At 56.2% G+C, this 115,343-nt stretch carries 97 protein-coding genes, 1 tRNA gene and 7 pseudogenes (2 of these 105 running past the window's edge); 59 read left to right on the top strand and 46 right to left on the bottom strand.

Annotation, left to right across the window (positions count from 1 at the left end; translation table 11 throughout):
• From ELB75_RS05195 to ELB75_RS05175, 5 genes are all read left to right on the top strand, one after another.
• Positions 1–111: the 3' portion of an inner membrane-spanning protein YciB gene (locus ELB75_RS05195; protein ID WP_126983010.1), read on the top strand. It extends 492 nt beyond the left edge of the window; 111 of the gene's 603 nt are visible here — the last part of the coding sequence; its start codon lies off the left edge, out of view; its stop codon occupies positions 109–111.
• A 156-nt stretch (positions 112–267) separates the two neighbouring features.
• Positions 268–885, top strand: coding sequence for a dTMP kinase (gene tmk, locus ELB75_RS05190; protein WP_126983009.1), 618 nt, complete (start codon positions 268–270; stop codon positions 883–885).
• A 109-nt stretch (positions 886–994) separates the two neighbouring features.
• On the top strand, positions 995–2,977 hold the full coding sequence (tkt, locus tag ELB75_RS05185; protein WP_126983008.1) for a transketolase: 1,983 nt from the start codon (positions 995–997) through the stop codon (positions 2,975–2,977).
• A gap of 541 nt (positions 2,978–3,518) precedes the next feature.
• Positions 3,519–5,543 (top strand): OPT family oligopeptide transporter, encoded by a 2,025-nt coding sequence (locus ELB75_RS05180; protein ID WP_126983007.1) that lies wholly within the window; start codon positions 3,519–3,521, stop codon positions 5,541–5,543.
• A gap of 317 nt (positions 5,544–5,860) precedes the next feature.
• On the top strand, positions 5,861–6,160 hold the full coding sequence (locus ELB75_RS05175) for a toxin-antitoxin system YwqK family antitoxin (RefSeq protein ID WP_206501494.1): 300 nt from the start codon (positions 5,861–5,863) through the stop codon (positions 6,158–6,160).
• Positions 6,161–6,386: 226 nt separating this feature from the next.
• Here the strand turns inward: ELB75_RS05175 and ELB75_RS05170 are convergent, their stop codons facing one another.
• The 4 genes from ELB75_RS05170 to smpB form a co-directional block, all read right to left on the bottom strand.
• Positions 6,387–7,073, bottom strand: coding sequence for a hypothetical protein (locus ELB75_RS05170; protein ID WP_126983006.1), 687 nt, complete (start codon positions 7,071–7,073; stop codon positions 6,387–6,389).
• A 161-nt stretch (positions 7,074–7,234) separates the two neighbouring features.
• Positions 7,235–8,011: a type I methionyl aminopeptidase gene (map, locus tag ELB75_RS05165; protein WP_126983005.1), complete on the bottom strand. Its 777-nt coding sequence runs from the start codon at positions 8,009–8,011 to the stop codon at positions 7,235–7,237.
• 84 nt (positions 8,012–8,095) lie between these two features.
• Entirely contained in the window at positions 8,096–8,467 is a 372-nt protein-coding gene (locus tag ELB75_RS05160) for a hypothetical protein (RefSeq protein ID WP_126983004.1), read from the bottom strand.
• Positions 8,468–8,553: 86 nt separating this feature from the next.
• Positions 8,554–8,997, bottom strand: coding sequence for an SsrA-binding protein SmpB (smpB, locus tag ELB75_RS05155; RefSeq protein WP_003823084.1), 444 nt, complete (start codon positions 8,995–8,997; stop codon positions 8,554–8,556).
• Between the two features lie 267 nt (positions 8,998–9,264).
• Between smpB and grxB the strand changes: the two genes are divergently transcribed.
• From grxB to ELB75_RS05125, 6 genes are all read left to right on the top strand, one after another.
• Positions 9,265–9,921: a glutaredoxin 2 gene (gene grxB / locus ELB75_RS05150; RefSeq protein ID WP_126983003.1), complete on the top strand. Its 657-nt coding sequence runs from the start codon at positions 9,265–9,267 to the stop codon at positions 9,919–9,921.
• Between the two features lie 2 nt (positions 9,922–9,923).
• On the top strand, positions 9,924–11,249 hold the full coding sequence (locus ELB75_RS05145; RefSeq protein ID WP_126983002.1) for a DUF445 domain-containing protein: 1,326 nt from the start codon (positions 9,924–9,926) through the stop codon (positions 11,247–11,249).
• A 109-nt stretch (positions 11,250–11,358) separates the two neighbouring features.
• Positions 11,359–12,018, top strand: coding sequence for an NAD(P)H-dependent oxidoreductase (locus tag ELB75_RS05140; protein WP_126983001.1), 660 nt, complete (start codon positions 11,359–11,361; stop codon positions 12,016–12,018).
• Positions 12,019–12,127: 109 nt separating this feature from the next.
• Positions 12,128–12,820 carry a class I SAM-dependent methyltransferase gene (locus ELB75_RS05135; RefSeq protein WP_126983000.1) on the top strand — a complete coding sequence of 231 codons (693 nt, stop codon included), beginning with the start codon at positions 12,128–12,130 and terminating at the stop codon, positions 12,818–12,820.
• A gap of 209 nt (positions 12,821–13,029) precedes the next feature.
• The gene (locus ELB75_RS05130) at positions 13,030–13,944 is read left to right on the top strand and encodes a DMT family transporter (protein WP_126982999.1); all 915 of its coding nucleotides are present in this window, start codon (positions 13,030–13,032) and stop codon (positions 13,942–13,944) included.
• Between the two features lie 51 nt (positions 13,945–13,995).
• Positions 13,996–14,757, top strand: coding sequence for a DUF4336 domain-containing protein (locus tag ELB75_RS05125; RefSeq protein ID WP_126982998.1), 762 nt, complete (start codon positions 13,996–13,998; stop codon positions 14,755–14,757).
• 91 nt (positions 14,758–14,848) lie between these two features.
• On the opposite strand, the pseudogene cas1c reads toward ELB75_RS05125, so the two are convergent.
• From cas1c to cas7c, 7 genes and pseudogenes are all read right to left on the bottom strand, one after another.
• A pseudogene (gene cas1c, locus ELB75_RS05120) lies at positions 14,849–15,705 on the bottom strand (type I-C CRISPR-associated endonuclease Cas1c).
• A protein-coding gene (locus tag ELB75_RS05115) for an IS5 family transposase (RefSeq protein WP_126982866.1) occupies positions 15,692–16,487 on the bottom strand; the annotation gives its coding sequence in 2 pieces (ribosomal slippage) (positions 15,692–16,120 and positions 16,122–16,487; 795 coding nt in all). The pseudogene cas1c and the gene ELB75_RS05115 overlap by 14 nt, the downstream one beginning before the upstream one ends.
• A 29-nt stretch (positions 16,488–16,516) precedes the next feature.
• Positions 16,517–16,720 (bottom strand): annotated as a pseudogene (locus ELB75_RS05110) (CRISPR-associated endonuclease Cas1); the annotation flags it as partial.
• Between the two features lie 65 nt (positions 16,721–16,785).
• Positions 16,786–17,412, bottom strand: a complete 627-nt coding sequence (locus ELB75_RS05105; protein ID WP_126982996.1) for a hypothetical protein — start codon at positions 17,410–17,412, stop codon at positions 16,786–16,788.
• Between the two features lie 261 nt (positions 17,413–17,673).
• Positions 17,674–17,883 carry a hypothetical protein gene (locus tag ELB75_RS05100; RefSeq protein ID WP_126982995.1) on the bottom strand — a complete coding sequence of 70 codons (210 nt, stop codon included), beginning with the start codon at positions 17,881–17,883 and terminating at the stop codon, positions 17,674–17,676.
• A gap of 581 nt (positions 17,884–18,464) precedes the next feature.
• Entirely contained in the window at positions 18,465–19,121 is a 657-nt protein-coding gene (cas4, locus tag ELB75_RS05095; RefSeq protein ID WP_126982994.1) for a CRISPR-associated protein Cas4, read from the bottom strand.
• A 2-nt stretch (positions 19,122–19,123) separates the two neighbouring features.
• Positions 19,124–19,971, bottom strand: a pseudogene (gene cas7c / locus ELB75_RS05090) (type I-C CRISPR-associated protein Cas7/Csd2).
• Positions 19,972–20,125: 154 nt separating this feature from the next.
• Here cas7c and ELB75_RS05085 point away from each other — a divergent pair.
• Together ELB75_RS05085 and ELB75_RS05080 are read left to right on the top strand one after the other, a co-directional pair.
• A pseudogene (locus ELB75_RS05085) lies at positions 20,126–20,539 on the top strand (transposase); the annotation flags it as partial.
• 103 nt (positions 20,540–20,642) lie between these two features.
• Positions 20,643–21,092, top strand: a pseudogene (locus ELB75_RS05080) (IS30 family transposase); the annotation flags it as partial.
• A gap of 197 nt (positions 21,093–21,289) precedes the next feature.
• Here ELB75_RS05080 and ELB75_RS05075 read toward each other — a convergent pair.
• Both ELB75_RS05075 and ELB75_RS05070 read right to left on the bottom strand, forming a co-directional pair.
• Positions 21,290–22,137 (bottom strand): IS630 family transposase gene (locus ELB75_RS05075; protein ID WP_126982993.1). Its coding sequence is split into 2 segments (ribosomal slippage): positions 21,290–21,822 and positions 21,822–22,137, totalling 849 coding nucleotides; the frame shifts between segments, so codons are not numbered across the junction.
• Positions 22,138–22,275: 138 nt separating this feature from the next.
• A complete protein-coding gene (locus ELB75_RS05070) occupies positions 22,276–22,914 on the bottom strand; it encodes a c-type cytochrome (RefSeq protein ID WP_126982992.1) in 639 nt (212 codons plus the stop codon).
• Between the two features lie 97 nt (positions 22,915–23,011).
• Here ELB75_RS05070 and yihA point away from each other — a divergent pair, with 97 nt between their 5' ends.
• On the top strand, positions 23,012–23,671 hold the full coding sequence (yihA, locus tag ELB75_RS05065; RefSeq protein WP_126982991.1) for a ribosome biogenesis GTP-binding protein YihA/YsxC: 660 nt from the start codon (positions 23,012–23,014) through the stop codon (positions 23,669–23,671).
• A 573-nt stretch (positions 23,672–24,244) separates the two neighbouring features.
• Here yihA and ELB75_RS05060 read toward each other — a convergent pair.
• Both ELB75_RS05060 and ELB75_RS05055 read right to left on the bottom strand, forming a co-directional pair.
• Positions 24,245–25,417, bottom strand: coding sequence for an NYN domain-containing protein (locus ELB75_RS05060; protein WP_126982990.1), 1,173 nt, complete (start codon positions 25,415–25,417; stop codon positions 24,245–24,247).
• 58 nt (positions 25,418–25,475) lie between these two features.
• Positions 25,476–26,126: an SCO family protein gene (locus ELB75_RS05055; RefSeq protein WP_126982989.1), complete on the bottom strand. Its 651-nt coding sequence runs from the start codon at positions 26,124–26,126 to the stop codon at positions 25,476–25,478.
• 204 nt (positions 26,127–26,330) lie between these two features.
• On the opposite strand from ELB75_RS05055, the gene ELB75_RS05050 reads away from it, so the two are divergent.
• A tRNA-Leu gene (locus ELB75_RS05050) sits at positions 26,331–26,415 on the top strand.
• Positions 26,416–26,737: 322 nt separating this feature from the next.
• Here ELB75_RS05050 and ELB75_RS05045 read toward each other — a convergent pair.
• A complete protein-coding gene (locus tag ELB75_RS05045; RefSeq protein ID WP_126982988.1) occupies positions 26,738–27,997 on the bottom strand; it encodes a LysM peptidoglycan-binding domain-containing protein in 1,260 nt (419 codons plus the stop codon).
• 174 nt (positions 27,998–28,171) lie between these two features.
• Here ELB75_RS05045 and def point away from each other — a divergent pair, with 174 nt between their 5' ends.
• The 8 genes from def (at position 28,172) to tilS (ending at position 37,698) form a co-directional block, all read left to right on the top strand.
• The gene (def, locus tag ELB75_RS05040; RefSeq protein WP_126982987.1) at positions 28,172–28,675 is read left to right on the top strand and encodes a peptide deformylase; all 504 of its coding nucleotides are present in this window, start codon (positions 28,172–28,174) and stop codon (positions 28,673–28,675) included.
• A 25-nt stretch (positions 28,676–28,700) separates the two neighbouring features.
• Positions 28,701–29,636: a methionyl-tRNA formyltransferase gene (gene fmt / locus ELB75_RS05035; RefSeq protein WP_126982986.1), complete on the top strand. Its 936-nt coding sequence runs from the start codon at positions 28,701–28,703 to the stop codon at positions 29,634–29,636.
• Entirely contained in the window at positions 29,633–30,892 is a 1,260-nt protein-coding gene (gene rsmB, locus ELB75_RS05030; protein WP_126982985.1) for a 16S rRNA (cytosine(967)-C(5))-methyltransferase RsmB, read from the top strand. Before fmt ends, rsmB begins: the two co-directional genes overlap by 4 nt.
• Positions 30,855–31,451, top strand: a complete 597-nt coding sequence (locus tag ELB75_RS05025) for a DUF4390 domain-containing protein (protein ID WP_164726813.1) — start codon at positions 30,855–30,857, stop codon at positions 31,449–31,451. Before rsmB ends, ELB75_RS05025 begins: the two co-directional genes overlap by 38 nt.
• A gap of 9 nt (positions 31,452–31,460) precedes the next feature.
• The gene (locus ELB75_RS05020; RefSeq protein WP_126982984.1) at positions 31,461–33,575 is read left to right on the top strand and encodes a sensor histidine kinase; all 2,115 of its coding nucleotides are present in this window, start codon (positions 31,461–31,463) and stop codon (positions 33,573–33,575) included.
• On the top strand, positions 33,562–34,836 hold the full coding sequence (locus ELB75_RS05015; RefSeq protein WP_126982983.1) for a sigma-54-dependent transcriptional regulator: 1,275 nt from the start codon (positions 33,562–33,564) through the stop codon (positions 34,834–34,836). The genes ELB75_RS05020 and ELB75_RS05015 overlap by 14 nt, the downstream gene beginning before the upstream one ends.
• A gap of 605 nt (positions 34,837–35,441) precedes the next feature.
• A complete protein-coding gene (locus tag ELB75_RS05010; protein ID WP_126982982.1) occupies positions 35,442–36,401 on the top strand; it encodes an acetyl-CoA carboxylase carboxyltransferase subunit alpha in 960 nt (319 codons plus the stop codon).
• Positions 36,379–37,698, top strand: coding sequence for a tRNA lysidine(34) synthetase TilS (tilS, locus tag ELB75_RS05005; RefSeq protein WP_241236110.1), 1,320 nt, complete (start codon positions 36,379–36,381; stop codon positions 37,696–37,698). Before ELB75_RS05010 ends, tilS begins: the two co-directional genes overlap by 23 nt.
• Positions 37,699–38,110: 412 nt before the next feature.
• Here the strand turns inward: tilS and dnaE are convergent, their stop codons facing one another.
• From dnaE to recD, 10 genes and pseudogenes are all read right to left on the bottom strand, one after another.
• On the bottom strand, positions 38,111–41,542 hold the full coding sequence (dnaE, locus tag ELB75_RS05000; protein ID WP_126982981.1) for a DNA polymerase III subunit alpha: 3,432 nt from the start codon (positions 41,540–41,542) through the stop codon (positions 38,111–38,113).
• A gap of 167 nt (positions 41,543–41,709) precedes the next feature.
• Positions 41,710–44,016: a DNA internalization-related competence protein ComEC/Rec2 gene (locus ELB75_RS04995; RefSeq protein WP_241236109.1), complete on the bottom strand. Its 2,307-nt coding sequence runs from the start codon at positions 44,014–44,016 to the stop codon at positions 41,710–41,712.
• 373 nt (positions 44,017–44,389) lie between these two features.
• A complete protein-coding gene (locus ELB75_RS04990; RefSeq protein ID WP_126982624.1) occupies positions 44,390–45,070 on the bottom strand; it encodes an IS1595 family transposase in 681 nt (226 codons plus the stop codon).
• 104 nt (positions 45,071–45,174) lie between these two features.
• The gene (locus tag ELB75_RS04985) at positions 45,175–45,582 is read right to left on the bottom strand and encodes a bacteriohemerythrin (protein WP_126982980.1); all 408 of its coding nucleotides are present in this window, start codon (positions 45,580–45,582) and stop codon (positions 45,175–45,177) included.
• Positions 45,583–45,834: 252 nt separating this feature from the next.
• Positions 45,835–46,683, bottom strand: coding sequence for an OmpA family protein (locus ELB75_RS04980; RefSeq protein ID WP_241236108.1), 849 nt, complete (start codon positions 46,681–46,683; stop codon positions 45,835–45,837).
• Positions 46,684–46,772: 89 nt separating this feature from the next.
• A complete protein-coding gene (locus ELB75_RS04975) occupies positions 46,773–54,413 on the bottom strand; it encodes a YadA-like family protein (protein ID WP_241236107.1) in 7,641 nt (2,546 codons plus the stop codon).
• 78 nt (positions 54,414–54,491) lie between these two features.
• Positions 54,492–54,545: pseudogene (locus ELB75_RS13210) on the bottom strand (ESPR-type extended signal peptide-containing protein); the annotation flags it as partial.
• Between the two features lie 799 nt (positions 54,546–55,344).
• On the bottom strand, positions 55,345–55,737 hold the full coding sequence (locus ELB75_RS04970; RefSeq protein ID WP_126982978.1) for a DarG family dialkylresorcinol biosynthesis protein: 393 nt from the start codon (positions 55,735–55,737) through the stop codon (positions 55,345–55,347).
• 77 nt (positions 55,738–55,814) lie between these two features.
• Positions 55,815–56,975, bottom strand: a complete 1,161-nt coding sequence (locus ELB75_RS04965; protein WP_126982977.1) for a beta-ketoacyl-ACP synthase III — start codon at positions 56,973–56,975, stop codon at positions 55,815–55,817.
• A 386-nt stretch (positions 56,976–57,361) separates the two neighbouring features.
• Positions 57,362–59,065: an exodeoxyribonuclease V subunit alpha gene (recD, locus tag ELB75_RS04960; RefSeq protein ID WP_126982976.1), complete on the bottom strand. Its 1,704-nt coding sequence runs from the start codon at positions 59,063–59,065 to the stop codon at positions 57,362–57,364.
• A 333-nt stretch (positions 59,066–59,398) separates the two neighbouring features.
• Here recD and leuC point away from each other — a divergent pair, with 333 nt between their 5' ends.
• From leuC to mutL, 12 genes are all read left to right on the top strand, one after another.
• The gene (leuC, locus tag ELB75_RS04955) at positions 59,399–60,808 is read left to right on the top strand and encodes a 3-isopropylmalate dehydratase large subunit (RefSeq protein ID WP_126982975.1); all 1,410 of its coding nucleotides are present in this window, start codon (positions 59,399–59,401) and stop codon (positions 60,806–60,808) included.
• Positions 60,809–60,964: 156 nt separating this feature from the next.
• Positions 60,965–61,351 carry a hypothetical protein gene (locus ELB75_RS04950; RefSeq protein WP_126982974.1) on the top strand — a complete coding sequence of 129 codons (387 nt, stop codon included), beginning with the start codon at positions 60,965–60,967 and terminating at the stop codon, positions 61,349–61,351.
• Between the two features lie 235 nt (positions 61,352–61,586).
• The gene (locus ELB75_RS04945; RefSeq protein WP_070633170.1) at positions 61,587–61,775 is read left to right on the top strand and encodes a hypothetical protein; all 189 of its coding nucleotides are present in this window, start codon (positions 61,587–61,589) and stop codon (positions 61,773–61,775) included.
• 101 nt (positions 61,776–61,876) lie between these two features.
• The gene (leuD, locus tag ELB75_RS04940; RefSeq protein ID WP_126982973.1) at positions 61,877–62,518 is read left to right on the top strand and encodes a 3-isopropylmalate dehydratase small subunit; all 642 of its coding nucleotides are present in this window, start codon (positions 61,877–61,879) and stop codon (positions 62,516–62,518) included.
• 71 nt (positions 62,519–62,589) lie between these two features.
• Positions 62,590–62,943, top strand: a complete 354-nt coding sequence (locus tag ELB75_RS04935; RefSeq protein ID WP_126982972.1) for a hypothetical protein — start codon at positions 62,590–62,592, stop codon at positions 62,941–62,943.
• 65 nt (positions 62,944–63,008) lie between these two features.
• Complete coding sequence (locus ELB75_RS04930; RefSeq protein WP_126982971.1) at positions 63,009–63,383, top strand: TIGR02328 family protein; 375 nt, start codon at positions 63,009–63,011, stop codon at positions 63,381–63,383.
• A 56-nt stretch (positions 63,384–63,439) separates the two neighbouring features.
• Positions 63,440–63,880, top strand: coding sequence for a YhcH/YjgK/YiaL family protein (locus ELB75_RS12855; RefSeq protein WP_126982970.1), 441 nt, complete (start codon positions 63,440–63,442; stop codon positions 63,878–63,880).
• A gap of 127 nt (positions 63,881–64,007) precedes the next feature.
• A complete protein-coding gene (locus tag ELB75_RS04920; protein WP_126982969.1) occupies positions 64,008–64,850 on the top strand; it encodes a DUF1444 family protein in 843 nt (280 codons plus the stop codon).
• Between the two features lie 180 nt (positions 64,851–65,030).
• Positions 65,031–66,104 carry a 3-isopropylmalate dehydrogenase gene (leuB, locus tag ELB75_RS04915; protein ID WP_126982968.1) on the top strand — a complete coding sequence of 358 codons (1,074 nt, stop codon included), beginning with the start codon at positions 65,031–65,033 and terminating at the stop codon, positions 66,102–66,104.
• A gap of 184 nt (positions 66,105–66,288) precedes the next feature.
• On the top strand, positions 66,289–66,630 hold the full coding sequence (locus ELB75_RS04910) for a zinc ribbon domain-containing protein YjdM (protein ID WP_126982967.1): 342 nt from the start codon (positions 66,289–66,291) through the stop codon (positions 66,628–66,630).
• A gap of 559 nt (positions 66,631–67,189) precedes the next feature.
• Positions 67,190–68,293, top strand: coding sequence for a chorismate synthase (aroC, locus tag ELB75_RS04905; protein WP_126982966.1), 1,104 nt, complete (start codon positions 67,190–67,192; stop codon positions 68,291–68,293).
• A 56-nt stretch (positions 68,294–68,349) separates the two neighbouring features.
• Entirely contained in the window at positions 68,350–70,311 is a 1,962-nt protein-coding gene (mutL, locus tag ELB75_RS04900; RefSeq protein WP_126982965.1) for a DNA mismatch repair endonuclease MutL, read from the top strand.
• 363 nt (positions 70,312–70,674) lie between these two features.
• Here the strand turns inward: mutL and sucD are convergent, their stop codons facing one another.
• From sucD to pcnB, 6 genes are all read right to left on the bottom strand, one after another.
• Entirely contained in the window at positions 70,675–71,565 is an 891-nt protein-coding gene (sucD, locus tag ELB75_RS04895) for a succinate--CoA ligase subunit alpha (protein ID WP_064104584.1), read from the bottom strand.
• Between the two features lie 10 nt (positions 71,566–71,575).
• Positions 71,576–72,742: an ADP-forming succinate--CoA ligase subunit beta gene (gene sucC / locus ELB75_RS04890; RefSeq protein ID WP_126982964.1), complete on the bottom strand. Its 1,167-nt coding sequence runs from the start codon at positions 72,740–72,742 to the stop codon at positions 71,576–71,578.
• A 433-nt stretch (positions 72,743–73,175) separates the two neighbouring features.
• Entirely contained in the window at positions 73,176–73,835 is a 660-nt protein-coding gene (locus ELB75_RS04885; RefSeq protein WP_126982963.1) for a deoxynucleoside kinase, read from the bottom strand.
• A 70-nt stretch (positions 73,836–73,905) separates the two neighbouring features.
• The gene (gene folK / locus ELB75_RS04880; RefSeq protein ID WP_126982962.1) at positions 73,906–74,400 is read right to left on the bottom strand and encodes a 2-amino-4-hydroxy-6-hydroxymethyldihydropteridine diphosphokinase; all 495 of its coding nucleotides are present in this window, start codon (positions 74,398–74,400) and stop codon (positions 73,906–73,908) included.
• A 113-nt stretch (positions 74,401–74,513) separates the two neighbouring features.
• Positions 74,514–74,876 carry a hypothetical protein gene (locus ELB75_RS04875; protein ID WP_126982961.1) on the bottom strand — a complete coding sequence of 121 codons (363 nt, stop codon included), beginning with the start codon at positions 74,874–74,876 and terminating at the stop codon, positions 74,514–74,516.
• A 305-nt stretch (positions 74,877–75,181) separates the two neighbouring features.
• Positions 75,182–76,555, bottom strand: coding sequence for a polynucleotide adenylyltransferase PcnB (gene pcnB, locus ELB75_RS04870; protein ID WP_126982960.1), 1,374 nt, complete (start codon positions 76,553–76,555; stop codon positions 75,182–75,184).
• Positions 76,556–76,712: 157 nt separating this feature from the next.
• Here pcnB and ELB75_RS04865 point away from each other — a divergent pair, with 157 nt between their 5' ends.
• From ELB75_RS04865 to hemW, 6 genes are all read left to right on the top strand, one after another.
• Positions 76,713–76,898, top strand: a complete 186-nt coding sequence (locus tag ELB75_RS04865; protein ID WP_003823186.1) for a DUF3460 family protein — start codon at positions 76,713–76,715, stop codon at positions 76,896–76,898.
• A 15-nt stretch (positions 76,899–76,913) separates the two neighbouring features.
• A complete protein-coding gene (locus ELB75_RS04860) occupies positions 76,914–77,606 on the top strand; it encodes a class I SAM-dependent methyltransferase (RefSeq protein ID WP_126982959.1) in 693 nt (230 codons plus the stop codon).
• Entirely contained in the window at positions 77,597–78,259 is a 663-nt protein-coding gene (locus tag ELB75_RS04855) for a tetratricopeptide repeat protein (protein ID WP_126982958.1), read from the top strand. Before ELB75_RS04860 ends, ELB75_RS04855 begins: the two co-directional genes overlap by 10 nt.
• 130 nt (positions 78,260–78,389) lie before the next feature.
• Entirely contained in the window at positions 78,390–78,647 is a 258-nt protein-coding gene (locus ELB75_RS04850; RefSeq protein ID WP_126982957.1) for a hypothetical protein, read from the top strand.
• 246 nt (positions 78,648–78,893) lie between these two features.
• Positions 78,894–79,325, top strand: a complete 432-nt coding sequence (locus ELB75_RS04845) for a hypothetical protein (protein WP_126982956.1) — start codon at positions 78,894–78,896, stop codon at positions 79,323–79,325.
• 30 nt (positions 79,326–79,355) lie between these two features.
• Positions 79,356–80,528, top strand: a complete 1,173-nt coding sequence (hemW, locus tag ELB75_RS04840; RefSeq protein WP_126982955.1) for a radical SAM family heme chaperone HemW — start codon at positions 79,356–79,358, stop codon at positions 80,526–80,528.
• A 144-nt stretch (positions 80,529–80,672) separates the two neighbouring features.
• Here the strand turns inward: hemW and ELB75_RS04835 are convergent, their stop codons facing one another.
• Together ELB75_RS04835 and ELB75_RS04830 are read right to left on the bottom strand one after the other, a co-directional pair.
• The gene (locus ELB75_RS04835; protein WP_164726811.1) at positions 80,673–81,329 is read right to left on the bottom strand and encodes a hypothetical protein; all 657 of its coding nucleotides are present in this window, start codon (positions 81,327–81,329) and stop codon (positions 80,673–80,675) included.
• A gap of 271 nt (positions 81,330–81,600) precedes the next feature.
• A complete protein-coding gene (locus ELB75_RS04830; RefSeq protein WP_126982953.1) occupies positions 81,601–82,065 on the bottom strand; it encodes a universal stress protein in 465 nt (154 codons plus the stop codon).
• Between the two features lie 142 nt (positions 82,066–82,207).
• Here ELB75_RS04830 and ELB75_RS04825 point away from each other — a divergent pair, with 142 nt between their 5' ends.
• On the top strand, positions 82,208–82,984 hold the full coding sequence (locus ELB75_RS04825; protein WP_126982952.1) for a tRNA threonylcarbamoyladenosine dehydratase: 777 nt from the start codon (positions 82,208–82,210) through the stop codon (positions 82,982–82,984).
• 391 nt (positions 82,985–83,375) lie between these two features.
• Positions 83,376–83,846, top strand: coding sequence for an Aca2/YdiL-like domain-containing protein (locus tag ELB75_RS04820; RefSeq protein ID WP_126982951.1), 471 nt, complete (start codon positions 83,376–83,378; stop codon positions 83,844–83,846).
• Between the two features lie 154 nt (positions 83,847–84,000).
• Here ELB75_RS04820 and ELB75_RS04815 read toward each other — a convergent pair whose 3' ends face one another.
• Together ELB75_RS04815 and ELB75_RS04810 are read right to left on the bottom strand one after the other, a co-directional pair.
• Positions 84,001–84,648, bottom strand: coding sequence for an NAD(P)H-binding protein (locus ELB75_RS04815; protein ID WP_126982950.1), 648 nt, complete (start codon positions 84,646–84,648; stop codon positions 84,001–84,003).
• A 243-nt stretch (positions 84,649–84,891) separates the two neighbouring features.
• Complete coding sequence (locus tag ELB75_RS04810; protein WP_126982949.1) at positions 84,892–86,229, bottom strand: sodium-dependent transporter; 1,338 nt, start codon at positions 86,227–86,229, stop codon at positions 84,892–84,894.
• Between the two features lie 426 nt (positions 86,230–86,655).
• Here ELB75_RS04810 and ELB75_RS13025 point away from each other — a divergent pair, with 426 nt between their 5' ends.
• Genes ELB75_RS13025 through ELB75_RS04795 form a run of 3 tightly spaced genes read left to right on the top strand, consistent with a single transcriptional unit; the run spans position 86,656 to position 88,796 of the window.
• Positions 86,656–87,636 (top strand): energy transducer TonB, encoded by a 981-nt coding sequence (locus ELB75_RS13025; RefSeq protein WP_126982948.1) that lies wholly within the window; start codon positions 86,656–86,658, stop codon positions 87,634–87,636.
• A 52-nt stretch (positions 87,637–87,688) separates the two neighbouring features.
• A complete protein-coding gene (locus ELB75_RS04800) occupies positions 87,689–88,345 on the top strand; it encodes a MotA/TolQ/ExbB proton channel family protein (RefSeq protein WP_064089769.1) in 657 nt (218 codons plus the stop codon).
• 4 nt (positions 88,346–88,349) lie between these two features.
• Complete coding sequence (locus tag ELB75_RS04795) at positions 88,350–88,796, top strand: ExbD/TolR family protein (protein ID WP_126982947.1); 447 nt, start codon at positions 88,350–88,352, stop codon at positions 88,794–88,796.
• Positions 88,797–89,189: 393 nt separating this feature from the next.
• Here the strand turns inward: ELB75_RS04795 and ELB75_RS04790 are convergent, their stop codons facing one another.
• Positions 89,190–90,554, bottom strand: coding sequence for a Na+/H+ antiporter NhaC family protein (locus tag ELB75_RS04790; RefSeq protein WP_126984205.1), 1,365 nt, complete (start codon positions 90,552–90,554; stop codon positions 89,190–89,192).
• Positions 90,555–90,971: 417 nt separating this feature from the next.
• Here ELB75_RS04790 and ilvD point away from each other — a divergent pair, with 417 nt between their 5' ends.
• The 5 genes from ilvD (at position 90,972) to ELB75_RS04765 (ending at position 95,915) form a co-directional block, all read left to right on the top strand.
• A complete protein-coding gene (gene ilvD, locus ELB75_RS04785; protein WP_049253318.1) occupies positions 90,972–92,831 on the top strand; it encodes a dihydroxy-acid dehydratase in 1,860 nt (619 codons plus the stop codon).
• Between the two features lie 132 nt (positions 92,832–92,963).
• A complete protein-coding gene (locus ELB75_RS04780) occupies positions 92,964–93,521 on the top strand; it encodes a hypothetical protein (RefSeq protein ID WP_126982946.1) in 558 nt (185 codons plus the stop codon).
• A gap of 229 nt (positions 93,522–93,750) precedes the next feature.
• Positions 93,751–94,368: a hypothetical protein gene (locus ELB75_RS04775; protein WP_126982945.1), complete on the top strand. Its 618-nt coding sequence runs from the start codon at positions 93,751–93,753 to the stop codon at positions 94,366–94,368.
• Positions 94,369–94,594: 226 nt separating this feature from the next.
• Positions 94,595–95,431 (top strand): ion transporter, encoded by an 837-nt coding sequence (locus ELB75_RS04770; RefSeq protein ID WP_126982944.1) that lies wholly within the window; start codon positions 94,595–94,597, stop codon positions 95,429–95,431.
• A 118-nt stretch (positions 95,432–95,549) separates the two neighbouring features.
• Positions 95,550–95,915, top strand: a complete 366-nt coding sequence (locus tag ELB75_RS04765) for a hypothetical protein (RefSeq protein ID WP_126982943.1) — start codon at positions 95,550–95,552, stop codon at positions 95,913–95,915.
• Between the two features lie 450 nt (positions 95,916–96,365).
• On the opposite strand, the gene ELB75_RS04760 is transcribed toward ELB75_RS04765, so the two are convergent.
• The 4 genes from ELB75_RS04760 to ELB75_RS04745 form a co-directional block, all read right to left on the bottom strand.
• The gene (locus ELB75_RS04760) at positions 96,366–97,304 is read right to left on the bottom strand and encodes a metal ABC transporter solute-binding protein, Zn/Mn family (RefSeq protein WP_206501503.1); all 939 of its coding nucleotides are present in this window, start codon (positions 97,302–97,304) and stop codon (positions 96,366–96,368) included.
• Between the two features lie 698 nt (positions 97,305–98,002).
• Positions 98,003–98,875, bottom strand: coding sequence for a metal ABC transporter permease (locus tag ELB75_RS04755; protein ID WP_049259389.1), 873 nt, complete (start codon positions 98,873–98,875; stop codon positions 98,003–98,005).
• Positions 98,876–98,950: 75 nt separating this feature from the next.
• Positions 98,951–99,283 carry a hypothetical protein gene (locus tag ELB75_RS04750; protein ID WP_126982941.1) on the bottom strand — a complete coding sequence of 111 codons (333 nt, stop codon included), beginning with the start codon at positions 99,281–99,283 and terminating at the stop codon, positions 98,951–98,953.
• A gap of 22 nt (positions 99,284–99,305) precedes the next feature.
• Entirely contained in the window at positions 99,306–100,034 is a 729-nt protein-coding gene (locus ELB75_RS04745; protein WP_126982940.1) for a metal ABC transporter ATP-binding protein, read from the bottom strand.
• A 400-nt stretch (positions 100,035–100,434) separates the two neighbouring features.
• Between ELB75_RS04745 and ELB75_RS04740 the strand changes: the two genes are divergently transcribed.
• On the top strand, positions 100,435–101,559 hold the full coding sequence (locus tag ELB75_RS04740; RefSeq protein ID WP_126982939.1) for a polyamine ABC transporter substrate-binding protein: 1,125 nt from the start codon (positions 100,435–100,437) through the stop codon (positions 101,557–101,559).
• 137 nt (positions 101,560–101,696) lie between these two features.
• On the opposite strand, the gene ELB75_RS04735 is transcribed toward ELB75_RS04740, so the two are convergent.
• The 3 genes and pseudogenes from ELB75_RS04735 to mtrR all read right to left on the bottom strand — a co-directional run bounded on the left by ELB75_RS04735 (position 101,697) and on the right by mtrR (position 103,962).
• The gene (locus tag ELB75_RS04735) at positions 101,697–102,932 is read right to left on the bottom strand and encodes a chloride channel protein (protein WP_126982938.1); all 1,236 of its coding nucleotides are present in this window, start codon (positions 102,930–102,932) and stop codon (positions 101,697–101,699) included.
• A 107-nt stretch (positions 102,933–103,039) separates the two neighbouring features.
• Positions 103,040–103,173 (bottom strand): annotated as a pseudogene (locus tag ELB75_RS12640) (IS5/IS1182 family transposase); the annotation flags it as partial.
• 114 nt (positions 103,174–103,287) lie between these two features.
• The gene (mtrR, locus tag ELB75_RS04725; RefSeq protein ID WP_126982937.1) at positions 103,288–103,962 is read right to left on the bottom strand and encodes a multidrug efflux system transcriptional repressor MtrR; all 675 of its coding nucleotides are present in this window, start codon (positions 103,960–103,962) and stop codon (positions 103,288–103,290) included.
• Between the two features lie 262 nt (positions 103,963–104,224).
• Here mtrR and ELB75_RS04720 point away from each other — a divergent pair, with 262 nt between their 5' ends.
• The 4 genes from ELB75_RS04720 (at position 104,225) to ELB75_RS04705 (ending at position 111,452) form a co-directional block, all read left to right on the top strand.
• Positions 104,225–105,496 (top strand): efflux RND transporter periplasmic adaptor subunit, encoded by a 1,272-nt coding sequence (locus tag ELB75_RS04720; protein WP_126982936.1) that lies wholly within the window; start codon positions 104,225–104,227, stop codon positions 105,494–105,496.
• A gap of 14 nt (positions 105,497–105,510) precedes the next feature.
• Positions 105,511–108,759 carry an efflux RND transporter permease subunit gene (locus ELB75_RS04715; protein WP_126982935.1) on the top strand — a complete coding sequence of 1,083 codons (3,249 nt, stop codon included), beginning with the start codon at positions 105,511–105,513 and terminating at the stop codon, positions 108,757–108,759.
• 61 nt (positions 108,760–108,820) lie between these two features.
• The gene (locus tag ELB75_RS04710; RefSeq protein ID WP_126982934.1) at positions 108,821–110,320 is read left to right on the top strand and encodes an efflux transporter outer membrane subunit; all 1,500 of its coding nucleotides are present in this window, start codon (positions 108,821–108,823) and stop codon (positions 110,318–110,320) included.
• A 284-nt stretch (positions 110,321–110,604) separates the two neighbouring features.
• Positions 110,605–111,452 (top strand): IS630 family transposase gene (locus ELB75_RS04705; RefSeq protein ID WP_126982933.1). Its coding sequence is split into 2 segments (ribosomal slippage): positions 110,605–110,920 and positions 110,920–111,452, totalling 849 coding nucleotides; the frame shifts between segments, so codons are not numbered across the junction.
• A 138-nt stretch (positions 111,453–111,590) separates the two neighbouring features.
• Here the strand turns inward: ELB75_RS04705 and ftsB are convergent.
• On the bottom strand, positions 111,591–111,899 hold the full coding sequence (gene ftsB, locus ELB75_RS04700; RefSeq protein ID WP_126982932.1) for a cell division protein FtsB: 309 nt from the start codon (positions 111,897–111,899) through the stop codon (positions 111,591–111,593).
• A gap of 14 nt (positions 111,900–111,913) precedes the next feature.
• Entirely contained in the window at positions 111,914–113,200 is a 1,287-nt protein-coding gene (gene eno / locus ELB75_RS04695) for a phosphopyruvate hydratase (RefSeq protein WP_126982931.1), read from the bottom strand.
• A gap of 299 nt (positions 113,201–113,499) precedes the next feature.
• On the opposite strand from eno, the gene ELB75_RS04690 reads away from it, so the two are divergent.
• The 3 genes in view from ELB75_RS04690 to ELB75_RS04680 are tightly spaced (at most 45 nt apart) and all read left to right on the top strand, a layout consistent with a single transcriptional unit that may run on beyond the window.
• Entirely contained in the window at positions 113,500–114,237 is a 738-nt protein-coding gene (locus ELB75_RS04690; RefSeq protein WP_126982930.1) for a methionine ABC transporter ATP-binding protein, read from the top strand.
• 1 nt (position 114,238) lies between these two features.
• Entirely contained in the window at positions 114,239–114,913 is a 675-nt protein-coding gene (locus ELB75_RS04685; RefSeq protein ID WP_023887283.1) for a methionine ABC transporter permease, read from the top strand.
• Between the two features lie 45 nt (positions 114,914–114,958).
• Positions 114,959–115,343, top strand: partial view of a MetQ/NlpA family ABC transporter substrate-binding protein gene (locus ELB75_RS04680; protein ID WP_126982929.1) — the start only. 536 nt of this gene lie beyond the right edge of the window; 385 of the gene's 921 nt are visible here — the first part of the coding sequence; it begins with the start codon at positions 114,959–114,961; its stop codon lies beyond the right edge, outside the window.

Raw genomic sequence — 115,343 nt, 5'->3', positions numbered from 1 at the left:
GGCATCTTTCTCGCCGCCCAAGCCTTCGTATTGCGCAAACACCTCAATATCGAAAGCGACAGCGCGAGCGAGAATGAAGCGAGCGATCAGCCAAACCAGCAGCAGCACTAAACTGAAGGCTACCTGAAATCCATAAAATACTTTTCAGGTAGCCTCAAACTGAAAAAAAGGCTACCTGAAAACGCAAATTCAACGCAGTAAACGATGTTTTGCAAAGCAAGTTTGGGTTTCTGCAAAGCTGAAATATAAGCCTCAACGGAGTTAAAAATGACTGCTCATTTCATCACCCTCGACGGCATCGACGGCGCCGGCAAAACCACCCAGCTGGCCGTGATCCGCGAATGGTTTGCCACACAAGAGCGCCCCGTCTTGTTCACCCGCGAGCCCGGCGGTACGCCCTTGGGTGAAGCCTTGCGCCGCCTGCTGCTCAATCCGAAAACCCAAGCCGGGCTGCGTGCCGAAACCCTGCTCATGTTTGCCGCCCGCGCCCAGCACATCGAAAGCGTTATCCTGCCCGCGCTGGAGGGCGGCGTATCCGTGGTTTCCGACCGTTTCACCGATGCCACCTTCGCCTACCAGGGCGGCGGCCGCGGCTTGCCCGAGGCCGATATTGCCCGGCTCGAACAATGGGTGCAAGGCAGCCTGCGCCCCAGCCTCACCATCCTGCTCGACGTGCCGCTGGAAGTATCGCTCAGGCGCATCGAACGCAGCCGCAACAAAGACCGCTTCGAGCAGGAGGAAGCCGATTTCTTCACCCGCGTGCGCCAAAGCTACCTCGAACGTGCCGCCGCCGCGCCCGAACGCTACGCAGTAATCGACAGCAGCCGCAGCAAGGCCGTGGTGCGCCGCGACATCGAAGCCGCGCTGGAAAAACTGTTCGCCTGATGTTTTGAACGGCACGGCCAAAAGTGCGATAATTTGCGCCGTTTTCACTTGCCGGATAACTTTCAGGTAGCCTTATTACCCCATCCAAACCAACCACTTAGGAAACACCATGCCCTCCCAGCTTGCCAACGCCATCCGCTTCCTCTCTGCCGACGCCATCCAAAAAGCCAACTCCGGCCACCCTGGCGCGCCGATGGGTATGGCGGAAATGGCGGAAGTATTGTGGACGAAATTCCTGCGCCACAACCCCGCCAACCCCAAATTCTACAACCGCGATCGCTTCATCCTCTCCAACGGCCACGCCTCCATGCTGTTGTACAGCCTGCTGCACCTGACCGGCTACAACCTGAGCATTGAAGACCTGAAAAACTTCCGCCAACTGCACAGCAAAACCCCCGGCCACCCCGAATACGGCTACACCGACGGCGTGGAAACCACGACCGGCCCGTTGGGACAAGGCATTGCCAACGCGGTGGGTATGGCATTGGCAGAAAAAATCCTGGCCGCCGAGTTTAATAAAGACGGTTTGAACATCGTCGATCATTACACCTACGTCTTCCTGGGCGACGGCTGCCTGATGGAAGGCGTATCGCACGAAGCCTGTTCGCTCGCCGGCACCTTGGGCTTGGGCAAACTGATTGTTTTATATGATGACAACAATATTTCCATCGACGGCAAAGTGGACGGCTGGTTTACCGAAAATATCCCGCAACGCTTTGAAAGCTACGGCTGGCACGTCGTGCCCAATGTAAACGGCCACGACACCGCCGCCATTCAGACGGCCATCGAAGCAGCCCGCGCCGAAACCGGCAAACCGTCCCTCATCTGCTGCAAAACCTTAATCGGCAAAGGCAGCGCCAACAAAGAAGGCAGCCACAAAACCCACGGCGCACCTTTGGGCGCGGATGAAATCGAAGCCACGCGCAAACATTTGAGCTGGGCTTACCCCGCATTTGAAATCCCGCAAGAAATTTACGACGCATGGAGCGCGAAAGAACAAGGCGCGAAACTGGAAGCCGAATGGAACGAACTGTTTGCACAATACCAAGCCAAATATCCTGCCGAAGCCGCAGAATTCGTGCGCCGCATGGATAAAAAACTGCCGGACAATTTCGATGCATACGTTCAAGCCGCATTGAAAGAAGTGTGCGCCAAAGCCGAAACCATCGCCACCCGCAAAGCCAGCCAAAACAGCATCGGAATCCTCGCCAAAGAGCTGCCCGAACTGGTGGGCGGTTCGGCCGACCTGACCCCGTCCAACCTCACCGACTGGCCGGGCAGCGTTTCCGTTACCCGCGAGCACGGCGGCAACTACATCCACTACGGCGTGCGCGAGTTCGGCATGGGCTCCATCATGAACGGCCTTGCCCTGCACGGCGGCGTGAAACCCTTCGGCGCGACTTTCCTGATGTTCAGCGAATACCAGCGCAACGCCCTGCGCATGGCGGCGCTGATGAAAATCAACCCCGTCTTCGTCTTCACCCACGATTCCATCGGCCTCGGCGAAGACGGCCCGACCCACCAACCCATCGAACAAACCGCCACCCTGCGCCTGATTCCGAACATGGACGTATGGCGTCCGTGCGATACCGCCGAATCCTTGGTGGCCTGGGCGGAAGCGGTAAAAGCCGAAGACCATCCGTCCAGCCTGATTTTCAGCCGTCAAAACCTGAAATTCCAAGCGCGCAACGAACAACAACTGAACGACATCAAACGCGGCGGCTACGTCATCAGCGAAGCCCAAGGCAACGCCCGAGCCGTCATCATCGCCACCGGTTCCGAAATCGAGCTGGCTTTGGAAGCGCAAAAAGCCCTTGCCGCGCAAAACATCGCCGTGCGCGTCGTTTCCATGCCATCCACCAACGTCTTCGACCGCCAAGACGCCGCCTATCAAACCGCCGTCCTGCCCGAAGGCCTGCCGCGCATCGCCGTAGAAGCCGGACACGCCGACGGCTGGTACAAATACGTCGGCCTGAACGGCGCAGTCGTCGGCATCAACCGCTTCGGCGAATCCGCCCCTGCCGGCGTACTGTTTAAGGAGTTCGGCTTTACTGTGGACAATGTGGTTGATACTGTGAAATCGGTGTTGTAAAACGATTTTGAAGCTTATCAGCCGTTACAAGCCATAATAGAGGCTACCTGAAAGTTTTCAGGTAGCCTCTATGTGCATTTGCCTATATAGTGAATTAAATTTAAATCAGGACAAGGCGGCGAGCCGCAGACAGTACCAAATAGTACGGCAAGGCGAGCCAACGCTGTACTGGTTTAAATTTAATTCACTATACCTCTCCCGCCAGTCTTTCCAACATACTTTGCCGTCATTCCCTCCCAATCAATATACCTCCCGGCATTTTCTTCATGTAGCACCACGCTTTTATGTAAATATTTGTTATCATACATAAAGCCTATTGACGTACATTCCCAAATTTATACTTGTTATATATCACACAACATTATGATTTTAATTTTATAAATTACAGATCACGTAATCTGGAAAGTTTTTTATTCACAATTAGGTAGTGAAGAAATACCTCTATAAATGTAAATAATAATTTACATTTATAATATTCTTCTTGACACAAACCTCATATCGCAAAAAAAATGCAGCCTCGTTTCAACCAAAGGTAAAGAAAATGTCTCTATCCACTCACGACCCTTATGCCAATTACAGGGAGCTTACCCTGCGCGGCATGATATTGGGTGCGTTAATCACCGTGGTGTTTACCGCTTCCAACATTTATCTGGGGCTGAAAGTAGGCCTTACGTTTGCCTCTTCCATCCCGGCTGCCGTGATTTCCATGGCGATTTTGAAATTCGCCAAAGGCAGCAACATTCTTGAAAACAACATGGTGCAAACCCAGGCTTCTGCCGCGGGTACGCTCTCTTCCGTGATCTTTATCCTGCCCGGCCTCCTGATGAGCGGCTATTGGACAGGCTTTCCGTTTTGGCAAACCACGCTGCTGTGCATGGCTGGCGGTATTTTGGGGGTGATTTTCACCATCCCGCTGCGCTATGCCATGGTGGTGAAAAGCGATTTGCCCTATCCGGAAGGCGTGGCTGCGGCTGAGATTCTGAAAGTCGGCAGCGGCGAGGGCGTGGTGGGCGAAGAAAATGTCGACACCGCGCAAAAGGCCGACAGCGGCATTGGCGAAATCGTTACCGGCGGCGTGATTTCCGGTATTTTCAGCTTCGCCAGCAACGGCTTGCGCGTCGTAGCCGACAGCGCCAGCCTGTGGTTTAAAGCCGGCGCGTCTATTTTCCAAATCCCGATGGGCTTCTCCTTGGCGCTGCTCGGCGCAGGCTATCTGGTCGGCTTGGCCAGCGGTATTGCCATGCTGGTGGGCATTGCGATTGCCTGGGGCATCGCCATCCCCTATTTCTCCGCCACCAATCCGCAGCCGGCCGATATGGAAATGGTTGCTTTCGCCATGCGCCTGTGGAAAGAAAAAGTGCGCTTTATCGGCGCCGGCACCATCGGTATTGCTGCAATCTGGACGCTGATTACCCTGCTCAAACCCACCCTGGAAGGCATGAAAATGTCGTTCCGTGCCATCAAAGGCGGCGAGGGTACTGCGCTGGAACGCGTTGAGCAAGACTTGTCGCCCAAAGCCATGATTGCCTATGCGCTGGGTATGATGCTGCTCTTGGGCTTCTCCTTCTATCACTTCGTGGCCGATGCCAACCTGCCTGCCGGTACGGCTTGGCTGCTGGTTGTAGTTTGTACCTTATTGGCTTTCCTTATCGGTTTCCTGGTAGCGGCTGCCTGCGGCTATATGGCCGGCTTGGTGGGCTCTTCCTCCAGCCCGATTTCCGGCATCGGCATTATTTCCGTGGTGGCCATTTCGCTGGTGCTGTTGGGCATCGGCAATGCCAACAACCTGTTTGCCGATGAGGGCACGCGCAACTTCCTGGTGGCGCTCACCCTGTTCTGCGGCTCTGCCGTGGTGGCCGTGGCCTCTATCTCCAACGACAACCTGCAAGACCTGAAAACCGGCTACCTGATTAAAGCCACCCCGTGGCGTCAGGAAGTGGCGCTGATTATCGGCTGCGTGGTGGGCGCGTTCGTGGTGTCTTCCGTGCTCGAGCTGCTCTACGCCGCCTACGGTTTCACCGGCGCTATGCCGCGCCCGGATATGGATCCGAGCCAGGCTCTGGCCGCACCGCAGGCCACGCTGATGACCACCATCGCCAAAGCCATCTTCTCCGATACCCTGCAATGGAACTACATCCTCACCGGCATCGGCATCGGGGTGGTGCTCATCATCATCAACGAAGCATTCAAACGCAGCGGCTCCAAACTGATGCTGCCCACCCTGGCCGTGGGCATGGGCATCTATCTGCCGCCGGCCATCAATATGCCGATTGCCATCGGCGCCATCATGGCCGCTTTCTTGAAACGCCGCATCGGCAAAGATGAGGCCAAACAGAAAGATGCCGAGCGCGTGGGCACCCTGTTTGCCGCCGGCCTGATTGTGGGCGAGAGCCTGATTGGCGTGATTATGGCGCTGATTATCGCCCTGTCCGTTACCAGCGGCGGCTCGGATTCCCCCTTGGCCTTGAACCTGGACAACTGGGGCACCATCAGCGAATTCCTCGGCCTGGCCTTCTTCATCGGCGGTATGCTGATTTTCATCCGCCGCGTGATGAAAACCAAATAAACCGCCTCACCGCCAATGCAAAAACCGCCCGATATCTTCCGGGCGGTTTTTGTATGCCGCCCGGTTTGGAAACTTAGGCTGGCACTACACCCCGCAAAAGGCTACCTGAAAACCGGGCAGGATATTTTTCACTCAGTCCGCCGCTTCGCGCATATCATCCGCAAACACACAAATCAACGGTATGGATAATTGATTTATGATTTATAGTGAACTAACAAAAACCAGTACAGCGTGGTTGGTTCGCCTTGCCCTGATTTTTGTTAATCCACTATATCATATAGTTTTACCCAAATTTCAGATAGATATTTAGAGGATGAATGATGGATAATAAGTTGGAAAATCTGCATATCGCAGAAATTTTAGACGATAATAGAAACATTAAATATCGGTATGCCCGATATTTGTCGGAAGATGGCACACACTGGATAAAGCACGGGTTATTTGTGGCTTATTATGAAAACGGCACGATTGCATCAGAAGGTATGTATAAACATGGGCTCGAAGACGGCCTTTGGCAGGATTATTATGATAATGGTCGTTTGGCAGCTAAAGGTTATTACAAAGATGGTGAGCAGCTGGATGGCTGGGAATACTGGGATAATGCGCTCGAGACATAGATTTGCAATAAGCTCAACCTCTTTTCAGGTAGCCTCAAACAGAGTAGAAAGCAAAGCCGTAGTCTGTACCCAACCGCGTGCGTGCCCGTGGCACGCACCCTACGCACCGTGCAGGCTTTCCTGCAAGCAAGGCTACCTGAAACATTTTTCAGGTAGCCTTTTCGCTGTTTGACTGGCATAAACCTCCGCCCTATGCGTTTTCAGGTAGCCTTCCGATGGGCTATGCCTAGTGCCGCGGCTGGCGGTAGTTGTCGAGGTCGACGATGCGTTCGAGCAGCATGTCGCACAAGTCGTCCATGCTGTCTTCGTCGAATGCGCCGTTTTCAGCCACGAGGTCTTCGAGCCAATCGAGGCTGCGGCAGAGGCGCTGGTAGTTGATTTCGGTGTAGGCGGCGGGGCTGGCGGGGAGTTCGCTTTGCAGGAGGGCGAAGCCGTCGTCGCAGAGGTTGTCCCATGCGCCGAGGCGGCAGGATTCGCAGATGTCTTCGGCGGTGCGCACCATTTCGCCGGTGTCGCCGCTGCTTTCAAACAGGCGTTGGGCTTCTTTGCCGTAGGGGGTGTCTTCAAAATATTCTTGCCAGGGCTGGAAGCTGAGGCCTTCGAAGTTTTGCGGCACGAATTCTGCAGGCAGGTTGCCCAGCAGTTCGAGCATTTCTTCGGCGCTGTAGAAGCGGCCGTGCGCGCCTGCCTTGACGGGATCGGGGATTTCGCCCCAGTAAAAGCCGCTGAATTCTTCGAGCAGGATTTGGAAGGTGTTGTCGTGCCGGTCGATGATGCCGAGGAAGTCGTGGTGCTGTTGCAGGCGGCTGAAGTATTGGGGCAGTTCGGCGGCGGATACGGTAATGGGGCTGCTGCCGTCGATGTGGGCGTCGTCGGTGTAGAAGGAATAGAAGATTTGGTAGGTGCGGTTCATGGCGGGGCTTGGCGAAGGGGAAAAGGCTACCTGAAAAATCGGGGGTGGCTGAAACGTTTATTTCTTCCTGCCGCATCGGTTTGCCTGGTGCGGAGAAATGATGGTTTCAGCCAAGCGCGGATTGCGGTTCGGCCGGTTGGCCGGAATGGGGCGCGGCGGGATTAGGGCCGGCCGGTACGGGGGCTGACGGTGAGGATTTCGCAGCCGGTGTCGGTAACGAGCACTTCGTGTTCCCATTGGGCGGAGAGTTTGCGGTCTTTGGTAACTACGGTCCAGCCGTCGTCGAGGATGCGCAGGTGGCGTTTGCCCTGATTAATCATGGGCTCGATGGTGAAAATCATGCCTGGCTGCAACACGGGGCCGGTGCCTCTTTTACCGTAGTGGACGACTTGCGGGTCTTCGTGAAAGCTGCGGCCGATGCCGTGGCCGCAAAATTCCTGCACCACGGAATAGCCGGCGTTTTCGGCGATTTGCTGGCAGGCGTAGCCGATGTCGCCGAGGGTGGCGCCGGGCTTCACGGCTTCGATGCCGGCCATCATGCTTTGGTGGGTGATGTCGATCAGGCGCTGTGCCTGCGGGCTGATGGTGCCCACGGCATACATGCGGCTGGAATCGCCGTGGAAGCCGTCTTTTTTGATGGTGATGTCGATGTTGAGGATATCGCCGTTTTTCAGGGGTTTATCGTCGGGGATGCCGTGGCAGATAACGTGGTTTACGGAGGTGCAGCAGGATTTTGGGAAGGGTGGGTTGCCATAGTGCAGGGGTGCGGGGTAGCCGCCTTGCACGTTTACATGATAATCGTGCACCAGCTGGTTGAGTTCGTTGGTGGTCACGCCGGGTTTGACGAAATCACCGATGTAGTCGAGGGCTTCGGCGGCCAGGCGGCCGAGTTCGCGCATTTTTTCGATTTCTTCTGGGGTTTTGATGATGATGGCCATATTGTTTTTCCTAATCATTTCGGTAAGGGCTACCTGAAAACGAGGCTTTGGCCTGGCCAAAACTTTTTCAGGTAGCCTTTAATGTTATTCCTGTTCGCCGTTGCGGCGTTTGCGGCGCAGCGGGATGCTGTGGGCGCCGTATTTTTGCGGCACGATGCCGCTACGGGCGAGCAGCATGAGTGCGCCGAGCAGCATCATACCGAGCGCGGCCAGCGGGGCAGTATTGATAAACATTTGGTTGCGCAAGTAAACCGCGGCACCGATATACATCAGCATGGGGCCGTGCACGATGCTTTGGGTGTTGATGCCGTCGAGCAGCAGTAGGGCAAGGCCGCCCAACACCAGCGCGAGCGCCAGCAGCGTGGCGGTGGTGGGCAGGATGTCGGTGCTGCTGAGAAACCAAACGGCGCCGAAAATAATCAGCACGATGGGGAGAAAAAGGGAGGATTGTTTCATAAGGGGATCCTGCTGAAGGTGGGGCTACCTGAAATCTGGCGGCATAGCGCTTTCAGGTAGCCTTAATAACCGGGCAAACAAGCAATTCAGCGGTTTTTCAGCAGCCGCTGTTTTTCGCGCTTCCAGTCGGCTTCTTTCATGCTTTGGCGTTTGTCGTGCTGTTTTTTGCCTTTGGCCAGGCCGATGTCCATTTTGATGTAGCCGCGCCGGTAGTGCAGGTTCAGCGGCACGAGGGTGTAGCCGCTGCGCTCTACCTTGCCGATCAGCTTGTTGATTTCGCTCTGCTTGAGCAACAGCTTGCGCTGGCGCACCGGATCGGGCTTAACGTGGGTAGAAGCGGTGGGCAGCGCGGTGATGTGGCAGCCCACCAGGTAAAACGCGTCTTTTTTCCAGTGGATATAGCTTTCTTTCAGCTGCACGCGCCCGGCGCGCACGGCTTTCACTTCCCAGCCGTCGAGCACCAATCCGGCCTCGAGCTGGTCTTCGATAAAATAATCGTGAAAGGCTTTTTTATTGTTGGCGATACTCATGATGCTTTGCCGTTTCGTGACAGAAGGCGGATTTTAACAGCAAACCGTGCCGCTGAACATTCGCCCGGCAACGGCTTTGGCAGGCAGATAGAGTGAATCCACATTAAGAATGCTTCTGCGTTGGCCAGCCTTGCCGTGCCGCTTGTACGGTCTGCGGCTTGCTGCCTGCTCCCATTCTTCATTTTAATCCGCGATACTTTCAGGTAGCCTTCTGCCGCCGTGCTACAATCTCCCTGCTTGCAATCAATCCCTGTCAAGGAAACCGCCATGAAGCTCTATCTCTACGACCACTGTCCCTTCTGCGTGCGCGCCCGCATGATTTTCGGCCTGCGCAACGTGCCGGTGGAAGAAATCATTTTGCCAAACGACGACGAAGCCACGCCCATCGGACTGATCGGCGCCAAACAAGTGCCCATCCTGCAAAAACCCGACGGCAGCCACATGGGCGAGAGCCTCGATATCGTGCGCTATATAGACGAGCTCGCCGGCCAAACCCGACTGGATGAAACCATCCGCCCCGCCGTGCAGGCCTGGTTCGACCAAGTAAACAAATACTACAACCATCTGGTGATGCCGCGCGAAGTGCGCCTCGAACCGCCCCTGCCCGAATTCGCCACCGCCGAAGCCATTGCCTACTTCGTGCAGAAAAAAGAGCAAAACATCGGCAGCTTCGAGCAAAACCTAGCCGAAACCAACACCTATCTCGAGCGCATCCATATCACCCTGCCCGAGCTGGCCGCGCTGTTGGGCGAACAGCCTTATCTCAACGGCAGCGCCCCCGGCATGGAAGACATCATCATCTTCCCCGTGTTGCGCAACCTCACCTTGGTGAAAGGCATCGCCTTCCCCACCAAGTTGCAGGCCTATATCGAACGCCTGTCGGCCGAGAGCAAAGTGCCGCTCTATTCCGAGCGCGCCCTATAGCCATGAACACCCTGTCCGGCCAAGCCCGAGAAGCCGCCGCCCGCGCCAGGCTGCAACGCAGCCGCCGCCAGGCCGGCGGCTTGCTGCTGGCTGCCGTATTGCTGTTTATCGTTTCCGCGCTGTTCGTGCAGCGCCACCCCGCGCTGGGCTACCTGAAAGCCTTCGCCGAAGCCGCCACCGTCGGCGCGCTGGCCGACTGGTTTGCCGTAACCGCCCTCTTCCGCCATCCGCTCGGCCTCAAAATCCCCCACACCGCCATCCTGCCGCGCAACCAAAACCGCATTGCCGACGAGCTCGGCCGCTTCATCGAAACCAACTTCCTGCCCGAGCGCCCCATCGCCATCCGCATCTACCGCCTGCGCATCGCCGAAAAACTGCGCCGCTGGCTGGCCCGCGGCAGCACCCGCCAAGAATGGCTGCCTGCCCTCGCCCGCCAAATCCCCGCCGCCCTGCAAACCATCCCGCCGCAAGAAGCCGCCCGCCTCGGCGCCGCCTTCTTAGCCGCACACGGCAGCGGCAAACAACTCGGCAGCGCCCTCTCCCAAGCCCTGCTCCTGCTCGAACAGCAAGGGCTGCCTGAAAGCCTGCAAACCGCCCTGCTCGGCCAAATCCGCCATTGGATCAAACAGCCCGACACCCGCGTTTTGCTCGAAGAAAACCTCCGCACCTGGGCGGAAAAAATCGAAACCAGCCAGCCCGACACCTGGGACAAACTCAAAGCCCAGCTGCGCGGCCGCCTCGTCGGCCAAATCGACAGCTGGGTGGCGCAAAAAGCCCTCGATTGGGCCGACAACTACCTCGAAGCCGCCCTCGCCAGCCCGCAGCACGAACTGCGCACCGCCTTCCGCCGCCAATACCGCGCCCTCGCCCGCGAGCTCGCCCAATCCGAAGCCTGGCAACGCAAACTCGCCCTGGCCAAACGCCGCCTGGCCGACTCCCCCGGGCTGCAACAGCAAATCGCCCAACTGTGGCAAAGCCTTACCACCCGCCTCGCCGCCGATGCCCAACGCCCCGATTCCGCCGCTGCACGCCGGCTGAACAGCCTGCTCACCTACCTGCTGCAACAACATGCCGCCACCCCGCAGCAGCTGCGCCGCCTCAACGTGCGCCTCGCCCTGCTCGCCCGCAGCCTGGTGCGCCGCCACCGCCACGCCGCCGCCGAATTTATCGCCGACAAAGTGAAAAGCTGGGACAGCCGCCAAATGAGCGACAAACTCGAGCTTTCCATCGGCCGTGATTTGCAGTTTATCCGCATCAACGGCACCTTGGTCGGCGGCCTGGTCGGCCTGCTGATTTACACTCTCAGCCAATGGCTGCCCTCACTGTAGGCCGGGTTCGACCGCAAAAGGCTACCTGAAAACACACAAAGCCCGTTTCTGCGCCGCCCAAACCAGTCATCCCTCCGATAAACATGCCATGCCATAGAAAGGAAGCGTCATGATCCTCACCCGCCAGCAAGCCCTCGAGATTTTCCGCCGCCGCGTTTCCACCCGCCACTACGACCCCGCGCGCAAAATCAGCGCCGAAGATTTCGCCGCCATCCTCGATTTCGGCCGCCTCTCGCCCAGCTCCGTCGGCTCCGAACCGTGGAAGTTCCTGGTGATACAAAACCAAGGGCTGCGCGAAAAAATCAAGCCCGTGGCCTGGGGCATGCAAAGCAGCATTACCGAAGCCAGCCACCTAGTGATCCTGCTGGCGAAAAAACACGCCCGCTACGACACTCCTTTTTTCAGCGAGCTGATGGACCGGCGCGGCTTCACCCCCGAGCAGCGCGCCGCCGCCCTCGAGCGCTACCTCAACTTCCAAACCCACGACATCGCCATCGCCGACGACGAACGCGCCCTGTTCGACTGGGCGAGCAAACAAAGCTACATCGCCCTGGCCAATATGCTCACCGGCGCCGCCATGCTCGGCATCGACTCCTGCCCCATAGAAGGCATGAACTACGCCGCCGTGGAACACATCCTTGCCCAAGCCGGGCTGCTCGACCCCGCCGAATACGGCGTGTCCGTGGCCGCCACCTTCGGCTACCGCGCCCGCGATATTCAGCCCAAACCCCGCCGCGATGCCGCCGAAACCGTGGTTTGGGCGGAATAAAGCAAACGGCTGAGCCGATAGCTTCAGCCTTGCCGAAACCCGCACCGCCCGCTTTCAGGTAGCCTCCATATGCCAACGGGCTACCTGAAACCGCCTGCCCGAGAAAAACATGCCCCCAACCCTCCAAAGCCAGTTCAACGCCGTATCCGAACAATACGACGGCCAGCGCCGCTCCCTCATCCCCTGTTTCGACCTCTTCTACCAAACCGCTGCCGAACTCGCCGCCGCCGTGCCCAACGTGCGCCGCGTGCTCGACCTCGGCGCGGGCACCGGCCTGATGAGCGCCTTCGTGCACACCCGCTGCCCCCAAGCCGAATTCATCCTGGCCGACATCTCCGTGCAGATGCTCGCCAAAGCGCAAGAACGCTTCCGCGGCCTGCCAAATGTCCACTTTATCGAACAAGACCTCGCCCGGCTCGCACCCGATGACAGGCTACCTGAAAACAGCTTCGACCTCATCGTCTCCGCCCTCGCCATCCACCACCTCGACAACCCGCAAAAGCAAACCCTGTTCCGCCAAATCGCCCGCCTGCTCTCCCCGCGCGGCCGCTTCATCAACGCCGACCAAGTGCTGGGCGAAACCGAAGCTGCCGAGGCGGCCTACACCGAACACTGGCGGCAGCACGTAACCGCCCATCCCGATTTGTCCGCCGAAGCCAAAGCCGCTGCATTCGAACGCATCAAACTCGACCGCATGGTCACCCTGTCCGGCCAATTCCAATGGCTCACCGCCGCCGGCCTGCCGCCCACGCTCTATTTCCAGCACTACAATTTCGTGGTGTTCGCCGCCGACAAACCCTAAGATTAAAAATGCCGCCTCCTCTGTGCGGCAACCCCGCTTTCAGGTAGCCCCTTTTTCAGGTAACCTCTCATAAAGTAGCTAAAAAACCAAATATAGTGGATTAAAATAAAAATGAGACAAGGCGGCGAGCCGCAAGGTGTACGGGTAGTACGTCAAGGCGAGCCAACGCCGTATCATTGCGATTTTAATCCACTACACACAGGATATTTATGCACACACACTCTTTACGCCCGCACCTGCAGCTCCTCGGAATGGCCTTGCTGTGGGGCGCAAACTGGTCATGGGGCAGAGCCGTTGTTCAATCCATGCCCCCGCTCACGGCTGCCACGCTGCGTTTTATACTGGCCTCCGTTCTGTTAGTGGGCTGGCTGTTACTGAAAGAAGGCACGCGCCCGCTGCTCCGGCTCACCCTGCGCCAATGGGCGGGTTTGGCCGCGGCTGCGGCGTTCGGCGTATGCAGCTATGCCGTGTTTTTCATGCAGGCGCTGCAATACGTTCCCGCCGGCAAGGCCGCCACCGTGGTGGCACTCAACCCCATTCCGACGCTGCTGCTGGCCGCCGTGCTGTTTAAAGAACGGCTCAATGGCGGCATAATAATCGGTATGGTCTTGGCCGTGTTCGGCGCGCTCACCGCCATCGCGCGCGGCAACCCCTTATCCATATTGGCCGGCGGCCTCGGCACGGGCGAATACCTGCTGCTCACCACCGTGCTGTGTTGGACAGGCTACGCCCTCATCGGCCGCGTTTTGCTGCAAGGCATCAGCCCCCTCCTCACCACCGCCGCCACCGTAGCCATCGGCGCACTGATGCTGCTGTTTCTAACCGCGCTTTACGAAGGCGGCGCGTTCACCCACAGCCTGCAGCACACGCCCGCCCGGGTATGGCTGCTGCTTGCCGCCATGTCTTTCGGCGCCACCATGCTGGCCTATCTTTGGTATTTCGACGGCATCCGCCAGCTCGGTGTCGGCACAGCCTCGGCCTACATGGCACTCGTGCCCGTATTCGGCATCGCCATCGCCACCTTTTGGCTGCACGAGCCACCGCACGTCTCATTATTGATTGGCGGCGCAGCCGTGGTGGCCGGGATGAGCCTGATGAACTTCGCCAAACGCACGAAGCGGTAATAAAACATTTCAGGTAGCCCCATCCAAGGCTACCTGAAAAAAGGAAACACCATGTCCGCCCCCATCCACCTCTACCGCCCGCTCCACACCCTCAAACCCTTCGACAACAATATTTGGATTGCCGACGGCGGTATCGTGCGCATGGCCTTCCCGCTCGGTCTGAGCATCCCCTTCAGCACCCGCATGACGGTTATCCGCCTCGCCGATGGCGGCCTCTGGTGCCATTCCCCCATCGAACCAAACCCGGAACTGTTATCCCAAATCAACGCATTGGGAGAAGTGCGCCACCTCGTCTCGCCCAACCGCATCCACTACGCCCACATCCCCGCCTGGCAAAAACACTATTCCCAAGCCACCGCCTGGGCCAGCCTCGGCGTGCGCGAGCGCGCCGCCGCCCAACGCATCGCCGTATCCTTCGATGCCGATCTGGGCCCCAGCGCCCCGCCCCACTGGGCAGACGACATTGCCCAGCTCCCCTTCCTCGGCAGCCCGGTCATGACTGAAACCGTATTCTTCCACCGCGCCAGCCGTACCCTGATCCTCACCGACCTTATCGAAAACTTCGAGCCCGCCAAATTCTCCAGCCGCTTCTGGGCGCAGGTAATGAAATGGGTCGGTATTGCCGAGCCCGACGGCAAAACCCCGCCCGACTGGCGCGCCACCTTCCGCAACCGCGCCGCCGCCCGCGAGAGCCTGGCGCAAATGCTTGCCTGGCAGCCCGAAAAAATCATCCTCGCCCACGGCCGCTGCTACGAAACCAACAGCACCGCCGAACTGCGCCGCGCCTTCCGCTGGCTCAAGCCTGTCGGGTAAAACAAGAAGGCTACCTGAAATTTTCCAGCATACTAGGCAAATGCAATGGCAGCCTTTTCTTTGTATTTAAAATCAGAACGTACCGCCAGGCCTATCTCATCAAAAACGGCGGGTATTCCGCCAAATCCCCGCGCAAGTGCCGCGCCAACAGCATGGCCTGAATATACGGCAGTAGCCCGATTTCTACTTCCTCGCCCAAAAACGGATGAACGATTTTCTCCTGCTTTTTCGCCTGCAAAGCTTGGAACAACAGCTTACGCGCATCGGCTTTCAGGCTTACCGCGCCGCTTGCCTCGGTAACAAAATCCTGCGGTTTGATTTGCCCGCGGTTAATTAGTGAAAGCACCAACCTGTCTGCCCACCACGCGCGGAACTCTTCCAAAATATCCTGCGCCAAACTGTCGCGCCCCGGCCGGTCGGCGTGCAGAAAGCCCACCTGCGGGTCCAGACCCACGCCTTGCAGCGCGCCGCTGATGTCCTTGCCTAGAATGCTGTACATAAACGACAACAGCGCATTCACCCCGTCTCTGGGCGGGCGGCGGTTGCGCCCATCAAAAGTAAAGCCGCTTTTTTCGCTCAAAAGCAGTCCGAACACGCCGAAATAACGCGCTGCCGCATCGCCCTCAATGCCACGTACCACGTCCAGCTCCGCCGCGCCCTTCAACTGCCGCAGCGAAATGTTCAAAGCATCGACCGCACTTTGAATCGCCGCATTCTCACCGTAATTGCGAATCTGCCGCTGAAGCACCCGCGTACTCGCCTGAATCTTCGCCGCAATGATATTGCGCGCAATCGGCACGGGATTTTGCTCCGACACCCGATACTGCTCCCGACGTAGCAGCACATTGCCACTCTGCCGCCCTTGAAGCCGCCCCAAGAAACGCCCGTTTTCGGTAAAAACGCCAAATTCACATTAGACCTCTTGCGAAAATATTCATCCCATCGCATTAACCAGTCCTGCAATCAGATTTGCCCTTAACCCGAACCGTTTCCGCCTGTTGCGGTAAGGCAGCGACAATATTTTGAATATCTTCAGTTTCCTGTTGATGTGCTCGATGACGGTTCTGAGTTTGCCTAACCGCCTGTTCGCCTCTTTATCCTGTTTGTCCGGCGGATGACGTTTGGATTTCTTTTTCGGGGTCTGTAATCCGGTTTTGGCCAATCCTTGATAACCCTTATCCGCAATGACTATTTTGTAGGGATAAAGCTCTGCAAGGTGCCTCTTGGCTAAACGCATGTCATGCCGGGCACCCATCCCCGTCCGGATGCTGATGATTTTTTCCGTTTCCCTGCCGTATATGACCCGGATTTTAACCGTGTGCCGCCTTTTCTTGCCGCTGTAATACTGCCGCTGTTTTTTTGGGACGTTCAATCGGGCTTTCGGTAACGTCAATGATGACCGTTTGGTCGCCCGGATTCTTGTGCTTTGGCAGGGAGAAGCGTTTGCAACGGATGAGGGCGTCCTCGGTTTTACGGATGGTGCGGCAGACATTGCTTTCGGAAAGGCCGTAGATGGCGGCCAATTCGAGTTGGGTATGGTAATGGCGCAGATAGCTTAGGGTAAGCAGCAGTTGGTCTGCCAAACCGAGCGTATGCGGCCTGCCCGACTTGACCTTCCGGCTTTCTGCTTCTGTGGTGACTTGCAGCATTTCGTGAAAAAGGACGGGCGTTACACCTGTGAGCCGTTTGAATTCCCTGTCGCTTCTTTGGATGAGGTTTTCGTATTTCATTTGGGAATTGTAAATCTTCAGGATACTTTCGCAAGAGGTCTATTATTTTCACCGCAAAACCCCAGCAAAAACGGCGACACCAGCACATTCCCAAAACAGAAAATATGCCCGATGGAATGCACTGGCAACTGCGCCACCTTCTTACGCTCCTGCTCCACCACCAGCGTCTCCCGCTCCTTATGCAGATAGCTGCCTTGGATGGTGATGTAGAGCGTGTTTTGCAGTTTGCGCATGGGGAACTCCTTAGGGTTTAACCGTGCTTCTAGGGTTTAATGGGGGTGACTGGGCGACCTGAAAATTAGATTTTATCTTCTGCAGGATCAACTTTATACCAATGCTCACGATTTCTTTTACACTCTAATGCTGGTGTAGTTCTTGTTACCCTTCTTTTCTTGCTACCATCAGGATAACGTATCTCCTCCCACTCGATTGGTTTATTATAATATTTCATTTCTCCACCGCACTGTGGGCATTGAGAAATACTAATTTTCTCTAGAATTATACGATGCCCCATACCGCTGATTGCATAGTTAAAAACTAATGGGTATCTAGTTTGATATTTAGTAATTCTTCGTAATACAATAGCGATAAGAAATAATATAACGATAGCCATTAAAATAAATATATAAATATTATTACTTATTCCACTTCGTATTATATATCCATCATTTACTAAATATAATATAGGCTTAACTATTAATTTATAAATAGGTAATAGCCCTGATAAAGAAATCAGAAAACTAGCCCATGTCAGCCAAGCCATCGTAATGGGACTTCTCCAAATTGGTTCCGGGGTGTATGTGGCTATTTCGTTTTCATTTATTGAATCTGGTGCATTTTGAGTATGTACATTATGAACACCGCCATTAACTATTTGAGTATTCCCATAAAAATTAGCATTTTTAAAATCATTTTTTTGTGTCATAAATCTTTCCTTATATAAATATTAAAAATTAGCAGGGTATCGCTCTGCATTAAATAAATTATACTGGGCATGATTCCAGAACGGTAGAGTAGACGGAACGTCATAACCCAACCCATAATCGTTAATTTATCTTATTTTTATCGTTTTGGTTTTATAGCTGAGCAAGTGTTACCTTTTTAATATTCTGTATTCCTTCATTAGAAATATATCCAATTTTCTTATCTGGATAATTTTTTCAGCTTCACGGAACAAATTCTCAGCTCATTTTGTTAGAACATTATCTCCCAACAAAAGATGTCCTTTACAATCTGGATGCTTCTTAATATCAGCAATGAATTTTTCTGCCACAGGTTTTGTTATTTTGTTATTTTCATTTTTTACATCAATCCTTGTTTTCATTCTGTTGCTTTCATCATTTTTTTTGGTGGGGGAGGAAAACTCAGATAAATTGCCATTTGAAATTGCCATCATTTCATCAAAGTTTTTTCAGTATGACGCACTCCAATATCATGTCCATTATCTGGAGTATTAGTTGTTGTATATCTAACAAAGTCTACTGGTGAATTATTTAACTGTACCATTTGAGATATTAACTCAGTAACTTGCATTTCACCTTCTTTGCCGTGATTACACATATCTCACCTACCATGACTAATACATTAGAATCATCTTTATAATTGTTACGCTTTAAATCTAATATATTGGATATATTCCCAGAAGAAGACATTATTCTTTCTATGTTATTATCAATCAAATTTGTATCTGCTTTTTCAATTTCTCTAATCCAAGCAGGGATTAATATATTTTTTACAATATTATCAATATCATCATTCTCAATATAACTTATTGAAAGTTTATAAGTAGAATTCTTAGTCTCTAAAATTTCTTTTGATTTTACATGTTATTGGATTTTTCCATACATCTCTTCACTCAAATAAACTTGATCTAGAGTTTCTGAAGTATCATCACAATAGCTTTGATCTTGATATTGCACTAAAAATAAGTTCTTTGACATGTTTTATCTCCATAGTTGAATTATTACTAATAATTACTCATGTATCTTCCCCAAACAACTCCTCCACGTACCCCACACTCCTACCCCGTTTCCCCAACAACTCCGGCTGGCAAATCTCCACCAGCGAGCAGGTTTTACAGCATTTACCGTAGTTAGGCGGCGGGGTTTGTCCGCTGTTTAGAAGGTCGCGCACGGCGGCGATGGTAGCGAGTGTTTGGGAGCGCAGGTCGTCTGAAAATACGACGGGAACACGGTGGCGGGTTTGCATATACCACAACGCGCCCTCAGAGACGGTTTGCCCCGTCATTTCTTCCAAGCACAAGCCTTGGGCGCAAAGCTGGATTTCATCCATCGGGTCGGGTTTGGGTTTGCCGCGTTTGTATTCCACGGGTTTCAGACGACCTGTTTTTGTTTCGATTTCCACCAAATCCAACACGCCGCTGATGCCCAGTTTCTCCGCCGACACATGCACCGCCCGCTCAAAGCGCACGCCCTTGCGCGTTTCCGGCTCGCCCGAATCCACCCGCTCATGCAGCGCCTTGCCCTGCGCAGTCAAATAGTTCTCCGCCCACGCCTGCTCGTTATGAATCAGGGCGCATTGGCGCGGACAGAAGGCGTAGTGTTGCAGGGCAGAAAGGGGAATCAGGCGCGCGTCTTGATTCTCCCCTTGGGTTTTGGTTAAAAGTGCGGTCATTTTCAGCCTAATTTACGCAGCAGCTTGGTTTCACCAAGATTTTGATCGTTCACGCCGACAAGGTAGTCGTCAAAATTCCTTGCTACTTCCACGCCGTCTTTTTTGGCTACCTGAATGCGTTTGAACAGGCTGTCGGCAGGTGCATCGCCCAAGCTGCCGCTGTGTTCAAACACATAAAGCCCGCGTGCATTCATTTGTCCGCGTGCGGCGGAATGGTCGTGGTCGAACATATTGACAAGTGCCTGCCAAAACAGCTCTAAATCGTTTTCGGAAAAGCCGGTTTGTTTGGCAAAGTGGGCGGAAACGAAGCCGTGGCAGCGGTATAGGCCGTAGGGGATAGTGAATTTGCGCCCCATGGTGCGGTTATCACCGGTTTCGCTGGCATCTTTTTCATTGGTAACTGCCATGCGGGTAATGCTGTATTCCAAGGTTACGGGATCGATGGAACGAGAGAAGGTCAGTTGCACTGGACCGCGAACTTGTCCCGCGTTTTTGCCGGTGGCCATCACTGCACCGAATGTGCGGATGTCGTAATAACGGCTGCACATGTATTGGCGGGCGGCTTCGGTTTTTTCACCTTTTTCTTTGCCTTTTACGTTTTCCTGATCGTGGGCTTCGTCAATCAGGTTGTTCAAAATGCCTTTTTCTCGGATAAAGATGTCGTGATGTTCGCCATTTTTGGCCATTTGGATAAAGTTTCGGACTTTGCGTTTCAGGCAGACATCGGTTACCAAACCTTCACCGGTTTGCGGGTCGATACGCGGCAGGTTTCCTGCGTCAGAGTCGCCATTGGGATTGCCATCTTACACATCAAATAAAAAACAAAATCGTAGCGTTTTTCAATAGTCATAGCGTTTGCTCCTTATGCAGTTTTCGCTTCGTTGAACAGGTTTTTTAATGCGTCTTCTTTGGTAAATAGGATTTGGGTTTTGAAATGCAGCTTCCCATAACAGAAAAAGGCCGGTATGCGGTAGCATACGGCCTTTCCTGCAAGAAAAATTGCCATGGGCTACACACAACCGACCCAAGACGAACGATACCCTATCCAACACCTGTCACGCTACTGCACCATTACCGAAATCGCCAAACAGCTTAACCGCCACAAAAGCACCATCAGCCGCGAAATCAGGCGGCACCGCACACAAGGGCAGCAATACAGCGCCGAACAAGTATGCGCCTACCTGCGCAAACACCACCAAATCACGCTCCATCACAGCACCGTTTACCACCACCTTCGCCAAGACAAAAGCAACGGCGGCATTTTGTGGCAACATCTCAGAATATGCAGCAAAGCTTACCGCAAACGTTACGGCAGCACCTGAACCGGAGGCAAAGTGCCCGACCGCGTCGGCATAGAAAACCGACCCGCCGTCGTCGGCCAAAAATCCCGCATCGGTGATTGGGAGGCCGATACTATAGTGGATTAAATTTAAATCAGGACAAGGCGGCGAGCCGCAGACAGTACACACGTTACGGCAAGGCGAGCCAACGCTGTACTGGTTTTTGTTAATTCACTATATTGTCGGCAAGGGTCAGAAAAGCGCATTATTGACCTTGGTCGAACGCACTATCCGCTACACCATCATCTGCAAATTAAAGAACTTAAAAGCCAAAGACACTGCCCGGGCGGCCATTGGGGCATTAAAGGCACATAAAGACAGGGTGCACACCGTCACTATGGATAACAGCAAAGGGTTCTACCAACACACCGAAATAGCCAAGGCATTGAAGGCGGAAACTTATTTTTGCCGCCCTTACCATTCTTGGGAGAAAGGGCTGAATGAAAACACCAACGGACTCATCCGACAATATTTCCCCAAACAAACCGATTTCCGAAACATCAGTGATCGGGAGATACGCAGGGTTCAAGATGAGTTGAACCACCGGCCGAGAAAAATACTTGGCTATGAAACGCCAAGTGTTTTATTCTTGAATCTGTTCCAACCGCTAGTACCTGAGTGTTGCACTTGAAATCCGAATGCAAGATCTAGGAATAAATAACAATTAATGAATATGAAGATTTTTTGGTAAAACAATATGATGGATTTGGTTTCATAATTAATATATTTAAAGAAAAATAAACAACAACTTCCAACCCAAAAATAGATTAGATTTACCCTTTAGTTCTATTAATTTATAGTGCATTACCATTATACTCAAAAGTATAGTCAATTAAAATCAAAATAGGACAGTAGCGCATCGTCAAATCGGGCGTAATCAGACAATACGGTTCGCAAATACCGCTTAATATTCGCCCACACCTTCTCAATCGGGTTGGGCTCAGGTGAATAAGGTGCAAGAGGCAATACCTTATGTCCCAATTTTTCCGCCATTTCCCGTAAGACACCCATACGGTGAAATCGTGCATTATCCAAAATAATCACCGATTTTTGAGTCAATGCGGGCAGCAGGCATTGCTGAAACCACGCTTCAAAAAAGACTCCGGTCATCGTATTTTGATAAACCATCGGAGCAATCAGCCGGTTGCCGACTTGTGCGGACACAAGAGATAAGCGTCGGTATCTTTTTCCACTTATCTGCGCTTTCACTATTTGCCCTTTCAGGCTGCGGGCATAGGGACGGAACAGGTAGCGGTCAAATCCTGTTTCATCCAAATAAACACGTTGGTAGTCGGAAAATTCGGCCAGCTGTGTCAAATAATACGTTACTGTGGCCGGGTCTTGTTCTTTGTAAGTGGTGGTCTTTTTTTGCGCGTCATCCCCATCTGTTTGAGCGCATAGCAAACGGCGGCTGCCGTACAATCAAAATGTTTGGCGATTTCATGCAGATAGGCATCCTGGTGTTGCCCAACATATTGAGCCGGTTTTTGCCTATCCAATTTGACGGCGTTTAGACCGGTAACTTGATGTTTTAGGCTGCCTGTTTGTTTTTTAAGGCGAATCCACAGGTAAAGCGTGTTTCTTGACAAGTGAAACGTTGCTGCGGTTTGGCTGATGTTTTTGCATTGTTCATAATAGTTTAAAGCTTTGTTTCTTAAGTCCGCAGAGTATGCCATGGTTAGACCTTCAAAGTTGATTATTGTACTATTTTGTTTTTAATTGACTATAATACAACTTAGCTGCTAATTCAGTACAACCCCAAAACAATCCGGCCGTATCCTTTACAGGATACGACCGGATGGAAGGGTACGGCTTTATTGCAAGCCTTGAATAAAGTTGCCTACGGCATCCATTTCTTCGTTACTCATGCGTTTGACAATATCACCCATGATGGAGTTGGTACGTTGGCCGCTTTGGTAGGCGCGGAGTTGATCCACCACATAAGATTTATGCTGGCCAGCCAGGCGCGGGTAGGCTACTGCGCCGTCTTTCTGGGTTTGGTTGCCCGGAATGCCTGCGCCGCCGGGGCCGTGGCACGACATACAGGCTGGTAAACCTTTGGCCGGCAAGCCGCCGCGGAAAATGCGTGCCCCCAGTTCCGGGTTTTCTTTCGGGTTGCTTTCGCCGGATTTCGGAATCTGACGGTTGAGGTAGGCAGCGGCATCGGAGATGTCTTTATCGCTCAAGTTCTGTACCTGCGGACGCATGGTAACGGCTGCGCCGGTGTTGCGGTTGCCATTTTTGATGGCTAGGGTTTGCTGGATAATGTAGGCGGGATGCTGGGCAGACAGGCGCGGATAGGTGGCGATATTGGTGTTGCCGTCTGCGCCGTGGCAGGCAGCGCACACTGTATCCACCACCCGCTTGCCATTGTTCATGTCGGCGGCGGGCGGTGCAGCCAAGGTGAAGCCGGAAACGGCCAGCAGCAGGCCGGCCAGGGTAGTATGTTTCATGTATATGCTCCAAATCGGCGAGGCAGGAAGCCGCCGCCCAATACTCTGTTTTTATAAACGTGGTATTCTATACTAAATTTTACTTTTTGTTCCAGCCATGCCGCTTTTTAAAAACGCTAAATTTTATATCACCGTTAATCACTTAAAAGACCTGCCCGATACCCCGGCCGAAATTGCCTTCGTGGGGCGCAGCAACGCTGGCAAATCGAGCGCCATCAATACGCTCACCGGCCACACCCGCCTGGCTTACGTTTCCAAAACCCCTGGCCATACCCAGCATATCAACTTCTTCAGCCTGTCCAACGGGCACTATATGGTGGATTTACCCGGCTACGGCTACGCCCAAGTGCCCGAAGCCGTGCGCGCGCATTGGGTGCAGCTGCTTGGCGGCTATCTGCAAACCCGACCCCAGCTCATTGGGCTGGTACTGGTGATGGATGCGCGCCATCCGCTCAAAGAGCTGGACAAACAAATGCTGGATTTTTTTGCCAGCACCGGCAAACCCGTGCATATTTTGTTATCGAAAGCCGACAAACTTTCCAAAAACGAGCAGATCAAAACCCTCGCTGCCGTGCGCCGTGCCCTCCAACCTTTTACTGCACGGCAGGCAGTGAGCGTACAACTGTTTTCCAGCCTGAAAAAACAGGGCATGGAGGAAGTGGATGCCATGGTAGCCGCATGGTTTGCGCAATGGGAAGCAGGGCATGCTCTGCCGGAAAACGAACAAACCGCCTCAAATGAAGAAGAGGCTACCTGAAAAACACGCAGCCGCAATCCCTTCGACAAAAGGCTTTTATAGTGGATTAACAAGGCTGTGTTTTAATATAGTGTTGATAACAATATTTATCTTTAATGTATTCAATAGGATATATTTTCTTCATAAACAAAAAGTAATTGTTTTCCTATTGTAAATCATTGAAATCAACAGTATCGTAAAACACAGCCATTAACAAAAATCAGGACAAGGCGGTGAGCCGCAGACAGTACACATGTTACGGCAAGGCGAGACAACGCCGTACTGGTTTTTGTTAATTCACTATACAATGGCATCTCAACGGATTACAAGTTAATTTGGTTTAACTTCAATAGTTTCAGGTAGCCTGACATGTAGAAATCAACAGCGTTGTTTACACTTTCGGCTTTTGCTTGAAGACCTGATTAAGCAGCTATCCGGCATTATCAAGAATGTAGAGAGACACGGGAAACCCGCTCTGTTCTTGATGATGACAGATAGCTGCTTAAAAATTATTTAAGCAAAACAAAAGCTGCCCGTCTTAGAATAAAAGTGCACATAATGCGACGATTCCCTACCACCTTGGATTGGTTGGGATTATTCGTTTTTCACGATAAAGGCTTTGTTGACGCGGATGCGTTCGCCGCGACCGGCTTTTTTGATTTCCACCCAGTCGCTGTAGATGGAATGAATGAGGTCGCGGCCGTTGGCACAGCCGTATTGGATGGGATCGATGGCGGCGGGAAGCTGTTTGACTACGTCGCCCAGCCGTGCCCAGCCGTCGGGATCGGCGGTGGCTTGGATGGCCTGCTGCACGGCGGGGATGAGCTTGGTGAAGGAGGGTTTGGTGGCTTTGGCTGGGCTGCTTTCGGCTTTGGCGGGGCGCTGGCTGCGTTTGGCGGGTTTGCTGTCGGCAGGGAGATTGTTTGGCTGGCGTGGCTCGTTTGGGGTAGAGCGGGCTTCGTTTCGTTCATTTTGGCTTTGGCGAGCCTCGCGTTGCTCGGTTTGGTTTTCAGGTAGCCTTTCGGGACGGGATTCGGTTTTGCGGCGCACTTGGAGTTGGTTGTTGTCGGTGCGGTGTTCGAAGATGTCGAAGGATTTGATGAGGTCGGAGAGTTTGCCGTAGCCGTAGAGGCGGGAGTCGAAGTCGGGGTTGGTGTTGTTGATGTAGCTGCCGATGGGGCCGAGGTTGGCCCAACCGAGGTCGTCGGCGTTTTCGCGCACGGCACGTTTGAGCAGGGGCAGGGCGTCGGGGGTGTTGTTGCCATCTTCGGCGGCGGGGGCGTGGGTTTTGCCATTGCTGCGCTCTTTGTTAGTACGCTGTTTTTCGGGCAGGAAGATTTCGGTGTAGATGAATTTGTCGCAGGCTTTGCGGAAGGCGGTGGGGGTTTTCTTTTCGCCAAAGCCGTATACGGTGAGCCCGCTTTCGCGCAGGCGGCTGGCGAGGCGGGTGAAGTCGGAATCGCTGGATACGATGCAGAAGCCGTCGAAATTGCCGCTGTAGAGCAAGTCCATCGCGTCAATCACTAGGGCCATATCGGTGGCGTTTTTGCCTTTGGTGTAGGCAAATTGCTGCACGGGGATGATGGCGTGCGGCAGGAGGGCGGCTTTCCATTTGGAGAGACCGTGGCTCCAGTCGCCATAAATGCGTTTCACGCTGGCGATGCCGTATTTGGCAATTTCTTCGAGCAGGCGGTCGATGATGTCGGCGGGGGCGTTGTCGGCATCGATGAGGACGGCGAGGCGGGCTTGTTGGTCGTTTTTCTGCATGGTGTTTGGTTTCCGGGTTGGGGCTACCTGAAAAATGGTTTTCAGGTAGCCTTTGGTGTTAAGGTTGTTGGCTTAACAGGGTTTTAAGGTCTTCTGCCAATTGGGTGGCGGTTTGTTCGAAGGGCTCCATCACCACGGGACGGCCTTGGCGGTTGATGAGGAAGGTGGCGCTGCTGTGGTCTACACTGTAAAAGCCGTTGGGTTGCGGCGGCTGTTTTACGGCGGTGGCACCGTAGAGCTTCATCACGGTTTGGGTTTCGGCTTCGCTACCATCGGCGCTGGTGAGCCCGATAAAGCTGGGATTGAAGGCGGGTACATAGCGTGCCAAGAGCTCGGGGCGGTCGCGTACGGGGTCGATGGAAACAAACAGGAGCTGCACCGCTTCGGCCTGCTCGGGCGGCAGCTGGGCAATGGCCTGGGCATAGGTGAGCAGGTGGGTGGGGCAAACGTCGGGGCAGTGGGTGTAGCCGAACACGAGCACCACTATTTTGCCGCGAAAATCGCTTAAGGAAACGGGCCGGCCGTTGTGGCTGGTGAGGGTGAAGTCGCCGCCGATAGGATCTTGGCTGATGTCTGTGCCGTGAAATTGGTTGGTAACGGCAGAGGCGGCGGAAGCCGAAAATGCCGATGCTTCGGGTGTGGCAGGCGGTTCGGAGGGGCAGCCGGCCAGGAGCAGGAGAGTGGAGAAAAGGAAGATGGGTGTGCGCATGCGGTGCATTATATATTAAGCGCAAATGGGAATTCCACCGCTATCCGGGAAGAGATTTCTGCCAACCAAAAGACAATACGGCAAGATTGGGATACAGCTTTATTCCCATTTAAAACATTATGTTGGATAACAAATCGGAACATAGCCTGATAAAAAACTTTACAAATACAGAAAAATGCCTATAATGTCATCTCTTCATCACCTGCCCAGGTGGCGAAATTGGTAGACGCAGGGGACTCAAAATCCCCCGCCGCAAGGTGTGTCGGTTCGAGTCCGACCCTGGGCACCACAGACCGCTTCTCAAGCGGTTATTTTTGTTTCTGCGCACCTATAAAATTTAGGCCTAACGGGCATACAGGCTGCTAAAATGCGCTGACAGCCAGCTTATCCCGCCTACCAGCCGAAATCCAAATATCTATAGTAAATTAACAAAAACCAGTACAGTGTTGGCTCGCCTTGCCGTAACGTGTGTACTGTCTGCGGCTCGCCGCCTTGTCCTGATTTTTGTTAATCCACTATATCTACTATCTACCAATACAAAATTAGCATCTACAACAAAAAGGCTACCTGAATTTTCAGGTAGCCTTTGATTCAATCACTTTTCTTCACGCTTAGCGGGTCGGATCGATATTGCTGCGTAAGTCGTATTGGTGATGTTCGTATTCATACGGACCTTGCGGATCGTTGGGCGCACGACGATAGAGATGACCCATGTCGTCCAGATCGTGGCCTGGCTCGGTGGCCAAATTGCCTATCGACACATTGCCAACAGACTCCAGCACGATAGCGGAAGAAACATGTTCGCCAACGTTATACACCATAGCCAAGCCGATTTCCTCAGCCGGGATGCTAACATATTTCATGCGTGGGCCAGGGTTAATGTCGGTACGAACTTCACGGCTCTGACGATACAAGCTAAGCACTGTACCTTTGTCCAAACCATCGGCCGAACCTTTGTTCAGGATAACGGTGCTGAACTGGCCGGCTTCGCTGATACCGTCTAATACGTCCACCACACGGGCACGCACTTGGTTCTCAGGCTCATGCGGCATCATATTGAAAGCATTTTCTTCACCGTTATAACGCAGCAGGAAGTCACCTTGACGAATTTCGGCTACTTGCTCACGAATCTGCAAAGCTTGGGCAGTTTCAGTCGGCACTTTCACCAGCGGGTAGCGGCGAGTGTAATACTGATTATCCGGCAGAGCTTGGCGATCACTTTCAGAACGCTCGGCCAAAGCGGTGCTGGTTACCGGCAGAGTAGCCAGCTTGCCGCTGAAGGTTACCAACTGACCGATGAATTTACCGGTTTCCGGATCGATGATGTCTTTAACCGGGCGGTAAACCAAATATTCTCCCGGCTCGGTAACACCGTAGGCATACACTCGATCGCCCAAGGAATACATGGTTTTGCCTTCCGGGCCGGCGATAATACGCGGTGCTTCCTGTGTAGCACGGCGGGCAATTACCTGCGGATGTTTCATGAACATACGGTAGTAGTTCAGATTGAGGGTAGAGATGCCATAACCAGAAGAAGTTTCGCGCACACGCGGCTGCAATTTAACGGTGGGGATACCGCCGGTGTTGTCTATACGCAAGCGCGGCTGACCGTTTACATAGTGCAACACCAGCACTTGGCCAGGATAAATCAGATGAGGGTTGCGGATGGTGCGGCGGTTGGCACCCCACAGCTGCGGCCATTTCCACGGACGATAAAGGTATCTGCCGGAAATACCCCACAAAGTATCGCCAGTACGCACAGTGTAGCGTGCGGGGGCGTTGGGGCGAACACGCAGAGAGCCGGCCTCGGCGGGCAGTGCAGAAACAGTCAAGCCAATGGCGCAAAGCAAGGTTATAATATGTTTTCTCATGAGAGAGTTTCCCTTTAGGATTAACGAACCTGATAACGCTTTATTTACGTTGTTGTTGATGAAATTAACGGAATCATAGAACATTTTAGGTATCTTGCGCCAGTATTCAGGCGAAAAAACCGTTACAACTGCAACAAGAACGTATCATCTATACACACTTAAGAGAGAAATCAAATGGCCTTACTGAATATTTTGCGCTATCCCGACCCCCGCCTGAACCTGGTGGCCAAACCGCTAGAACAGGTGGACGAGCGCATCAAACAACTGGTGGCCGACATGGCTGAAACCATGTATGAAGCAAAAGGCATCGGCCTGGCCGCCACTCAGGTGGACGTGCACGAGCGCGTGGTGGTGATGGACTTGTCCGAAAGCCGCGACCAGCTGCAAGTGCTGATTAACCCTGTGATTTTGGAGAAAGACGGCGAAACCGTGTATGAAGAAGGCTGCCTTTCCGTGCCGGGCATATACGACAAAGTAACCCGTGCCGAAAGCATCGTGGCCGAAGCGCTGGACATCAACGGCCAGCCCTACACCATCCGTGCCGACGGCCTACAGGCTATTTGTATCCAGCACGAAATCGACCACCTCGACGGCAAAGTTTTCGTCCAATACCTGTCGCGCCTGAAGCAGGAACGCATCAAAACCAAGATGAAGAAACTCGACAAACACACGCTCTAACCCGAGCAAGAGGCTACCTGAAACCATGATTCGCAAAGTAATTTTTGCCGGCACCCCCGATTTCGCCGCCACTGCCCTGCGCGCCATTGCCGAGGCCGGTTTCGACATCCTGCTGGTACTCACCCAGCCCGACCGCCCCAAAGGTCGCGGCATGAAGCTGCAAGCTTCGCCCGTGAAAGAAACCGCGCTCGAACTCGGTTTTCAGGTAGCCCAACCCGAAAGCCTGAAAAGCGAATCCGCACAAGCAATGCTGCGCACCATGGAAGCCGACGTCATGGTGGTGGCCGCCTACGGCCTGCTGCTGCCGCAAGCCGTGCTCGACATCCCGCGCTACGGCTGCCTCAACATCCATGCTTCACTGCTGCCGCGCTGGCGCGGTGCCGCACCCATCCAGCGCGCGATTGAAGCAGGCGATAGCGAAACCGGCATCTGCATCATGCAAATGGACGCCGGGCTCGACACTGGTGCCGTCATCAGCCGCCATCCCTGCCCGATTCTCCCCAACGACAACGCCCAAACCCTGCACGACAAACTGGCCGAAATCGGCGCACACGCCATTGTTGCCGATTTGCAACACTATTCTCAACGCAACGCCCAGCCCCAACCCGAACACGGCATCACTTACGCCCACAAATTAAGCAAAGCCGATGCCCAAATCGATTGGACGCAGCCCACCGAAGCCATCGAACGCCGAATCCGTGCCTTCAACCCCGTGCCCGGCGCCTGGTGCGACTACCACGGCAAACCGCTGAAAATCTGGGCTGCACAAGCTTGTTCAGCCGGCGGCGTGACTGGCAGCGTGTTACAAGCCGACAAAAACGGTATTCAGGTAGCCTGCGGCAGCGGCTCGTTGCTGATTCAAACCCTGCAGCCTGCCGGCAGCGCCCGCATGGAAGCCGCCGCCTTTCTGGCCGGCCACCCTGTTGCCGCCGGCAGCCTATTCGGAGCGGAACACTCATGAGCCTGGCCAACGTACAAACCCTCGCCGCCCACAGCGTGGCGGCCGTTGAAGCCGGGCGCAACCTGTCCGACGTGCTGGCCGAAATCTGGCGTGACCACCCGCAGCTCTCCGCCCAAGAACGTGGCGCGCTGCAAGATATTGCCTACGGCTGCCAACGTTTTTCAGGTAGCCTGCACTCCCTACTCGGCCTGATGCTGAACAAGCCCCTGCCTCGTGCCGATATCCGCAGCCTGATATTGGCCTCCCTCTACCAGCTCGCCTACAGCCGCAACGCCGCCTATGCCGTGGTAAACGAAGCCGTACGCGCTGCCGGCAAAATCGGCAAAGGCCAATACAAGGCCCTCACCAACGCCCTGCTCCGTCGTTTCCTACGCGAGCGCGACAGTCTGATGCAGCAGGCACAGCAAAGCTCCGAAGGCCGCTACAACCTGCCCGACTGGTGGCTCAAACGGCTGCAACAAGACTACCCCGAACACTGGCGGCAAATCACCGAAGCCTTCAACAGCCATCCGCCGATGACCCTGCGCATCAACCGCCGTCAGAACGATGCGGAAGGCTACCTGAAAATCCTGGCCGAACACGGCATGCAGGCCGAAATCCTCGGCAGCCACGCTGTGATGCTGGCTACGCCCGTACCTGTTTCCGCCCTGCCGCTGTTCGCCGAAGGCGTCGTATCCGTGCAGGATTGGGGCGCACAACAGGCCGCCGCCTGGCTCAATGTGCAAAACGGTGAACGCGTACTCGATGCCTGCGCCGCACCCGGCGGCAAGAGCGGCCACCTGCTCGAATGGGCAGACTGCACACTTACCGCTATCGATATCAACCCCGCCCGCCTGCAACAAGTGCGCGACAACCTCGGCCGCCTCAATCTGAGCGCCGAGCTGCACGCCGCCGACGCACGGCAATGGGCTTCGTGTTATGATGGCCTCCTGTTCGACGCAGTGCTGGCCGACGTGCCCTGCACCGCCTCGGGCGTTGCCCGCCGCCATCCCGACATCAAATGGCTGCGCCGTCCGCAGGATGCCGAGAACACGGCCGCCCAGCAAACCGATCTGCTCGATGCCCTGTGGCGCACGCTCAAGCCCGGCGGCAGGATGCTCCTGTCCACCTGCTCGCTGTTTGCCGAAGAAAACGGCAGCCAGCTGCAAGCCTTTTTGCAACGCCACTCCGACGCCGTCTGCACACGCAGCGAAACCCTATTACCCAACCCGCACCAAGATGGCTTCTATTACGCGCTTATCCACAAAACTGCTTAGCCTGCTCGCCTGCTGCCTGCTGGCTTTTGCAGCCGTAGGCGTGCGGGCAGAAGGCATTAACGTTACCCGTTCCAACGCCACGCTCACCACCGACGGCCGCCTGTCGGTAAACAGCCGCTTCCAAACCGAGCTGCCCGGCCAGCTTCAGGTAGCCCTCAAACAAGGCGTGCCGCTTAATTTCCAACTCAGCTACCGCCTGCAATCGCCCACCCTGGCCGCCTACCGCTGGCGGCTCGGCCAATTGGTCGGCTCGGCGCAAACCATCAACTACAAACTCGCCTACCACCCGCTCACCGACCGCTACCGTGTCAGCGTCGGCTCGTTTTCCACCGAATACGGCACCCTGCCCACCGCACTGAAGGCTGTTGGCGCGGTAGCCAATTGGCAAGTGCTCGACAAAGGCACACTCTCCGACACCGCCCCCGCCGACGTGGCTGCCGACATCCGCTTGAGCCTGAGTATCAGCGATCTGCCGCGCCCCTTCCAAATCAACGGCGAAACCTCGAAGAGCTGGCAGCTTGATTCCGGCTGGCGCAAACTGCTCATCAGCCAGCAATAAAGGGAAACCATGCGCCGTCTGCTCACCTTCATCGCTGTTCTGGGCATGCTTGCCCTGTATGTGCTGGCGCTCGCTACCGGCCACGCCAGCAAGCTGGCGCAGTATTTTTGGTGGATTCTCACCTTCAGTGCCGCCCTCTTAGGCATTCTACTCACCATCCTCATCTCCCAACTCTGGAAACTCTGGCTCGACCGGCGCAGGCGGGTGTTCGGCTCACAAACCGCCCTGCGCCTGGCCAAAATGTTTATGCTGGTGGCCATTCTGCCCGGCCTGTTCTTATTCGGCGTGTCGGCCCAATTTATTTCACACAGTATCGACTCCTGGTTTGGCAACGAAACCGAACAAGCGCTGGAGCGTAGCCTGAATCTAAGCAAATCTGCGCTGGATTTGGCACTGGATACCTCAGTGCGCAAGGCTGCCGCCGTTCAGGTAGCCTTAATCGGCGAAATGTCGTTGCAGCAAGATGCAAAGCAGGCTCTAGGGCAGCTTTCTGCGAACAGCGACTTCGACCAGCTTGCGCTCTACGACAGCAAAACCTTAAGCCCTGCCGCCGAATACCGCCAGCCTGATGCCGACAAATTGCCGCCGCCCGAGCTCACACGCGACATTCTCGAACAAGTGAAAACCACCGGCAGCGCCCGCAGCGTAGCCAACGTCGGCCACACGCTCTACGCCCAAGGCTGGCTTGCCCTGCCCGAATTGCACGGCCAACACTATATTTTGTTCTTCCGCCAACCGGTGCAGAAACAAGTGGCCGACGACGTCACCCTGATTGAAGCCGCCCGCGCCCGCTACGCCGAAATCAGCTATGCAAAACAAGGCCTGCAAACCTTCTTCCTGTTCACCCTCTTGATGGCCACCCTGCTGGCGATTTTGCTCGCGCTGGTGATTGCCCTGTTTTTCGCCCAACGCTTCACCGCGCCGATTCTCTCCTTGGCTGCCGGCGCACGCTCCGTGGCGCAGGGTGATTATTCACAGCAACTGGCCGTATACCGTAACGACGAACTCGGCCGCCTCACCACCCTGTTCAACCACATGACCGCCGAGCTCAACGCCTCTCATATCCGCCAGGAGGCCGCCCGCCACTACCTCGAATGTGTGCTCTCCAGTCTGACCAGCGGTGTAGTTACGCTCGACGACCAAGGCTACCTGAAAGCCTGCAACAGCAGTGCCGGACAAATCCTGATGTTTGATTTGCCCGCCTGCCGGGAAATCAGCGTGTATGAATGGCATAAACTCGGCGTGGCCGAAGCGCTGGCCGCCCAAGTGCTGCTTGCCATCCTCCCTACTGTCGATAGCGACAAACCCGTGCAACTCACCTATGCCGCACCCGACGAATCCCGCATCCTGCTGGGCAAGGCCACCCGCCTGCCCGAAGACAACGGCGCCGGTACCGTGCTCGTGTTCGACGACGTAACCGCACTGGTGCAGGCGCAGAAAGAAGCCGCCTGGGGCGAAGTGGCCCAGCGCCTGGCGCACGAAATCCGCAACCCGCTCACCCCCATCCAGCTTTCCGCCGAACGCCTGGCCTGGAAGCTCGACGGCAAGCTGGACGACAAAGACGCCGCCATGCTCGAGCGCGCCACCAACACCATCGTCAACCAAGTGGCCGCCATGAAAGACATGGTTGAAGCCTTCCGCAACTACGCCAAAGCGCCGAAACTCAAGCTGGAACGTATCGATTTAAACATTTTGGCTGCCGAGCTGTTGGTGCTGTATGAGGGCTCAGATTGTACATTTGAGGCGGATTTCAGTAATATAGAAGCTGTGGTCGAGGCCGATACCGGCGCCATGCGCCAGGTGTTGCACAATATTTTGAAAAACGGTGCCGAAGCTGCCGCTGAAGACGAACAGCCAAAAGTGTTGATCCAAACGGCGGTGCAAGATGATAAAGTGCTGCTAAATATTTGCAATAACGGCAAAAGTTTCAGCGAAGACATGCTTCTCCACGCCTTCGACCCCTACGTTACCGACAAACCCGGCGGCACCGGTTTGGGCTTGCCGGTGGTGAAAAAAATCATTGAAGAGCACAAAGGCCGCATATCGCTGGCCAACCGCCCGGAAGGCGGGGCTTGTGTGAAAATTACTTTACCCCTACTGATGGAAAACGATGCGCAGCAGTGATATTTTGATTGTAGATGATGAAGTGGGCATCCGCGATTTGCTGTCGGAAATCCTGCAAGACGAAGGCTATTCGGTTACCCTGGCCGAAAATGCCGAAGAAGCCCGCCAACTTCGAAACCAAACCCGCCCCGCCATGGTGTTGCTGGACATTTGGATGCCCGATTGCGACGGCATTACCCTGCTCAAAGAGTGGGCCAAATCCGGCCAGCTCAACATGCCCGTGGTGATGATGAGCGGCCACGCCAGCATCGACACCGCCGTGGAAGCCACCAAAATCGGCGCGCTGGATTTCTTGGAAAAGCCCATTGCCCTGCAAAAGCTTTTGGCCGCCGTAGAACGCGCCCTCAAACACAGCGCCATGCAAGCCTCCTCCACCATGTCGCTGGACAAACTCGGCACCAGCGAAGCCGTGAAGCAGCTCAACCAGCAGCTCGAACGCGCCGCCCGCACCCAAGCCCCCGTGCTGCTCTCCGGCGAGCCCGGCTCCCCCTTCGAACTGGTGGCGCACTACTTCCAAACCGGCAACGCCCCCTGGGTGGAGCCCGGCAAAATTGAGCAAATCAGCAGCAGCCCCATCGAATTGCTACAAAAAGCCAGCAACGGCGTGCTCTATCTGGGCGACATCGCCCAATACGGCAAGAGCATCCAGCAAGGCATCCTCTTCCTCTTGGGCAAGGCCGACCGCTACAACGTGCGCATCATCTGTGCCTGCAGCCAACCGGTACAAGAGCTGATCACCAGTCCCGACTACGACAGCCGACTGCTCAACAATCTTTCGGCCATCATGGTCAGCATCCCGCCCTTGCGCAACCAGCCGGAAGACATTGTTTTCTTGGTAGAGCAGCTGATTCAAGAGTTTTCCGAAAGCCGCAAAACCGCCGTCAAATTCAACACCGCCGCCCTGAATGCCCTGCGCCAATACGAATGGCCGGGCAACTTCGAGCAGCTGCGCAGTGTGGTGAAGAGCATCGTGCTCACCGCCGAGAGCAAAGAAATCGGTTTGGAAAACGTGCAGGCCGTGCTCAGCCAATTCACGCTCAACCAACCCTCCGAACTGGTGGGCGGCTTCAACTTCGACCTGCCCCTGCGCGAATTGCGCGAAGATTTGGAACGCCGCTATTTCGAATACCACATCGCCCAAGAAGGGCACAACATGAGCAAAGTGGCGCAGAAAGTCGGCCTTGAGCGCACCCACCTGTACCGCAAGCTCAAACAGCTCGGCATTCAATTCTCCCGCCGGGGCAGCAACGACAACAAATAGCTCTGCCCAATCAGGCTACCTGAAAATCCAGCCAACGGTTTTCAGGTAGCCTGTAGCATTATTTAGCGGCTGCCCTATTCTCAGCATCGACCAACAGGCTACCTGAAAGTACTGCTTAGAAATATAGTGAATTAACAAAAACCAGTACAGCGTTGTCTCGCCTTGCCGTACTATCTGTACTGTCTGCGGCTCGCCGCCTTGTCCTGATTTTTGTTAATCCACTATAAAAACCAGGTTTCCGAAGAAAGCCGAGTTGCTGCACCACTAAAACCAGCTGCCTCCATTGATAAACATAACAAAAATTAGCAAAAGCCCCAATACAACAAACAGTTAGCTACTTTAAAGGCTACCTGAAACCGACCCGGTCTAAGAAAAATCAGCCGCAATATCTGCACAAATTACGCATCTTAGCGTATCATTGCGGCGGTTCAGACCGCAAAGTAATGTTAAGAAACCGTCTCCGCGCTACAGCTATAGATAAAACACACTTTCATACGCCGCAGCCAACCCATGCCGTAGGAAATAGAGTGTTTTAGCCTCCCCAAGCGCACTTAGCTTGGGCTGCTTCCGCCCATCGGCAGCAGCCGCGACAAGGAAACAGACACATGAAACAGATTTTTCTCGATTTCGAGCAGCCCATTGCCGAACTGGTGCAGAAAATAGAAGAGCTGCGCTTCGTGCAAAACGACTCGGTATTGGATATTTCCGAAGAAATCGAACGCCTGCAAAAGAAAAGCAACGAGCTCACCAAAAACATTTTTGCCAAGCTCACTCCCGCGCAGATTATGCAGGTTTCGCGCCATCCGCAGCGCCCCTACACCCTCGACTACATCGAAGCGCTATGCACCGATTTTGAAGAGCTGCACGGCGACCGCCACTATGCCGACGACTACGCCATCGTGGGCGGGCTGGCCAAGTTTGAAGGCCGGAGCGTGGTGGTTATCGGCCATCAGAAAGGCCGCGACACCAAGGCCAAAATCCGCCGCAATTTCGGCATGCCCCGTCCCGAAGGCTACCGCAAAGCCCTGCGCCTGATGAAGATGGGGGAGAAATTCGGCCTGCCCGTGCTCACCTTCATCGACACCCCCGGCGCCTATCCCGGCATCGGCGCGGAAGAACGCAACCAGTCCGAAGCCATCGGCAAAAACCTGTACGAACTGACCAAACTGCGCGTGCCGGTTATCTGCACCGTCATCGGCGAAGGCGGCTCCGGCGGCGCGCTGGCCATTGCCGTGGGCGATGCCGTGAACATGCTGCAATACGCCACCTATTCCGTGATTTCGCCCGAAGGCTGCGCTTCCATTCTGTGGAAAACCGCCGAAAAAGCCGCCGATGCCGCGCAAGCCCTAGGCATCACCGCCAAGCGCCTGAAGAGCCTCGAGCTGATCGACCAAATCATCGCCGAGCCCTTGGGCGGCGCCCACCGCGATTACGAAACCGTGATGGACAATGTGCGCAAAACCATCCGCCAGCAACTGGCCGACTTGGAACACCAGTCGGTGGATCAGCTGCTGGCCAAACGTTTCGACCGCATCATGGCCTATGGAAAATTCACCGACAAATAACCCCCTGCGGCAACACCTTGCCCAACAATGGCCGGCGCCGAACGCCGGCCGTTTTGCCGTGGAAGTCGGTTTCAGCGGCGGGCTCGATTCCGTGGTTTTGCTGCACCTGTTGTGCAGCTTGCGCAACGAATTGCCGCTGGAATTGAGCGCGGTGCACGTCCACCACGGCCTCGATGCCCCCGCCGACCAATGGGCGGAATTCTGCCGCGAATGCTGCGCACAATGGCAGGTGCCGCTGCGCGTAGAGCGCGTACAGGTTCAATTCGGCAAGCTCGGGCTGGAAGCCGCCGCCCGTGCCGAACGCTACCGCTGCTTCGCCCAAAGCCGCGCCGATGCCGTCGCCCTCGCCCACCATGCCGACGACCAGGCCGAAACCCTGCTGCTGGCCGCCCTGCGCGGCGGCGGGCTGCGCGCGCTTTCCGCCATGCCTGCCCTGCGTGCGCTGAACAGACGCGTCAGCCTGTGGCGCCCCCTCTTAGCCGTTCCCCGCGCCGAACTGCTCGCCTACGCCCAAGCGCACAAGCTGGCATGGGTGGAAGACAGCAGCAACGCCGACACTGCCCTGCTGCGCAACTGGCTACGCCGCGAAGGCCTGCCCCCGTGGCAAGAGCGCGTGCCGCACCTCACCCGCCAACTGCTCGCCACCGTCGGCCGCCTGCAACACGACTTGGCGCTATTGGAAGACTACGGCCAAACCGAACACAACAGCCTGTATGACGCCGCCGGCCGTTTTCAGGTAGCCTCTTGGCGGCAGCTTCCCCCCTTGCGGCAAACCCACCAGCTGTACCTGTTCGCCCGTAACCACCGCCTCGGCAGCCCCCGCGCCGACAGCGTACGCCAATTTGCCGCCACCCTTGCCAACCCCGCCGTGCAACAAGCCCAATGGTCGCTGCCGCACGGCCGCGCCATCCTCTACGGCGGCTGCCTGTTCCCCGTTCCCGCCGAGTGGAGCGCCGGCAAACCGATTGCCCAACCCGCATGGCAACCTGCCGCCCACGGGCTACCTGAAAACCTGATTCAGCCCGACAGCGGCATCTGGCGCACCCCGCAACCCAGCGATACCCTGCCCCTGCCGCACGGCCGCAAAAAAATCAGCCGCCTGCTGCAAGAAAAAAAAGTGCCCCCCTTCATGCGCGTCCTATGGCCGCTATGGGTGCACAAACAACACGGCTGCCTCGCCGCCGCCAACCTGCAAACCTATTGCCGCCTCTCCGTGCCGAACGGCTGGCAGGCGCAGGCAGAAGATTTAAACCGGTTTATTTTGTTCGGCAGCGGCTTGGATAGTGAAACAGAATAAAGAATTTCAGGTAGTCTTTGCATGTCCAAAAGGCTACCTGAAAACCTTCCTGCCTTGCTGCAGAACCTTTTCAGGTAGCCTGATTTCATCATGCCGGGCATCAATGCCCAATCCATTGCTATCGGCACAATGCTTTTCAGGTAGCCTACTGAAGGCTACCTGAAATTCTTCCAAACCATCTTGGATTATAGTGAATTAACAAAAACCAGTACAGCGTTGGCTCGCCTTGCCGTAACGTGTGTACTGTCTGCGGCTCGCCGCCTTGTCCTGATTTTTGTTAATCCACTATATTTGCCAATCATGGCTGCGTATCGAGTTACGCCTGCGGCCAACCCAAACTGCCAAACGATACATTTTCAGGTAGCCCCAAAGGCTACCTGAAATCTCTCCGGCCATCCTTTTCAGGTAGCCCTTACCAATTCACGCCCACCTGCCGCTCGCCCAAGAGCGACACCAGTTCTTCCAAGAGATCGGTGCTGAGGCAGGGCTGCCAGCGGCTGTCGGGGATGAGCTCGCCGCCGGCTTTGGCATTGGCGTAGTGCAGGCGCAGGGGGACGCGTTTGCCTTCGCCGCTTCGCTGCAACAATTCGGCCAGGCGGAGAATGTTGTGGTGGGGGGCGAGGTGCAGGGTGAGGGCGCGGGCGTAGTGGCTGCGGGCTTCCTGCAGGGTGTAAACGTGGTTGGCGATGATGCGCAGGCCGTCTTCGCCGCCGTAGTCGTCGCGGCTGATGCGGCATTCGGCAATCAGCACTTGGTCGGCGCGCAGGGTGTCGCGGCCGAGCTGTTCGAGCGTTTCGCCGCTAACCATCACTTCGGCTTTGCCGCCGGTGTCTTCCAGCGTGATGAAGGCGATTTTGCCGCGTTTGCCCACCATGCTGCGGATGGCGGTGGCGAAACCGGCCACGCGCACGTTGTCATTAGGTTTGAGCTGGGAGAGACGGGTGGGGGCGAACTGGCGCACTTCTTTTTCGGCCGGGCCGAAGGGGTGGCCGGAAAAATAGAAGCCGATAGCCTGTTTTTCTTCAGCCAAAAGCTCGGCTTCGCCCCAGGCGGGCACATCGATCATTTCCAAGGGGGCAATGGCGTCTTCCACCATATCGAATAGGCCGCCTTGGTTGGCATTTTCTTCCTGCTGCTCGGCGTTGCTCATGGCCAGGTCGATATTGGCAAGCAGGCGGGCACGGTTGGGCTCGATGCTGTCGAACGCGCCGCCGCGCACCAGGGCTTCGATGGTGCGGCGGTTGATGTGCTGGCGGCTCACGCGCTCGCAGAAATCGAACAGGCTCTTAAACGCGCCGCCTTCTTTGCGTGCGGCCACAATGGCTTCCACCGCGGCTTCGCCGGTGCCCTTAATCGCGCCCAGGGCATAACGGATGCGGTGTTGGGCATCGGGCTGGAAGTGGTAGCCGGAATGGTTGACATCGGGCGGCAGGAAGCGGATGCCGTTATCGCGGGCATCGTCGTAGAACAGCTTGAGCTGGTCGGTGTTGTCCAACTCACTCGACATGGTGGCGGCCATGAATTCGGCCGGATAGTGGGCTTTGAGCCAGGCGGTTTGGTAGGCCACCAGGGCGTAGGCGGCGGCATGGGATTTGTTGAAGCCGTAGCCGGCGAATTTTTCCATGTAGTCGAAGATTTCATCGGCTTTTTCGCGGGCGATGCCCTGCTTGGCCGCGCCTTCGGCGAAGATTTCGCGGTGTTTCGCCATTTCTTCGGGCTTTTTCTTGCCCATGGCGCGGCGCAATAAGTCTGCCCCGCCGAGCGAATAGCCGCCGATCACCTGCGCGGCCTGCATCACCTGCTCCTGATACACCATGATGCCGTAGGTGGGTTGCAACACGGGTTCGAGTAGCGGGTGCATATATTCAAAGCGCGCGCCTTTCATGCGGGCGATGAAATCCGGAATCAGATCCATCGGGCCGGGGCGGTAAAGCGACACAAAGGCGATGATTTCTTCCAGCTTGGTGGTGTTGGCCTGCGCCAGCATCTTTTTCATGCCGGTGGATTCAAACTGGAACACCGCCGTCGTGTTGGCCTTGCGGAATACCTCATAGGCCTGCTGGTCGGTGAGGTCGATGTGGTTCACATCGATGCACTCGCCGGTGGTTTGCGCAATGAATTTTTGCGCCATTTCGATGATGGTGAGGTTGCGCAGGCCGAGGAAGTCGAACTTCACCAGCCCGATGTCTTCTACGTCGCCTTTGTCATACATGGAAACGGGCGAGGCAGATTCGTCGGCCTGATACACCGGGCAGAAATCGGAAATCTTGCCCGGCGCAATCAATACACCGCCGGCGTGCATACCGAGGCCGCGCGTGAGGTCTTCCAGCTTTTTGGCCAGCTCCATCAGCTCTTCGGCCTCTTCCTCTTCCAACACCTTGGCGATTTCCGGCTCGGCCTCCATCGCCTTTTCCAAACTCAGCGGCTTATTGGCCTCCAGCGGAATCAGCTTGGAAAGCCGGTCGCACACGCCGAACGGCAGCTCCAGCACGCGCCCCACGTCGCGGATCACCGCTTTAGACGACAAGGTGCCGAAGGTAACAATCTGGCTCACCGCCTCGAAGCCGTATTTTTGGCGCACATATTCAATCACGCGGCCGCGGTTGTTTTGGCAGAAGTCGATATCGAAGTCGGGCATCGACACGCGCTCGGGATTGAGGAACCGCTCAAACAGCAGCGCATAGCGCAGCGGGTCTAAATCGGTAATTTTTAAGGAATAAGCTACCAGCGAGCCCGCACCCGAGCCGCGCCCCGGTCCCACCGGGCAGCCGTTGTTTTTTGCCCAGTTGATGAAGTCGGCCACAATCAGGAAGTAGCCCGGGAAACCCATCTGCACGATGGTGCCCAGCTCGAAATCCAGCCGCGCCTGGTATTCCGGCAGCTTTTGTTCGCGTTCCGCCTCATCAGGATAAAGCGCGGCCAGCCGTTCGCGCAGGCCTTGGTTGGATAAGTGGGCGAGATAGTCGTCCAAGCTCATGCCGTCGGGCGTGGGAAACTGCGGCAGGAAGTTTTTGCCCAGCGTGAGCGTGAGGTTGCAGCGCTTGGCAATTTCCACCGTGTTTTGCAATGCCTCGGGCAAATCGGCAAAGCGGGCGGCCACCTCTTCCGGCGAAGCAAAATACTGACCGGCCACAAAATCGCGCGGGCGGCGTTTATCGGCCAGCACCCAGCCGCCGGCAATACACACCCGCGCATCATGCGCCTTGAAATCGTCGGGGTTTAAAAACTGCGCCGGATGGGTGGCCACCACGGGCAAACCCAGCTCTGCCGCCAATTTGAGGCTACCTGAAACCGAAGTTTCCCATTCCGGTTTTTCAGGTAGCCTTTGCAGTTCCAAATAAAAAGCATCGGGAAACCATTGCGCATATTTCTGCGCGGCGGCGCGGGCGGCGCTGTCATGGCCGTTCATCAGCTGGCGGCCCACTTCGCCCAAATGCGCGCCGGATAGGCAAATCAGCCCCTCATTATCACCCTCAGCCAACCATTGCGGCTCCAGCTCGGCGTGGGCAACGTTGCGATCCGTGCCCACATAAGCGCGGGTGAGCAGCTCGCACAGGCGGCGGTAGCCCGCTTCGTTGCGCACCAAGAGCATGGCGCGGAAAGGCTGCTCCGGATTGTCCGGATTCGCCACCCACACATCCGCCCCCACCACCGGCTTGATGCCCGCGCCACGGCAGGCTTTGTAGAATTTCACCAGGCCGAACGTGTTCATCAAATCGCTGATGCCCAGCGCGGGCAGGCCGAAAGCGGCGGCTTTCTTCACCAGCTCTTTGATGCGCAAAGTGCCGTCGGTGATGGAAAATTCGGTGTGTTGGCGCAGGGGGATGTAAACAGGGGCGGTCATATTTCGGGCTTGCGGGAGAAATTGGGCTACGCGCTTTCAGGTAGCCCGATTGGAAATAGGAAGGGCGCACATTGTACCGCAAATGGGTGGTGAACGCGGGTGAGTGATAAAGTGGCGGCAAGATTTTCAGGTAGCCTCCGCATCTGCAAACAGGCTACCTGAAACCCTCACTCCCCAAACGGCTTGCGCTGCCAAAACCTTCTGCCCAAGCGCTGCGGCCGCATTGCCCCGCCCTGCCCCAGCACAAAATCCAGCTGCCCGCTGCGGGCGGTGGTGTAGAGCCGGATGCGGTGGGCGGAGAGGCGGTGGCGCACGATGGCGGCGGGGTGGCCGTAGGGGTTGGCGAAGCCGTTGGCCGCCACCGCCGCTTCGGGCGCTACGGCGTTCAGATAAGCCGAATCGGATGAGGAGCGGCTGCCGTGATGCCCCAGCACCAATAATTGGCTGTGCAGCGAATCGCCGTATGTGCCCACCAGCCAGCGCTCGCCCGCGATGCCCAAATCGCCGCCCGCCAGCACGGCCTGGCCGCCCGCCAACACGCGCAACACGCAGCTTTGCTCGTTGTCGTCGGCTTCGGGGTTTCTCGGCGGGGTGAGGAATTCAAAATACACGCCGTCCCACTCCCACGTGGTGCCGCCGGCGCACCATCCGGCTGCGCCGGCATAGGCTTCCGGCTGGCCGGCATACAATTTGCGCGGCGCAAAGGCTACCTGAAACGCAGGAAAGCCGCCGTCGTGGTCAGCATCGTGATGCGAGAGCACCAGTACATCGGGCGGCGGCAGCCCCTGCGCCAGCAGGTTGGGCACCAGCTGCGTCTGCGCCGCCCCTGCCGTGCCGGTGTCGAACAGCAGCCAATGCTTTTGCGTGCGCACCTGCAAGGCAAGCCCCTGTCCCACGTCGATAATCCGCACCGCCGCCGTGCCGTGCTCCGGCGCGGGCGTGCGATACAGGCAGGATGCCGCCAACACCAGCGCCGCCCAAGGCCGCAAGCCCAGGCCGCGCGGCAACAGCCACACTGCCAGCGCAGCCAACACGGCCAGCCAAAACAGCGGCGGCAAATGCGCCAGCGCGTTGGTGGGCATCCAATTGCCCGCCCACACCACCGCACTCATGGTGTGCTCACCGATGGCAGCCGCCATTTTCAGGTAGCCTTCAAACGGCAGCAGCACCGCCAGCAAGGCCAGCGGCACCAACACCCAGGAAAACCACGGAATCAACAGCGCATTGGCCAAAGGCGCAGCCAGCGGCACGGTGCCGAACACCTGCCCGGCCTGCCAAAACCCCAACAACGTAGCCGCATATTGGGCACGCAGCGCGGTGCGCCATTTGCCGGAATGCTTGGCCGTACGCAGCCAGCCGCCTTCTGGTGCATCGTCATCCGGCATGGCCTCCAGCTGCCCTTGTGCAGCCCAAATTAGCGCCGCCACCGCGCCGAAGGAAAACCAAAATCCCACGCCCAAAGCCGAGAGCGGGTCGAACAGCAGCACCACGGCCAAAGCCTGCCACCAAGCCCGCCACGGCGCAGGGCTGCCGCGCCGATACCATTGCCAGGCAAACACCGCCAGCATCAGCAAACTGCGCTGAATCGGCACGCCGAAACCGGCCAAGGCCGAATAAAACAAAGCCGCAGCCAAGCCCGCCGCCAAATACCAGCGGCGCGGTTCCGCCAGCGGCAGGCGCAGCAGCAAAAGCCGCGCCAAATATGCCGCCGCCAGCGCCACCATGCCGATGTGCAGCCCCGACACGCTGATCAGATGATTGATGCCCAACACGCGAAACGCCTGCCAATGCTCATCCGCCAGCCCGCCGTATCCGCCACCCCCCAAAGCCCGCATCAGCGCCGCCCCGTTCGGGTAGGTTTCCGCCGCCTGCTGCCAAGCCTGCTGCCGCTCGTAGCGCCAGTTTTGCCAACGCGGTTGCCAGCCCGTGTCCGGCGGCAGCTCCACCCGCTCGCGGGCAGCCGAAGCCATGCCGTCGATATGCCGACTCAACGCCCAAGCCTCGCGGTCGAAGCCGTTTTCATTGCGCTCGCCCACCGTAGGCCGCACCCGCACCGTCATCCGCCAGCGGCTGCCCGGCCGCCACTCGCGCAAATAGCGGTCTGACACCAGCAGCCGAAACCGCTCCCCCGCTTCCGTTTGCGCCCAAGCCTCAAACTGCACCGCCTGCGCCGATGCCTCCGCCACCGAGGCTACCTGAAAATCCAGCCGTACCCGTTGAAACTCCGGCTCCGCCGACCACTGCTGCGATAACGCCAGCTGCACCCGCCACACGCCGTAAAGCAGCCCACACAGCAACCACCACGCCCCATGGGCACGCTGGAAGCAGCCGACCACAGCAAGCAGCAGCGCCAAAGTCGAGGCAACGGCAACAAAATGTGCTGCTGGCAACAAAAAAGCCAGCAGCACACCCGCCACCCAACAGCACAACCCGCCCAAACGCATAGCTACCTCATTGTGTTTATTCTTTCTCATTATAGTTGATAATAGTGGATTAAAATAAAAATGAAACAAGGCGGCAACGCCCGCCGTGTACGGGTAGTACATAAGGGCGTTGGCAACGCCGTATCATTGCAATTTTAATCCACTATAAAATAAGAAACGAGGCAAGGTGGCAAGCCGAAGGCGGTACAACCAGCATGGTAAGACGAGCCAACGCTGCAACATTCTTATAGTGAATTAACAAAACCAGTACAGCGTTGGCGCCTTGCCGTAACGTGTGTACTGTCTGCGGCTCGCCGCCTTGTCCTGATTTTTGTTAATCCACTATATTTAATCAGCTATAGATTGCCTTATAGCGAACCCCTGCCGGAATGGCAAAAATATTAAGGGGCTTAGGAAGCAAAATTCATTTTAAAGGGTTTTCCCGCAACATTTTCAATAGCACTTTATACAGATCATCATGCCGGTGGTTGAAGCGGAACTCGGTTTCTTTTAAATGCAGGTAAAAGGTATGCTTCGGCACCCCGTTAAATTGCACCAAGCGATGCTTGGCGTAGCTCCAAAAAGATTCAATATCGTTAATATGCCGCGTACCGCGGACAAACTCATTGTCACCATGATGTACCCTGAAATGTTTGGCAAAACCCATGTCAACCAATCCCTGATAACCGCGCCAACCGTCGGTATTGATGACGCTCTCGATACCGACACGACCTCTAATGACCTTTTGCAGCGTCGCTTTGGAAGCATCGGGAACAATCTCGGTATAAACCTTGTCCCCACGTTTCAAAATGCCGAAAACGATAGTTTTCCCACCCGCACCGCGCCCGCGTTTGCCCCTGATACGTTTGGCACCAAAATAGGATTCGTCCAATTCTACAATGCCGTATAAAGGTGCCTGCCTCCCGCATTCGTCAGCCAAACGCCGGCGCAATTTCAGGTACAGGCTGTTGACGCTTCTGACACTGATTCCGGTCAGTTTGGCGGTATCGGAAGCGGTCAAATCTAAGGCGAAAAGCCGCAGGATCTGACGGAATTTGGCCTCGGTAATTTTACTGCACTTTTGGTACTTGTTTTTTAAATCCATTTCAGAAGCTTATCACTATATTTTGTGATTTTGCTTCCTAAGCCCCATATTAATAAAGGCTACCTGAAACCATTTCAGGTAGCCTGCTGGGGAATCTGCCCGGATTAAGAGCGGATACCGGATGCTTTCACGCTGTCGATGTAGCCGTGGTCGTTGATGCGGATATGACGGAACAACCAGCCTTCGCACAAACCAACCACTTCTTCCAAGGCCTCCTCATCACCGTTGTGATAGCGGGCTTGCAGGGTGTTCAAACGGTTTACGAAGTTTTGATGCACTTTCCGGTGTTGCTCCACCAAACGGTATTGCGCCTCTTCCAGCATCATTTCTTCATAGCTGAAATGTTCTACGGTGTAGTCGATCAGATGTTGGAATTCCCGTTCGATACCTTCCTTATCGTTAGCTTCTTTAGCATCATACAATTTGTTAGTGTAATCAACCAATTGACGGTGCTGTTCATCGATATCCTCAAATCCGGTATCCAAATCTGAAGTCCAATATACGAAAGCCATTATTTATCCCTCATCAAGTAAACAAAAAATTGATTGCCCCGGCAGCTGAACTCCCTTGCCTGGCGGCAACCTCACATAACCGAAAATCTACCGGCCAAATCCCGGCAGGAGGCAAAACAGAAATATAATCTATCTGTTTTCAAGCAAGTATTATGCCAGCTTCCCATCCCGCCGTAAATAAACCTTTCTGCCGAAACAGAAAGGTTTATTTATTGTCAAACGGTATACTGACAAAGCTACCGGCTGGCAGGCTTAGCGGCTACCGTAGCCGTCTACCTGGATTTCCACGCGACGGTTGGGCTGCAGGCAGGCAATCAGCTGACTGCGGCCACCGTGGTTGTCGCACTGTTTAACCGGCTGGGATTCACCCATGCCAACTGCGCGGATTTTGTCAGCCGGCAAGCCTTGGGCTGTCAAATAACGGCGTACGGTTTCAGCACGCTGCTGAGACAGTCTTTGGTTGTAGGCATCTGAGCCGAGGTAGTCGGTGTGGCCGATTACAGTAATACTGTTGAGCTGATCAAAGTTTCTCAATTTATCAACCAATTCACTCAACTCTTCGCGGCCGCGCGGCTGCAAATCCTGCTCGCTGCTGCGATCAAATGCAAATAGTACGTCGGCACTCAGCGTGTAGCGGTGATATTGTTGCTGCTGAACAGGTGTAGCAGGCTCTTGCAGCTGCGGCGGGCAAGTGGCATTTTCCGGATCAACAGCATGCCAGTAGGTTTCATTACTGAACATATTTCTATCGAACAGTACTTTGAACTGACAGGTGGTTACGCCATTGGTACCCTGCCCTGGGGTGTGGAAATGGAACAGATAGTTCCATTCGCGCGGACGCCACATTTCGCCGTAGTGCGGGCGGCCGAGCAGATAATAAAGTTCGTCTTTGGTCAGACCGGGTTTGACTTGCACCAGGCTGCCGGCATCAGGGAAAGTGCCACGGGTTTTGTGGAAGGTAACTTTGTCCCAACGGGGCCACACGGGTTCGTCGGTTGTGCCGTCGGATTTGACCTTCGACAGGGAGGAACAGGCCGACAAAACAAGTACTGCCGCGGCCAATGCCGACATACGACCCGCCAATTGAGTAAATTTCATCATTTTTCCTTTTATCTTTATATCTTGTTTCACAGAAATCCGTTCAGGCTACCTGAAACCGCCATGCATTTTTTCAGGTAGCCCCTATCACATTACCACTGGTATCCGGCACCGATGGATCCGCCGAATTTGCTGCGCGAATTGCCGCTGCCGGTGGCTTTGATGATCCAGTTTCCGCTGTCGGAAATCGTGGAGAAGCCGATGGCATAGCCGGACTGGCCTTGATAATAGCCGCCGCTGACCGCCACCATGTTTTTACCCGGCAGATATGCCTGCGGCAGACCAGCCGTGGCTATGGCTTGAGCCACACCGGCGTTGGCCACGCCTTCCACTTGGCCGATACGCGCATCCAAGTTGGCCAGGCCGCCGTTCACGCCGGCCAACATGGCCTGGTTGGTGTAGTACAGCTGGCTGCCGTTAATAGCATCGGTACTGGTTGCGGATACGACACCGGCGGCGACGTTTTGGATCTGGCGGGTTTCCACGGAAGCATCGCTGCCCGCAGCCCCTTGTCCGACGCTGACCACGCCGACAACGTTGTTCACGCCGGCCACGTTGGCATCGTTCAGGCCGCCGAATGTGTAGTTGCCGCCCGGCGTGGTGGCCGTGGTGTGTACGCGTTCGGCGCTGGAATTGCTGCCCAGCACAACGGAGTTAGCTGTGGCACGGCTGACATTATTACCGACAACGAAGGTATTTTCAGTAGTCACAATATTGTGATTACCGATAATGCGGCTGTTATGCCCGGTCAGAGTATTGTCGTTACCGAATGCGCCTGCGGCATTGGCGCTGACAGTACCATTATTGTTACCGACAGTATATGTACCTGATCCTGTAATAATGGTCGGGTCACCGATTGCACCTGAACCTTCTCCCGAAACAATATTACCTGTACCGATGGAGATGGTGTTTTTCGCCGTTGCCTGTGCGCCTTTACCGATGGCTACGCCGCTTTCACCACTGGCTTTGGCCTGGTAGCCGATAGCGGCACCGTAACTGCCGGAGGCGGACGAATCTTCGGTAGCAGGCTGCGTACCGGCTGTGGTTTGGGTACCGGTACCGTCATTCACGTGGAAGAACTTGATACCGCCGTTGTTCATCTTGTCGATGGCTTGTTTCACATTATTCGTGTTGTCCGCCTTATTGCCGGAAACGTCATAGGTAACGATATCCGGTTGAGTTGTACCAATAAGGTTAGTGGCCGCGTTACTGATGTTGTTAAGGGCGGTATGCAGCTGGCCACCGGTTATGGCGTCTTTGCTGCCTGCGGCAATGCTGCCATCGGCTAGATTGGTAATCTTGCCACTATTACCCATATCGATGTTTTTGCCGTTGGTGCTGATACCGTTACCGTTGATGACCGGACCATTGCCGTTAATCGTCAGGCTGTCGGCAGCCAAGTCGGGTTTGGTGGCGATGGTAATGTCTTTGCCGTTGTTGGTAATGGCAATGTTGGTACCGTCTTTGAACCCTACCGTGTCGTTCGGCCTGATGGTTTCCGCCGCTCCGTTGTTCACTTGGAACTTCCAGCCTGCATTAGCAGTGGCGGCTTTGTTGTTCACTTCGGCAATGGCGTCGTGAATCGTGCCTTTGCCCGTGCCGCCGATATTGCTCATGCTGAGGCTACCTGAAACATTGGTGGCGTTGCCGCCCAGAATGTTCTTCATGCTGTCAAGCGAATTGTGCAACTGCCCGCCGTTCACGGCATCGGTGCTGGTCGCGTTAACCGCACCTGCAGCGACGTTACCCAAGGTTACCGGGCCGCCTGTGCCTACCAGGTTTACTTTGTTGCTCGGCGTAGTGGCCGGAGTACCTGCCGCGTCAACATACGTCATCGGGGTATCGAACTTAACCGTCGTTACGCCGCCGGTGCTGCTGACGTTGGCTACGGTACCTTGGCCGTTAACAAAATTAACGGTATCGCCGTGGGTGACGAAGTCTTTGTCAACCCCGTTGCCTTGTACGGTGAAGCCGGCGTTCAATACGTCGTTGACGGTGGCGGCGTTGTGACCTTTGTTGGCAGACAAGGTGGTGCGGTCGTTACCGGTCGGGTTGGTAACGGCTGCAGCGGTATCGGCCAGATTGTCCTTCACGTTGGCCAAGGTGGTCGGTGCGGTTGTACTGCCGGCCGCATTCTGCAGGCTGGTAATCACATCCGCTGCGGCAACTTGGTTGCCTGCACCGTTGGGCGCATCGTAGAAGTTGCCGTCGGTGTGTTTGTACACTTTGGTGCCGTCGGCTTTGGTGTATGCAACCGGAGCTTGGGCGCTCTGTACTACGGATTGGGCGTCCACAGCATAGGTGTAGGTCTGGTTACCGTTGCCGTCAACATTTTGTTGTACCGTCAATCCGTTGCCTGCAGCTAGGGTCAGGGTGCTGCCTGGTTTGGCAGTAGTGGCAGCGGGTGTACCTACGGTGTTGCCGCCGGCAGTGATGTTGAAGCCGCTGTTGTTGATGGCGTTGGCAATATCACCGGCAGTAACCAGTTTGTTGGCGTCAGCAGGGATCGGGGCAATCACTTTACCGGCCGGATTGCCACCGGTGCCGTCACCTACAGTCAACGAAGTAGTGGCTACGGCAGCTTTCAGCTGATCTTCGGTAGCTGCACGTCCGCTGGTAATGCCGGCAGGATTCCAAGTTTTATTGGTCAGGCCGGTAACCGTACCGGCAGTACCGTCGACGGTAACCGGGTTGCCGCCGCTGGCCGGGCCAACGGTAATGCTGTCGGCCAGCTTGAAGCCGATTTGGTTGTCGGTAACCGTGGTCTTGATATTGGCATCGCCGGCGTATTTGACGGTCTCGCCCAGTTTCACGGTGTCGTCTGTACCACTGTCGGCCCCGATCTTGAAGCCGGCATCTTTCAGGTTGTTGATGGCGGTATTGACCTTGTCCCCGGTTACGGCACTGTTGTCACCTGTCGCGATGTCGCCGCTGGTCAGGTTGGTGATCTTGCCGCCGGTAGACGCAGAACCCTGCATATCGATGTTTTTGCCGTTGGTGTTGATGCCGTTGCCGTTGATAACCGGGCCGTTGCCGTTAATCGTCAGGCTGTCGGCAGTCAGGTCGGCTTTGGTGGCAACGGTAATGTCTTTGCCGTTGTTGCTCAGCTCGATGTTCCTGCCGTTGAGGAACTTCACGGTGTTGGTCGGCTCAATGGTCTGCTCGGCCGCGCTGTTCACTTGGAATTTCCAGCCTGCGTTGGCCGCATTGGTACGCGCATTCAATGCGGTCAATGCGTCGCCTACGTTGCTGTAGTTCGTCGGTGTGCCGGAGGCATTGGTCAGGGTGTAGGTCGGCGCGCTGATGCTGCCGTCTGCCTGAACTGCCGATCCGCCGCCCAGGTGGGTGGCTGTAGAATTGGCAGTTTTGTGCAACTGGCTTCCGTTGACGGCATCGGTGCTGGTGGCACTCAGTGTACCGGGGGCAACATTACCCAAGGTTACCGGGCCGCCCGTGCCCACCAGGTTTACTTTGTTGCTCGGCGTAGTGGCCGGAGTACCTGCCGCGTCAACATACGTCATCGGGGTATCGAACTTAACCGTCGTTACGCCGCCGGTGCTGCTGACGTTGGCTACGGTACCTTGGCCGTTAACAAAATTAACGGTATCGCCGTGGGTGACGAAGTCTTTGTCAACCCCGTTGCCTTGTACGGTGAAGCCGGCGTTCAATACGTCGTTGACGGTGGCGGCGTTGTGACCTTTGTTGGCAGACAAGGTGGTGCGGTCGTTACCGGTCGGGTTGGTAACGGCTGCAGCGGTATCGGCCAGATTGTCCTTCACGTTGGCCAAGGTGGTCGGTGCGGTTGTACTGCCGGCCGCATTCTGCAGGCTGGTAATCACATCCGCTGCGGCAACTTGGTTGCCTGCACCGTTGGGCGCATCGTAGAAGTTGCCGTCGGTGTGTTTGTATACCTTGGTGCCGTCAACTTTGGTGTATGCAACCGGGGCCTGATCCTGCAAAGCAGCCTGCACGGCTTTCAGCTGCGATACGTTCACAGCATCGGTATCGGCCGAACCTGCAGCCAAATTGGTCAAACGACGGTACATTTTGCTACCAGCCATAAAGCCGCTAGTGTCCCCACCCAGCGAAACTTCACCATATTTAGCCCCGGCTTCGTTGATGTCGCCGGCAATGACGGAAGTTGCGTTCGGTTTGTAGGCGGCGGCGGTCAAATCCGCATCGCCTGCAGTGGAAAGCGAACCCAATGCCACGTTGAAGTTGGTATCGTTTTTAACCCTCGCGCTATCGCCCAATGCCAGGTTGTTGTTGAGGCGGTTGGGCAGGCCGGGGATGAGTGCCGTGCCGTTGCCGGTATCCGCGCCGGAGCCGACGGCCGTGCCGCCGTTCTTAGCGGTGGCAGACGCGCCGATGGCGATGCCGCCCGCTCCGGTGGCGCCGCTAACTTCGGCAGCCGCACCGATGGCGATCGAGCCGTTACCTTGCGCGATCGTTCCGCTACCGATGGCGACGGCATCATTATCTTGCGCACTTGCACCCACGCCGGCAGCCAATGCGTTAAGACCAGTCGCGCCGTCATTATTGAAATTGTCACCATGTGCGCCGCCACCGTCGTTCACGCTGTAATAGTGGGTTGCAGAACTGTTGACCTGATTGGCTACAGCTTTTAACTGATCTTCCGTGGCCGCACGTCCGCTGGTGATGCTGGCAGGATTCCAAGTTTTGTTGGTCAGGCCGGTAACCGTACCGGCGGTACCGTCGACGGTAACCGAGTTGCCGCCGCTGGCCGGGCCAACACTAATGCTGTCGGCCAGCTTGAAGCCGATTTGGTTGTCGGTAACCGTGGTCTTGATATTGGCATCACCGGCGTATTTGACGGTTTCACCCAGTTTCACGGTGTCGTCCGTACCACTGTCGGCCCCGATCTTGAAACCGGCGTCTTTCAAATCGGTCACGGCAGTATTGATTGCAGTATTAACTGCACCGCCGGTTACGGCACTGTCGTCGCCTGCTACAACGTTACCGCTGGTCAGGTTGGTAATCTTGCCGCTATTACCCATGTTGATGTTTTTGCCGTTGGTGCTGATGCCGCTGCCGTTAATGACCGGGCCGTTGCCGTTAATCGTCAGGCTGTCGGCGGTCAGGTCGGCTTTGGTGGCAACGGTAATGTCTTTGCCGTTGTTGCTCAGCTCGATGTTCCTGCCGTTGAGGAACTTAACGGTGTTGGTCGGCTCGATGGTCTGCTCGGCCGCGCTGTTCACTTGGAATTTCCAGCCTGCAGCGGCGCTGTTTGCCTTGTCGTAGGCTGCGGCAATAGCATCGCTGAAGGTGGTTTTGCCCGTGCCGCCGATGTTGTTGCCGCTCAGATTACCCGAACCGTCGATGCTGACGTTGCTGCCCAATACATTTTTCACGTTGTTCAGTGCACCATATACCTGGCCGCCGGTTGCGGCATCGGTACTGGTAGCCGAAATCGTGCCTGCGGCTACGTTGGTAATGGTTTTGCCGCCGGCGTTGATGCCGGTTTTGGTTACGCTCGGACCGCCGGTAATGGTCAGACCGTTGGTATCCAGTTTGCTGTCGCCTGTCGTGATGCTGGTTACGTTCAAATCGTCGGCCAAGGAGAAGCCGATTTGGTTGTCGGTAACCTTGGTTTTGATGTTGGCGTCGCCGGCGTATTTGACGGTTTCACCCAGTGCAACGGTGTCGGCTGTGCCGCTATCGGCATCAATTTGCAGGCCTTTGCTTTCCAATGCGCTTACGGCATTGTTCACCGCTGTGGCTACGCTGCCCGCGGTGGCGGCTTTGTTTGCATCCGCCGCCGTAGGTGCGGCAACCCGGCCCGTAGAGGGATTCGAATTCAGTGCAACGGGCGTACCTACGGCGTTCATACGGCTGTTTAATACATTCAGTGCATCGCCGACATTGTTTTTGGTAACAGTGGCACCGGTACTGTCTGTCAGGCTATAGGTCGGTGCGCTGATGCTGCCGTCAGACTGAATTGCCGATCCGCCGCCCAAGTGAGTGGCTGTGGAATTGGCAGTCTTGTGCAACTGGCTGCCGTTGACGGCCTCGGTGCTGGTGGCGTTAACTGCGCCCGCTGCAACACCGACGATTGTGTGGCCGCCATTATTCAGACCGTTATTGGTCAATTTGACCGGGTTACCTGAAGAAGTGATGGTCAAACCGTCGCGATCCAGCTTAGCGTTAGTGCCGGCCGTTCCGGCCTTAATACTGGTTACCTCCATATCCTCGACAGTACCGAAGGCAAACTCTTTACCGTTTTGTGCCAATGCAATGTTTTTGCCGGCCTGCAGTTTGACGGTATCGTTATTATTTACCCTGCTTGTAGCCGCACCGGTGGCAGTGCCGCCGGCAACAGAACCGCCTTCCACATTAAAACCGCTTTTTCCAACTGCGGTATTGATAGCCGTGGCCACGCTACCTGCAGTGACAGCTTTGTTCGCATCAGCAGCAGCCGGCGCGTTCACTTGGCCGGTTGCAGCGTTGCTGGTCAGGGGAACGGCTGCACCGCCGCCTGTGGCGTTGATTTTAACGGTGGTCACACCCGCGCCATCAGTCGATACTTCGGTAGTGGTGTTTGTACCATCAATAAATTTGAGAGTATTGCCAGGCTTGACGTTCTGCGTCGTACCAGTAGTAGCGGCTACCTGAAAACCGCCACCCACAGTATTCAAACGGCTGTTCAATACGTTCAGCGCATCGCCGACATTGTTTTTAGCGACAGCATTACCGTTGGCATCAGTCAGGTTGTAGGTGGGAGCGGTAAACGTACCATCTGGTTTCAAGACCGCGCCGCCGCCCAAATTAGTGGCTACACCTTTACCGATATTGCCAATTACATTTTGGGTGGCGTAAAGCTGGCTACCGTTAATCGCATCGGTGGAAGCAGCCGAAACTTCGCCCGCCCCTACCTGTTTGATTTGACGGTTGCCAACGGTCACAGAACTATTGGCGGAATTGCCAGCATATGTGTAGTTCAATCCGTTGACATTTTTCGTTCCAGACTGGTCTGCAGCAGCAACGGCGGTCGTACCTGAACCTAAGGCAACAGAATTGGCCACGGCGGCACTGGCATCCGAACCAATAGCAACACCCTTGGCAGCTGCCTGAGAGCTGCGGCCGAATGCGATGGAGTCTTGGGCTTGTGCATGCGCACTACGACCGATAGCCAGCGCGTCCATACCTGCGGCGTGAGCATTGTTACCCAAAGCCACAGTTTGCTCTGCAGTAGCCTTGGCGATAGAACCGATGGCCAAAGCTTGGTTTGCATTAGCAACCACGCCGCTACCGATAGCAATGGAATTTGTCTTGCTGTTGGCAGCATCCAAAGTCAATCCGCTACCAATGCGGATGCTGTTGTTACCCGCAGCACGATCACCCAAGCCGATAATGCCGCTATTTACATCCAAACGGCCGCCGAGCGAAAGGTGTTTGCTGCCTACACCGCCCGCATCCCCATAAAACAAGGCACGGTTGGTTTGGCTGGCCGCATCCCCCGGGGTACATTTATTACGGAAGGCATTTGCACTCGGCATACTGCCGCCGCTGGCCTGCCCGGCCGCCCATTCCAAGTTGTTATTGGTCAGAAAGAACAGCGCGTTTCTTCTTGACGATTCATCGCTGGTAACGATACATCCGGTATCATCGCCATCATTGATAAAAATACCCGGACCGGCATTAGCATAGCCTGCAGCCATCATCATGGCAGAAGCCATGGCAGTATAGGCAAAGCGCGGGGATTTAAATCCCAACCCGCTTAGCATTGCCGAACCAAGAGCATACCATCTGGAAGAACCAGATTTTCCCTTAGCCTTGGCATTCTCCTGAACCACAGTCCAAGTGTTAGTGTGTTCATTCCATACTACACGATAAATTTTGTTCATATATTCAGATCCCTAACTTTCAAAAATATAGTGATAAAGAACCCATCGGTTGACTTACATCAAGCTTACTACTCATTTATTCCTACGCTTGCCAAATCACACAAAACTCAAATTATCCTTGCAGAGAGAATTTATTTTAGTTGAATAAATTCAATTAGCTATATATTATAAAACCCGTGGGCAAATTAAGGCAGGATGATACGACTAATTGATTTGTCATCATAGCCGCTTATCGTTTGATTATATTTCATTACAAAATTTTACGATTATTTTGCAACACATTCTTCTGAATAAACCATGCAAGCTGCATTTCTTACTCCATCTCAAACAATAAAAATACTTTTAGATTTTCTTATATACAATCACTTAACACTTCTAGTTACCTGAAATCAAATTATAGAATGCTCCCGCATTCTGTCATCTAAGTAAAATTTCAGCTTCTATCGAGTAGCCTCACTAGGTGAATTACAAGTTATTCTCAGTTTAATTTACCCAGTGTGGACTAACAGCAATATCCGTTCTCAAACCTTCATCTACGCGAAATAAAAAATCAATCAAAATATCGTATTACCCTACTTCACTAGCTTTCAGGTAGCCTTTATCGCCCTATGCTGTAAAAGTTCCATCACGGCACCACACAAGTCTACACCCACAGGATACTGGAAAATCTGGCGAACACAGCCCAATACAACTAATAAGCCATAAAAAAAGCTTGCTTATCCAAATGATAAGCAAGCTTTTTTTATGCCATCAATGCAAGAAACCAATTTTCAGTACCCGCTTTTACAAATCTCTCTCTTCAAAACGGCTGCTGCAGTTCACTCAGACTGATGCCCAAAGCTTGGGCGTATTTAGCCAAGGTTTTTTCAGGTAGCCTCTCAAACACGGCAGGCTGCAAATGGCGGCGCAGCTGCCAGCGCCACACGCCTGCGGCCATAGCCAAGCTGACTTCATCATGACGGCTGCGGAACATGTGGTAATACAAGGCGGAACGCTCGCCGCGTTCCACGGCCTGTTTGGCGGCTTCAGTCTGTTCCTCCAGCTCGGCCACGGCCTGCTCGGTGGCGTAGGATTCGTCTTGCCAACCGGTACTGGTGGCGGCTTGGTAGCGGCCGTTGTGCGTGCCGTAGATGATTTTCTGATGCCCACGGTAACTGGGACTGTCGTCTTGCGGAATGTCGTTGATATCCATACCAAATGGTTTCAAACAAGCAGAATTTGGTTTTCAGGTAGCCTTACCAAGAACAGATAAATAGTTTTCAGGTAGCCTCAGGCATACACCGCTTCCAGCAGCATAAAGCAAGTGGAAAAGCGGCCGCTTTCGGGAATGTAGCACAGGATTTTCTGTCCGCGCCTAACATCCTCACGGCGCATAAACTCTTCCAAAATAATATAAATCGCCGCCGAGCCGGTGTTGCCTTTATAAGGCAGGTTGGTAAACCATTTCTCTTCGGCAATCGGCAGCCCGGCAGCGGCCAGGCCGTCGGCCAGTCGGTTGCGGAAGAAGCCGGAGGAATAGTGCGGCAAAAACCAATCAATCTCGTCCGACCGCAGGCCGTGCTTGGCAATCAGGCGGCGCAGCGGTTTTTCCGCCGTATAGGCGATAACATTTTCGTTCAACAGCTTCACATCCTGCTTCACCGCCATCAGGCTGCGTTCGGCGCATTCGTCGGCATCCACATCTTTCCAGCTCAGCCATTCCCCGCCCTGCCCCACTTCGCCGCCGGCATACATGCACACCGGCATCTCGTTGGCATACGATAGCAAATCCATCCAATGGATTTTCAAATTCAGCTGCCCGGCCAGCGGCTCGCTGCCCAGTTGTAACGCACCCGCGCCGTCTGAAAGCATCCAGCGCAAAAAATCCTTTTCAAACGCAATTTCCGGCTTGGCATCCTGCAGACGCAGGCTGTCGGTTTCGCTGCGGAAACGCTCGCCGCGCAATACTGCCGAAGCCGCTTCCGAAGCTGCCGCCACCGCTTCGCGGCATTCGCCCGTGCGCACCGCGCGTTCGGCCTGCTTCATCGCCGCCATCCCCGCCACGCACACCCCGGCCGTGCTCACCACTTCGCAGGGCGGAATTTCCGGCAGCAGGCCGTGCACCATCACCGCATGGCCGGGCATAATCTGGTCGGGATAAGACGTGCCGCAGCAGAGGCTGCCGATTTCGTCCGCCCGCAAGCCCTGCGCCAGTAAACCGCGCACCGCCAGTGCGGCCAGCTCCGTGTTGCTGTACGTGGCGCGGCGGGTGTGCGGGTCGATGGCGTAATAACGGGAGGTGATGGCATTGGAGCGCAAAATCATCTTGCGCACGCGAGAAGGCGTATCCCCCGACATGCCGAGCACCGCTTCCATTTCATCATTGCCCACCGGCAAGTTGGGCAGAAACGCAGCGGCGCGTTTGATATAAACATCTGATGGTTTGTGCAATTCCTGATTCCTTTGATTTATCTAAACGAGCGCAGGCATTTTCAGGTAGCCTATGGCGGACGGATAAAAGCTGTCCGAAACCGGGCAGTTAATGCCGAACAGCCTGAAACGTGAACATTTCAGGCTGTCGTAATTGTAATTTATTGTGCAAATTTTTCTAAGCCGCATTCTACGCGCGTTATTATAAATGTGAACCGCCTTAAGCCTCAAGTATCAATGCATCCAAACATATAGCCTCTCCGCAACAACCCTGCCAAGCCCATACCGCCCAAGCAGAATCATGACCAAAGTCCGTTTTCGGATAAAGCACACAGCCAACACCGCAAAGCAACAAAAAGGCTACCTGAAATTTTCAGGTAGCCTTTTTCTGCACAACACCCGCCTGCTTACTTCACCAATCGCAAAGCCTCGCCCAAACCGGTACGGCGGTAGTTTTTGCGCTGCACGGCGGCAGAGAGGGCGCTCATCCGGCCAGCGTAGCCGAAGCGGCGGCGGGCGCGGGTGATGGCGGTGTAGAGCAGGGTGCGGTCGAATAGGGCAGAATCGGCTTCATCGCCCAAGAGCCACACTTCTTGGTATTCCGAGCCTTGGCTTTTGTGTACGGTCATGGCGAAGGCGGTATCGTGCGCGGGCAATCGGCTGAGCGATACGGCGCGGAAGCCGCCGGCATCGGGAAAAAATGCAGCCAGCCCGTCGCCGTGCGGCAGCACGATGCCGATGTCGCCATTGAACACTTTCACCGCATAATCGTTTTCCGCCACCATCAGCACCTGCCCGGCAAACCAGCCCTGCTCCGACGCCCTGCCCTGCGCAGCCAAAAGCTTGCGGTATTCGCGGTTGAACTCTGCCGCCTGGCTGCGCCGCGCGCCCAGCACCACCAACTGCTGCTGGGCGGCGAAGCAGGCTGCCGGATCGCCGCTGCTTACCGCCTGCCAATAGGCTTCGTGCTGTTTGGCAAAGTGCCGCGCCAAGGCGGCGGGGGTTTCAGGTAGCCTGAACAAGTCGTCGGTGAAGCGGGCAAACGCAGCTTCGGCAGCGGCGGCCTCCCCGTTCACCACGGCCTGCGCCAATGCGCCCACACCACGCTGCGGGTCGAAACGGTGGCTATATTCCAGCCGCGCCACGTTGCCGGCCAGTGGCGGCGGGTTATCCCGCACCTCAAACGGCACACCTTCGGGCAGCCATTCTGCCAACTTAGCGACTTCTTCGGCGGTGAGCACGGTGGGCTGCGCCAGCACTGGCAGCACGGCGCCGATGCCCACAGGCGGCAGCTGGTTTTCGTCACCCAGCAAAATCAGGCGGCCACGCTCGGGAATGGCGCACAATAATTGGTGCAGCAGCGGCAAATCCAGCATGGAAGCCTCATCGGCCACCACAATATCAAATGGCAGCGGCTGCTCGCGGTCAAATTTCGAATAGCCGACTACTGGGTTCAGCTTCAGCAAACGGTGGACAGTTTGTCCTTCCAATGCCGTTAAATGCTGCAACACCTGCTCGCTGCCCAATTTAAAGCCACTCAACGCGCGGTGCAGCGAACGGGTCATGTGGGCGGCAGCCTTGCCGGTGGGGGCGGTGAGCGCGATGCGCGGCATCTCGGCCGCATCGGCACACAACAGCGCCAACAGCTTGGCCACCGTGGTGGTTTTGCCCGTGCCCGGCCCGCCGGTGACCAGCATCAGCGGCTGCAACACCGCCAGCGCGGCAGCCAGCCGCTGCCCGTTATGCCCGGCATCGGGAAACCAATCGCACAAACGCTGCCGCAGCCCGGCATTTTCAGGTAGCCTCACCCGACCGCGGGCAACCCGCCGCAATTCGGCAGCCACGCTGCGCTCCAGTGCAAACAGTCTGCCGCCAAACAGCCGCCGCCCGCGCAACACCAAAGGCGTGAACGCGCTGCCGTCGCCCACCACCGGCGCGGCCTGGCGCAACGCATCCGCCTCTTGCGGCGTAAGCGTGATGTAGCTGTGGCCGCCCTCTTGCGCGGCAAACAGTTCGTCCAGCAGCGGCAGCACCGGCTCGGCGGCCTGCGGTGCCAAACGCTGCAACACTCCGGCAGCGGCTTGGGCGGCGGGGTAACGGTATTCGGTCATGGCGGATTCTTTCAGGTAGCCCGGGCGGTAAACGCAGAAGCAGTGATTTTAATCCACTATAATAAGCGTTGCCCACGCCTTATCATCCTTCGGGCTACCTGAAACGGTTTTTGGCGGGTGAAAAGCGGATCGAAGCCCGTGTCAGATGCCCGGCTGATTTGCCTAAAATGATTCAGGGCAAGCTGTTTCAGATAGCCCGCCATTTATACATAGGACAAAATGTACACAGAATTAGATTTTTTTGCAATTTACCGAATTTACATCCCCGCTCCTTGCAGAATTTAGACATTTTGTGCATAATCCGTCCCAAAACCACACCAAGGAATAAACCCCATGAGCGCACAAACCCTCTACGACAAACTCTGGAACAGCCACATCGTCCGCGAAGAAGAAGACGGCACGGTGCTGCTGTATATCGACCGCCATCTGGTGCACGAAGTCACCAGCCCGCAGGCGTTTGAAGGCCTGAAAATGGCCGGCCGCAAGCTGTGGCGCATCGACAGCGTGGTCTCCACCGCCGACCACAACACGCCCACCGACCATTGGGACGAAGGCATCAAAGACCCGATTTCCAAGCTGCAAGTGGACACTTTGGACAAAAACATCAAAGAATTCGGCGCGCTGGCATATTTCCCGTTTAAAGACAAAGGCCAAGGCATCGTGCACGTGATGGGCCCCGAACAGGGCGCGACGCTGCCCGGCATGACCGTCGTCTGCGGCGACTCGCACACCAGCACCCACGGCGCGTTCGGCGCGCTGGCGCACGGCATCGGCACCAGCGAAGTGGAACACACCATGGCCACCCAGTGCATCACCGCCAAAAAGTCCAAATCCATGCTGATTGAAGTTTCAGGCAGCCTGAAACCGGGCGTAACCGCCAAAGACATCGCGCTGTATATCATCGGCCAAATCGGCACGGCAGGCGGCACGGGCTATGCGATTGAATTCGGCGGCGAAGCTATCCGCAGCCTCTCCATGGAAGGCCGCATGACCCTGTGCAACATGGCGATTGAAGCCGGCGCGCGCAGCGGCTTGGTGGCCGTGGACGACACCACAATCAACTATATTGAAGGCCGCAAATTCGCCCCCAAAGGCGCGGATTGGGACAAAGCCGTGGCCTACTGGCGCACGCTGGTGTCCGATGACGGCGCGCAATTTGACAAAGTGTATAAATTCAACGCCGAAGACATCGAACCGCAGGTAACGTGGGGCACATCGCCCGAAATGGTGCTGGGCGTGGACGGCAAAGTGCCGAATCCCGCCGACGAATCCGACGCGGTAAAACGTGCGGGCATGGAACGTGCCTTGGAATACATGGGCTTGGCCGCCGGCACGCCGCTGAATGAAATCCCCGTGGACGTGGTGTTTATCGGCTCGTGCACCAACAGCCGCATCGAAGATTTGCGCGAAGCCGCCGCCGTGGCCAAAGGCCGCAAAAAGGCGGACAACGTGAACCGCGTGCTGGTCGTGCCCGGCTCCGGCTTGGTGAAAGAGCAGGCGGAAAAAGAAGGCTTGGACAAAATCTTCACCGACGCAGGCTTCGAATGGCGCGAACCTGGCTGCTCCATGTGCCTCGCGATGAACGCCGACCGCCTCGCGCCGAAAGAACGCTGCGCCTCCACCTCCAACCGCAACTTTGAAGGACGGCAGGGCAACGGCGGCCGTACCCACCTCGTCAGCCCTGCGATGGCAGCGGCGGCGGCGGTGGCCGGGCATTTCGTGGATGTGCGCCAACTGGCCTGATGTTTTTGGCTTTGTTGGAAGCTGTGCTTTAGCTTCGCAGAAACTCAGCTTCCTTCGGAAACTTCGTTTTCAGGTAGCCTTTATCTACCTACCCCAAGCTACCTGAAAAAGTTAAAATGTCCCGCCTCAGGAAAACCAACTAATAAATTGAAACCCATGAAACTCCTCAAAACCGCCCTCCTCCTCGCCGCCCTAAGCCCCGCCCTGGCCGCCGCCGGGCCGATACCGGCAGACTGCCGCACGGCGATTAACGATTTCATCACCGTGCAAAGCTTCGTGGCCGCCTGCCCGTATATAGCCGAAAGCGAAATCCGCACCAAAACCCGTATCCGCCACATCTACGAAGGCCTCGCCCGTCAAAGCGCCTGCCAAGCAGACCCTGCCGCCTTGGCCGAACTGCGCCGCAAACACCCGGCCGCCCAGGTATTCGGTGCAGACGGCAAACGCCGCGCCTCCCGCGTTGAAATCGCCGCCTACTGCCGCAACCAGCGCCCGGAGCTTGCCCGAATCGTACGCCAATACAACCCCGAAGGCCGCCGCTAACCGGCCTGCCTGAAAAGTAAAATCTGATAAATTCAGGCTAAATCAGCCGTATGGATTGCTGTTTTGGCCGATAATATAGTGGATTAAATTTAAATCAGGACAAGGCGGCGAGCCGCAGACAGTACACACGTTACGGCAAGGCGAGTCAACGCTGTACTGGTTTAAATTTAATTCACTATAAAGCCACACGAGCCAATCGTGCATCTTTCAATTCTTCACATAAGGAGCTGAAAACATGAAACACCTTCTCATCCTCGCCATTACCGCCATCGGCCTCTCCGCCTGTTCCAGCACTTGGCACGGCGTAAAAGAAGACACCGCCAACAACATCGACCACACCCGCGAAGCCGTGCGCAAGGGCAGCAATGCCGTTGGCCGCGGTATTTCCCATGTGGGCGAGAAAATCGAAAACGCCACCGAGTAAACCAAGCATCCGGCAGGCCGAGCGCCTGCCGGAATGAAAATAGCATATAAATATAAGGTTACATTTTCAGGTAGCCTTTAAGCAAACCACAAAGACCCGCCATGAAAGCCTTTACCCAGCTCACTGCCATCGTCGCCCCGCTCGACCGCAATAATGTGGACACCGACGCCATTATCCCCAAACAATTCCTCAAATCCATTAAACGCAGCGGCTTCGGCGTGAACTGCTTCGACGAATGGCGTTATCTCGACCACGGCGAGCCGGGTATGGACAACAGCAAGCGCCCGCTCAATCCCGATTTTTCACTGAACCAGCCGCGCTACCAAGGCGCGCAAATCCTGCTCACGCGCAAAAACTTCGGCTGCGGCTCAAGCCGCGAACACGCCCCTTGGGCATTGGACGACTACGGCTTCCGTGCCGTCATCGCCCCTAGCTTTGCCGATATCTTCTTCAACAACTGCTACAAAAACGGCCTGCTGCCCATCGTGCTGACCGAAGAGCAAGTAGAAAAGCTGTTCCAAGAAACCTACGCCACCGAAGGCTACCGATTAAACATTGATTTGGAAAAACAGACCGTAACCACGCCAAGCGGCGAAACATTCCCTTTCGATATCACCGAACACCGCAAACACTGCCTCTTAAACGGCTTGGACGAAATCGGCCTGACCTTGCAGCATGCGGACGACATTAAAGCATTTGAAGCACAGCGCCGCCAAAGCCAACCTTGGCTGTTTAACGGCTGAAATGGCAGGCAGCCTATATCCCATGCGCAGACGTCGGTTGCCGGTGTTTTTTATTGCGCATAAAAGGAAACATGATGAAATTGAAATCTATCTATTGTTTGGCCGTCCTGTCGGCTGCTACCGTGCTGCCCGCACATGCCCAAAGCGTACGCAGCGAAGCGCAGGCGATTCGGCTCGTGTCCGAATCCGTGCCCCGCAATCATCTGGTCAGCCAGAAGCCCGAATGCCTGATGTTTATGGCCGAGAAAACCAGAAACGGCTATAGGGTGGACGTGCGCGAAAAACACGATGCCCAATGCGGCGGCGACCCAGCAACTGCTCCGCGTCTGCTCAGTTATGAAATCGACCGACGCAACGGAAAAATGAAAACCGATGCCGCCGCGCCCAATGGCGAATGGACGGGCGAATACCGCGCCATCGAGTGAAAATAATGTGCAGGCTGCTTTTCGATTGCCAAAAAGCAGCCTGCACTTTTACGGAGGCCTGATTGATGCGCCTGTGGCACCAAGCCCTTATCCCCCAACTCCCCCGCGCCCAACTGCTCGGCCAACACCGCGAATGCGCCGCCCTGCGCGGCAACAGCTGGGGCAGGCCTCATGCCACCGTAAACTACGTCTTCGCCCACAGCCCTTATCTGCTCTACGCCTACCACGTCCTCATCATGGACGAAATGCAGCAGCGCGGCTACCGGCCAGATCCCGCGTGGCGCGACAAAAACCATCGCGGCAACACCTGCCCACCCTATCCCGATTTGGCGGAAGAATCTGTCGGCAGCCCGATTTATGCCGAACACGACGATGACTACCTTGCCGAATGCTTGGCGAACCTGCGCAATAAAGGCATAGCCATCCAACCGGCTGTTTGACCCAACCATTTTTAGCTTCGCAGAAATTCGCTTCGCTCATTTTCAGGTAGCCTTATATGAAAACGCTAGCCGACCTCATCAACACCGCCGACCCTGCATGGCCGCTGATTCAAGAATGGCTTGCCGAAGCCGCCAATCCGGTGGAAGTCCTGCCGCGCGACCCGGCCGCCGCAGAAGCCGAACTGGTGAAAACCCAAGTAAGCACCCGTTCCGTGATGGGCGCGGTGGTGTATGAAAGCGGTGGCATCCTCATCGACCACGGCTGGCTGCGCATCCTAGGCTCGGGCAGCCCCCGCCTGCCGCGCGGCCAAGGCTATAACGAAGAGCGCGATATCGAATTTTTCCGCTGCACGCCGGAAACATGGTTTGATTTGGAAACAGGCGAATTTGCCCTCTTCTTCCCCAACGACGGCCACGCCCCGCTTGTGGGCCAGCCCGGGCAAACCATCCGCAAAGCGGTGTTTAAAATCCGCAGCACAGATTGCCGCATTAAGTAAGTTTTTCAGGTAGCCTTTATGTCTCCCGCTATCACGCACAATAATAAAATCAAATCACGCACCGCCCATTTTCAGGTAGCCTTCAGGCCGCCGGATAAACATTTCATAACAACAAAGGAATCGGAAAATGTCTTTCTTCAGCAAACTCTTCGGCCGCAAGCCGAAAACAATGGATTGGCGGCAGTTTATCCAACACTTTGCCGAGCACATCCGCCGCGATTGTGCCGTGGATGCGCAAATCGAATGGGGCGAAAGCCTTGAAGACACCGTGTTGCAGGTGGGCGAAGGCAAGCTCTATCTGGGCAACCACTACGCCCGCTATCTGCAATCCCCGGCTGATTTAGACACCCTCCTCGCCGCCAACGCCGCCGTGGTGCGGCAAATGATGGCCGAGCGGCCGCCGGCCCGTGCCGAGCAGGTATTCCCCGTGATTAAAAACGGCCTCTGGCTCGAACAGCTGCGGCAGGCTGCCCAAGTATCCGGCACCGAGCCCGAAGAATCCGTTATCTACCGCCCGATTGCCGGCGATTTGGTGCTGCTCTATATGCTCGACACCGGCGAAGCCATGCGCTCTTTCAGCCGCGAAGACGCCGTTGCCGCCGGCTTAGCCGACGATGCCGCCCTGCACCACACCGCCCTCGCCAACCTGCGCCAATATATGCAGGGCAAAATACAGATTGAGCACGTAGAGGAAAGCAGCCTCACCCAAATCCTGCTCGACAGCGACTACGACGCCTCCCTCATCCTGCTCTTAAACGAAATCCTGCCGAGCGACTCCGTGCTGCCCGCCAACCCCGTGCTGGCCATTCCCGCGCGCAACGTGCTGATTTTGTGCAACCCCTCCGACGAGGGCGCCATCGCCACCCTGAAGGTTGCCGCCGCACAGATTGCCGAAGAAGGCCCCTACACCATTTCCACCCTGCTCTACCAATACCACAACGGCGAAATCAGCCTGTTTCAGCCCCATTAAGGTTTTCAGGTAGCCTCTTTCATCTGAATGAAGCTGCCTAAAAATATAGTGGATTAACAAAAATCAGGACAAGGCGGCGAGCCGCAGACAGTACACACGTTACGGCAAGGCGAGCCAACGCTGTACTGGTTTAAATTTAATTCACTATAGTTATCCACCTTCTATAAAGGACTTACCCTCATGACCAAAAAACTAGCCATCCTCAAAGGCGACGGCATCGGCCCCGAAATCGTGCGCGAAGCCGTACGCGTGCTCGATAAATTGATTGAACAAGGCCTGGACGTATCCTACGAATACGCTCCTCTAGGCGGCGAAGCCTACGACCAATTCGGCAGCCCCTATCCCGAGTTCACGCAAACCCTGTGCCGCGCCGCCGATGCCGTGCTGCTTGGCGCAGTCGGTTCGCCCCAATACGACCAGCTTGACCGCCCGCTGCGCCCCGAACGCGGCCTCTTGTCCATCCGCAAAGATTTGAATTTGTTTGCCAACCTGCGCCCCGCCATTTTGTATAAAGAACTGGCCAACGCCTCCACGCTCAAACCCGAAATCGTCGCAGGCCTCGACATCCTCATCGTGCGCGAGCTCACCGGTGACATCTATTTCGGCGAACCGCGCGGCATCCGTACGCTGGAAAACGGCGAGCGCGAAGGCTTCAACACCATGCGCTACAGCGAAAGCGAAATCCGCCGCATCGCCCACGTTGCCTTCCGTGCCGCGCAGAAACGCAGCAAAAAAGTCTGCTCCGTGGGCAAAGCCAACGTGTTGGAAACCACCGAACTCTGGCGCGAAATCTTCGAAGAAATCGGCCAACAATACCCCGACGTTGAGCTTTCCCACATGTATGTGGACAACGCTGCCATGCAGCTCGTGCGCGCGCCCAAGCAATTCGACGTGATTGCTACCGGCAACATTTTCGGCGACATCCTCTCCGATGAAGCCTCCATGCTCACCGGCTCTATCGGCATGTTGCCCTCCGCCTCGCTGGACGAAAACGGCAAAGGCCTATACGAACCCTCGCACGGCTCCGCCCCCGACATCGCGGGGCAAAACAAAGCCAACCCGCTCGCTACCATCCTCTCGCTGGCCATGCTGCTGCGCTACAGCCTGAACGACGAAGCGCGCGCCGCACAGGTGGAAAACGCCGTGCAGAGAGTGCTGGAACAGGGGCTGCGCACTGCCGATATTTACGAACAAGGCACCACCATGCTCGTTTCCTGCTCCGAAATGGGCGATGCCGTGCTGGCCGCGTTATAATCCGCCGCCCCATCAGGCTACCTGAAAGCCGTTGCCAGCTTTCAGGTAGCCTCCCAACTATAGTGGATTAACAAAAATCAGGACAAGGCGGCGAGCCGCAGACAGCACACACGTTACGGCAAGGCGAGACAACGCTGTACTGGTTTTTGTTAATCCACTATATTTCAAACCACAAGGAAAACGAATGACTACCCTCCCACCCTGCCCGCAATGCCAATCCGAATACACCTATGAAGACGGCGCCAACCTCGTTTGCCCGGAATGCGCCCACGAATGGCCGGCCCAGGCCGATGCCGCTGCCGAGGCAGACGACACCCTCAGCGCAGTTGATGCCCACGGCACACCGCTGGCCAACGGCGATAGCGTAGTGCTGCTCAAAGACCTGAAAGTGAAAGGCAGCTCGCTGGTGCTCAAGCAAGGCACCAAAGTGAAAAACATCCGCCTGCAGGAAGGCGACCACGACATCGCCTGCAAAGTAAACGGCACCGCGCTCAACCTCAAATCCGAATTTGTGAAAAAGGCTTAGGCTGCCGAATAACCGAAGGCTACCTGAAAATAAATTTCTCAGCTCTTCCGAAACTTGGCAGAAACGATAGGTTATTCATCAATCGTGAAATGGGTTTCCAGCGATTGGCAAAATTTCAGGTAGCCTTCCTTCTTCCTGTTCTGTTCACCTTTGCGCCTCATGCCGGCGCGGGGCACTCATTTAGCTTCGCTGAAACTCGTCCTCCTTCGGAGACCTCGTTTTCTTTGCTTCGCCAAAGAAAGGAAGCAAAGAAAAGCGACTGCGGTTGCAGGTTTGGCTCCGCCAAACTTCCCTCACTGCACACGGTTTTTCTGGCAGGCTCGCAACTTGCGGCTATGCCGCTTCGAACACGCAAGCCCTTATTCCCCAAAAAACCGCGCTCCGTTCGGCTGCGCCAGCAGAGGGGTAGCAAGTTCAATAGGTTGATGGATAATTTCCTTTTTAGGATTTGTATATGAGGAAGGCTACCTGAAAATGATTTTTCAGGTAGCCTTCAATCCGCACGCCGCCTTTGTGCTAAACTCGCCCGCATCTTTCCACCCTTCTGATCTCCACCATCATGCCCGGCAACTCCTTCGGACAACTCTTCCGCATCACCACCTTCGGCGAAAGCCACGGTGCAGGCATCGGCTGCGTCATCGACGGCTGCCCGCCCGGCCTGCCTCTGGCCGAAGCCGACATCCAGCCCGACCTCGACCGCCGCCGCCCCGGCACCAGCCGCCACGTTACCCAGCGGCGCGAAGCAGACCAGGTGGAAATCCTCTCCGGCGTGTTTGAAGGGCGCACCACCGGCACACCCATCGCCCTTTTCATCCGCAACACCGACCAACGCAGCCGCGACTACGGCAACATCGCCCAACAATTCCGCCCCGGCCATGCCGACTACACCTATTGGCACAAATACGGCATCCGCGACTATCGCGGCGGCGGCAGAAGCTCCGCCCGTGAAACCGCCGCCCGCGTGGCTGCCGGTGCCGTGGCCAAAAAATGGCTGCGCGAGCAATTCGGCACCAAAATCGTCTGCTGGGTAAGCCAGGTGGGTGAGCTCGAAATCGCATTTGAAGGCGAAGAATTGATCGGCCAAAACCCCTTCTTTGCCGCCAATCAAAGCCAAATTGCCGACTTGGAAAACTACATGGACTCTGTGCGCAAATCGCTCGATTCCGTGGGCGCAAAACTGCATATTGAAGCGCGCAACGTCCCCGTCGGCCTCGGCGAGCCCGTGTTTGACCGACTGGATGCCGACATCGCCCACGCCCTGATGGGCATCAACGCCGTGAAAGCCGTGTCCGTCGGCGACGGCTTCGACGTGGTGCGCCAACGCGGCAGCCAACACGGCGACGAGCTCACGCCGCAAGGTTTCGCCAGCAACCATGCCGGCGGCATCCTCGGCGGCATTTCCACCGGCCAAACCATCCGCGCCGACTTCGCCGTGAAGCCCACCAGCTCCATCGCCACGCCGCGCCGCAGCATCGACATCCACGGCCAGCCCGTGATGCTCGAAACCCACGGCCGCCACGACCCCTGCGTCGGCCTGCGTGCCGCCCCCATCGCCGAAGCCATGCTCGCCCTCGTGCTCGCCGACCACGCCTTGCGCCACCGCGCCCAAAACGCCGATGTGCGCGTGATCACGCCCGATATCGCCAAACTGCAAAACGGTTGAAGGCTACCTGAAAAATAAACCCAGCCTTTTCAGGTAGCCCAACCCCGAGACCCATCATGCCCCGTATCCATGCCCTGCCCGACCACCTTGTGAACCAAATCGCCGCCGGCGAAGTGGTGGAACGCCCTGCCGCCGCGCTCAAAGAAATCATCGAAAACAGCATTGATGCCGGCGCCACCCGCATCCAAGTCGAGCTGGCCGGCGGCGGCATCCGCCTCATCCGCGTGGCCGACAACGGCAGCGGCATCCACGCCGACGACCTCCCGCTCGCCCTCTCCCGCCACGCCACCAGCAAAATCGCCTCGCTGCAAGATTTGGAACACGTGCGCAGCATGGGTTTTCGCGGCGAAGGGCTGGCCAGCATCGCCTCCGTGTCCCGCCTCACCCTCACCAGCCGCCAGGAAGGCAGCCCCGCCGCCCGCCAAGTGCGCGCCCGCGACGGGCAAATCGAACCCGCCGCCGCTACCGCCCACCCGGTGGGCACCAGCGTGGAAGTGGCCGACCTCTTTTTCAACACCCCCGCCCGGCGCAAATTCCTCAAATCCGAAAACACCGAATACGCCCACTGCGCCACCGTGTTCGACCGCCTCGCCCTGGCCAACCCGCACATCGCCTTCGAGCTCGTCCACAACGGCAAAACCACCGCTAAATATCCCGCCCAAAGCCAAAACGAGCGCATCGCCGCCGTGCTGGGTGCGGATTTTCAGGCCGCCTCCCTGCCCATCGACAGCGGCAACGGCATCCTCCGTTTGCACGGCCTCATTGCCAAACCCACCTTCGCCCAAGGCCGCAGCAGCCAGCAATACTGTTTTGTAAACAACCGATTCGTGCGCGACAAAGTGATGCTGCACTCCGCCAAACAGGCCTACCGCGACGTACTGCACCAGCAAATCACCCCCGCCTTCGTGCTGTTTCTCGAGCTGCCGCCCGAAATGGTGGACGTGAACGTGCACCCCACCAAAACCGAAATCCGCTTCCGCGACAGCCAGGCCGTACACCAACTGGTGTTCCACACCCTGAACAAAGCGCTGGCCGACACCCGCGCCAACCAAACCGACAGCGTGAGCAACGCCGGCAGCCTGCTGCAACACATCCACAGCCAAAGGCTACCTGAAAGCGAGCAAGGCGAGCTTCTGCGCAGCAAAAACGAGCACAGCGGGTTGAGCCAAAACGAGCATAACGAGTTTCTGCCAGGCAATACGTCAAACCCGGTTTCAGGTAGCCCGAACGCCCGCACCCCCGTTGCTTACAGCTCCGCCCGCGCCCCGCAGCAGCAACGCCTTACCCTGCAAGAAAGCCGCACCGCCTGGCAAACCTATGCCGAGCTCTACAAACCCAGCGGCAGCGAAGACCCCGAGCTTGCCGCCCTCGAACAAAGCCGCTTCGCATCAAGCGCGGAAGCCGCCCGGCTACCTGAAAACCATGCCGAAGAACACCCGCTGGGCTTCGCCATCGCCCAACTGCTCGGTATTTATATCCTGGCTCAAGCCGAAAACAGCCTGCTCTTAATCGACATGCACGCCGCTGCCGAGCGCGTGAACTACGAAAGAATGAAAGCCCAGCGCCAAAGCTATGGCAGCCTGCACAGCCAGCAGCTGCTCATTCCCGTGAGCTTCGAAGCCGGCCACGAAGAAATGGCCGCCCTGGCCGAACACGCCGATTTGCTGCGCCAATACGGCCTCGACTGCTCCGCCGTGGGCAGCCACACCATCGCTGTGCGCGCCGTGCCGCAGATGCTGGGCAAAGCCCATATTCCCGAGCTCGCCCGCAGTATGCTGCAAGAAGCCGCCCACACCGGCAGCATCCACACCGTGGAAGAGCGCGAAAACCGCATCCTCAGCACCATGGCCTGCCACGGCTCCGTGCGCGCCGGCCGCCGCCTCACCCTGCCCGAAATGAACGCCCTGCTGCGCGACATGGAAAACACCCCCCGCAGCAACCAATGCAACCACGGCCGCCCCACCTGGGTGAAACTCACCCTCGCCGACCTGGATGCCCTGTTCCTGCGCGGGCAATAGGCAGCCTGCCCATGCGGCAGACGAAAGGCTACCTGAAAACAGGATAAACTGTTTTTCAGGTAGCCTTTCTTAGTCTGAAGGGAATGGGAAACGCATATATAGTGAATTAACAAAAACCAGTACAGCATTGGCTCGCCTTGCCGTAATGTGTGTACTGTCTGCGGCTCGCCGCCTTGTCCTGATTTTTGTTAATCCGCTATAGCGCCCGGCCAACGTCAGCCTCTCCGCCGCCGCAGTCCGGGCACTCACCCCAAGCTGCTCCCGCCACATTACGTTTACACAAGATTTTCAGGTAGTCTCTATCGCAGCAAAAAAGGCTACCTGAAACCTTCAGGTAGCCTTTGATTAGCGAATCAAACCGGATTATGCCAAGCCTTTGGCTTTCAGCACTTCCAGCATGGTGCTGCCCAATTCGGCCGGGCTGCGGGTGTAGGCCACGCCTGCTTTTTCGAAGGCACGGAATTTCTCTTCCGCCGTGCCTTTGCCGCCGGAGATGATGGCACCGGCATGACCCATGCGTTTGCCTTTGGGCGCGGTAACGCCGGCAATGTAGCCCACCACCGGTTTGGACACGTTCGACTGGATGAACTCGGCCGCTTCTTCTTCGGCCGTGCCGCCGATTTCGCCGATCAGGATGATGGCTTCGGTTTGCGGGTCTGCTTCAAACAGTTTCAGCGCGTCGATTTGGTTCATGCCCGGAATCGGGTCGCCGCCGATGCCGATGCAGGTGGATTGGCCGAGGCCGAGCTTGGTGGTTTGCGCCACGGCTTCATAAGTGAGCGTGCCGGAACGGGAGATGATGCCGATTTTGCCGGGTCGGTGGATGTGGCCGGGCATAATGCCGATTTTGCATTCGCCGGGGGTAATCACGCCGGGGCAGTTCGGACCCACCAGGCGGGTGCCGTTGCCGTTGGTTTCGAGATAGCGTTTGGCTTTGAGCATGTCCAGCGTGGGCACGCCTTCGGTAATCACCACCACCAGTTTCACGCCGGAATCCACGGCTTCCACGATGGAATCGAGCACGAAGGGCGCGGGCACATAAATCACGGAGGCATCGGCACCGGTTTCGCGCACGGCTTCGTTCATGGTGTTGAACACGGGCAGGCCCAGATGGGTTTGGCCGCCTTTGCCGGGGGTAACGCCGCCCACCACTTTGGTGCCGTAGGCAATCGCTTGTTCGGAGTGGAAAGTACCGTTCTTACCGGTAAAACCCTGTACCAATACTTTGGTGTCTTTATTAATCAATACGCTCATTCTGTTCTCCTTAGGCGTTTACGGCGGCAACAATTTTCTCGGCGGCGTCGTTCAGGCCGTCGGCGGAAGTGAGTTTCAGGCCGGATTCGTTCAGAATCTTCGCGCCCAATTCAGCGTTGTTGCCTTCGAGGCGCACCACCACGGGCACGGTTACGTTCACTTCTTTCACGGCGGCCACAATGGCTTCGGCAATCATATCGCAGCGAACGATACCGCCGAAAATGTTGATCAGCACGCCTTTCACGGATTTGTCTTCCAAAATCAGCTTGAAGGCTTCCACCACGCGTTCTTTGGTGGCACCGCCGCCCACGTCGAGGAAGTTGGCCGGCTGACCGCCTTTGAGCTTGATGATGTCCATGGTGGCCATCGCCAAGCCGGCGCCGTTTACCATACAGCCGATATTGCCTTCCAGCGCCACATAGTTCAGCTCAAATTCGGAAGCTTTCAGCTCGCGCTCGTTTTCTTGCGATTTGTCGCGCAGCTCGGCGATTTTCGGCAGGCGGTACAAAGCATTGCCGTCGATGCCCACTTTCGCGTCCACGCAGGCCAGGCTGCCGTCTTCGCGCACGCTCAACGGGTTGATTTCAAACAGGGCGAAATCGTTTTCGATGAAGGCTTGGTAGGCGCCGGTCATCAGTTTCACAAACTGGCCGACTTGTTTGTCTTTCAAGCCCAGCTTGAAGGCCACTTCGCGGGCTTGGCAGGGCTGCAGGCCCACCAGCGGGTCCACCACGGTTTTGAAGATTTTTTCCGGAGTTTCTTCGGCTACTTTTTCAATTTCCACACCGCCTTCGGTGGAAGCCATAAACACCACGCGGCGCGCGGCACGATCCACCACCGCGCCCAAATAGAGCTCGGTTTGTACCGGATACATATCTTCACATACCAACACGCTGTTTACCGGCTGGCCGTTGGCATCGGTTTGATAAGTAATCAGATTGGTGCCAATCAGGCTTTCAGCCACCTGTTTGGCCTCATCGCGGCTTTTCACCACTTTCACGCCGCCCGCCTTACCGCGCCCGCCGGCGTGCACTTGGGCTTTAATCACAGCGAATTTGCCGCCCAATTTATCGAATGCGGCGGCAGCTTCTTCGCCGTTGGCGGCCAAAATCCCACCCTGAACCGGCAAACCATAGCCCGCAAGCAGCTCTTTTGCTTGATATTCATGTAGATTCATCAAAGTTCCCTCAGTTAGGTTAAACACAGTTTGCCACCGTGAAAGCGGCAAGGATCGAATTCAAAACCAGCTTTGATAATGCAGGGCGAAGTATAGACGAAACCCGCAGACAACATCAGCGCAATTTTGTTAGAACAAGTAAATGGGAGATGTATAAACGACAGTCCGGCCATACACGGACTATACGGGGAGGATAAAGCGCAAAGTTTCAGGTAGCCTGGAAGATTCTTGCAGGGTAGGCATAAATGCGCGGGCGGTTTTAGATAGCCTTTCCCGTCGCAGGCCATGTAGGGTGCGTGCGGAACGCACGCACGCGGCTTTGGAATAACACGGGCAACGGCGTGCGTGCCTGCGGCACGCACCCTACGCACCGCGCAAACTTTCCTGTAAGAAAGGCTACCTGAAATTTTTCAGGTAGCCTTTCTTCCCCGCCCTAGCGTTCGCTCAAGTTCAAATAATGCCGACTGCCGCGCATATTGGCGATGGCGTGCAGCAGCAGTTGGAAGTGGTCGGGATTGTTCACGAAATCCAGCTCTTCGGTGTTGGCAATCAGCAGCGGGGCGCGGTCGTAGAGGTAGAAATAGCGGTGGTATTCCTCGTGCACCTGCTGCAGGTAGCCGGGCGGGAACAGGTTGATGTGGTTGTCGCCCCGGCTGCGCAGCTGCGCTTCAGCAGCTCCAGCGCTGGTTTGCAGGTAAATTACCAAATCGGGCACGGGAATTTCGGGCATGATTTTTTGCTTGAGCTGCCAATACAGCGCCTGCTCGTCTTCACGCAGGATGGTGGGCACGAAAATCTGGTCTTTTTCCAGCAGGAAATCGCTCACCACGCGCTGCATGCTGTGGTTGGCGTTGCCGATTTCGTCGGCGGCGGCAATGAGGTTGAGCGTTTCGGTGCGGCGCATCAGGAAGTAGAGTTCGGCGGCCAGGCCGTGGTTGGCGGCATTGAGGTAGAACTGTTCCAAAAACGGGTTTTGCTCGGGCTGCTCGCTGATGAGGGTGCAGCCGAAATGCTCGGCCAGCTTGCGGCTGAGCGGGGATTTGCCGCTGCCGATGGGGCCTTCCACAACGATGTAGCGGTAGTCTGCCTGCATGGTTTCTCCTTGGAATGTTTCAGGTAGCCTTTCGGGGGTCAGGCAGCCTATTGAAGGCTACCTGAAAAATTTAACTCTCTGTTTCATCTAAACGTTGCACGCCTTCATTGCCCAGCGTGGCGGCCAGCTCGGCAGCGGTGGCGGTTTGGCCGGGCAGGATGTGCCGCGGGGCGATTTCGGCCAGGGGAATCATCACGAAGCCGCGCTGATGGGCGCGCGGGTGCGGCAGCTGCAAGGCGGGGCTGTCGAGCGTTTGGCCGGCGTAGTCGATTAAGTCCAAATCCAGCGTGCGCGGGGCATTGCGGAAGCTGCGCACGCGGCCGGCGGCGGCTTCGGTTTGGTGCAGCAGCGCGAGCAGTTCGGCAGCGGGCAAATCGGTGGCCAGCAACGCCACGGCGTTGATGAAGTCGGGCTGGTCGGCATAGCCCACCGGCGCGGTGCGGTAAAACGAGGAAGCAGCCAGCACCTGCACTTGCGGATGCGCAGCCAGCGCGGCCAGCGCGTTTTGCAGCTGGGAAACGGGCTGTTCGAGGTTGCTGCCCAAGGCAATAATGGCTTGCTTCATTTGGCGTTTTTAATCATGGAGTGATTGGAATCGGGCTACCTGAAAACGGAGTCGGCGGGATTTTCAGGTAGCCTGTGAGTAAGGTCGGATTTGGGTGTCCAACCTACGGCTGCTTATTTCACTTTTACAAATAGCTCATCGATATGTTCTTTGCTCCAGCCGTGTGTTTTACCCATTTCAATCAAGCCATCTTTGATTAGGGAGATAATAACCTTGCGGCTTTCGTCTTCATCGCCCCCCACAATTTTGTCGGTATCCACAAAAAATAAGAAACCGAGTTGGAGTGGCTGCCCATGCTGTTTTGGATCATCTGTTAAGAATAAATATAGCTTCCCATATTCTTTAGATACAAATCTTGGAATTAAAAGCCCTATATCATTCACTACATGGACAATAGGCATTAACGTATCTATTTCAATTGGTGAATCCCATAAATAATTAGGGTCGGCAGCAAGCCTACACATCTTTCTACCCATAAATATCCTCCTAATAACTTTTAAAATTAACTTCGCTTAATTGGTAAAATATTCCTAGGAAACTAATATTTATTTTCTCTCCATGCATACCCGGATTTAAATCCATTTTCCTTTGTTTAGAAGGCGAATATTTAATTTATCTACCTAGTCCTAATTTTTATTCAATACCTTTGCCAATTAACAAGCGTAGCGTGGACAAAACAACCGCAAGATGGGCATGTATGCCAAGATGGTTTTCAGGTAGCCTTTGTAATGAAGTGTCAGATTCGGGAATCCGGCTTACGGCTGCTTCAACCCAATGCCGCCTATTCGGCCGCGCCTTTATCTACCGCGCCTGTTTTCTTCTTGCGCCGGCGGCGGCGTTTTTTGGCGGGGGCATCGCCGCTGTCGGGGCGTTGTTCGGCGGCTTGAATCATCTGCTTGCGCTGTTCTTCGTCGGCCTCTTGGAACGCTGTCCACCAGTCGGCAACGCCCTGCTCCACTTCGCCGGCGCGGGCGCGCAGCAGCAGGAAATCGTAAGCGGCGCGGAAACGGGGCTGGGCGAGCAGGCGGAAGGGGCGGGCGCCGCGCCGGTGCTCAAATTGGGGCTGGAACTGCCAGATTTCGCGCATCGAGGCGGTGAAGCGGTGCGGCACGCCCCAGCCTTTTTCCATGTGGGCGCGGGTTTCGGCTACGGCGGCGCTGAGTGCGGGCATGGTTCTGAGCCCGCTATTCTGAACGCGCTGCCAGGCTTCGCGCACCTGCGGCCACAATACGGCGGCCAGCACAAAGCCCACGGATACGCCTTGGTCGGCGCGCAGGCGGCTGTCGGTGCTGTTGAGGGCAAGCGCCACGATGCCGCGCCCTTGGTTTTCAGGTAGCCTTTCCAAGGCGCAGGCAAGCAGGGGGTGCACGCTTTGGCCGTCCATGCCCAGGGCCTGCATCTGTTTGAGGCAATCGATGGCCGCGCCGGAAAACAGGAGTTTCATCACTTCGTCGAACAGGCGCGCCAGCGGCTCTTTAGGCAACAGGTGCAGGCATTCGGCAATCGGCGCGGCGGTGTCGGGGGCTACCTGAAAACCGAGTTTGCCGGAAAGCCGGGCGGCGCGCAGCATGCGCACCGGGTCTTCCTGATAGCGTGCACGGGCGTCGCCGATCATCACCAGGCGCTTGGCGCGGATATCGGCCACGCCGTGGTGGAAATCGGTGATTTCCCCGCGCGCGGGGTTGTAATACAGGGCGTTGCAGGTGAAATCGCGGCGGGCGGCGTCTTGCTCCATGCTGCCGTAGCTGTTGTCTTGCATGATGCGGCCGTGTTCGTTTTGCCGCGCGGGGCGGCTGCCGCCGCGGAAGGTGGTAACTTCTATCGTTTCCGGCCCCACCATCACGTGCACAATCTGAAAGCGGCGGCCGATGATGCGGCTGCGGCGGAATACTTTGCGCACTTCTTCAGGGCGGGCGTTGGTGGCCACGTCGAAATCTTTCGGCTCGACACCCAAAAGCAAATCGCGCACCGCGCCGCCCACCACATAAGCCTCAAAACCGGCCTGCTGTAACCGCGACACCACCTTTTCCGCCGCATAGCTGATCCCGTCCGGCGTGATGCCGTGTTCGTTTTGCGGCAGCACCTGTTTGTGCGAATGCGTTGCGGCGGCTTCAGGTTTGCCCGGCAGGATTTTGCGCAGCCATCTAGTCAGCATAGGATGTGTTCTCTTCTTGTTTTTCAGGTAGCCTGCGGTGTGCGCGCAGGCGCGTGTTTCAGATAAAGTGCGCAGTATAACCTTTCGCCGCAACGGCTGCCAAACCAAGCGCTTTCCGTTATAATCGCCGCTACCCCGCACCACAGGAAAACACACCATGTATAACTACCAATCCGACGCCACCCAGTTCCTGCAAAAATACATCGAAGAACACCCCGAAGAGCAAGAACGCCGCCTCCAAAACCGCGGCCTGTTGTGGGATGTCGAGCTCAACCCCGAAGAGCAGGCCGATTTCGCCGCCGGCAAAGTCGCTAAAAAACCCTACACCTACTATTCCTACTAAACCCCGCACCGCGCCATGACCGCAGCCACCGCCCATCTGCCCCCCGGCCTTGCAGGCTACCTGAAAAGCATCAACCCGCCCGAAGCAGAAGTGTTGCAACGCCTGCGCCAAACCACCGCGCAGCACCGCATGGGCAAAATGCACCTGGCCGCCGAGCAAGCCCAGCTCCTCGCCTTTCTCATGCAGCTCATCCGCGCCGAACGCTGCCTAGAAATCGGCGTGTTCACCGGCTACAGCAGCACCGCCGTCGCCCTCGCCCTGCCCGAACACGGCCGCCTCACCGCCTGCGACATCAACATCACCTACACCAACACCGCGCGTCGCTTCTGGCGCGAAGCCGGCGTGGAGCACAAAATCGAGCTCCACCTCCAGCCTGCCCTCATCACACTCGACCAACTCATCGAACAAGGCCGCAGCGGCAGCTACGATTTCGCCCTGATCGACGCCGACAAACCGCCCACCGCCCACTACTACGAACGCTGCCTCACCCTGCTGCGCCCCGGCGGCCTCATCGCCATCGATAATCTCCTGCTCGGCGGCCGCGTGTATCAAGAAAATGCCGAACCCGCGCCCGAATCCATCGAGCGCATCCGCGCCTTCAACCAATCCCTGCAAACCGACCCCCGCGTAGCCGCCCTCACCCTGCCCCTGGGCGACGGCCTCACCCTGCTGCGCAAACGTCATCCCGAGGAAACCCCATGCGCCTAATCATCCCCGCCGCCCTCTGCGGCCTCGCCGCCTGCACCGCCCTGCCCCCCGCGCCGACAACCCCTGCCGACAACCCCCAGTCCCCGCAGCGCATCGAAACCGAGCTCAACGCCCACAACCAGCAAATCGGCCAACTGCAACAGCAAGTTGCCGAACTGCGCAGCCAAATCAGCGAGCTGCAACAACGCCAGCAGCAGCTCGCCCAACTCCTCGACACCCGAGCCGCAGCCCGCCGCAGCACCAGCCATATCAGCGCCGAGCCCGCCGCTCCGGCTGAAAACCCGCAAGAACAAGCCTACCAGCAAGCCCTGCAACTCTACCGCAGCGGCCTCTACAATCAGGCCCTGCAACAACTGCGCTTTGCCGAACGCAGCGGCAGCGGCGGCCGCACCGAGCAAAACGCCCTCTTTCTGCTGATGCAGAGCCACGAAAAACTGCGCAACTGCGAATCCGTCATACTCACCGGCCAACGCTTCGCCACCCGCTTCGCCGCCAACCCCAAAGCCGCCGAAGCCCTCTACAGCGTCGGCAGCTGCCAATGGGGCATGCAGCAGCGCGACATCGCCCGCGTTACCTGGCGCAAGCTGATACAAACCTACCCCAACAGCCCAGCCGCCCGCCGCGCCGGGCAGCGCATACAGAACAACCGTTGATGAATGAGGCTGCCTGAAACCTGAGCGGCGCTTCTCAAATATTGTTGTTCCTATTGATTTTTTATTTTCAGGTAGCCTTTGCCATACCGCGGAAGGCTACCTGAAAAACTGAAATTGAAAAGTTAAACACATGTGGAACAAGCTTAATCCGTATTGGAAAGATATTTTGATTGCCTTGGCGCTGTATCTGCCGCTAACGGTATATACGCTATGCTGGCCACCCTCAATCGGGTTATTTACTTTACCTTTTTTGGAAGACGTAGCCCTTGTTAACTATATTCTTCTGCTCATCCCCACCCTGCTGGCTTGGCTGTGCAGTTGGAAAATGTCGAGCGTTCGGCCGTATTTTGTGTCGGGCATCTCGCTGGCCATGAATTTGGGATTATAGGGGTATTGGCTGGCAGTGCTCGTGTTTGATAACGGTGAACTATGGTTTGCATATTGGTTTTCGACACCGGCTTTAGTGATCGGCTTTATCGTGGCCTTAATATGGCAGGTGGAAGTAGAAGCCGATGGGTGGGCAGCGTTTCGGATAGGTTTTCTCGGTAGTTTTGTGCCGTTTTTACTGGCTCCATTTGTAGTGATGCTTGTTATATTCGGATAACCCGCCCAAACTTTTTCAGGTAGCCTCTTAATGCCCACCCCCCGTGCCAAAATCCTGCTCGCCCTCGCCGCGCTGTTGCTGCTGGCCGGCGGCCACTTCGCCGTACGCCAATGGCGTGCCGGGCAGCAGCCTGCTGCCGAAACGGTGGTACAAACCGATTGCGACCCGCGCCAAGGCTGCACCCTGCCCGACGGCAGTCGAATCCGCTTTGCCGCCGCACGCCACCGCCCCTTCGACATCACCCTGGAAAACGTGCCGCCCCAAGTGCAGCAGGCCGAAGTGCGCTTCAGCATGGACGGCATGGACATGGGCTTCAACCGCTTCCCGCTTCAGCGCCAGGCCGACGGCTCCTGGCTTGCCGCCCAAATCCGCTTACCCGTGTGCACCGACCGCCGCGACGGCTACCTGGCAGACATCCGCATCGGCAGCCAAGTTTTTCAGGTAGCCTTCCAAGCCGAATAACCCATTATTTTAAAAACCAATCGCCACACCATGCCCCTACTGCAAGCCCCCGGCTCCGGCCTCAGCGCCCTGCCCCCGCTCTCGCTCTATATCCACATCCCCTGGTGCATTCAAAAATGCCCCTATTGCGACTTCAACTCCCACCGCCTCAAGCCCGACACCGACGAAGCCGCCTACATCAACGCCCTGCTCGCCGACCTGCAACACGAACTGCCCCACATCTGGGGGCGGCCGGTGGACACTATTTTCATCGGCGGCGGCACCCCCAGCGTGTTTTCCGCCGAATCCATCAGCCGCCTGCTTTCCGGCGTGCGCGCCCTGGTGCGCCTGCAGCCCGAAGCCGAAATCACCCTCGAAGCCAACCCCGGCACTTTCGAGCAAGCCCGCTTCCAAGGCTACGCCGAAGCCGGCATCACCCGCCTGTCGCTCGGCATCCAAAGTTTCGACAACGCCAAACTGCACGCCCTCGGCCGCATCCACAACGGCGATGAAGCCCGCGCCGCCATCGAAGCCGCGCTCGCCATCTTCCCCCGCGTGAACACCGACCTCATGTATGCCCTGCCGCACCAAACCCCAGAAGAAGCCCGGCGCGATGCCGAAACCGCCCTCTCCTTCGGCGTAACCCACATCAGCGCCTACCACCTCACCATGGAGCCCAACACCCCCTTCGGCCGCACCCCGCCCCCCGGCATCCCCGAAGAAGACGCCGCCTACACCATCGAACAAGCCGTGCACCACACCCTGTTTGCCGCCGGCTTCGAACGCTACGAAACCAGCGCCTTCGCCCAAAACGGCCAGCAATGCCGCCACAACCTCAACTACTGGCAATTCGGCGACTACATCGGCATCGGCGCCGGCGCCCACGGAAAAATCAGCAGCCACAGCGGCATCACGCGCACCACCCGTGCCCGCCACCCCCGCAGCTACCTCGCCGCCATGCAAGGCAACCCCGCCGATGCCGTCGAACGTTTTCAGGTAGCCCCAAGCGAGCTGCCCTTCGAATTCATGCTCAACGCCATGCGCCTCACCGGCGGCGTACCCGCCCGCCTGTTCCAAGAGCGCACCGGCCACAGCCTCGCCGCCATCGCCCGCCCCCTGCAGGAAGCCACCCGGCTCGGCCTCATCGACCCCGACCCCACCCTCCTGCGCCCCACCGAACGCGGCCAACGCTATTTAAACGATTTGCTGCAACTGTTTTTGTAAGCCCGCCCCAGCCTGCAGAGGCTACCTGAAAACCATACCCCGCTACTCAGCCCGCATACCGAACACAAAAGGCTACCTGAAAAATCCAGCTGCGCAGAAACTTGCCGTGCTGCATTTTCAGGTAGCCTCAATCCATCCGGCCCATCAGTCATACAAATGCAGATTCACTATGCGCAACAGCTCCGCTTCCACAGCAGGCAAATGGCGCGGTGGGCTGATGCCGTCTTCTTGCGTGATTTTTAGCCGCTTTTGTATTTTGTTGTAGTGGATTTTAATCTTTTCGCTGCCAAATATCTTTTTGAATTGATAAAGATAAACCAAATCGTGCTTGGTGGGCACGCCCTTTTCCAAATCCAACATGGCAAACGGCGCCTCTTCATCGAGAAACCAAATCAAATTGGCAAAATCATCCTGCTTCATCCGATAGAGCGACTGGGCAGTATAGGGAATTTTATTCGATATGCCCGCCTTATATTGCCGCCACGCGGCCAATATGGCCTCGCTTACGCCTTTTTCCTGCCCCGGCATCATCCCGCTGGACACCACAACATAATGATGATCTTCCCCATAGGCAACATGACGCCGCTGAATCATGACTCCGATACGCGGGCGTAAAAACTTGCCGAGATAGGGGTGGTGCTTTTTTAATGTCTCTAGGCCAACGCCCACCGCCTGGATATTGTCCCACTTGGTCGACCATTTGCGATGCTTATTGAAAAAATTCAGCGCATCGTGCACCGCAATGCCCTGTTCGTCCATATGCACCACCGGCTTGCGCAACAGCAACATCGGCAGCACCACGGCATATTGCAGCCAACAAAACAGCCAAGAAAACAGGGTAAGAAGCAGCAAAAACCAATACCAATAGCTGATCTCGGACAAAACAGCCCGATCGCCCCACAGGGCCGAACAAATCAAGCACACGCAAAACAGCCCGAAAAAGCCGCCGTAAAACAGCAGCTCCAGGGAGTGCCACCAACTGTAATAAAGTTTCCGTTCCATTGCCTTCCCCATTGGCAAAAGGCTACCTGAAACTTTCAGGTAGCCTCTAATCCTGCCTCAATCTTCAGCCTTATGCTTCGCGGCGGATAATCAACAGCGGCAGGCGGGTCTCGCGCATCACGGTTTCGGCGAAGCTGCCCATCAGGAGGTGCATCAGGCCGGTGCGGCCGTGGGTGCCCAGCACCAGCAGGTCGGCTTTCTGCTCGGTGGCATAATCCACCAGGCTTTTGGCCATATCGCGTGCGTTTTTGCTGATCACGAGCAGGTGGCTGCCGATTTTAGCATTTTCGCCCAAGTCGGCGCGCGCCTGTTTGATAGCGGCCTCCAAAATCGCGTTGCCTTGTTCGGTGGCGGCGGCTTCGTAGTTTTCATACTGCAAAAACTCGGGGGCAACGGTGGCCACGTATTCGGCGGGGTTGGCCACGTGCACCAATGTGAGCGCCGCGCCGGTGGCTTTAGCCAGGCCGCAGGCCTGTTTGAGCGCGTGTTGGGAGGTGCGGCTGCCGTCTACTGCAATCACGATATGTTGATACATAAGCTTTCTCCTAGTGAACGATTTTCCAATGCTTCCGCGCAGAGGCTACAGCCGCCTGACGGGTCTCTTCCTGATACGTTTACAGTATAATACCGATGCACCGAATGTGCCATTTTTTCTACCTGTTTTTTGACTTATCCCGATGATTATTTCCGCCCCAACCGAGCGCCGCTTCGGCGGTATTTCCCGACTCTACGGCCAAGCCGCCCTGCAACGCTTTGCCCAAGCCCATGTTTGCGTGGTGGGCGTGGGCGGCGTGGGCTCTTGGGCGGTGGAGGCACTGGCGCGCAGCGGCATCGGCCGGCTCACGCTGATTGATTTGGACAACGTGGCCGAATCCAACACCAACCGCCAGCTTCACGCGCTCACCGACAATTTCGGCCTGCCCAAAGTAACCGCGCTGCACCGGCGCATCCTGCAAATCAACCCCGCCTGCGCCGTGCACGAAATCGAAGATTTTGTGGACGCGGAAAACGTGGGCACGCTTTTTGCCGAGCCGTTTGATTTTGTGATCGACGCCATCGACCAAGTGCGCGTGAAAGCCGCCATGGCCGCGCATTTTGTGGCGAAAAAGCAAGCCTTTGTGGTGTCCGGCGGCGCAGGCGGCCAGCGCGACCCCGCCCTCATCCGCCGCGCCGACCTCGCCCGCACCACCCACGACCCGCTGCTTTCCAACCTGCGCTACACCCTGCGCCGCCGATACGGTTTTCCGCGCGATCCGAAAGAGCGCATGAAAGTGAGCTGCATCTATTCCGAAGAAAACGTTACCCCGCCGCAAACCGGCGCCGCCTGCGAAACCGATGCCGCACCGCAGGGATTGTCTTGCGCAGGCTACGGCGCGAGCATGCTGGTTACCGCCGCTTTCGGCCTGTTTTGCGCACAGGCAGCGATAGAGCACCTGGCCGCACAAGTTAAATAATCTATAAATTCTCCATGAAACCAAACCCATCATATTTGGCGTAAATGGTTGCGGCTGTACTTCTCTGCTGGCGCAGCCGAACAGAGCGCGGTTTTTCGGGAAATAAGGGCTTGCATGTTCGAAGCGGCGCAGCCGCAAGTCGCGAGCCCACCCGAAAAACTGCGCGGAGTGAGGGAAGTTTGGCAAAGCCAAACCTGCGCCCGCAGTCGCTTTTCTTTGCTTCCTTTCTTTGGCGAAGCAAAGAAAGGAAGTGCCCGCACCGGCATGAGGTGCAAGGGTGAACGGGGTAAGTATGGTGAAGGCTACCTGAAATTTAACAGACCTCCTCCGATCACTCCATCCAAAAACATTTACGCCAATTCTTGTAAAAATCCAACCTAAAAGGAAAACCATGTTCCCCATCGAACTCAAAGCCCTGCGCCGCAACCTCGGCCTCACCCAAGCCGAAGCCGGCCAGGCTCTTGCTGCCAATGTCGATTTCCCCCACGGCGCTTCCGCCGAAGAATGGGCGCAATGGGAAAACGGCACCGCCCCCATCCCCCTGCACGTGGTTCGTGCCGTGGAAACCCGCCTCAACCAGAAATACCAAGCCATCGACCAATACGCCGAACAGCTCGAAGCCCAAATGCAGGGCGGCGATGCGGTGGTGGTGCTGTGGTATCCCGAGCCGAAGGCCTGCCCCGACCTGGCCTCTTGGCGCATCAGCCAAAGCGTGGCCGGCGAAGTGGCCGCCATGGGCGGTCGGGTAATCGCCTTCGATGCCGAGACCTACCGCAACTGGCGGCAGGGGCAGGCTCAAACCGCCGACACCCCCGACAACCGCCAACGCTGGGCGCAGGAGCAATTTGAGCAAACCCGGTGAGCCGGGCTGAAATCCGAAAGGCTACCTGAAAAATTTATAGCCAACCGAACTTCCGCTACGGCCGCGCTTCCGCACTGCCTCGAATCGAAAGTCCGACCGGCTTGCCGCGGCCCTGCAGGATTCTTCAGGGCCGATTTTTCAGGTAGCCTTTTCCTTATTTCAACAACGCCCGGATATCCTCAGGCTGATACACCCGCACCCGCTCCGCTGGCGGGTTCAGCGCGGTGCGGCGCATGGCTTCGGCCAATTCGGCCACGTGCAGCGGGCGCTGGCTCTGAAACAAACCGGCAGCATTGAGCAGACGCAGGCAGTGCGCAAAAAGGCGTTCGGATACGCGCGTGCTGCCGGGGCGGATCAGCAGCGGCGGGCGGAAGATGACGAGGTGCGGGAAACCGAGTTCGGCCAAAGCGGCTTCGAGCGCGCCCTTCATGCGCGGGTAGAAAAACCGGGAGCGCGCATCCGCGCCGAAGGCAGACACCAGCACCAGGGTTTGCGCACCGTTTTGCCGGGCGGCGCGGGCGAAGGCGAGGTTGGCCTCATAGTCGATTTGCCATTGCGCCTCTTTGCCGCCCGCATCTTTCAAAGTCGTGCCCAAACAGGCAAACACGGTGTCGCCGCGCACGCTCTCCGCCCAAGTTTGCGGCCGGGCGAAATCGATGATGCGGCTGTGCAGTTTTTCGTGGACAAACGCGGGAGCGCGGCGGCCGAAGCTGTGGATTTGCGCCACCTGCGGCGTATCCGCCAGAAGCGGCAGCAGCGCTTGGCCGGTGGCGCCCGTAGCGCCGATGATGAGTGCTTGCATGAGGTTTCCTTGTAATGGTGCGGATGGGTTAATGATAGGCGCGTTGCCTGCTTCCGATATTGGTATGGCGGCTTAAAATCGCCATGCTAGGGCATGGTCGGCCTTGTCGCGCTTGCGTACCGCCTGCGGCTTATCGCCCGGCATCGAAAGTTCAATCAGTTTGCTGTTAAGGCTACCTGAAAACCGCTAACCAAGGGTTTTCAGGTAGCCTTTATCAAGCAAGCAAAGGCTGGCCGCAGGCTGCTAAATCCAGCCCAGCGTATTGGCGAACACCAGCAAAATCGCCACCGGCGCGAGGAAGCGCAGGACGTTGAGCCACAGCACAATCACGGCCTGCGGCACGCTGCTGCCTTCGCGCATGTGCGCCAACACATCGCTCTTCTGCCGTATCCAGCCTACAAACACCGCCACCAAAAGCGAGCTGATCGGCATAATCAGCGCGGTAATCATGTAGTCCCACAGGTCGAACAGCGTTTTGCCGAACAGCTTCCATTCGGCGAGCACGCCGAACGAGAGTGCGGAGGGAATGCCGACAATAAAAATCGCCGTACCGATCAGCCAGGTGGTTTTGCTGCGTTTGCGCTCGTCTTCGCGGATGGCGGCGGCAATCACGGTTTCCAGCATGGAGAAGGCGGAAGTGAGCGTGGCGAACACTACCAGCAGCATAAACACGGCAAACAGAATCTGCCCCAGCGGCAGCTTCATAAACACAGCGGGCAGCACCACGAAAATCAGCCCCGGCCCCTGACCCGGCTCAAAGTTGAAGGCGAACACGGCGGGGAAAATAACCAAACCGGCCAACAAAGACACCAGCAGGTTCATCCACATAATGCTGTTACCCGAGCGGAACAAATCTTGTTTTTTGTCTAAATAGGCGGCATAAGTAATCATGGTGGACACGCCCAGGCTCAGCGCAAAAAAAGCCTGCCCCAGCGCGGTGAGCATGGTTTGCGGCGTGAAGTGCGACCAATCGGGTTTGAGCAGGAAGGAGATGCCCGCCATCGCGCCGTCCAGCGTGAGCGAACGTACAGCCAGCAATAGCAGCAACACAAACAACGCGGGCATCATGTATTTGTTGGCCCGTTCGATGCCTGCCGCAATGCCGCTTTTCACCACCCACACCGTCATCAGCATAAATAGCCCCTGATAGGCGATTGAGCCGACGGGATTGGAAATCGTGCTGCCGAACAGCGCGCCGAAATCTGCATCAGGATGGATGCTGCCGTCAAACGCGTGCACCACATAATTCAACACCCAACCGCCCACCACGCTGTAGAACGACAGCAAAATAAAGCAGGCAAACACGCCCATGCGTCCGATCCATGGCCACAGGCTGTTCGGCACGAGCGTTTTAAACGCATCCACCGCGTTTTTGCCGCTCTTGCGGCCGATATAAAACTCGGCCAGCTGCACCGGCAGCGCCACCAATAGGGTAAACACCAAAAACATCAGCACAAATACCGCGCCGCCATTAGTACCGGCGGTGTAGGGAAATTTCCAAATCGCGCCCAAGCCGATGGCAGAGCCGGCGGCGGAGAGGATAAAACCGATTTTAGACGACCAGGAAGCAGGGGTTTTCATACGGCTGCAATCATCCGAAACAAAAGAAAGGCGCGATTTTAACAAAAACAAACATCCAAGCCGCCGCCACAATCCCGCCGCCGCCGCATTACGCAGTTTTCCTGCCCGAATCGGCAAGCGCACAGGCAGGCCAGATATTTGATTGCTATATTTTTAGCATTTAATACCGTTTAAAAATATAAATAGCAAGTTTGTTGTTTTAATCTCACATTATCAATCAAGAGAAAAACAGTTATACCAATATCACCACTCCTGCCCAAACCAATCCGGCAGCATGAAAGGCTACCTGAAACTGCCAACCGGCTTTCAGGTAGCCTCCAAACCTATCAGCCAAACCATGCTTTACCAGAAAACATCAGCCGTTCGCACAGCCGAACAAAAACTCCTTGCAAACAAAAATAGTTCGCACTAATATGCCGCCCTATCATGCAAAACGAAAACCGTCTTTTATCCCCGGCCGCGCTCGTATTCGTGATTGCCGTTCACACCCTGCTGTTTTGGCTGCTGACCTCGATTAAGCCGCCGGAACTGCCAACCGAACCGCCCGGGCTGAGCTTTGTCGATCTTGGTGAGATTGGCGGCGGCGGGGGCGGCGGCGGTACGGGTGGCGACACCATATCTGAAGACGAGCCGCCCGCCGAACCGCCGAAGCAAACCCCGCCCGAAGCGCCCAAACCAGAACAACCGAAACCGGAACGGCCCAAGCCGCAGCCGGTTAAACCCGTGCCTGAGCAGCGCACGCAAATCAAACCAGTGGAACGGCAAGACAAACCTGCCGACATCGTTCAGCCCAAACCGGTTGAGCCGAAACCCGAACCCAAACCGCAGCCTCAAGCGCAACCCCGCCCCGAACCCAAGCCGCAGGCACAGCCCGAGCGGCCGATTGCCCCTACCAACCCGAATGCAGGCCATAGCGCCAACGCAGGCGGTGGCGGCGGCGGCAAAGGCACGCCTTCCGCCGGAGAAGGCGGAGGCCGCGGCGGCGGCCGTGGCACTGGTCATGGCCAAGGTGAAGGCGATGGAGAAGGCCCCGGCAAAGGCGGTGGCCGTGGCGGCGGCGAAGGCGGCGGTGTCGGCAACGGCCAAGGCCCTGTCGGTGGTGGCGGTGGTGGCGGTGGTGGCGGCGACAGCGCACCCACCCACCTAGGCGGCTACCTGCACAATCCGAAACCGCCCTATCCGCCACAATTGGAAGACGAAGGCATCAGCGGCACGGTAAAACTGCGCGTGATGGTGGAAGCCAACGGCAAGCCTTCCAGCGTGGAAATCGTTTCCGCCTCCCATCCGCTGTTCGGCGCATCCGCTGCCAACACCGTGCGCCAGAGCTATACCTTCGTTCCGGCCAAACGCAACGGCCAGCCCGTTCGCCAAAGCTATACTTTTACCCTGCGTTTTAAAGCTCCTTAAAAACCCAACTAAACCGATTAGTCAATCTCATTACCTTAATATTAGGAATATTATGAACTTAGGACACGTTTTCGCCCAAGGCGACATTGTATTGATTACCGTATTTCTGCTGCTGGTGCTGATGAGTATCCTCACCTGGTGGATCATCATCATGCGCAGCATCCGCCTGCACCAAGTACGCCACGCCAACCGGGGCACGATTGAAGCCGTCGCCACCGTGGCCTCGCTTGATGAAGTGCTGCGCCTGGCCAAAGCCCATCCCTCCCCGCTGGCCGACCTCACCCAATCCGCCGTCCAGGCCGCGCGCCAATACCGCGCCAACCCCGCCAGCCAGCTCACCAGCATTCCCTTGGGCGACTATCTGGTGCAACACATCCGCCATAAAATGGACATTGCCAAACGCGGCCTCAACGGCGGGCTCACCATTCTCGCCTCCGTGGGCGCCACCGCCCCGTTTATCGGCCTGTTCGGCACGGTGTGGGGCATTTACCACGCGCTGGAAAACATCAGCCAGCAAGGCCAGGTAAACATCGCCACCGTGGCCGGCCCCATCGGCGAAGCGCTGGTGGCCACCGCCGTCGGTCTGTTTGCCGCCATCCCCGCCGTGCTGGCCTACAACTTCATCGTGTTCGGCAACAAACAGGTGGTGCAGGATATGGATGCCTACGCCTACGATTTGCACGTTAAGATTATGAACGACAAGGAGTAAGAGCATGGCCTTCGGTTCGATGAACGGCGGCGACGATTCGCCCATGGCCGACATCAACGTTACCCCGCTGGTAGATGTGATGCTCGTGCTGCTGATTGTATTCATGATCACCATGCCGGTGATGACCCACTCCATCCCGCTGGAACTGCCCACCGCCTCGGCCAAGCAAGTGGCGGAAAACGCCGCCCAGCCCAAAGACCCGCTGCGCCTTTCCATTGCCGCCGACGGCAGCTACCACTTGGCCGAAGGCGAGAAAATCAGCCTGCAGGACTTGGAAAACCGGCTGCAAGAGCTGGCCAAAACCAATCCCGATCAAGTGATTGCCATCGCCGCCGATAAAAACGCCCAGTTCGAGCATGTGGAAAAAGCCCTCAGCGCCGTGCGCGACGCCGGCCTGAGCAAAGTCGGCTTCGTTACCGAAGAAAAAGACCACGCCCAGCCGCAGCAGTAAACCGCAGCCTAGGCCAATAAAAAGGCTACCTGAAAACCTAATAGCGCAGAAATTTTGCTGCGCTGCGTTTTCAGGTAGCCTTTTATATTGCCGCAGGCCGGCATGGCCGCGCCGATTTCAAATTGCCCTTCCCTTGTTGCGCCCCCCTGCCGCCAGTCGGGTACATAACAAGCCAACCGAACCTTCGCTACTGCGTTACGTTACGTTGCCTTGCCGTCCTTCCGTATCGTCTACGACTTACCGCCTTGTATCGAAAGCTCGTTTGGCTTGCCATATGTTTTCAGGTAGCCCGACGTGTTGGCAAAAGGCTACCTGAAAATGTCGGCTTCTGCGAAGCAGAACCCTGTCTTGCACTTTTCAGGTAGCCTTTCCCAATCTGCGGTGCCGTGCCGTTTATGCTGTTTCCTTTTTGCTCAAAGTGAAGCCGGTGAAGCCGAACACGAGAGTGAGCAGCAGGCTGAGGTAGCAGAAGAAGGCGTAGGGCAGATAATCGATTACGGGCACGCCTAGGGCATGGTGGATAAACACGCCGCACACGCTCCAGGGCACGAGCGGGTTGGTTACCGTGCCCGCATCTTCCACGGTGCGGGCGATGTTGCGCGGGTGCAGGCCGAGCCGCTCGTAGATGGGCTTGAAGGTGTTGCCGGCCAGGAGCAGGCTGAGGTATTGCTCGCCGATGAGCACGTTGACGCCCAGCGAAGTGGCGGCCACGGTGAAGGTGGCGCGGCCGGCGTTAACCAACATATGGCCGATGCCGGAGAGCAGCGCGGGCAGGATGCCCAGGGCGTTGAGCAGGCCGCCGAGACTGAGGGCGAGGATAACGATGGTTTGGGTGAAAAACATGCTGCCGATGCCGCCGCGCGAAATCAGCTTGGCCACATTGCCCAAATCGGTGCCTTCCGGCGGCGCGTAGCCGTTGAAGAAGTAGCCGCCGAGCTGTTCGATGCTGGGGCTGCTGTGCAGATAGGTGAGCGCGAGGGAAACGGCGATAGTGATGATGATGGTGTAAATCGCGTTCACGCGGCGCATGGCCAAAACGATCAGCACGGCAAAGGGCAACAGGGTGTAGCCGTGCACTAAGCCGCTGGCCTGCAGCTGGGTTTGGAAGGCGGCCACGCTGCTTAAATCGGCGGCAGCGGTGTGGCCAGAGAGCAGCCAAAGCAACAGCGCGGTAAGCAGCCAGGCGGGGATGGTGGTGTACATCATATTGCGGATATGGTCGAACAAATCGATGCCCACAATGGAGGCGGCAATGCTGGTGGTGTCGGAAATGGGCGACATTTTGTCGCCGAAAAACGCGCCAGATACCACCGCCCCGGCCACCACAGCCGGATTAGCACCCAACGCGCTGCCCATGCCGATAAAGGCCACGCCCAGGGTGGCACAGGTGGTGAGGCTGCTGCCGATGGCCACGCCCACCATCGAAGTGAGCACGAAAGCGGAAAGGTAGAAAAACTGCGGCGAAATCAGCTCGAAGCCGTAATACATCAGCGTAGGAATCGCGCCGGACACCATCAGCGCCGACACCAGCAAACCAATGAAAAAGAAGAGATAAATCGCGCCGATGCCGGAGAGCACGCCGCGCGCCATGCTCAGCTGCATACGGCCGAAATCCAGCCCTTTGGCTTTGCCGAAACAGAGCAGCCCACACAGCACCAAAATTACCGACAAATGCGGCACCCAGCCGAAATGAATCATAGTAACGCCCATCACGGCCACCACCAGCGCGGCCATCACCGCCGCTTCGCGCGGCTGCATTTCCAATAAGGCTTCTTTGGCTTCGTTCACTTCTATCTTCTCCGCTTCAACTTGGCAGTTTGTGCCACAAATTTTGTAAAGAGGCTGTCAAACTACCATTTCCCACCCGGCAAGGCAATCCCGGCCTCAGCCATACCCATTTTAAACGGGCTCAGATTCGCCCGATTTGTGTTTCAGGCTACCTGAAAACGGTTTGGAATCATATTGCAGCACTTACTACGGCTATAAAATGGCAAAATTATAGCGTTTTACACAAATAAATAGCGCATCACATCCTACAGAGGCACTTGCAACAAGCCTGCCCGATTCGGCTAAAATACGCCCCAACCGAAAGGCTACCTGAAAAATGCCGCCTTAGCCATTTTCAGGTAGCCCCAAATATTCTATAAATCACCATATTAAACAAGGACTCTAACCATGCCAGACTACCGCTCCAAAACCTCCACCCACGGCCGCAATATGGCGGGCGCGCGCGCATTGTGGCGCGCCACCGGCGTGATGGAAACCGACTTCGGCAAACCTATCATCGCCGTTGCCAACTCGTTCACCCAATTCGTGCCCGGCCATGTCCACCTGCACAACATGGGCCAACTGGTTGCCCGCGAAATTGAAAAAGCGGGCGCCATCGCCAAAGAATTCAACACCATCGCCATCGACGACGGCATCGCCATGGGACACAGCGGCATGTTGTACTCCCTGCCCAGCCGCGATTTGATTGCCGACTCTATCGAATACATGGTGAACGCCCACTGCGCCGACGCGCTGGTGTGCATTTCCAACTGCGACAAAATCACCCCCGGAATGCTGATTGCCGCCATGCGCCTGAACATCCCGACCATCTTCGTTTCCGGCGGTCCGATGGAAGCGGGCAAGGTCATCGGCGTGGCCAACATCCAGCCCGAACGCCGCTTGGACTTGATTGACGCCATGATTGAATCGGCGGACGACAATGTCAGCAACCAGCAAGTCGAAGAAGTCGAACAAAACGCCTGCCCGACCTGCGGTTCCTGCTCCGGCATGTTCACCGCCAACTCCATGAACTGCCTGACCGAAGCGCTCGGCCTGTCCCTGCCCGGCAACGGCTCCTACCTCGCCACCCACGCAGGCCGTAAAGAATTGTTCCTCGAAGCCGGCCGCATGATTGTCGAAATCACCAAACGCTATTACGAGCAAGACGACGAAACCGTGCTGCCGCGCAGCATCGCCACCAAAAAAGCGTTTGAAAACGCCATGACCATGGACATCGCCATGGGCGGCTCCACCAACACCATCCTGCATTTGCTCGCCGTTGCCAACGAAGCAGGCGTGGATTTCAAAATGGCCGACATCGACCGCTTAAGCCGCGTCGTCCCCTGCATCTGCAAAACCGCGCCCAACAACCACGACTACTACATGGAAGACGTACACCGCGCCGGCGGCATCTTCGCCATCCTGAAAGAACTGGACAAAGCGGGCAAACTGCACACCGACGTATACACCATTCACGCGCCGACGCTGAAAGACGCAATTGAAAAATGGGACGTGACCAATCCCGAAAACACCCATGCCATCGAACGCTTCAAAGCCGCACCCGGCGGCGTGCGCACCACCCAAGCGTTCTCGCAAAACCGTATGTGGAAAACCCTCGACCTCGACCGCGAAAAAGGCTGCATCCGCAACGTCGAACACGCCTACTCGCAAGACGGCGGTTTGGCGGTCTTGTTCGGCAACATCGCCGAGCGCGGCTGCGTGGTGAAAACCGCAGGCGTGGACGAGAGCATCCTCAAATTCACCGGCCGTGCCCGCGTGTTTGAAAGCCAAGAAGCCGCAGTAGAAGGCATTTTGGGCAACCAAATCGTTGCCGGCGACATCGTCATCATCCGCTACGAAGGCCCGAAAGGCGGCCCCGGTATGCAGGAAATGCTGTATCCGACTTCCTACCTGAAATCTAAAGGTCTCGGCAAAGCCTGCGCCCTGCTGACCGACGGGCGCTTCTCCGGCGGCACATCAGGCCTCTCCATCGGACACGCCTCGCCTGAAGCGGCGGAAGGCGGCGCCATCGGCTTGGTGCACGAAGGCGATACGATTGAAATCGACATCCCCAACCGCAGCATCAACCTGAAAGTGTCCGACGAAGAACTCGCAAAACGCCGCGCCGAAATGGAAGCGCGCGGCAGCAAAGCGTGGAAGCCGGAAAACCGCGACCGCTACGTCTCCGCCGCATTAAGGGCTTACGGCGCGATGGCGACTTCCGCCGACAAAGGCGCGGTGCGGGATGTGAGCCAAATCGAACGCTGATTGGTTTTAAAGCCATAAACCATTTTCAGGTAGCCTGTATTGCTTGCAGGCTGCCTGAAAATTTGCGTGGGTATCAATATCCGCCCTATGCTGCATTTACCATAAATTAGAGAGACTTTAAGGAGTAGATTTATGCTGACAGAATTAATGAAACAATATGCCGCCTCCTATGAATCAAGGAAAAGGGAAATAATTGAAGGCATGCAGCAATTTGGCTGGAAAGAAAAAGATATTTATGTTGACAAGCAAATTATCCAAAAACCAAAAGAATTGCCCAATTTTATTCCAACGCTACAAACCGATTTCAATCGGCCGTTGTCTCCCATGTTGAAAGAAAGATTTGCATTTGCTGATAATTGGAAAGATTGTGATGTCGAATTCTTAGGGCATGAGAAAATAAACAAAACCCTAAGAACAAAATATTTCAGGAGATGGATTGATGTAATGAGGAAAAATTGGGAAGGCTCTGCACCTCAACTGTATTCCGATAACCAACTTTCATTATTTGCTATTGAAGATAGAGAAAATGGAGATTATGTGTTGTTGGTTTGGGTAACGCCTGATGCCATCGAACCGCAAATATGGTGCTATACAGGGCAATCGGAACAAATTTTTGAAAATTTGGCTCAATATTTTATGGTTAATCGAAGAATAAACAAGCCCTGCCGTAGAACAGCGGGCGTAGGATAGGTACTTGCTGCCCATACATCCCTTTCAGGCTACCTGAAAAACAAAATGCGCAGCAAACGTAGGTCGGATTCTTGAATCCGACACCTTCAATCAATATAAAGATTTTGTTTATGGACTGTTTCCGCTGTTTTTTCAGGCTGCCTATCTCAATCCAATAAATTGAATTTGAATAAAATCATATTATCCAAGTAATTCAAGACATGAGACAAGTTCTCTAAAGGAAAATAGTATGGATAGAAAACAAAACAGCACGGTTATCGAAAAAATGGTAACTTATGATAATGGATTAATCTCAGAAGATCATAATTTTAACGAAGACACCCTTTCTGATTGGGTTCTGGAAGCCTGCGAATTTGCTTTTGATCATTTTAAAGAAAAAGACAATTCAGAAATGCTTAACTATGCATTTGAATACAGGATTAATACCGTAGCATTACGATTGATGATGGGCTTGAAAAAGGTTTATCCGCAGCTGAAATCATCGAAAAAGGTTTCCGATACGATTTTAAGCCTGATAGAAAATGAAAAATATGCTGATGGGCGGCGAAGTTTTATTTTGACGTTATGGGAGAATAAATTAGATACTCAATTCATTGAAATTATTCAGAAACATATTAGTTTCTGGGAGAACCCACTGTTTGCAAGCGTAATTGTTTTGGGTTTGACCAAACGCAGAATAGCGGGGTTCGCACCACAAGTTCGGGCTGCTTTAGAACAGTTCACGGATAAAAGAGGCTTGCATTTAACCATCAGAAAATCCTGTCAGAAATATTTAACGGATGAGCCTAAATATAAACACTTCTCGGTATTTTTGGAAAGAGACGGCAGCCGCCGCAAAAAACCGTAGGTCAGATTTTCAAATCCGACAGCCTCATAAGTGCAGGCTGCCATTTTTCAGGTAGCCTGTATCACCATGCAGGCTACCTGAAATCGTTAAGCTTCAATGCAGTGAAAAACTTGATACAATACGCCCGATGGAAAAGCTGGCCATACAGGCTTCTCCATCATCTTGTTTCATCCTACTGCCTGCTTTCAGACAGCCAATTGTTAATCCTTATCCATTCACACACATCATGACACACACTTCTCCTGCCGTTTGGCGGCAAAAAATCGGTGCCGTTGTTTTGCACCAAACCACCCAGCTGGCCATCCTCATCATCATCGTTTTAAATGCCATCATCCTCGGCCTGCAAACCTCGCCCGCCGTGGTGGCGCGTTGCGGCGCGCTGCTGCATTGGCTGGATATGGCCGCGCTGATTATTTTTATTGTGGAATTGGCGGCGAAATTCATTGCTTTGGGGCGGCGTTTTTTCCGCGACGGCTGGAATATTTTCGATTTCCTCGTGGTGGCCGTGGCGCTGTTGCCCAATGCGGGCGCGCTTTCGGTGTTGCGCTCGCTGCGCGTGTTGCGCGTGCTGCGGCTGATCAACCGCATGCCGCAGCTGCGCCGGATTGCCGATGCCATTTTGCAGGCCGTGCCGGGTATCGGTGCGATTGCGGGGCTGATGGGCATTCTGTTTTACGTGGGCGCGGTGATGGCCACCACGCTCTTCGGCGAACGTTTCCCCGAATGGTTCGGCAGCCTGGGCAAATCGCTGTATACGCTGTTTCAAGTGATGACCCTGGAGAGCTGGTCGATGGGCATTGTGCGCCCTGTGATGGAAGCCTATCCAAACGCCTGGCTGTTTTTCGTGCCGTTTATTTTGGTGTCTGCCTTTGTGATGCTGAACTTATTCGTGGCCGTGATTGTGGATACCATGTCGAACCTGCATTCCACCGGCCCGGAGGCGGAACACCGGCCCGAAATGCTGCAGGACGGCCAAATCTTGGTAAGCAGCGCCGAGCTGGCGCGCCTGCATCAAGAAATGGCCGAAATCAAAGCATTGCTGCGCGAACGGCAGACAAAATAATTTTCAGGTAGCCCCTGATGCCATTCAGGCTACCTGAAAATATCTGCGTCAGGCAGCTCGGCCTGCCGCCCAGCTTGGCCTGCCGCCCCAACAAACTTTATCAAATAAGGAAACCGCAATGAAAAAACTCATCCCCGCCATCCTCCTCTGCCTGCCGCTGGCCGCCGTGGCCGAACCGCTGAGGGAAATCCACAATCAGAAAGACTTCTGCCAAGGGCTGGCGCAAATGAGCGGGTTTAATTCTTATCTGGAACAGGCCTGCGGCTTCAATGAGGGTACGCACATGAAAACAGCCCAAGTATACCGGCAGCGCTGCGGAAAGATATTCTCCCGCAACCAGGTTACCGAGTATATCAACCAAGTATGGGACGATTCCGACATGCGCATCGCACGCGTAGGCAAGGAAACTTTCTGCTCGGCCAACCGCCAAGGCTATCTCAACGCCGGCCGAGCGATGGACGAGATGATGCGGCAAAGCCAGTAGGATAACGCGGCAAACGCAGCCCGCTGGGTAGGATGTGTGCGGAGTGCATGCCGAAAAATTATGATGAAATCCTGCCCTACTGCCCGCCGAAATTGCAGAATATCATTGCGTATAGTGGATTAAATTTAAATCAGGACAAGGCGGCGAGCCGCAGACAGTACACACGTTACGGCAAGGCGAGCCAACGCCGTACTGGTTTTTGTTAATTCACTATATTTCGATGAGTTAGACCTGCTCTCCCAGCTCGATGCCGTTGCATATGCCCAAACCATCGACCGCCTGATGGGTGATTTGCAGCAAATCGTGGCGGAACATTCCAAACCATACGATGCCCATTTAAACGTAAGCGGCTAGCTGAAACCCTACCGCTTTGTTTCCGCCATCATAAAAGGCTACCTGAAAACTAAAAAATCGGTTTTCAGGTAGCCTTTACTATGCCGTTTCAAACAATTACTGCTTCATCGCATTCACCAGCGCGTTCACGTTGTAGCGGAACATTTGCTCATAAGTGGCAGCGGGAGCGCCGCGGCTCAGGGCGTCGGAATAGAGCTTGCCGTTTACGCGGATGCCGGTTTCGCGCGAGATGCGTTCCACCATGCGCGAATCTTTGATGTTTTCGCTAAACGCGGCGCGGATACCCTGGCTGCGGATTTGGCGGATTAGAGCGGAAACCTGGCGGGCGGAAGGCTCGGCTTCGGTGCTCACGCCTTGCGGGGCGATGAATTCGATGCGGTAGCGTTTGCCCATGTAGTTGAAGGCATCGTGCCCAGTGAGCACTTTGCGCCGTGCCTGCGGCACGCTGTTAAATTGGGTTTGCGCCCATTGGTGCATGGCGTCGAGGCGGGCTTGGTAGCCGCTGAGGCGCTGCTGATAATAAGCGCGGCCTTGCGGATCGACTTTAATCAGCGCGTCGGCCACGTTTTGGGCGTAGGTTTTCATCAGCACGGGATCATTCCATACGTGCGGGTCGAATTCGCCGTGATGGTGGTGGCCGTGGTCATGACCGTGGCCGTGGTGGTCATGGCCGTGATCGTGGTCGTGATCATCGTCGTCGTGGTCTTCGGCCTTCATCGGCTGGATGTTTTTGGTGGCTTCGGCAAACGGCACGCCGCTTTGGCGGATGCCGCGCATCACCGCGGCCTGCTCAAAGCCCAAACCGTTCACCAGCACCAGCTTGGCATTGCGGATGCGCTGCATATCGCGGCTGGTGAGGTTGTAGGCATGCGCGTCTTGGTCGGGGCCGACCAGGTTGCTCACGTTCACGCGCTCGCCGCCCACCTGCTTGGCCACGTCGCCCAAAATGCTGAAGCTCGCCACCACTTCCACCGGCGCGGCATACAGGCTGCCGGAAAACAGCGCGGCAATCAGGCCGAGTTTCCAATGTTTCAAATTCATCTTTTACTCCTTATGGTTGTTTGTCATGTGAGCCTTCCGGCTCGTCCGTGAGGCTACCTGAAAGATTTCAGGTAGCCTTTAAAGCTTGTTCAAACTGATACCACTACATTGGCATATTATTGATTGAATTAATCCTTATAATTTCCAGGCGACTCTCGTGGTCGCCCCCTGTTCACCTTTGCGCCTCGTGCCGGCACGGGCACTCGTTTAGCTGCGTAAAAACAAGCCCTCTTGCAGAGGTCTTGTTTTAACTTCGTTAAAACGAACCCTTCTAACGAAGGCTTCGTTTTTGCTTCGCAGAAACTCGTCCTCCTTCGGAGACCTCGTTTTCTTTGCCTCGCCAAAGAAAAGGAAGCAAAAGAAAAGCGACTGCGGGCACAAGTTTGGCTTCGCCAAACTTCCCTCACTCCACGCGGTTTTTCGGGCGCAAAGAGAAATTGGATTAGCTGCAACTTGCGGCTTCGCCGCTTCGAACATGCAAGCCCTTATTCCCCGAAAAACCGCGCTCCGTTCGGCTGTGCCAGCAGACAGATGGCGAGACCGGTAGATTGTTGGTGAAAATACGGTTTAATTCATGATAACCACAAAGGCTACCTGAAAACCGGAAACAAACTGGGTTATATGGCATTAATGCCCAACTTGAGGCTGCCGTATTTTCAGGTAGCCTTTAGCCGATGGGTAGCCGCCAAATATCAAGCCCGTAAATGTCTCCCGCGCCACCATTTAGGCAGCATCCCGCCCTCGCGCCCGATAAACAGCGACACGGCATACACGCCGCCCAGGCACAAAATAATCGCCGGGCCGGAGGGGATATCCACATGGTAGGAAAACAGCAGGCCGCAGAAGCTGCAGGCGAGCGCAATCAGCACCGCGAGCGCAATCAGCCCGCCCATGCTGCGCGACCACAGCCGCGCGGTAATCGCAGGCAGCATCATCACACCCACCGACATCAGCGTGCCGATGGCCTGAAAACCGGCCACCAAATTCAGTACCACCAGCATCAGAAACAGCACATGCCACAGCCCGCCGCGCCCGTTTACCGCGCGCAGAAACAGCGGGTCGATGCTCTCCAGCATCAGCGGGCGGTAGATCAGCGCCAGCGTCAACACCGACACCGCGCTCACGCACAGCACCAAAATCAGCGACGGCGTATCCACCGCCAGCACCGAACCAAACAAGAGATGCAGCAAATCCACATTGCTGCCGTAGCTGCTCACCAGCACCACGCCCAAGGCCAGGCTGGCCAGATAAAACGCGGCAAAATTCGCGTCTTCCTTCAAATTGGTGTGGCGGCTCACCAAGCCGGCCAGCAGCGCCATCGCCAGCCCGGCGGCAAAACCGCCCAAGCTCATGGCGGGCAGGCTGAGCGAACCGGCGGCAATATAGCCCGCCGCCGCGCCGGGCAGCACCGCATGGCCGAGCGCATCGCCCACCAGGCTCATGCGCCGCATCACCAAAAACACGCCCACCGGCGCCGCGCCCACGGCCAGAAACAGCACGGAGGCAAGGGCATAGCGCATAAAATCGTCGGCAAAGGGTTCGATCAGGAGCTGGGAGAGGGTCATGGCGTGTGCTTATTCGGTTAGTAGATTAGGTTTTATTGTTTGGTTTCTTGGAAACTCATGCTTTCAGGTAGCCTGCTAAGCAGGCGGCCGGCTATTGGCAGTGATCACGCCTTCGCCCACGGCGGTGCCGCCTTCCATAATCCAAAATTCCGTGCCGGGGCGCAGGGCAGAATAATCCACGCGGCCGGGATAGAGGTAATCCAGCCCGGCTTGCAGCGGCTCGCCGAATCGGGTGTGCTCGAACGCGGCAAACACGATGCCGAGCATTTCGCGGCTGCCTTTGGGCGCAAAGTGCGGGCGATAGCCTTCGGCGGGGAAGTGCGTGCGGCTGCGGATGCGCTGCGGGAACGCTTCAGCGGGAAAATCTTCGCTGCGGTTTCGGAAGAAAATAACGGTGGCGGCAAACATGGCGTTAAGGCTACCTGAAAACTCAAGCGGCGCACCATTCGCGCGGTTCGGTGCGGTGCATGGCTTCGGCGGCCTGTTTCAGGTAGCCTTCGGTGAGCACGTCGGCAGTGGCGCCGCTGGCGATTTTTTCGCGGGCAATCAGGAAGGTGTGGGGGAAGTAGGCGCGCACCTGCTCATAATCGTGCAACACGGCAATCACGGCACGGCCTTCGTTTTGGTGGCATTGGCGCAATACTTCCAGCAATTCGTAAGTAGTGCGCGCGTCCACGGCGTTGAAGGGCTCGTCCAACAGCAGGAATTTGGCGTCCTGCACCAGCATACGGGCAAACAGCACGCGCTGGAATTGGCCGTTGGAAAGCTGGCCGATGCTCCGGCGGGCGAAATCGGCCATGCCCACGCGCTCGAGCGCGGCGTGCACCCGTTCGCGTTGTTCGGGCTTGGTACCGCCGAAAAAGCCGATTTCATACCACAAACCCATGGCGGCCAGCTCATATACGGAAATGGGCTGGCTGCAGTCGATATCGGATTGCTGGGGCAAATAAGCGATGTCGCGGCGGGCGATGCCTTGCCATTGCACGCTGCCGGTGCTGGTTTTCAATAGCCCCATAATGGCTTTGAGCAGGGTGGATTTACCCGCGCCATTAGGGCCGAACACCGCCCACATGCTGCCGGGCGCGAATTCGCCGCAAATGTGGTGCACGGCGGGATGGCGACGGTAGCTCACAGTGAGGTTGTCGAATACAATGCTCATAATGCGGCGCCCGTCCAAGCAAACACGCCCAGCATCAGGGCGATGAGCGATACGGCCAAAAGCAGGCGGCTGCCGGCGCCGCGAAGTAACCAAGAGTGCATAGTGCGTGCTGAATGTTATGTTGTAACGGGCGGCATGATACTCTATAACATGCGCTTTTTCCATAGCCGGAAGGCTACCTGAAAAGCAGGTAGAAAATGCCGCCGCGTTAATTTAGCGCAGATAAAATGCCAATTTATTGGTAAGATTGAAAAAATACTTGCCGCACGGCACAGTTACCCCAACCACGCCGCCGTACCGTTTCCCCAGCCCAAGGTATGAAGGAGCCAAGCGTTTGGCTATAATGACCAGATTACTTGCGCCTACTTACCCTTCCCTCCCCGCCCACCAAGGAATAACGATGAAGAAACTGCTCCTGCTCGCCATTTGCGCCGGCCTGCTCGCCGCCTGCGGCGGCCAAGCCCAAAGCGAAGCCTCCGCCCCCGAAGGCGATAACGCCAACCTGCTCAACCTCTACAACTGGGCGGATTATGTCGACCCCTCCACCCTCACCGCCTTCACCGAAAAAACCGGCATCACCATCCGATCCGCCTACTACGACAACAACGAAACCCTCGAAGCCAAAATGCTCAGCGGCAGCAGCGGCTACGATTTGGTGGTGCCCTCCATTTCCAACGTAGGCCGCCAAATCCAAGCCGGCGCCTACCAACCCATCGACAAAAGCCAAATCCCCAACTACAGCAACCTCGACCCGCAGCTGCTCAAGCTGATGGAGCAGGTGGACCCTGGCAATAAATACGCCGTGCCCTATTTCTGGGGCATCAACACGCTGGCCATCAACACCCAAATGGTGCAAAAAGCCTTGGGCGGCAAGCCCATGCCCGAAAACGTGTGGGATTTGGTGTTCAACCCCGAATACACCGCCAAGCTCAAATCCTGCGGCATTTCCTATTTCGACAGCCCGCTCGAGCAATACCCCTTGGCGCTTAACTATTTGGGCAAAGACCCCAACAGCACCAAGCCCGAAGACCTGCAAGCGGCCACCGACATGATGCGCGCCGTGCGCAAAGACATCCGCATCTTCACCGCCTCCACCTACATCAACGACCTCGCCGCCGGCAACCTGTGCGTGGCCGTGGGCTACGGCGGCGATTTGAACATCGCCCGCAACCGGGCCATCGAAGCCGGCAACGGCATCGACATCCAAGTGCTCGTGCCTAAAAACGGCCTGGCGGTGTGGATCGACTCCCTGATGATTCCCAAAGACGCACACCATCCCGCCAACGCCCTCAAATACATCAACTACACCCTCGACCCCAAAGTGGCCGCCGCCAACGGCAGCTTCGTTACCTATGCCCCCGCCAGCAAACCGGCTCGCGAGCTGATGCCCGAGGCCTACCGCAACAACGAATCCATCTTCCCCAGCGAAGAAGCCATGGCCAACAGCTTCGTCATCCTGCCCAAAGACCCGCACACCAGCCGACTGATGACCCAGCTTTATCAAAGGCTGATGGCAATCAAATAACAGCAAGACCAGCAAACCACAAAAGGCTACCTGAAAATTTCAGGTAGCCTTTTTGCCATGTCCGCCGTAGGGACAAGCCACTTCCCGGCCGGCGTGCAACAAACAATTGCCGCAGCGTGCTTGAAACCGCCCTGCCCTCAAGCCACCCGCTTCACCGGCAACGCCCGATACACCAGCAGGGTTGCGCCCAGGCACAAACACAGCGGTAGCCACAGCGCGGGCGACTGGCGCGACAACTCCAACATAAACACCAGCGCGGTAATCGGCATTTTCTGCCCTACCCCCAAAAACACCGTTGCGCCCACAAATGCTGCCGTACCCATGTCTACCCCAGGCAGCAGGGCATTCCACGCGCAGGCTGCCAAAAACGCAATCAACCCGCCCAGCATCATCGACGGCGTAATCCGCCCGCCATAAGCCCCGGCCAGGGTGGCCAACAACAGCGCCGCCCACTTCGCCGCCAGCAGGCCAAAAGCCTGCCGCCAGCCCAAAGTAGCCTGGAAACTCAACTGATTACCAGCCTTACCGTTGCCCATAATCTCCGGAAAATGCCAAGCCAGCAGCCCGACAAACGCAAACGACAGCAAAGCCACCCACACCATCACCGGTTTGCGCCGCGGAATTTCAGGTAGCCTGTCCATACTCCGTTCAAATGCCCACACGCCCAGCGCCAGCAAAGGCGCAGCCGCCAGCGCCCACGCATTAAACCACTCATCCGGCAAAGGAAAATCCAGCAGCGGATACTGAATCACATCGCCCAACGCCGCGCGCACCACCAACACCGCCGTGCCGCAAGCCAACAGCGCCGCCAGCAGCCGCTCGCGCGACCACGACAACAACAGGGTTTCCAAAGCAAACACCGCCGCCGCCAACGGCACGTTGTACACCGCCGCCAAACCCGCGCCCGAAGCACAGGCCAGCAATATTTTGCGTTCTTCCTCATCCAAACCCCGCGATGCCGCCCAACGCTCCGCCAGCGCCGCACTGATTTCACGCGGCGCCACTTCACGCCCCAGCGGCGAGCCCAAGCCCACGGTAACAATCTGCAGCAGCGCATGAATCAGCGTGGCCGCCAAAGGCATTTTTTGCCCATTCGCCACCGCCGTTTTAATCGATACCAAAGGCGAGGCCAGCCGATGCAGCATCACCCAGCCCACCCCCACCAAACCGCCGCACAACAGCAGCACCATCAAGCGCCGCAGCGGCGAGCTCTCCTCCACCATCACGCGGTACGACAACTCTATATTCAGCGGATAACCAAACGCCAAATGCTGCACCGTGTGCAGCAACAGTGTCAGCACAATGCCGGTAAGGCCGGCCACCACGCCGATAAGCAGCAGGGAGAGGATTAACTTGGGAGACAAGGTTTTCATATGACGGATTTTGAGAAACTAGAACGGTAATAAACGGCTTTAGGCTACCTGAAACCTGCCTAGCCAATTATGCAGATGGTTTTCAGGTAGCCTGTATAGCGGATAGCCAACGAATTGGCCTGTTTTGCAGCAATATATAGTGGATTAAATTTAAACCAGTACAGCGTTGGCTCGCCTTGCCGTACTATTTGTACTGTCTGCGGCTCGCCGCCTTGTCCTGATTTAAATTTAATCCACTATATATTCAGCTGCATTATTTGCAAAAATCCCGCTATAAAACGGCTTCAGGCTACCTGAAAATCTCTGCATCGTTCGGCAGACGGTTTTCAGGTAGCCTGTATGGGATATGGAAAGATTAGGTCTTATGCTGCCGCATACTCAGCGGCAGGGGTTTGGAAGACTGGGTGCACAGAGCCGGCGCATGCTGCAATGCACCCATAGCGGTGCGGATAATCTGCGGCGCGGTTTTGCCGATACTGAATTGCTCGGGCATATTCATCCAAATACTCATCAGCCCGCTGATCACCGACATCATGAATATCACGGCCAAATTAATATTCAAATCTTCCGGCAGCTTTTTCTGTTGCAGGCTCAGGGTCAGCACATCGGTGAGCTGGCGCTGCCACATATCCTGATAGCTGCGCATAATTTTTACTACAGAATGGTTCTGCTCAGTATATTCGCACTTTAAGTGAATGATATTGCAAAACTTCCTTACAGTTTCATCGGTTTCCAGCTTTTGAAACAGATTAATGGTATCGACTTCAAAACTTTCCCAAATATCCGGTGACTGGCTTTCTATATCGTGCGCCAGCTCGCTTGATATTTCGGCAAATACTTGTTGAAACAAACCTTCAAACAAATCTTCTTTATTTTTGAAATGCCAATACAGCGCGCCACGTGTTACACCGGCAGTTTGAGCGATTTCGTTTAAAGATGAACGGCTAACCCCTCTTGTATAAAATGTGTCTAAGGCTGCCTTAAGTAGGTAGTTGCGTGTTTTCTGCGCTTCGATTTTCGTTTTTCTCATCGTTATTTCCAGATCATTAACTGGTTTTATTTATTAATTAATTCTGTCACGCCTAGAGCAGGCTTTCAAGCTCCCTTTCAGCCTGCCTGCACAATAATGTTGCTTTTTAGTATATTAGCATTTCCTCATTCAGATAGCCATAGACGACATACATTGATGTATGTAAAATGCTGGTTTTATTCTCTGCGGCTGCTTTTTCCTCTCAGGCTTCAAGCGGCCATAATTCATTAATTAAACATCAACTTAATTCAAGGCCATCATAATGACATATTTCAGCATATCAGGGAAAACGGGCTTCAGGCTGAGCGCAATCGCCGTGGCTGCCGTATTGGCGCTGTCTGCCTGCGGTAAAGGCCAGCAACAGCAACAACAGGCGCCGGAATTGGTGGTCAGCGTGCTCACCGTGAAGGCAGAAGACACCACCATCAGCACCGAGCTGCCCGGCCGCTTGGAATCTTTCCGTTCCGCCGAAGTGCGCCCGCAGGTGAGCGGCATCATCAAAAGCCGCCTGTTCCAAGAAGGCAGTTATGTACAGGCCGGCCAGGCACTGTATCAACTGGACGACGCCAGCTATTCCGCCGGCCTCGCCAGCGCACGCGCCCAGCTGGCTGCCGCCGAAGCCGCCCAGGCTAAAGCCAATGCCGATTTGGCACGCTACCAGCCCTTGGTGGCCGCCGATGCCATCAGCAAACAGGAATACGATGCTGCCGTGGCCGCCCAACGCTCCGCCGTGGCTAATGTGAACGCCGCCCGCGCCGCCATCCGCTCGGCACAGGTTAATGTGAACCACGCGCGCATCACTGCACCGATTTCCGGCTATATCGGCCGCTCCAACGTATCCGAAGGCGCATTGCTCACTGCAGGTGGTGCGACCGTGTTAGCCACTATTCAGCAAACCAATCCGATGTATGTGAACGTTACCCAGTCTGCGTTGGATGTGATGAAGCTACGCCGCCAGATTGCCGAAGGCCAGATGAGCGCGGTAAACGGCGCGGTAGAGGTAACCATTATTCTGGAAGACGGCAGCGAATACCCGCAAAAAGGCCGACTGCTGTTTACCGATCCGACCGTAAACGAAACCACCGGCCAGGTTTCCCTGCGTGTGGAAGTGCCAAACGATGACAACATCCTGCTACCCGGCCTGTATGTGCGCGTGCGCCTGCCCCAAGCGCAGGCCAATAGTGCCTATCTCATCCCGCAGCGTGCTGTTACCCGTGGTGCGAAAGACACCGTGGTTGTCGTGGCCGCCGACGGCTCGATGCGCCCGCAGGAAGTAACCATTGCCGGCCAAAGCGGCAACAACTGGATTATCACCGGCGGGCTGAAAGATGGCGACAAAGTGGCCATGGACGGCACCATGATTGCCGGCATGATGGGGGCGCAAAAAGTGAAAACCCAGGAATGGCAAGCCTCTCAGCCGCAGCAATCCGCCGTGCCCGCCGCTCCGGCCAAGCCCAACAGCGCTTCCACCCCGACCCAATCCGGCGCGACAGCTTCCGCTCCGGCCGCCCAATCCGCTTCCCAAGCCAAATAAAGGGGCGTGTGTAAATGGCTAAATTCTTTATCGACCGGCCCGTGTTCGCATGGGTTATCTCCATCTTCATTATTTTGGCGGGCGTGCTGGCCATCCAAAAACTGCCGGTATCGCAATATCCGTCTGTTGCCGCGCCCACGTTCAATCTGACCGCCACCTACCCCGGCGCTTCCGCCCAGGTGATGGAAGACAGCGTATTGGCGGTAATCGAACGCAATATGAACGGCGTGGAAGGCTTAGACTATATGTCCACTTCCGCCGACTCCAGCGGTTCAGGTAGCGTTACCCTCACCTTCACTCCCGATACCGATGAAAGCGTGGCGCAGCTGGAAGTGAACAACAAACTGAACGAAGTGTTGTCCAGCCTGCCCGCCACCGTGCAGCAATACGGCGTAAACGTATCCAAATCCCGCTCCAACTTCCTGATGGTGGTGGCACTCTCTTCGCAAACTCAAGATTTGGAAGAAATGGCCGACTACGCCAAACGCAATATCGTGCCCGAATTGCAACGTATCGAAGGTGTGGGCGCAGTGCGTCTGTTTGCGGCAGAACGCGCCATGCGTATTTGGGTAGACCCGCAGAAACTGCAAAACTTCAATCTCTCCTTTGCCGACGTTTCCTCTGCCATCAGTGCGCAAAACGTGCAAATTTCCGCCGGTTCGCTCGGCTCGCTGCCGGCCAGCCAAGGGCAAACCATTACCGCCACCATCACTGCCGACGGCCAGCTCAGCACGCCGGAAGAGTTCGGCAATATCATCCTGCGCAGCAACACAAACGGTGCCAACGTTTATCTGCGCGATGTGGCTAAAATTGAGCTGGGCTCGGAAGACTACTCTGCCAGCACCCGCCTCAATGGCAAACCCACCGTCGGCATGGCCGTGATGCTGTCCAACAGCGGCAACGCCACCGCCACTGCCGCGCTGGTAAAAGAACGCATGGCCAAATTGGAGCAGTATTTCCCCGGCGATGTTACCTGGAGCGCCCCGTACGATACCTCCACCTTTGTGGAAATCTCCATCGAACAAGTGGTGCACACCTTGGGGGAAGCCATGGTGTTGGTGTTCATTGTGATGTTTGTGTTCCTGCAAAACATCCGCTATACCCTGATTCCCACTATCGTGGTGCCGATTTCGCTCTTGGGCGGCTTTGCCGGCATCTATTATTTCGGCATGTCGATCAACGTGCTGACCATGTTTGCCATGGTGCTGGTAATCGGTATCGTGGTGGACGACGCCATTGTGGTGGTGGAAAACGTGGAACGCATCATGTCGGAAGAAGGCCTGCCGCCGCGTGAAGCTACGCATAAGGCCATGGGGCAGATCTCCGGCGCCGTGGTCGGCATTACCGCCGTGTTGATTTCCGTGTTCGTGCCGCTGGCCATGTTCAGCGGTGCTACCGGTAAAATCTACCAGCAGTTCGCCATCACCATGGTGCTCTCCATCGCCTTCTCCGCCTTCCTCGCCCTGTCGCTCACACCGGCCTTGTGCGCTTCGTTGCTCAAACCGATTGAGAAAGGACACCACGAGGAAAAAACCGGCTTCTTCGGCTGGTTCAACCGCAAATTCACCGCCGGCAACAAGCGCTACGAAGGCTGGGTGGCCGCCCTGCTGCACCGTGCCGGGCGTATGCTGATTGTGTACTTGGCGCTGGTGGCCGCAGCCGGCCTGCTCTACACCCGTATCCCGTCTTCCTTCCTGCCGTCGGAAGACCAAGGCAACCTGATGGTCAGCATCCAGCTGCCGGCCGGCGCCACCAAAGAGCGTACCGACCAAACCCTGCTGGCCGTGGAGCAGATTGCCAAAGGCACACCCGGCGTGAAAGATGTATTCACCGTATCCGGCTTCAGCTTTTCAGGTAGCGGCCAGAACATGGCCATGGGCTTTGTGATTTTGAAAAACTGGGACGAGCGTAAAGGCCCGGGCGAAGACGCAGCCAGTATTTCTCAAAAACTGACCGGTGCCTTCATGGCCAGCGGCATGATCCGCGACGGTTTCGCCATCGCTGTGAATCCTCCGCCCATCCGCGAGCTGGGTAACGGCGGTTTGGAGTTCTACCTGCAAGACCGCAACAGCCACGGCCACCAAGCCCTGGTGGAAGCACGCAACAAGCTGATTGCCGAAATGCGTAAAAACCCGATGTTCGGCGACACCCGTGCCGCCGGCTTGGAAGACGCACCGCAGCTCAAGCTCACCATCGACCGTGCCGCCGCCGCCGCACAAGGCATCAGCATGACCTCTATCCGCAGTACCTTGGGTTCTGCATTGGGCGGGGCATATGTGAACGACTTCCCCAACAACGGCCGCCTGCAAAAAGTGTACGTGCAAGCCGTGCCCCAGTCCCGTATGCAGGCCGAGCAGATTCTGGCCATGACCGTGCCCAACGGCCAAGGCGTGGCCGTACCGCTTTCCACCGTGGTCAGCGCCTCATGGGAAACCGGTATGGAGCAGAGCACCCGTTTCAACGGCTATCCCGCCATGTCGATTAGTGGCGCGGTCAAACCCGGCTTCGCCAGCGGCGATGCTATGGCCGAGGTAGAACGCATCGTTTCGCAGATGGACGGCTACAGCGTGGAATGGGCGGGCGAATCGCGCCAACAGGCCAGCGGCTCTTCCCAGCGCACCATGCTCTACGGCTTCGTATTGCTGGCCACCTTCCTCGTGCTGGCCGCCCTGTATGAAAGCTGGTCGATTCCCGCCGCCGTGCTGCTGGTTGCCCCCTTGGGCTTCCTCGGCGTGGTGCTGGGTGTGTTCGGCCGCAACCTGTTCAACGGTGTATTCGGCATCCGAGAGGTGTTCTTTAACGACATCTACTTCATGGTCGGCATGATTACCGTGGTCGGTTTGAGCGCGAAAAACGCGATTCTGATTATCGAATTTGCCAAAGACCTGCAAGCGCAGGGCAAGAGCGCGATGGAATCGGCCTTGGCCGCCGCCCACCTGCGTTTCCGCCCGATTCTGATGACCTCCTTCGCCTTCATCTTGGGCGTGGTGCCGCTGTATGTCGCTTCCGGAGCCAGCTCCGCCAGCCAACGCTCCATCGGTACCGCCGTATTCTGGGGTATGTCTGTCGGCACGCTGCTGTCGGTGTTCCTGGTGCCGCTGTTCTACGTGTTGGTACGCAAGCTGTTTAAACCGTCCCAACATGAAACCGAAATGGCCGCCGCCCACACCAACATCAGCCCCGAGCAGGCCGAACTCTACGTTTCCGCTGCCGAACAAGGGCTGAGCGAAGAAGAGAAACGCGACCTGCATAACGACCAGTAAAACGTTTTCAGGTAGCCTCTACCGCATGGGAGACTACCTGAAAACCATAAGGACCAAGCACATGAGAACAACCGTTTTAAAACCGATTGCCGGCAGCCTCGCCTTCAGCCTGCTGCTTTCCGCCTGCACCCTTGCGCCGCGCTATCAGCAGCCAGAAGTAAACGTGCCCGCCAGTTTCCGCTACGACACCGCCACCGGCCAAAACAGCAACCGCACCGCCGACACCGGTTGGGAAGACTATTTTGCCGACCCGCGCCTCAAATCCCTGATTACCCTGGCGCTGCAAAACAACCCCGACCTGCGCATGGCCGCCCTGAATGCCGAAGCGGTACGCGCCCAATACGCCATCACCCGCGCCGCCTCCCTGCCCGGCATCAATGCCAGCGGCACCGGCCAACGTGCCCGTGTGGCGCAGGATTTGAGCGCCACCGGCCGCTCCTACATCGCCGAATCTTACAACGTCGGCCTCGGCATCGCCTCCTACGAGCTCGACCTGTTCGGCAAGGCCCGTAGCAACAACCAAGCCGCACTGCAAGGCTATTTCAGCAGCGCCGCCGCCCGTGATTCCGCCCACCTCGCGCTGGTTTCTGCCGTGGCCAAAGCCTATTTCAACGAACGCTACGCCGAAGAATCCATGAAGCTCGCACAGAGAGTGCTGCAAACCCGCGAGCAAACCTACCGGCTCAATCAAATCCAGCACAATGCCGGCGTGATTTCCGCCGTTAATCTGCGTGAAATGGAAGCCCTGATTGAATCGGCCAAAGCCGACTACGCCGCCGCCCTGCGCGCCCGCGAGCAGGCACACAACGCCCTAGCCGTGCTGATTAACCAACCCGTGCCCAATAATCTGCCCGCCGGCCTGCCGCTGAACAAACAGTTCCGCATCACCCAACTGCCCGCCGGCCTTTCCTCCTACCTGCTGCAAAACCGCCCCGATATCCGCGCTGCCGAGCATAACCTGCGCCAAGCCAATGCCAATATCGGCGCCGCCCGTGCCGCCTTCTTCCCCAGCATCAGCATCACCAGCAGCATCGGCACCGGCAGCACCGAAATGAATCGCCTGTTCGACGGTATAAACCGCACCTGGGTGTTCTCCCCCACCATCAAAGTGCCCATTTTCAACTGGGGCAGCCTGCGCGCCAGCCTGGATGTGGCCAAACTGCGCCAGCAATCGGCCGTGGCCGCGTATGAAAAAGCCGTGCAGTCCGCCTTCCAAGACGTATCCAACGCCTTGGTGGCGCGCGAAACCCTGCAACAGCAATACGATGCCCGCGTGCAAACCCAAAAAGCCTACAACGACCGCCTGCGTCTGATTAATCTGCGCTACCGCCACGGCGTGTCCAGCTCGCTGGAAGTGCTCGATGCCGAACGCAGCAGCTACTCCGCCGATGCCGCCGTACTCGCCACCCAGCTTTCCATGCTGGAAAACCTGGCCGATCTCTACAAGGCCCTTGGCGGCGGCCTCAAGCAACACACCGAAGCCGCCCCGGCCGCCGCAGTAACGCCGACCCAAGCCCCAGCAGAAGCCGCTTCTGCTTCCGCCGAATCAAACGGCAAATAATCCGGCTGCCCGCCTGACGTTTTCAGGTAGCCTGCCCTGCCGACCCTTCCGTACCTATCATGGAAAGGTCGGCAGTTTTTTATCCGGATTCACCGCAACTGAGGCTACCTGAAAACTTGAGGCTACCTGAAACCGGCACTTTGGCCATGGCCAAAGCCATGATTTTTCCTATAGTGGATTAACAAAAATCAGGACAAGGCGGCGAGCCGCAGACAGTACAAATATAGTCAATTATAGTCAATTAAAAACAAAATAGTACAATACTCAACTTTGAAGGTCTGACCATGGCATACTCTGCGGACTTAAGAAACAAAGCTTTAAACTATTACGAACAATGCAAAAACATCAGCCAAACCGCAGCAACGTTTAACTTGTCAAGAAACACGCTTTACCTGTGGATTCGCCTTAAAAAACAAACAGGCAGCCTAAAACATCAAGTTACCGGTCTAAACGCCGTCAAATTGGATAGGCAAAAACCGGCTCAATATGTTGGGCAACACCAGGATGCCTATCTGCATGAAATCGCCAAACATTTTGATTGTACGGCAGCCGCCGTTTGCTATGCGCTCAAACAGATGGGGATGACGCGCAAAAAAAGACCACCGCTTACAAAGAACAAGACCCGGCCACAGTAACGCATTATTTGACACAGCTGGCCGAATTTTCCGACTACCAACGTGTTTATTTGGATGAAACAGGATTTGACCGCTACCTGTTCCGTCCCTATGCCCGCAGCCTGAAAGGGCAAATAGTGAAAGCGCAGATAAGTGGAAAAAGATACCGACGCTTATCTCTTGTGTCCGCACAAGTCGGCAACCGGCTGATTGCTCCGATGGTTTATCAAAATACGATGACCGGAGTCTTTTTTGAAGCGTGGTTTCAGCAATGCCTGCTGCCCGCATTGACTCAAAAATCGGTGATTATTTTAGATAATGCACGATTTCACCGTATGGGTGTCTTACGGGAAATGGCGGAAAAATTGGGACATAAGGTATTGCCTCTTGCACCTTATTCACCTGAGCCCAACCCGATTGAGAAGGTGTGGGCGAATATTAAGCGGTATCTGCGAACCGTATTGTCTGATTACGCCCGATTTGACGATGCGCTACTGTCCTATTTTGATTTTAATTGACTATATTTGTACTGTCTGCGGCTCTCCGCCTTGTCCTGATTTAAATTTAATCCACTATATATGCTGTTTGCTATGGCAGAAATATTTTCAGGTAGCCACTTGCAGACGGCAGGCTACCTGAAAAACCATTGATACATATTATTCGGCAGCCGCTTCACTCCCTGCCGCCGCCTCGGAAGCGGGCAAAACGCGGTAATACACTTCGCCCGGCCCCACATAGCCCAAATCGGTGCGGGCGATTTCGGCGATGGCATCTTTCCCGGTGCGCAGGTTTTCCACTTCGGCTGTCAAAGCCTGATTGCGCAGCACCAGGCTTTGGTTGGCCTGCCGCTGGCGCTCGGCTTCGGCCTCCAGCCGCCACATATCGCGCCAGCCGCCTTTGGCCAGCCACAGATCATGCTGCAGCCACACCAGCGCCACGACCAGCACCACGGTTACCCATTTCATGTTTCAGGTAGCCTTTAGCGAGCCAAATGGTAAAACGCGGCTTGGCCGGGATAATAAGCAGCTTCGCCCAGCTCTTCTTCGATGCGCAGCAGCTGGTTGTATTTGGCCATGCGGTCGGAGCGGGAAAGCGAACCGGTTTTAATCTGCATGCAGTTGGTGGCCACGGCCAAATCGGCGATGGTGCTGTCTTCGGTTTCACCGGAGCGGTGGCTCATCACGCTGGCATAGCGGCTGCGTTTGGCCAGCTCCACGGCTTTCAGGGTTTCGCTCAGGGTGCCGATTTGGTTCACTTTCACCAGCAGGGCGTTGGCAATGCCTTCTTTAATGCCTTCGGCCAGGATTTTCGGGTTGGTGACAAACAAATCGTCACCCACCAGCTGCACTTTGCCGCCAAGCTTTTTGGTGAGCAGCTTCCAGCCTTCGCGGTCGTTTTCATCCATGCCGTCTTCAATCGAAACAATCGGATAGCGGCTGGCCAAATCGGCCAGATAATCGGCAAATTCGGCGCTGGTCAGCGCTTTGCCTTCAGCGGAGAGGTGGTATTTGCCGTCTTTGTAAAACTCGCTGGAAGCGCAATCGAGCGCGAGCAGCACGTCTTTGCCCGCTTCGTAGCCGGCGGCTTTCACGGCTTCCAAAATCAAATCCAAGGCTTCGGCGTGGCTGCCCAAATTAGGGGCAAAGCCGCCCTCGTCGCCCACGGTAGTGGGAAAGCCTTTGTTGTGGCAGATTTTTTTCAAGTGGTGGAACACTTCCGCGCCGCAGCGCAAGGCCTCGCGGAAGCTGGCCGCGCCCACCGGCATAATCATGAATTCCTGAATATCCAGGCTGTTGTTGGCATGTTCGCCGCCGTTAATCACGTTCATCATCGGCACCGGCATCGCCATCGGCCCCGCGCCGCCCAAATAGCGGTAGAGCGGCAGACCGGCATCTTCGGCGGCAGCGCGCGCCACGGCCATGGATACGGCCAAAGTGGCATTGGCGCCGAGGCGGCCTTTGTTATCCGTGCCGTCCAATTCCACCAAAACTTTGTCGATATAGCTCTGTTCGGAAGCGTCAATGCCGATAACGGCTTGGGCGATTTCGTTGTTCACATGCTCCACGGCTTTGAGCACGCCCTTGCCCAAATAGCGTGCGGCATCGCCGTCGCGCAGCTCCAGCGCTTCTTTCTGGCCGGTGGAAGCGCCGCTGGGCACGGCCGCGCGCCCCATCACGCCGCTTTCCAGCAACACATCGCATTCTACGGTGGGATTGCCGCGCGAATCGAGAATCTCGCGGGCGAAAATATCAATAATGGCGCTCATGCACTCTGCTCCAAAAAGTTAGTTGGCTGAAGAAACGGCGGCTTGCCCGCCCAAACGGCAGGATTATACCCGAAACCGGCAAGCTTGAAACACAGCCCGGCAAACAGCCGCTCTTGACAAAACCCACATTTGGGCATTAAATACGCCACCATTATTTACGCCGATTTGATACAGCTTGCGGGCGTTAAAACAGCTAAAGCGTACCATCCATAACACGCACCTCTGTTTTAAGCCCATTGTTGATCCAGTGGGCTTTAAATCTTTGCAGCCGCCGAATGAGGCGGCCATACAACATCATCATGATTATTCTGGATTCCGTTTGTAAAAGCTATCATCACGGCAAAAGCAACCAATTCATGGCCGTGCATCCCTTGAGCCTGAGTATCGACCAAGGCGAGGTGTTCGGGCTGATGGGCTATTCAGGCGCGGGCAAATCCACCCTGCTGCGCCTGATCAACCTGCTGGAACGCCCCGACAGCGGCAAAGTACTGGTAGACGGCCAAGACCTCACCGCCATGAGCCCCGCCCAACTGCGCACCGCCCGCCAAAACATCGGCATGGTGTTTCAGCAGTTCAACCTGCTCGCCAACCGCACCGTGGCCGGCAACGTGGCCTTCCCGCTGGAGATTGCCGGCTGGAGCAAAAGCAAAATCAACGAACGCGTGCGCGAATGTTTGCAGATTGTCGGCCTGTCCGACCGCGCGCAGCACTACCCCGCCCAACTTTCCGGCGGGCAGAAACAGCGCGTGGGCATTGCCCGTGCGCTCGCACCCAACCCGAGCGTGATTCTGGCCGACGAGCCCACTTCCGCGCTCGACCCGGCCACCACCCGCAGCGTGCTCGACTGCCTGCAAGATATCAACCGCCGTTTCAACGTAACCATCGTGATCGTTACCCACGAAATGAGCGTCATCCGCCGCCTGTGCCGCCGTACTGCCCTGCTGCATCAAGGGCATTTGCTGGAAGTGGCCGACGTGCGCGACAAGCAGATTCTGGCGCACACCGATATCGGACGCGAATTGGTACAGGAGGATTAAAATGAAATACGATATTTTCGAAAACCTCATCCGCCTGCTGCCCAATTTTTATAAAGCCTTTTGGCAGACGGCAGTGATGCTCGGCATTTCCGTGCCCGTCAGCGTTATTTTTGGTGGCGCGTTGGGCTTATGGCTGTTTACCACCGGCAAAAACCAAATTTATGCCAACCGCCACATTCATCAAATTTTGGGCTTCATCATCAACTTTATGCGCGCCTATCCATTCGTTATCCTGATGATTATGATGGAAATTCCATCACGCGCGCTTGTCGGCACCACTTTCGGGCCGGTAGCCGCATCTGTTTCCCTCAGCGTGGCCGGTATTTTTTATTTCGCCCGCCTAGTGGAACAAAATCTGGCCGAAGTACCCAAAGGCGTGGTGGAGGCCGCTTTAGCCATGGGTGCGAAACCGCCCACCATCATGACCAAAGTCTTGCTCAACGAAGCGCGCGCGGGCTTGGTTCGCAGCATCACCATCCTGATTATCGCCATTCTCGGCTTGAGCGCCGCAGCCGGCCTCATTGGCGGCGGCGGTATCGGCGACCTCGGCATCAATTACGGCCACCACCGCTTTATGTCTGACGTTATGTGGACGGTTGTTATCCTGCTCTCCATCATCGTCATCACCATGCAAGAAATCGGCAACTACCTTGCCGACCGTTTAGATAAACGCTAATCTGTTTTTTCCCAACCTGTTTATCCACTTAAAAGGAGACACGCAATGAAAGCATTATGGAAACTCACCTGCGCCGCCGTGCTGGGCATGACCCTGGCCGCCTGCGGCGGGCAAGACAGCGGCAGCGGCGCACAAGCATCCGCCGCATCTGCCGGCAACCAGCCCGCCGCCGAAGCCAAGCGGGAAATCCGCTTCGGTACCACCCCGGGCGACTTTGCCGACATGATTACCGACCAAATCAAGCCCATGCTGGAAAAACAGGGCTACACCGTTACCCTCACCGAATTTCCCGACTATGTTACCCCCAACCAGGCACTGGCCGAAGGCGCAATCGACATCAATATCTTCCAGCACAAACCCTATCTCGACGGTTTCAAAGCCGAACGTAATTTGGATTTGACCGAAGTATTCCAAGTGCCCACCGCCCCCT

The sequence above is a fragment of the Eikenella corrodens genome (genome assembly GCF_003990355.1).
In the GTDB taxonomy this organism is placed as follows: Bacteria; Pseudomonadota; Gammaproteobacteria; order Burkholderiales; family Neisseriaceae; genus Eikenella; species Eikenella corrodens_B.
Note: the sequence above shows the minus strand (reverse complement) of the source record. Positions and strands in the feature narration are given on the sequence as shown.

Excerpts from the sequence above, each read along its gene's own strand:
- leuD (WP_126982973.1), top strand. The coding sequence starts at position 61,877 with ATGAAAGCCTTTACCCAGCTCACTGCCATCGTCGCCCCGCTCGACCGC.
- ELB75_RS05145 (WP_126983002.1), top strand. The coding sequence starts at position 9,924 with ATGAACACCCTGTCCGGCCAAGCCCGAGAAGCCGCCGCCCGCGCCAGG.
- ELB75_RS04935 (WP_126982972.1), top strand. The coding sequence starts at position 62,590 with ATGATGAAATTGAAATCTATCTATTGTTTGGCCGTCCTGTCGGCTGCT.
- ELB75_RS13025 (WP_126982948.1), top strand. The coding sequence starts at position 86,656 with ATGCAAAACGAAAACCGTCTTTTATCCCCGGCCGCGCTCGTATTCGTG.
- ELB75_RS04920 (WP_126982969.1), top strand. The coding sequence starts at position 64,008 with ATGTCTTTCTTCAGCAAACTCTTCGGCCGCAAGCCGAAAACAATGGAT.
- eno (WP_126982931.1), bottom strand. The coding sequence starts at position 113,200 with ATGAGCGCCATTATTGATATTTTCGCCCGCGAGATTCTCGATTCGCGC.
- leuC (WP_126982975.1), top strand. The coding sequence starts at position 59,399 with ATGAGCGCACAAACCCTCTACGACAAACTCTGGAACAGCCACATCGTC.
- ELB75_RS04855 (WP_126982958.1), top strand. The coding sequence starts at position 77,597 with ATGCGCCTAATCATCCCCGCCGCCCTCTGCGGCCTCGCCGCCTGCACC.
- grxB (WP_126983003.1), top strand. The coding sequence starts at position 9,265 with ATGAAGCTCTATCTCTACGACCACTGTCCCTTCTGCGTGCGCGCCCGC.
- ELB75_RS04825 (WP_126982952.1), top strand. The coding sequence starts at position 82,208 with ATGATTATTTCCGCCCCAACCGAGCGCCGCTTCGGCGGTATTTCCCGA.
- pcnB (WP_126982960.1), bottom strand. The coding sequence starts at position 76,555 with ATGCTGACTAGATGGCTGCGCAAAATCCTGCCGGGCAAACCTGAAGCC.
- ELB75_RS04845 (WP_126982956.1), top strand. The coding sequence starts at position 78,894 with ATGCCCACCCCCCGTGCCAAAATCCTGCTCGCCCTCGCCGCGCTGTTG.
- recD (WP_126982976.1), bottom strand. The coding sequence starts at position 59,065 with ATGACCGAATACCGTTACCCCGCCGCCCAAGCCGCTGCCGGAGTGTTG.
- ELB75_RS04795 (WP_126982947.1), top strand. The coding sequence starts at position 88,350 with ATGGCCTTCGGTTCGATGAACGGCGGCGACGATTCGCCCATGGCCGAC.
- ELB75_RS05055 (WP_126982989.1), bottom strand. The coding sequence starts at position 26,126 with ATGCGCACACCCATCTTCCTTTTCTCCACTCTCCTGCTCCTGGCCGGC.
- ELB75_RS04775 (WP_126982945.1), top strand. The coding sequence starts at position 93,751 with ATGGATAGAAAACAAAACAGCACGGTTATCGAAAAAATGGTAACTTAT.
- ELB75_RS05100 (WP_126982995.1), bottom strand. The coding sequence starts at position 17,883 with ATGATGGCAATTTCAAATGGCAATTTATCTGAGTTTTCCTCCCCCACC.
- folK (WP_126982962.1), bottom strand. The coding sequence starts at position 74,400 with ATGAAGCAAGCCATTATTGCCTTGGGCAGCAACCTCGAACAGCCCGTT.
- ELB75_RS04720 (WP_126982936.1), top strand. The coding sequence starts at position 104,225 with ATGACATATTTCAGCATATCAGGGAAAACGGGCTTCAGGCTGAGCGCA.
- ELB75_RS05045 (WP_126982988.1), bottom strand. The coding sequence starts at position 27,997 with ATGAGAAAACATATTATAACCTTGCTTTGCGCCATTGGCTTGACTGTT.
- ELB75_RS04980 (WP_241236108.1), bottom strand. The coding sequence starts at position 46,683 with ATGATGAAATTTACTCAATTGGCGGGTCGTATGTCGGCATTGGCCGCG.
- ELB75_RS04830 (WP_126982953.1), bottom strand. The coding sequence starts at position 82,065 with ATGTATCAACATATCGTGATTGCAGTAGACGGCAGCCGCACCTCCCAA.
- ELB75_RS04745 (WP_126982940.1), bottom strand. The coding sequence starts at position 100,034 with ATGAGCATTGTATTCGACAACCTCACTGTGAGCTACCGTCGCCATCCC.
- ELB75_RS04995 (WP_241236109.1), bottom strand. The coding sequence starts at position 44,016 with ATGAGAAAGAATAAACACAATGAGGTAGCTATGCGTTTGGGCGGGTTG.
- tkt (WP_126983008.1), top strand. The coding sequence starts at position 995 with ATGCCCTCCCAGCTTGCCAACGCCATCCGCTTCCTCTCTGCCGACGCC.
- ELB75_RS05105 (WP_126982996.1), bottom strand. The coding sequence starts at position 17,412 with ATGACACAAAAAAATGATTTTAAAAATGCTAATTTTTATGGGAATACT.
- aroC (WP_126982966.1), top strand. The coding sequence starts at position 67,190 with ATGCCCGGCAACTCCTTCGGACAACTCTTCCGCATCACCACCTTCGGC.
- ELB75_RS04685 (WP_023887283.1), top strand. The coding sequence starts at position 114,239 with ATGAAATACGATATTTTCGAAAACCTCATCCGCCTGCTGCCCAATTTT.
- hemW (WP_126982955.1), top strand. The coding sequence starts at position 79,356 with ATGCCCCTACTGCAAGCCCCCGGCTCCGGCCTCAGCGCCCTGCCCCCG.
- smpB (WP_003823084.1), bottom strand. The coding sequence starts at position 8,997 with ATGAGTATCGCCAACAATAAAAAAGCCTTTCACGATTATTTTATCGAA.
- ELB75_RS04970 (WP_126982978.1), bottom strand. The coding sequence starts at position 55,737 with ATGGATATCAACGACATTCCGCAAGACGACAGTCCCAGTTACCGTGGG.
- ftsB (WP_126982932.1), bottom strand. The coding sequence starts at position 111,899 with ATGAAATGGGTAACCGTGGTGCTGGTCGTGGCGCTGGTGTGGCTGCAG.
- ELB75_RS05175 (WP_206501494.1), top strand. The coding sequence starts at position 5,861 with ATGATGGATAATAAGTTGGAAAATCTGCATATCGCAGAAATTTTAGAC.
- ELB75_RS04820 (WP_126982951.1), top strand. The coding sequence starts at position 83,376 with ATGTTCCCCATCGAACTCAAAGCCCTGCGCCGCAACCTCGGCCTCACC.
- ELB75_RS04765 (WP_126982943.1), top strand. The coding sequence starts at position 95,550 with ATGAAAAAACTCATCCCCGCCATCCTCCTCTGCCTGCCGCTGGCCGCC.
- ELB75_RS05160 (WP_126983004.1), bottom strand. The coding sequence starts at position 8,467 with ATGAAACAATCCTCCCTTTTTCTCCCCATCGTGCTGATTATTTTCGGC.
- leuB (WP_126982968.1), top strand. The coding sequence starts at position 65,031 with ATGACCAAAAAACTAGCCATCCTCAAAGGCGACGGCATCGGCCCCGAA.
- ELB75_RS04780 (WP_126982946.1), top strand. The coding sequence starts at position 92,964 with ATGCTGACAGAATTAATGAAACAATATGCCGCCTCCTATGAATCAAGG.
- ELB75_RS04945 (WP_070633170.1), top strand. The coding sequence starts at position 61,587 with ATGAAACACCTTCTCATCCTCGCCATTACCGCCATCGGCCTCTCCGCC.
- ELB75_RS05020 (WP_126982984.1), top strand. The coding sequence starts at position 31,461 with ATGCGCCGTCTGCTCACCTTCATCGCTGTTCTGGGCATGCTTGCCCTG.
- def (WP_126982987.1), top strand. The coding sequence starts at position 28,172 with ATGGCCTTACTGAATATTTTGCGCTATCCCGACCCCCGCCTGAACCTG.
- ELB75_RS12855 (WP_126982970.1), top strand. The coding sequence starts at position 63,440 with ATGAAAACGCTAGCCGACCTCATCAACACCGCCGACCCTGCATGGCCG.
- sucD (WP_064104584.1), bottom strand. The coding sequence starts at position 71,565 with ATGAGCGTATTGATTAATAAAGACACCAAAGTATTGGTACAGGGTTTT.
- tilS (WP_241236110.1), top strand. The coding sequence starts at position 36,379 with ATGGAAAATTCACCGACAAATAACCCCCTGCGGCAACACCTTGCCCAA.
- ELB75_RS04690 (WP_126982930.1), top strand. The coding sequence starts at position 113,500 with ATGATTATTCTGGATTCCGTTTGTAAAAGCTATCATCACGGCAAAAGC.
- ELB75_RS04750 (WP_126982941.1), bottom strand. The coding sequence starts at position 99,283 with ATGTTTGCCGCCACCGTTATTTTCTTCCGAAACCGCAGCGAAGATTTT.
- ELB75_RS04770 (WP_126982944.1), top strand. The coding sequence starts at position 94,595 with ATGACACACACTTCTCCTGCCGTTTGGCGGCAAAAAATCGGTGCCGTT.
- ELB75_RS04755 (WP_049259389.1), bottom strand. The coding sequence starts at position 98,875 with ATGACCCTCTCCCAGCTCCTGATCGAACCCTTTGCCGACGATTTTATG.
- ELB75_RS04715 (WP_126982935.1), top strand. The coding sequence starts at position 105,511 with ATGGCTAAATTCTTTATCGACCGGCCCGTGTTCGCATGGGTTATCTCC.
- ELB75_RS05010 (WP_126982982.1), top strand. The coding sequence starts at position 35,442 with ATGAAACAGATTTTTCTCGATTTCGAGCAGCCCATTGCCGAACTGGTG.
- ELB75_RS05060 (WP_126982990.1), bottom strand. The coding sequence starts at position 25,417 with ATGCAGAAAAACGACCAACAAGCCCGCCTCGCCGTCCTCATCGATGCC.
- ELB75_RS05070 (WP_126982992.1), bottom strand. The coding sequence starts at position 22,914 with ATGAAACATACTACCCTGGCCGGCCTGCTGCTGGCCGTTTCCGGCTTC.
- ELB75_RS05125 (WP_126982998.1), top strand. The coding sequence starts at position 13,996 with ATGTCCGCCCCCATCCACCTCTACCGCCCGCTCCACACCCTCAAACCC.
- ELB75_RS04885 (WP_126982963.1), bottom strand. The coding sequence starts at position 73,835 with ATGCAGGCAGACTACCGCTACATCGTTGTGGAAGGCCCCATCGGCAGC.
- ELB75_RS04950 (WP_126982974.1), top strand. The coding sequence starts at position 60,965 with ATGAAACTCCTCAAAACCGCCCTCCTCCTCGCCGCCCTAAGCCCCGCC.
- cas4 (WP_126982994.1), bottom strand. The coding sequence starts at position 19,121 with ATGACCGCACTTTTAACCAAAACCCAAGGGGAGAATCAAGACGCGCGC.
- dnaE (WP_126982981.1), bottom strand. The coding sequence starts at position 41,542 with ATGACCGCCCCTGTTTACATCCCCCTGCGCCAACACACCGAATTTTCC.
- ELB75_RS04810 (WP_126982949.1), bottom strand. The coding sequence starts at position 86,229 with ATGAAAACCCCTGCTTCCTGGTCGTCTAAAATCGGTTTTATCCTCTCC.
- ELB75_RS05025 (WP_164726813.1), top strand. The coding sequence starts at position 30,855 with ATGGCTTCTATTACGCGCTTATCCACAAAACTGCTTAGCCTGCTCGCC.
- sucC (WP_126982964.1), bottom strand. The coding sequence starts at position 72,742 with ATGAATCTACATGAATATCAAGCAAAAGAGCTGCTTGCGGGCTATGGT.
- ELB75_RS05130 (WP_126982999.1), top strand. The coding sequence starts at position 13,030 with ATGCACACACACTCTTTACGCCCGCACCTGCAGCTCCTCGGAATGGCC.
- ELB75_RS04910 (WP_126982967.1), top strand. The coding sequence starts at position 66,289 with ATGACTACCCTCCCACCCTGCCCGCAATGCCAATCCGAATACACCTAT.
- map (WP_126983005.1), bottom strand. The coding sequence starts at position 8,011 with ATGGCCATCATCATCAAAACCCCAGAAGAAATCGAAAAAATGCGCGAA.
- ELB75_RS04710 (WP_126982934.1), top strand. The coding sequence starts at position 108,821 with ATGAGAACAACCGTTTTAAAACCGATTGCCGGCAGCCTCGCCTTCAGC.
- ELB75_RS04800 (WP_064089769.1), top strand. The coding sequence starts at position 87,689 with ATGAACTTAGGACACGTTTTCGCCCAAGGCGACATTGTATTGATTACC.
- ELB75_RS04740 (WP_126982939.1), top strand. The coding sequence starts at position 100,435 with ATGAAGAAACTGCTCCTGCTCGCCATTTGCGCCGGCCTGCTCGCCGCC.
- ELB75_RS04990 (WP_126982624.1), bottom strand. The coding sequence starts at position 45,070 with ATGGATTTAAAAAACAAGTACCAAAAGTGCAGTAAAATTACCGAGGCC.
- tmk (WP_126983009.1), top strand. The coding sequence starts at position 268 with ATGACTGCTCATTTCATCACCCTCGACGGCATCGACGGCGCCGGCAAA.
- ELB75_RS04790 (WP_126984205.1), bottom strand. The coding sequence starts at position 90,554 with ATGCAGCCGCGCGAAGCGGCGGTGATGGCCGCGCTGGTGGTGGCCGTG.
- ELB75_RS05135 (WP_126983000.1), top strand. The coding sequence starts at position 12,128 with ATGCCCCCAACCCTCCAAAGCCAGTTCAACGCCGTATCCGAACAATAC.
- ELB75_RS04860 (WP_126982959.1), top strand. The coding sequence starts at position 76,914 with ATGACCGCAGCCACCGCCCATCTGCCCCCCGGCCTTGCAGGCTACCTG.
- fmt (WP_126982986.1), top strand. The coding sequence starts at position 28,701 with ATGATTCGCAAAGTAATTTTTGCCGGCACCCCCGATTTCGCCGCCACT.
- ELB75_RS04985 (WP_126982980.1), bottom strand. The coding sequence starts at position 45,582 with ATGGCTTTCGTATATTGGACTTCAGATTTGGATACCGGATTTGAGGAT.
- ELB75_RS05170 (WP_126983006.1), bottom strand. The coding sequence starts at position 7,073 with ATGAACCGCACCTACCAAATCTTCTATTCCTTCTACACCGACGACGCC.
- ELB75_RS04735 (WP_126982938.1), bottom strand. The coding sequence starts at position 102,932 with ATGAAAACCTTGTCTCCCAAGTTAATCCTCTCCCTGCTGCTTATCGGC.
- rsmB (WP_126982985.1), top strand. The coding sequence starts at position 29,633 with ATGAGCCTGGCCAACGTACAAACCCTCGCCGCCCACAGCGTGGCGGCC.
- ELB75_RS05140 (WP_126983001.1), top strand. The coding sequence starts at position 11,359 with ATGATCCTCACCCGCCAGCAAGCCCTCGAGATTTTCCGCCGCCGCGTT.
- yihA (WP_126982991.1), top strand. The coding sequence starts at position 23,012 with ATGCCGCTTTTTAAAAACGCTAAATTTTATATCACCGTTAATCACTTA.
- ELB75_RS04875 (WP_126982961.1), bottom strand. The coding sequence starts at position 74,876 with ATGGGTAGAAAGATGTGTAGGCTTGCTGCCGACCCTAATTATTTATGG.
- ELB75_RS04930 (WP_126982971.1), top strand. The coding sequence starts at position 63,009 with ATGCGCCTGTGGCACCAAGCCCTTATCCCCCAACTCCCCCGCGCCCAA.
- ELB75_RS04815 (WP_126982950.1), bottom strand. The coding sequence starts at position 84,648 with ATGCAAGCACTCATCATCGGCGCTACGGGCGCCACCGGCCAAGCGCTG.
- mutL (WP_126982965.1), top strand. The coding sequence starts at position 68,350 with ATGCCCCGTATCCATGCCCTGCCCGACCACCTTGTGAACCAAATCGCC.
- ELB75_RS05015 (WP_126982983.1), top strand. The coding sequence starts at position 33,562 with ATGCGCAGCAGTGATATTTTGATTGTAGATGATGAAGTGGGCATCCGC.
- ELB75_RS04850 (WP_126982957.1), top strand. The coding sequence starts at position 78,390 with ATGTGGAACAAGCTTAATCCGTATTGGAAAGATATTTTGATTGCCTTG.
- ELB75_RS05180 (WP_126983007.1), top strand. The coding sequence starts at position 3,519 with ATGTCTCTATCCACTCACGACCCTTATGCCAATTACAGGGAGCTTACC.
- ilvD (WP_049253318.1), top strand. The coding sequence starts at position 90,972 with ATGCCAGACTACCGCTCCAAAACCTCCACCCACGGCCGCAATATGGCG.
- ELB75_RS04865 (WP_003823186.1), top strand. The coding sequence starts at position 76,713 with ATGTATAACTACCAATCCGACGCCACCCAGTTCCTGCAAAAATACATC.
- mtrR (WP_126982937.1), bottom strand. The coding sequence starts at position 103,962 with ATGAGAAAAACGAAAATCGAAGCGCAGAAAACACGCAACTACCTACTT.